We start from the raw sequence: 115,343 nt of genomic DNA on the forward strand, positions 1-115,343 counted from the left end.
CTTTTCTATTGTCCAGCTCCAGCGCTTAGGGGATCTTAGGTCTGAGCCCCTGTTCAAGGCACTTCCGCTTTTCCTATTGTTCAGAATTTTGTCTTTTGGTAGGGTGAAGGGCTTTTTCAAGCTCTTCAGCAGCAATCATCCGTTTGCCGCCGCCTGCTGTGTCCGCATAGTTTTTCCCGCTTTGACTGTTACCTTTCTCACGCTTCTGGCTCATGTTCAGTCCCCCTTCATGGTAGTCTCAATTATTAAGATGGTTGATGAGGTGACTGATTATTCATAGGAGATGAATCTAAACAGTTTGGGAGTGAAGGCGGTAATAGCCGGTTTCAATTTTTTTTGATAAATAAGGAATGACAATTTCAATGGAAGCGATTAATTTATCAAGGTCAACACCTGTTGCAATTCCCATTCTTTCGAGCATGTAAACAACGTCCTCGGTAGCAGCATTTCCTGCAGCACCCGGAGCAAACGGGCAGCCGCCCAGACCGCCAGCAGAGGTGTCAAACCGGTCAATTCCTGCTTGGAGGGCAGCTAAAATATTGGCAAGGGCGAGCTTGCGCGTATCATGAAAATGGGCGGTAATAAGAATTTCAGGGAACTCAGCTTTTAATTGGGAAAAAAGAGAAAAAGATTCATTGGGTGCTGCCATACCGATCGTATCGGCTACACTTAATTCATCAACACCAGCAAGAACAAATTCACGGCAAAGCTCTAGGGTGTTTTCGTCGCCGACTTTTCCTTCGTAAGGGCAATAGAAGGCCGTAGAAATACAGGATCGGACAAAATAATTCTTGTCTTTTAATTCACGGATAATCGGCCTTAATTCCGCCATACTGTCCCGTGTTGTTTTATTGATATTCTTTAAATTAAAGCTATTGCTTACGCCAACAAACACGGCAACTGCCTGGCATTCGGTCGAATAAACCCGATCCACTCCTCTCCGATTAGGGGCGAGAACGATGTTTCGCGTCTTCTCATCAAGACAATTCGCTGTGATTTCAGCAGCATCTCCCATTTGCGGCACCCATTTCGGTGATACGAACGAAGTCAGCTCCATTTCCTTAAGTCCGGCACTCCTCAGACTAGCAATAAATTGTTTTTTGATGTCAGTTGGGACTAATAACTTCTCATTTTGAAGCCCATCGCGCGGGCCTACTTCGATGATCGTCACTTTTTTAGGTAAATTAAACATCATTTTCCCCCTCCGATCTTCATACTTTCATTGTAGTGGTGTTATTTTCTGAAAAGCAAGAGTTAATGGAATTTTGACAAAATTAGAGGAATTTTTTTCAAAAAGTAGAATTAATAAAAGGTCAAGGGGAAGAAAAAATGTTTGGCTAATATGAAACCTAAATCAAAGGGAGAGAGAATAGGATGAAGAAAATTTGTACTTCCTTCCAGGAGGCGGTTGCTGATATCCAGGATGGGGCAACATTAATGGTCGGTGGATTTGGTTTATGCGGTATCCCAGAAAATTTGATTTTAGCCTTAGCGGAAAAAGGAGTTAAGGATTTAACCGTCATTTCCAATAACTGTGGGATTGATGAATGGGGCTTAGGACTGCTATTAAATAATAAACAAATAAAAAAAATGATAGGCTCCTATGTTGGGGAAAATAAAGAGTTTGAGAGACAGGTTCTAACAGGGGAACTGGAAGTAGAATTAACTCCTCAAGGAACATTGGCAGAAAAAATACGAGCCGGCGGTGCCGGGATTCCAGCCTTTTATACGCCTGCAGGGGTAGGGACACCAATTGCTGAGGGGAAAGATACAAAGTTGTTTAATGGCCGTGAATATCTGTTAGAAGAGGCGCTGACAGCAGATTTTAGCCTTGTTAGGGCATGGAAAGGCGATAAGATGGGAAACCTCGTTTATCACAAAACAGCCCGAAACTTTAATCCCATGATTGCAGCAGCTGGAAAAGTAACGATCGCAGAAGTGGAAGCGCTTTACGAAATAGGTGAATTAGATCCTAATTTTATTCATACACCTAGTATTTATGTTCAAACAATTATTGAAGGGAAACAGGAAAAACGGATTGAAAGATTAACTGTACAAAAATAGAGTGGGGGAAGGGAGCAAATAGCTATGGCAAATGATAAAGCCAATGTCAGAGAAAGAATTGCAATTAGAGCAGAAAAGGAAATAGAGAATGGCTTTTATGTCAATCTTGGTATCGGTATGCCAACCCTCGTTGCAAACTATATTACAGACAATAAGCAAGTAGTTTTACAATCGGAAAACGGTCTTCTCGGTATAGGCCCATATCCTCGTGAAGAAGATGTGGACCCTGATTTAATCAATGCTGGGAAAGAGACGGTCACCGCGATTAGCGGGGCAGCTTATTTTGATAGTGCTGAATCGTTTGCAATGATACGGGGGGGACATGTTAATTTGGCGATTCTCGGCGGGATGGAAGTATCGGAACAAGGGGATTTAGCCAACTGGATGATTCCAGGAAAAATGATTAAAGGGATGGGCGGTGCAATGGACCTTGTCCATGGGGCCCAGAAAATCATCGTCATTATGGAGCACGTCAATAAAAAAGGTGAATCAAAGATATTAAAACAATGCACATTGCCGCTAACCGGAAAAGGGGTTGTGAATCGAATTATCACGGAGCGTGCGGTGATGGATGTTACGGATTCTGGATTAAGACTTGTGGAAGTTGCAAGCGGGTATACAGTTGAGGAGGTTGTTAATTCAACCGAGGCCGCCTTGTTGGTAGATGAAAATGTTAAATTAGAGGCTTATTAATAGTCAAAGCAGGCTGCGAAAAGATCAGCCTGTTTTTTTATACTAAGTGTGTTTTTTGAAATGGTATAATAGAATAGGATTTTAATTATGGAGGCGTTTAGAATGAAAAAACAAAAAAGACAAACCAATCAATCTAAACCAAAAAAGGAAGATACTGCAGTAACACTCAAAGATTTGATTAATCCGGACTTAATGAAGCAGCTTAAAGAGCAGCAAGATCAGCTAAAGGCTGAAGAAGATAGAATAAAAGCAGAGGAAGAACAAAAGAAACGGGAAGAACGAAGATTAAAAGAAAAGAACAAATCATTTGAGGAACTACTAAACGAGAGTGGTATGAACTGGAAGGAATTTAAATAGACAGGAGAGCGAAAGCTCCCCCTGTTTATCTGTGTTCCCTATATACACTAGGCTTTGTAACCTCTTTAATGAACAACACTTCCTCTTTGGTCAGAGGGTTACTTCTTATCGCAGCAGCATTACTCCTAATCTGTTCTGGGCTGCTCGCTCCAACAACAACCGAAGCCACAGCAGGGGTTGCTAAATTATATTGTAGAGCGACCTCTGTAAATGACCGAGCAGAAGCGACTTTTTCTTTTAAACCAGGCAAAATTTCTGATAAGTCTTCGTAACTGTAATCCAGATAGCCTTTTTCAGTTGCCTTGCTTAGCAGCTTATCGCTTAGCAGCCCTTTAGCAAGCGGTCCGCGTGTCACAACGCTTATCCCATGTTCATGTAAAAGTGGTAAAGCTTCTTCTTCTGGTCGTCGGTCTAATATGCTGTATTGCATCATAACGGACACGATACTAGATTTTTTTATATATTCGCGGATGACATTGGGTCGAATAGATGAGATGCCATAGCAGCGAATAAATCCTTCTGCTTTTAATTCTTCAAAAGCTTCAATCGTTTCTTCAATGGGGTCTTCAATCGTTCCACCATGTAGTTGGTATAAATCGATATAGTCAGTTCCTAGACGCTTTAAACTGTTTTTTACTTCTTCCTTAATATAAGCTTTAGATGGATCCCAGGTCCAACCGGTTTTATCCGGGTTCGGACGATTTCCGACCTTAGTTGCAAGAATGACCTGCTCACGGACAGGTTTTAAAGCCTGGCCGACAATTCTTTCATTTTTACCAAAATCATAGAGGTCAGCGGTATCAAAATAATTAATCCCTTCTTCAAGTGCCGCCTCGACAATCTTTCTGGCTGCTTTTTCCTCTGTGCCGATGGACATACAGCCGAGCCCCAATTCCGTAACATACAAATCTGAATGACCTAGTTTCCTTTTTTTCAAAAGTATCCCCCCTGTCCTTTCTCTACAATTTTATTAAAGAAAAGGGCAGACTACAAATCGAAGCTACTTTTTTTGTGAAATATCCCGAACCCATTCACTGACTAATACATAATCCTTGTTATATTCCTTTAACTTCTGCAGGATTTCCCAGGCCTTGCCAACAAGAGTGATTCCTTGCTCATGGATATAGACTTTCATTACCTACTCCTCCAATTAAAGTATGGTAAAATGTATGCGTATGTCTTTACGGAATAGAACAGGAGTTGACGGTAATGGACAACCTAACAGAAAAAACAATTAAGAGTGAAGAAATATTTTCAGGGAAGATCATCAGTCTGCATTTGCAAGATGTGGAGCTGCCAAATGGAAAGCATTCGAAGCGTGAAATCATCAAACACCCGGGGGCTGTAGCGGTTATAGCTGTTACCGACGAAAATAAAGTGGTTATGGTGGAACAATATCGGAAAGCATTAGAAAGAACGATTGTGGAAATCCCCGCTGGTAAACTCGAAAAAGGAGAAGAGCCTGAAATCTGTGCGCGGAGAGAATTAGAGGAAGAAACTGGCTATGAATGCAGCAGTTTGGAATTATTAACATCTTTCTATACATCTCCGGGTTTTGCAGATGAAATTGTCCATGTGTATGTAGCAAAAGGGCTAACAAAAAAAGAGGATGCGGCAGGTCTTGACGAAGATGAGTTTGTTAATCTTGAGGAATTAACTCTTGAAGAAGCATTAAAATATGTAACAGAACAAAAGATTTTTGATGCAAAAACAATATTCGCTGTTCAGTACTTACAATTACAAGAGGCGTTGAAACATAAATGAATCGCTATTATGTAGATTTACACATTCATATTGGCCGGACTTGGACAGGTAAGCCGGTTAAAATCACGGGTGCTAAATCACTGACATTTACCAATATTATTGAACATGCCCGGCATGAAAAGGGACTAAATATGGTGGGAATCATTGACAGTCATTCACCCGAAGTAATTTTGGAAATGGAAAGCCTTATACAAAGCGGGGAAATAAGCGAGCATCAAGACGGTGGTTTAATTTTTGGGGATTTAACAGTTATTCCCGGCTCTGAATTGGAAATATATGATGAACAATCAAATGGTCCCATTCATCTGCTTATGTTTTTTCCAAATCTTACGGTTATGCGGGAGTTTTCTTCTTGGCTTTCCGGCCATTTGAAAAATATTCAACTCAGTTCTCAACGGATTTATGTGACAGGTCTGGTGTTACAAAAAAAGGTCAAAGACTTAGGGGGCATTTTCATTCCAGCCCATGTGTTTACCCCCTTCAAAAGTTTATATGGCAAAGGGGTTAATAAATCGCTCACAGAGGTTCTAAATCCGGATTTAATTGATGGGATTGAACTAGGGCTCAGCTCAGACACACACATGGCAGACCGATTAGCAGAGCTTCACAAATATACATTTGTAACCAACTCCGATGCCCACTCCCTAGCAAAAATCGCACGAGAATATCAAGTGATTGCCATGAAAGAGCCAACATTTTTAGAATTGCAAAAAGCGTTAAAAGGGGAAGACGGCCGCCATATCATTGCCAATTATGGTCTTGACCCATTATTAGGTAAATATCATAAAACTGTTTGTGCGGAATGTCTAAACCCGTTAAACCATGATGATCAACTATGTGATCAATGTGGAAAAAATAAAGTTATTAAAGGTGTAGCAGATCGAATTCTAGAGTTAAAGACAGCGGATACCAGCCCCCCAGGGCGCCCGCCATATGTTCATCAAGTGCCGCTTGAGTTTATTCCTGGCTTAGGGCCACGGTTGTTAGAGAAGCTGGTTAATCATTTTGGCAGTGAAATGGCCATTTTACATGAAGTTCCATACGAGACATTAACAGAAGTAGTACCTGCTAAAATTGCTGAGTTCATTATGAAAGCAAGAGAAGGTAATGTAACTCTTGCAGCCGGAGGCGGCGGCAAATATGGGAAAATTGCAGACTAAAATACAATTCATACCCGGCAGCCAGTTTGCCGGGATTTTTCATGGTTGATGACTTTTCTTTTTTCTAATCCTACTAAAATTTTTTTCGTCATAGAAAAACTAGACTAGCATAGACTTTACTAATCGACCTTTCGCAGTAGGAGGAAATTAAAAATGAAAAAACGATTGTACCAGTCAGATGCCGCCAGTTATTTTCGTGAACATTCCTCAATCTTCTTATTTATTGTTATCTTATTTTTAATGGGGGTAATCTTTGGGGCTATTGTCGTAAATAGCATGAGCATTACCCAGAAGGAAGATTTATTCTATTATTTATCGCAATTTTTTGGTCAAGTTTCCGATGGAACAGTAACAGATGACAACGATTTATTTTTGCAAAGCTTTTACCACAACAGTAAATTTATTGGCCTTATGTGGATTCTAGGAATCTCTATTATAGGCCTTCCTATAATATTAATACTTTTATTCCTTAAAGGAATGGTTGTAGGTTTTACGGTGGGATTTTTAGTTAGTCAGATGGGATGGAAAGGCTTTCTGCTAGCCTTTGCCTCCATTCTTCCTCAGAATCTGATTATCATTCCTGTGTTTATATTGATGTCAGCATTCTCAGTCATTTTTTCAATGAGAATGATTAAACGGCAATTTATGAAGAAATATGCTCAGCCAATTATGCCATTTTTTAAACGTTATATTGTTGCCTTAATCGCAGCCGTATTATTCATTTCAGCTGCTTCAGGAGTAGAAGCGTATTTGTCTCCTTGGTTAATGAAAAGCATCATAAGTTCAATATCATTAAAATAATTATTAGTTAATATTAATTATTGTATCTTATTTATAATAATTTTATTTTGAATCTCCTTGACCATCTGTTATAATGGAAACTAACAGTGGCGAGGGAGGGCCTTCAGGATGGAAACTAGAATTGAGAGAATTAAGAAACAGTTGCATTCAGCGAGTTATAAATTAACTCCCCAGCGTGAAGCAACCGTTCGAGTTTTGTTAGAGAATGAAGAGGATCATTTAAGTGCGGAAGATGTGTACCTCCTAGTAAAAGAAAAATCGCCTGAGATTGGTTTAGCAACTGTTTATCGAACATTGGAATTGCTAACGGAATTAAAAATTGTCGATAAAATAAATTTTGGTGATGGAGTCTCACGATATGATCTTCGTCAGGAAGGTGCAGCCCATTTTCACCATCATCTTGTATGTATTGAATGCGGAGCTGTTGATGAAATTCAAGAGGATTTGCTAGAAGATGTAGAAGCCGTTGTTGAGCGCAGATGGAACTTTAAAATAAAAGACCACCGCTTAACCTTTCATGGTATCTGTCACCGCTGCTTGGATAAGAATAAGGATGAGGAAACAGAATAATATGAAACTGAAAGTCCCTTTCAATGAAAAGGACTTTTTTCTTTTTTGTCAGATCGAAGCAGGTATATATTTTGTCCATTTTGGCATACCTTTTAATAGAAATTAGTATTGGGGGATGAAAGAATGGTCTCTTTTCTTAAAGTGGCGCTCCAGACATTAAAGGTATTTATCATTTTCACCGGGTGCACGATTCTCTTTTATTATGGTATCATGTGGGTATCTGAAGAATATCAAAATTATCATCGCTATGATGAACCGGAAGGATCTGCGCTAAAGGTATCAAATGCAGTGAAAGAAGACAGTTCATCTGTAATAGACCGGCTGATGTTGTTTTACTTAAATGGGGAGTAATCGTGATGGAAAACCAGTTAAAAGCTTTTTTGGATTATTTAATAGTAGAAAAAGGTTTAGCAAAGAATACGATTATTTCGTATGACCGGGATTTGAAAAGCTACCTTCATTATTTAAAAAGTGTGGAAGTCATTCAATCTTTAAATGAAATTCAGCGTATTCATATTCTTCATTTTTTGAATTTTTTAAAGGACCAAGGGAAGTCCTCCAAAACGGTGGCAAGACATATTGCCTCTATTCGGGCGTTTCATCAGTTTTTATTAAGAGAAAAGGCGGTAGACCAAGACCCCTCTGTTTTAATAGAAACGCCGAAACTTGATCGGGCACTTCCTAAGGTTTTGGGTTTAGTTGAAGTAGAGAAACTACTTAATACTCCTAATCTAAATGATCACTTTGGTATAAGAGACAAGGCCATGTTAGAGCTCCTATATGCAACAGGAATCCGTGTAAGTGAATTAATAGCTTTAGAAATAGACGATGTTCATTTAACACTCGGGTTTATCCGGTGTATTGGAACAGGTAACAGGGAGCGGATTATTCCGATAGGAAAAACTGCATTAGCAGCAATTAAGCACTATTTTGAAAACGGCAGACCTCATTTTGTTACAGAGAAGCACAAGGATGATGCACTGTTCTTAAATCATCAGGGGCATCGGTTAACGAGACAGGGTTTTTGGAAAATATTAAAAAAACTGGCACAAGAAGCAGGAATTGATAAAGAGCTTACCCCTCATATCCTTCGCCATTCTTTTGCTACACATTTGCTTGAAAATGGTGCCGATTTAAGAGCTGTTCAAGAGATGTTAGGACATACCAATATTTCGTCTACAGAAATATATACCACTGTTTCGAAATCAAGAATCAAGGATGTCTACAGTAAATTTCATCCACGAGCTTAATAGAATGATAGCCTAAAATACATTCACAAAAGTGTAAAAAGTCGTCCTGAATTTTGACGGCTTTTTTCTTGTGTTTTCAGAAACTTAGAGTAAAATAAAGATGTCAGACTTCTGACGAGTGATTTAATTCAATCACTTTCATAAACCTATTTTTATGAGGACAACCTATAGCTGTCTGATTCTTATTTGCAAACGTTTTCTATGTCGAGGAGGTAGTAGTGTATGACTGCAAATACATACAAACGTATATTTATCATTGTAATGGATTCTGTTGGGATTGGGGAAGCACCTGATGCTGAGAAGTTTGGAGACAAAGGGGCCGACACATTTGGTCATATTGCTGAAAGAATGAACGGTCTGAATATGCCGAATATGGAAAAATTAGGATTAAGCAATATTCGTGAAATTAAAGGAATCACTAAAGCAGAAAAACCATTAGCCTTTTTTACAAAAATGAAGGAGGCTTCAAATGGAAAAGATACCATGACTGGACATTGGGAAATTATGGGTCTTAATATTCAAACACCTTTTCGTGTGTTCCCAGAAGGATTTCCAGACGAGCTTGTAACAGAACTAGAAAAACGAACAGGAAGAAAGATTATTGGAAATAAACCTGCAAGCGGAACCGAAATATTAGATGAGCTTGGCGAAGAACATATAAAAACAGGGGCATTGATTGTCTATACTTCTGCAGATTCTGTTCTGCAAATTGCTGCTCATGAAGAAATTGTCCCACTTGAAGAGTTGTATAACATCTGTAAAATTGCTCGTGAATTGACACTTGATGAAAAATACATGGTTGGTCGTGTGATTGCCCGCCCATTTCTAGGTGAACCAGGCAGCTTTAAGCGTACGCCAAATCGTCATGATTATGCCTTGAAACCTTTTGATAGAACAGTAATGAGTGAGTTAAAGGACGCAGGATTTGATGTAATTGCGATTGGAAAGATTTCTGATATTTATGACGGCGAAGGGGTAACAAAATCTCTTAGAACGGTATCCAATATGGATGGTATGGATAAGCTTGTGGAAACCTTTGATATGGATTTCAATGGTATTAGCTTTTTAAATTTGGTTGATTTTGATGCATTATACGGCCATCGCCGTGACCCAGAAGGATATGGAAAGGCACTTGAGGAATACGATGCCCGCCTGCCCGAAGTGTTTGCAAAGATGAAAGATGATGATTTGTTAATGATCACAGCCGACCACGGAAATGACCCTATTGCCCCAGGAACAGACCATACACGTGAATATGTCCCATTACTTGTCTATTCTAAGAGTATGAACGGCGGCAAAGAACTTCCATTAAGGGAAACATTCGCAGACCTTGGTGCGACAGTTGCTGACAACTTCAATGTAAAGATGCCTAACTATGGCAAAAGCTTCTTACAGGAATTGAAATAAGGAGAGTGATAAAAATGAATATGGAAAGCATTCAAAATGCAGCTCAATTTTTAAAAGAAAAATATCAAACAACACCAAAAGTAGGTCTTATTCTAGGTTCAGGTCTTGGTGTACTAGCGGAGGAAATAGAAAATCCCGTTAAAACACCTTACAACCAAATCCCTGATTTCCCAATTTCAACCGTGGAAGGCCATGCTGGACAACTAGTTTTCGGTCAGTTAAATGGGGTTGAGGTTGTAGCGATGCAAGGCAGATTCCATTTCTATGAAGGTTACAGTATGGATAAAGTAACATTCCCCGTTCGTGTTATGAAAGAAATAGGTGTTGAAATGTTAATTGTCACCAACGCTGCCGGAGGGGTGAATGAAAGCTTTTCCCCTGGCGATTTAATGATCATAACAGACCATATTAATAATATGGGGACGAATCCATTGGTAGGACCAAATGATTCTAATTTAGGTGTACGTTTCCCTGATCTTTCAGAAGCTTATTCCAAGGAATTACGGAGAATTGCAAGAGAGATTGCCGATCGGTTAAACCTAAATATCAAAGAAGGGGTATACTTTGGAAACCCTGGTCCGGTTTATGAAACACCGGCAGAAATCCGAATGGTTCGTATTTTAGGTGGGGATGCGGTAGGGATGTCCACTGTTCCTGAGGTCATTGTGGCTCGTCACAGTGGGATGAAAGTTCTTGGTATTTCCTGTATTTCTAACATGGCAGCAGGTATCCTTGATCAGCCATTAACCCATAATGAAGTCATTGAAACAACAGAAAAAGTGAAAGCCGACTTCCTTTTATATATTAAAGAAATTGTTAAAGGGATTGGTCAGTAACCAGAACGCTCCCTCTAAAAAAGTGCTTCTAAACGAATATAAAAAAATGTGGTGATATTAATGAGAATGGTTGACTTAATAGAGAAAAAAAGAGATGGGCAAGAATTATCAACAGAAGAAATTAAATTTATTATAAACGGCTACACGGATGGATCAATCCCCGATTATCAGGTTAGTGCTTTAACAATGGCTATCTATTTCAAGGGTATGACAGAAAAGGAGAGAGCCGATTTAACCATGGCAATGGTTCAATCGGGTGATCAAATCGATTTATCACAAATTGAAGGAATTAAGGTCGATAAGCACTCCACAGGGGGAGTTGGTGACACAACCACTCTTGTTCTTGGTCCGCTTGTAGCCGCAGTCGGAGTGCCAATTGCAAAAATGTCCGGACGTGGTTTAGGCCACACCGGTGGAACCATTGACAAGTTAGAAGCAGTTAAAGGATTCCATGTTGAAATTAAAAATGAAGAATTTATCGATTTAGTTAATAAAAATAAAATTGCGGTTATTGGTCAGAGTGGAAACTTAACCCCTGCTGACAAAAAACTATATGCACTGCGGGATGTTACCGCTACTGTCGATAGTATTCCGCTCATTGCAAGCTCGATTATGAGTAAAAAAATTGCCGCTGGGGCCGATGCCATTGTCCTAGATGTTAAAACAGGTGCCGGTGCCTTTATGAAGACATTGGAAGATTCTAAAGAATTAGCAAAAGCAATGGTACGAATCGGAAATAATGTTGGCAGAAAGACAATGGCGGTTATTTCGGATATGAGCCAGCCGCTTGGATATGCCATTGGGAATGCCCTTGAAGTAAAAGAAGCGATTGATACCTTAAAGGGAGAGGGCCCAGAGGATCTAACAGAGCTCTGTTTAACCCTTGGCAGCCACATGGTTTACTTAGCAGAAAAGGCAAGCTCTTTAGAAGAGGCTCGTCAAAAGCTTGAGAATGCAATTAGAGACGGTTCTGCATTAGAGAAATTAAAAGTCTTTTTGAGTTCTCAAGGTGGAGATGAATCGATCGTTGATAACCCTTCTAAAATGCCACAAGCAAAATATACGTTTGAACTAGAAGCGAAAGAAGATGGCTATGTAGCTGAAATAGTGGCCGATGAAGTGGGAACGGCAGCTATGATCCTCGGTGCGGGGCGAGCCACAAAAGAATCTACGATTGATTTAGCTGTTGGCCTTGTTTTGCGAAAGAAAATCGGTGATCAAGTGAAAAAAGGGGAATCCCTCGTAACTATTTACAGCAACTTTGAGAATGTCGACGAAGTAAAAGAGAAGCTTTATGAAAATATCAAGATTTCAACCGCTAAAATCGAGGCTCCGATCCTTATCCACGGCGAAATAACAGAATAAAACGAAAGGGTGACAGGCACTTTGTGGTAATTTCACATGGTGCCTGTCACCCTTTTCCATTTTAATAGCTTAATTAATTTGGAATTATAGGAAATAATTGTATAAAGTAAGTTGATTTGGAAAAAATGGAGATTATAAAGAATGGAGGGTTATGCGAATGAAACGATTTGTCTCTTTCATAGTGACATCTTTTTTACTAACTAGTTTATGGATTCCATCTGCATTTGCTGCTGAAGAGAAAAAGAATACTGATATTGTCAGCAATGTTAAATCCGCTATTTTAATTGAACGAGATACAGGCACAGTCTTATACGAAAAAAATAGTAACGAAGAGCTGCCGCCTGCGAGTATGACAAAAATTATGACGATGCTCCTCATTATGGAGGCAATTGACGAAGGCAAACTATCCTGGAATGAAAAAGTACGAACAAGTGAGTATGCAGCCTCTATGGGCGGCTCACAAATTTTCCTTGAACCAGGCGAAGAAATGACGACTAAGGAAATGTTAAGAGGAATTGCCATTGGATCAGGAAACGATGCCTCCGTGGCCATGGCAGAAAGAATAGCAGGTTCCGAAGATGCGTTTGTCGATATGATGAACGCTAAAGCCAAAGAGCTGGGATTAAAGCATACATTCTTTAAAAATACTACCGGGCTTCCGGTCAGCGGTCATTATAGCACAGCAGCTGATATGGCTATTATGGCAAAAGAACTGCTTAAATATGAAGGTATCACTAAATTTACAGGCATGTACGAAGCATACCTTCGTGAAAATACCGATAAAAAATTCTGGCTGGTTAATACCAATAAATTAGTACGCTTTTATCCTGGAGTAGACGGATTAAAAACCGGTTTTACTGCCGAGGCAAAATATTGCCTGACAGCAACAGCCCAAAAAGATGGAATGCGTGTTATTGCAGTTGTTTTTGGTGCACCGACTTCTAAGGAAAGAAATGCACAAGTAACGAAATTGCTTAACTATGCCTTTGCCCAATATCAAACACATCCAATGTTTAAAAGAAATCAGACCATTGGTTTGGCCAAAGTAAGCAAGGGTAAGGAAAAGAAAATAGAAGCAGTTACTAGTGAACCGATTTCCATCCTAACGAAAAAGGGTGAAAAAATACAGGATGTTAAGCAAAAAGTCATCCTTCAAAAAAATCTGAAGGCTCCTATTACAAAGGGCGATCAGGTTGGAAAAATTGAATTGATTAAAAATGGAAAAGTAATTCTTGAAAGTCCATTAGTCGCCAGCAAGAGCGTGAAAGAAGCAGGCTGGTGGACACTTTATAAACGTGCATTTGGAATGTTTACAAAGTCTGGAAAGTAAATGATTGTTAAACTATATGAAATTACTGTTTAACAACACTTGTCGAAACTTCAAACTACAATACTAATTTTAGCGAAATAGGACTAGTTTTGTATGTATAGAAGGATATTTTCACTGAAAAAGCGAATTGACTCACTATACCAGATTAAGGAGGACGGGAATAGTGAGTCTTAACATTGAAATGGAAACAAAACACGATGTTTTATGTATTCGCTTAAGTGGGGAGTTAGATCATCACACAGCGGATGACCTTCGTGAACAAGCCACAGCTGTTATAGAAAAAAATAATATTCGCCATATTGTTTTAAATTTAGAACAACTCTCTTTTATGGATAGTTCTGGATTAGGAGTTATTTTAGGAAGATACAAACAAATAAAGCAAGTGCACGGTGAAATGGTGGTATGTGCGATTTCCCCTGCAATACAAAGATTATTCGATATGTCTGGTTTATTCAAAATCATCAAAATGGAACCGACTGAGGAATTTGCATTGCAAAGATTGGGGGTGGCCTGAGTGAAGAATGAAATGAATCTTCAATTCAGTGCTTTAAGTCAAAATGAGTCGTTTGCCCGTGTTACCGTCGCTGCTTTTATTGCCCAGCTTGATCCAACCATGGATGAGCTAACCGAGATTAAAACGGTCGTTTCTGAGGCCGTAACAAATGCGATTATTCATGGTTATGAAAATGATCCTAGCGGGATCGTTTATATTCAGGTAACGATTGAGGAAAGTCTGATTGATATGACAATTAAAGATGTTGGTTTAGGTATAGCAGATGTGGAGGAAGCTCGTCAGCCATTGTTTACAACAAAGCCGGATTTGGAACGTTCCGGTATGGGATTCACCATCATGGAAAATTTCATGGATGAGGTAGAGGTTCATTCACAGCCAGGCAGCGGAACCGAGGTTAGATTAAGGAAGCATTTAAAACTTAACAAAATGCTTTGCAATTAAGGAGACTTGCCGATGGATGTGGAGGTCAAGAACGATAAAAGTCAAACATACTTAAAAGATCATGAAGTAAAAGAGCTCATTAAAAAGAGCCAAGCTGGAGATCAAGAATCTAGAGATTTAATCGTTGAAAAAAATATGCGTCTTGTTTGGTCTGTTGTCCAGCGGTTTCTTAATAGGGGTTATGACCCGGATGACTTATTCCAAATTGGTTGTATTGGATTATTAAAATCGGTTGATAAGTTTGACCTATCCTATGATGTCAAATTTTCCACTTATGCAGTACCAATGATTATTGGTGAAATCCAACGTTTTATCCGTGATGACGGGACTGTCAAAGTCAGTCGTTCACTGAAAGAAATGGGGAACAGAATCCGAAAAGCGAAGGATGAATTATCCAAAACGCTTGGAAGGATTCCGACTGTAAATGAGATTTCAGCTCATTTGGAACTTTCACCGGAGGATGTAATCCTTGCCCAAGAAGCAAGCAGGACACCGTCATCCATTCATGAGACAGTATATGAAAACGACGGTGATCCAATCACTTTACTAGACCAAATAGATGACGGTAATGAAGGAAAATGGTTTGATAAGATTGCATTAAAAGAAGCGATTCGCGAGCTTGATGAACGGGAAAGACTGATTGTTTATTTGCGGTATTATAAAGACCAAACCCAATCTGAAGTGGCCGTTAGGCTGGGGATTTCCCAGGTACAGGTTTCACGGCTTGAGAAGAAGATATTACAGCAAATGAAGGACCGCATGGATCTCTGATCCATGCGGTTTTTCATTTGCTTACATGAAAGGACCGAAGATTATCCATACTATTGATGTGGAAATCATTGTGTGGGAAGTGAATGTTTTGGAAAAAACAATCTACATCCGCATGCGGCATCGAGTTCATGTCCGGCCAGAGGAGAAGATCTACTTAAAGGATGTTGCCCAGATTATTGCCCCAGAAGCGGTCCTGTTGAAATTACAATCAATAATGATATATCAAGTAACGGAGAAGGATCGGAATATAATCGTTATAGATGTAATGGAGGTAATCAAGAAGATAACGAGTACATTTAAGGAAGCTGAAGTTCAATCCATTGGTCCAGCACAGACTATAGTGGAAGTAGTTTTTAAGAAAAAAAAGGTTTCATTGCCTATTTTTATCCTTATATGGTTTTTATTGTTTTTTGGTTCTGCTATGACAATTATGAATTTCCATGATGATGTAAGTATGCAAAGCGTTCAGGAAAAAATATATACCATCATTACGGAAAAAAAGGCAGTAAAACCATTGCTTTTCCAAATCCCTTATTCTATTGGTCTTGGCCTTGGAATGATTCTCTTTTTTAATCATGTGTTCAAACACCGTTTAAATGAAGAACCCAGTCCACTTGAAGTCGAAATCTTTAATTACCAGCTTGATTTAGATAATTACGTAGTTATCCATGAAAATAAGGAAAGTATGAAGCATATTGATGACGATTAAAATCCTAGCAGTTATCTTTATAGGTCTTGCAAGTGGATTAATGGTAGGCGCTGGTTTTGTTGCATTTTTAACTGTACTTGGGATTATCCCTAGACTGACACAACTTTCCAAATCAATGAAAATGATTCCTTTATACGAATGGGCTGTAGTGTTGGGAGTGCTAGTCGGGGTGTTTGCAAGCTTAAGGGACCCTGCATTGCATGTCTCTGCCTATTTTTTAATCCCCTTAGGACTTACAGGTGGGGTATTTGTAGGAATGCTGGCGGCAGGGTTAACTGAAGTAGTAAATGTGTTTCCGATCCTCGCTAAAAGGATCCGGCTAGATGGACAAATAATCATTCTAATCATGGCAATCGTGTTAGGGAAAATTTTTGGATCGATTTTTCAGTGGCTTTATTTTATCAATCATTAAAAAACTGAACATCAGCTGTGAATCAACTCTTATTTGAAAGAAAAACAATAAAGAGTATAAATTTCATGGTAAATAACTCATTAATTAGGAAGGGACATCAGATTATGAGTATTCGGAGGCGCGTCATTTTAATTACTGACGGTGATGAATATGCAAAAAGGGCTGTTGAACATGTAGCCAAAGAGATTGGCGGGCGTTGTATAACCAGCTCCTATGGAAATCCTTCCAAATTAACGGGACCGGAAATCGTCAAGTTAATTAAAAAAACACCGCACGACCCGGTATTAGTGATGTTTGATGACAGTGGAATTGTAGGGGAAGGTGCTGGCGAATCGGCATTGAAATATGTTGCCACACATGAAGATATTGAAGTTCTAGGAGCCATTGCGGTTGCAGCAAGATCCAGGCATGAGGAATGGACAAGGGTTGATGTAAGTATTGATCGGGATGGAATTTTAACCCCGTATGGTGTCGATAAATATGGAATACAAGAACTGGAACTCGGCAGGATCAATGGAGATACAGTATATTGTCTTGATGAATTAAGTATTCCTATTATCGTAGGAGTAGGCGATATTGGAAAAATGGCTAGGCAAGATTCATACAAGTTGGGTGCCCCAATAACCAAAAAAGCTGTAGAACTTATACTTGAAAGGAGTGGCTTTCGTGTCAAGGAGCAATGAGCAAAAATGGCCAATCCCTGAATCAGTAAATGAGATAGAAAATTATATGAAACAAAGAGTCGGGCTGGGCATCAGCTTTGATTTAGGCGTTAGAAAGCTGAACGTCCTTAAGAAAGATGTACAAATATATTACTGTAACGGTCTTTGTGATACCCGTTTTATCATCGAATTAATAGAAGAATTAGTCCAGCTAAACAACCATGAAAAACAATCAACGGACATTTACAAGCTTATTTATAATCGGCTTCTCAATCAATCGGTTCAGCCCATTCATAAATTAGATGAGCTCGTGGATTTAGTCCTTTCCGGTCAGATTGTCGTCGTTATTGAAGGTGAAAATACGGCATTGGCCGTTGATGTAAGAAGTTATCCTGGGAGGTCGCCTCAAGAACCGGATACTGAGAAGGTTGTCCGGGGTTCACGTGATGGATTTGTTGAAAATATCATCTTAAATACGGCGCTAACGAGACGAAGAATTAGAGATGAACGCCTGCGTTTTGAAATGATCAAAGTAGGAGAAAGATCAAAAACGGATGTGGCAATAGGCTATTTAGAGGATGTCGCAGATGCTGATTTATTAAATATATTAAGAAAAGAAATAAAGGCGATTAAAGTAGACGGAATTCCTATGGGAGATAAAACGATTGAGGAATTCATTGTCAAACAGGGATGGAATCCCTTTCCGATGGTAAGATATACAGAAAGAGCAGATGTGGCTGCGGCACATATATTAGAAGGTCATGTCATTATTTATTGTGATACATCACCTAGTGTCATTATTACTCCGACAACGTATTTTCATCATGTGCAGCACGCTGAAGAATTTCGGGAATCCCCTGCAATGGGAACATTTGTAAGATGGACAAGGTTTTTAGGAATATTAGCTTCCATCATTTTGCTTCCACTTTGGTTACTATTTGTGGTGGAACCATCCCAATTGCCTGAAAATATTGCCTTTATTGGACCGAATAAACAAACAAATATTCCAGTGGTTGTCCAATTGATACTAGCTGATTTTGGTATTGAATTTTTAAGAATGGCTGCTATACATACTCCAACCCCATTATCAACAGCAATGGGTTTAATTGCCGCCGTTTTGATAGGACAAATTGCAATTGATGTAGGGCTGTTTGTTCCGGAAGTCATCCTTTATGTGGCAGTTGCAGGTATAGGCACTTTTACAACCCCAAGTTATGAATTAGGTGTAGCAAATAAGATTGCCAGAATGATCCTAATGATTTTGGTTGCCCTGTTCCATACACCAGGATTTGTGATAGGGTGTACAGCAATGTTTTTATTTGTTATTCATATGCGTGCGTTTAACACACCATACTTTTGGCCATTCCTTCCCTTTGAACCCAAAGGATTTATGCAAATTCTCATTCGTCGTGCCATTCCAGGCTCCTTGCTAAGACCAAGTATTGTTCGGCCGCGAAATCGTTTCAGGCAGCCGCCTGGTGCAAATGAGAAGTAATGGTTTTTTTTACAATTGCAGTTTTAATTAAGTTATGCTAAAGTTATTTTATTTAAATAAAGGGAAAAAGTAGTCAAAAAAATAGGCAGTATCTTTTGCAGATTCTGTCTATTTATTTTTGAGATTGTCTCATAGACTATAGTAGTGTAACGGAGAGAGGGAGAGGGAATGTATTTTTACGGATCAACAGGTGTAAATAAGAACGGGAATCTAGAAATAGGCGGAGTTGATGCCGTTGAGTTAGCACGGCAATACGGGACTCCTCTGTATGTTTATGATGTAGCCTTAATGAGAGAAAGGGCAAGAGGTTTTAAACAAACCTTTGATGATTTAAATGTGACTGCTCAGGTAGCATATGCTAGCAAAGCTTTTTCAACTGTTGCTATGATTCAGTTGGCGGAAGAAGAGGGATTATCGCTGGATGTTGTATCTGGAGGAGAGTTATATACCGCTATCGTTGCTGGATTTCCTGTTGAAAGAATTCATTTTCACGGAAATAATAAAAGCAGAGAAGAATTGGAAATGGCATTAGAGCACAAGATAGGCTGTATTGTGGTTGATAACTTTTTTGAACTCAATCTGTTAAAAGAGCTGTGCCGGGAAAAAAATGCAACTGTTAATATTCTTCTAAGGGTAACACCAGGTATCGAAGCGCATACACATGATTATATCTTAACCGGACAAGAAGATTCAAAATTTGGCTTTGACCTTCAAAACGGGCAGGCAGAAGAGGCTTTAAAAATGGCGATTGAATGTAACTCTTTTAATTGTCTAGGGCTGCACTGCCATATTGGTTCGCAGATATTTGAAACGACTGGTTTCTTATTGGCGGCTAAAAAAATTGTTGAAAAACTTGAACAGTGGAAAAATGAACTTTCTTTTGTTGCTAAAGTACTAAACTTAGGCGGAGGCTTTGGAATCCGTTACACAAAGGAAGATGAACCGATTCTTCCCTCACAGTATGTCCGAGAAATTATTACCGAGGTAAAACACTTGACGGAGCAGCATTCCTTAATAATGCCGGAAATATGGATTGAGCCAGGTCGCTCGCTTGTTGGTGATGCTGGTATTACCTTATATCAGGTTGGTTCATCTAAGGAAGTACCAGGTGTTAGAAAATATTTGGCGGTTGATGGAGGAATGAGTGATAATATCCGCCCGGCCCTTTATCAAGCAAAATATGAAGCAGTGCTTGCTAATAAACCATTAGCTAAGGCAAATCAAACAGTCTCTATAGCCGGAAAGTGCTGTGAATCCGGTGACATGCTGATATGGGATCTGCCGTTGCCAGAACCTGGGGAAGAAGACATTCTCGCAGTATTTTGTACTGGAGCATATGGGTATTCTATGGCTAACAACTATAACCGGATTCCTCGCCCTGCGGTTGTATTCGTGGAAAATGGAAGGGCCACACTTGTAGTGAAAAGAGAATCCTACGAGGACTTAGTCCGGTTGGATTTGCCGTTAAAATAAGTAGGTAATTTTAACCGTTAATCACTAGAACAAAATTATAAAAAGCTGTCGCAATTGTTTGCGGCAGCTTTTTATTGTGTGCCCGGCATGGGTGCAGGCTCTAGGGTGCAAGTCCCGAACGGTGAAGGCAGTAGTAGCCATAGCTTAAGACAAGGATATGCGGGGTGACTTTCATATCTGAAGGAAGTCGGCGGCAAACTTCCGCTCCGAGGAACACGAATCTCATATAAGGCTAGGTGACATTGGATAAGTCTGCAATACAAGACAAAGCCCATACTGCCGAAGGTGTCACAGAGTAAATGAGGCGGAGACATGGAAGGAAAGTCTGTACTCTTACCCGGGGAGAACCTGTCGGTATGCCGTACTCATGCGGTAAGCCTATTCGTGAGGATAGATTGAACGACAGGCGTCAGCAGAAGCCATAGTACTTATTCGCTTAAGAGGATAAGTAAGGGCTGAACCGGTTATGGAAAATAGGAACTAGGCGTATCTTTCCATTCAATGAAACAGAAAACATGGTACCTGTTTAACGAAAGAAACGGTGAATCCGCAGGGGTCATTAAACAGGGTGGAGAACGGAAAGGACACAAACAGAACACCTATTTACGCAGGAGGTTATATCAATGTTAATGGAACGGATTTTGTCACGGGAGAACCTACTTAATGCAATTAAAAGAGTAGAAAAGAATAAGGGAAAACATGGAGTAGACGAAATGCCCGTCACTGCTCTTCGTGGACATATTATACTCAATTGGAGCGAACTGCGAGAATCCCTCTTCGAGGGAACCTATATCCCATCCCCTGTCCGTCTAGTCGAAATCCCGAAACCAGACGGCAAAGGGAAGAGGAAACTGGGAATCCCAACCGTAACAGACCGTTTCATTCAACAAGCAATTACCCAAGTGCTTACCAGGATGTACGACCCAGGTTTCTCTGAGTGCAGCTTTGGCTTTCGCCCTAACAGGCGAGCACACCATGCAGTTAAATTAGCCAAAAGCTATATAGAAGAGGGGTATCGATGGGTAGTCGACATTGACCTTGAAAAGTTCTTTGACAAGGTTAATCACGATAGATTAATGAGTAAGTTAGCTGAGAGGATCAATGATAGGACTCTTCTCCAATTAATCAGACGATTTCTTACCTCTGGGTTATGGAAGGCGGAATTGTCAGTCCGAACCTTGAAGGGACACCGCAAGGGGGCCCTTTAAGCCCTCTACTTTCGAATATTGTTTTAATGAACTAGATAAAGAATTGGAGCGTAGAGGACATCGTTTTGTTCGTTACGCCGATGACTGTAATATCTACGTGAAATCTAAAAGAGCTGGGGAAAGGGTTATGAATGCAATGACTCATTTTATTGAAGGAAAGCTTAAACTGAAGGTTAACAGGGATAAAAGCGCTGTAGACCGCCCTTGGAAAAGGAAATTTCTTGGGTTCAGTTTTACAAGTAATCTAAAACCGAAGGTGAGAATCTCTCCCCAATCAATCAAACGGTTTAAAGATAAAATAAGGAAGCTTACAGGCAGACGCAGGTCAATTGCCATGGAAGATAGGATTTATGACCTTAATGAATATCTGGTAGGATGGGTTAATTACTACCATTTAGCAGATACTCGCTCAGTAATTGCAAAACTCGAAGGATGGCTTAACCGAAGGTTAAGAATGATTCGATGGAAGGAATGGAAACTTCCTCGAACCAAGGTGAAGAAACTCATTGAACTAGGTGTCCCGGAGGGAAAAGCACATGAATGGGGAAATACCAGAAAGGCTTATTGGAGAATATCAAAAAGTCCAATCCTTCATAAAACATTAGGGAAAGCCTATTGGCTCTCCCTAGGATTGAAAAGTATTTCTGCAAGATATGATTTACAGCGTTCGACATAATTGGAACCGCCGTATACGGAACCGTACGTACGGTGGTGTGAGAGGGATAAATGGAGGTTAGTCGCCTCCCCCTATCTCAATTCAATTCTCATGAAAAAATGGCTTTTAACGCATCAATCAACCAGATGAAAAATTGTTTGAGTTTTTCTAAAAACCCTTGCCCCTCATCGGATTGTAGAAATTTAGAAATTTGATCTTTTGCTTTATTAAGCTGGTCACTAACTTGGTTCCAGTCAATATTTAAATCAATCAGCTTATTAAAAAAGTCAATTAAACTGTTTAGTTCTGCATCTGACAGGGTCACATTTAAATCTTTTGCTGCTTGTTCAATAATACTTCGTAATTCTGCATCATTTTTTGGCTTATTCTTGGCAATTTCCTCTTTAACCTTTGCAATTAATGCAGCGGCATTCTCAGCGCCAATTGAGTCGCCTAATTTTGCGGTTTCCACCATTTCTTCATTCGCTGCTTGTTTTACATCTTCAGGAATCGTTTTATCCGCAGAAATCTCATATGCCTTAATAATTCCGGTTAAGGCAGCCGTTCCAGATACCGAAATAGGTGCTGTGATATAGATATTAGCATCTTTAACCCCAGCTGTAATTAGGGCATTGACATACATCTCATCCGTAACCCAGTTGATATTCTTTGTTTTAACCTTAATCCCTGCTCCCTTTGGGGCAATGGTTATGGCAGATGAAGAAATGGCCTTAGTTCCAATCAAAGATTTCGCGATGTACTTTCCTAAGTACTGATGCTCTTCCTGATTTGTAACGGTAACAATTTGTACATCAGCAGGTGCACCCATCTCTTCTAATAAATTACTTTTTTGCGTTTCTGTTAGATTTTCTCCTAGAGTAACAATCATATCCCCTTCAGCTATGTCAGCAAAGCTGTGAATAGGATAAAGGCTAATAAGTGATAAGAGTAGAAGAACGAATATTTTTTTCATTTCAGGCCTCCTTGAAGTTTTAAGCAAAACTGGAAATATAAAATCCCTTTTACTAATATAACCGAAACCATTAATATAAACGTAATTTTTTATCTGAAAGTTTCATAGTTTCCAAACCTGGCGTACATTCAACAACATTTAAAAGAGAAAATAGATTATTTTTGTTATATAGTGTAGAATGGTGGCAGGATAGAATGCTTTTGGAGGAACTCTCTGTTATGAAAAGTAACTGGTTATTATTTGGGATTCTAATTGGTCTCTCTGTAATTTGGGGATTGATTTACTGGATTTTTATTGTTCCTAGTAAATAATGGATACTTCTATTTGATGAATGCCCATTATTTATGTATTATGTTGTTTAGTGAAACACTATAAATTCAAATTACATATAATGAATAAATGTTTATTATTCAATAATTAGGAAAAAATATAATATTGTTAAACCAGACAGAAAAACGGTTTATTTAATATAATGAGGGATCAAAATGTTAATTCGATACAAGAAGACTTTCGAAAAGATTGCCATGGGTTTATTGTCCTTTATGCCGGATGAAAAAGACTTAAAAAAGCTCCAGGCAACCATGAAAAAATACGAATCCGAAGAAAATTGGCAGCTTTTTCTTTGGAAGGAAGAAGATATAATCGGGCTGTTAGGAATTCTTTTTGATCATCCAGGCAATCAGATTATCGTTCAACATATTTCCGTAAACCCATCACATCGCTTTCAAGGCATCGGGAAAAAAATGGTGAAGGCATTAAAAGAAATGTATGCAGATAAAGTAATTATATCGAATGAGAACACAGCTCCATTTATTGAAAAATGTGATGTATGCTAAGATACCTAAAAAGGCAACGGATTAGTCGTTGCCTTTTCTTAATTTTAGAGATTGATTTCTTTCTTCGATTACACTAGTTCGATCCCGTAAGATGTGTCGATGAACTAAATGATCATTTGTAAGGTCACTGTTCATCCCCCAAACAAACCCATTCTGCTTACAATACCTTCTGCCTAGATCCAACAGGGCTTGATCCCCAATTGGTAAGTTAAAACTAATATATCTTTGTTGATTAGTGATGTTGGATAGCCGACTTGTTAATATATCTTGAAGCAAATGTGGGTCTAATCCAAGCTTTATGACAGATTCGGGCTGTGTCTTAAAAATGGTTATTGCTTTTTCCAATGTCCTTTTGGCACCAGTAAAGTTGTTTCTCCGGTGATGATAGGCCGAAACTGCTAATAAAATAAGGCCCACCCAGATGGAGTTTTTATTTTTCACATCATTTTTTTTCCAATATTCCTCAAGTATCTCGTGGCACTCAAAATAATCTCTGTCACCATGAAAGTGAGCTAAAAATTGGATATACTCTTTTGGGAACAAAAAATCCCCCCTTTTTAGAATTATGTATGTCTTAGTTTATCATATTGGGCTTATCCATTTAACTAGTAAAAAAGACCCGCCAGATAGACGGGTCCCTTTGCTTCCATCTTCGTATTGTCTAACTTTAGCGTCTTTTCCGCGCTTTTGCACTTCTTAGTAAACCCAAGAAGCACCAACAATGATTAACAAAATGAATAAAACAACGATTAAAGCAAAACCTGCTCCAAATCCGCCATCCATATGAAAGACCTCCTTGAAAGTTTTTGTTCTTTTCCTTGTCATCATATGTGGGATAGTTGTCCATTGTTATGGGCAAACACCCTAACTTCGTGATTAACCATCTAAAGGTTGATTTTTCTATTGGATAACAAACTTGAATCCTCTATACTAATAGTTGTCAGTAAGACTTATTAAAAAAAGTTAATTTATTTTTTAGAATTTTGGTGAATTAAAATGCCTTATAAGGTAAAAATCGATGCATTTGAAGGGCCGTTAGATTTACTTCTCCATCTAATTAATCGGCTCGAAATTGATATTTATGATATTCCGGTTGCTGAAATTACGGAGCAATACTTACTATATATTCAAACAATGAGTGAACTCCAGTTAGATGTTGCAAGTGAGTTCTTGGTTATGGCTGCGACATTGCTTGCAATTAAGAGCAAAATGCTTTTACCGAAACATGAAGAGGTAATAGATGAAGTGGACCAAGAGATCTCATATGACGATGACCCGAGAGATGAACTGGTTGAACGCTTAATTGAATACCGAAAATATAAAGAAGCCGCCCATGACCTAAAAACCTTGGAGGAAGAGCGAGGGCTTATGTATACCAAACCCCCGAGTGATCTTTCTGATTTTACTAAAGGGATAAATCCAGAACGGACCGAATTAAATGTATCCTTGTATGATATGCTTGCTGCATTCCAGAAACTATTGCGCAGAAAGAAATTGCAGCGGCCGATGGCCACAAAGATTGCACGACAGGAAATATCGATTGAAAAAAGAATGAACGAAATAATGGATGAGCTACACCAATTGCAGGGGAGGAAAAATTTTAATGACTTGTTTCCGAACCCACGGAAAGACCATATTGTTGTAACATTTTTGGCCATTTTGGAATTAATCAAGAGAAAAGCCATAGATGTGGACCAGAAAGAAAATTTTGGGGATATATTTGTAGAAGCTGTGAAGGAAGGGGCTAATTAAGTGGAAATTATAAATTGGAATAGTATACTAGAGAGTCTATTATTTGCCGCTGGAGATGAGGGACTATCCCTAAAACAACTGGCGGAGGTATTAGAAGTCGATGAGCTGCATGCCAGTGAAATGATTGAGGACTTGCGTCAAGAGTATGACCGTGATCACAAAAGGGGCATTATGATCGTTCAATTGGCAGGAACTTTTCAACTTGCCACGAAAAAGGAAAATGCAGCCTATTTAAAAAAATTAGTAGATTCCCCCCATACATCTACTCTTTCACAAGCAGCTTTAGAAACTTTGGCAATTATTGCTTATAAACAACCGATTACCCGTGCAGAAATTGAAGATATCCGTGGAGTGAAAACAGAGCGACCGCTCCATACCCTAATGGCAAAAGTTTTAATTAAAGAGGCTGGCAGAGCAGAAGGAACAGGTCGTGCTATTTTATATGGAACCACAAAAGAATTTCTAGACTATTTCGGTTTAAAAAACTTAAAAGAACTGCCTCAGTTACCAGAAAAAGTTGAAGAGGAATTTACTCAGGAAGAAGCGGACCTGTTTTTTGAGAAATTTCAGGAAACAATTAACTCTTAACTAAATCTTCAGGAGGAATTTATGCTAAAATAAATATAAATTGATATAAAGCTTGTATGATTTATATTTATTGTGGCAGCCAGTTGATAAGGAGAGGGAGTACATTGCTAATTAGAGAGTGTAAGGGATATGAATTGGAGAAGGAAAAATCAAATACTTCAGAGGACTTTTTTAACAGAAGCGAAGTTACGTTTTTCGAAGAAGGACAGGAAAAAACGCTTCATGTCTTATATGTAAGGTATTTTGATGAGCTCTTTCAAGAGTTTACTCCGTACAAGCAAGACCCTATTATAAATCAAGGAACCAATGAAGTTTATTTTAAGGATATTGTAGCACTTGTTTGTCTCTTGAAAAATCCAGGACTTCGCAGTCGAAAAAGATTATATATTAATTCTAAGCACGAGTTTGCTTCTTATTTTCAAGATATTAATTTTAATAAATTACCTGAAGTATTTCTAGGTATCCAGAAAAACAAAGAGTTTAAACTCCATTCTCCACTTGAATTCATTTTGCAATCACATTAATCAGCACAGCTAATTTAGGAGGGTAATTATGGGAAATACATTGGTGAAAACACAGCTTAATGATGTAAAGGAATTCTTAACAAAATCAATATCAACACTTGAAGACTTTTTAAATGAAACAACCATCTCGCAATTAAATGTAGAAAATGACGAAGACCGAGTTTACGTTAAATTAATTTTGGCAAATATGCGGAAGTTGGTTGTTTATAGTGAAGAGGGGTTAGAGGCCTGCTCTGTTATTTTACAAAGCGAACCTTTTCAAAAAGCTGCAGCTGAAAAAACGCTATATAAGATTTATCATCAATGTATTGAAGAGTTTTTCTCACCAAAGAATGACGCTTGGTTTGAAAATAGTCGTTCGGCCTATACAGGCAGGAACTCGATTAAATATTATCGCAATGTATCTGATAAGATTTCAGCAATTATTAAGAGTTTAGAAAGTGATTTCCAGAGAATAAGGGAAGAACTTGAATACTATGAAACAGATTATCGAACAAAAATGATTCAATCAAAATAACACAATTAATTAATATACACTAGAAGACTGTTCCCCTGTGAACAGTCTTTTTTCGTTCTTATTGAGTGTTGCTCCTCATACCCTTTAGAAGGATTACTTATAAGCTGAAATGAGGGAACCTAATGGGACGTTTTAGCCAATATGTTAACGACTTATTTGTTTGGAATGAACAAATGAAACAATTTCTTCAATCTGAACACGTTGGTCAAGATGCTGAATTATGGGAGAAATTGGACGAATTTACGGAATTAATTGAAAGTACTAATCGGGAATTATCAAACGAGGAGCTGATCAATCTTCAAGGAAAGGCAGAAAATATTCATCAGCAAATGGAATATTATTTTAGGAATAAACAAGAAGTAGGCAAAATTTGGGTGGTGGAAAAAACACTTCAACCAGGTGGACATACATTACCGGAGCTTCCATACGCCTATAACGCCTTAGAACCATATATATCAGAGGAAATCATGAGGCTGCATCATGATAAGCATCATCGTTCATATGTGGACGGATTAAACCGTGCTGAAATAAATCTGAAGAAGGCAAGGGAGATCAATGATTTTTCATTAATTAAGCATTGGTCAAGAGAGCTCTCTTTTCACGGATCAGGACATTATTTGCATACGATTTTTTGGAAAAATATGAGTCAAAATGGAGGCGGAAGCCCCCAAGGAATATTAAAAGGGGAGATAGAAGGTTACTTTGGCAGCTTTGAGGCATTCAAGCGGCAGTTTTCAGAGGCTGCCAAGCAAGTAGAGGGTGTTGGCTGGTCACTATTGGTCTGGAGTCCGAGAGCAAGGCACTTGGAGGTACTGCAAACTGAACGTCATATGCTCCTTACACAATGGGATACAATTCCATTACTTGTCTTGGATGTTTGGGAGCATGCTTATTATTTACAATACAAAAACAATCGGAGTGAATATGTAGATAAGTGGTGGAATCTCGTAAATTGGCATGATGTTGAAATGAGGTTTGAAAAAGCGGCTGATATCAAATGGCCTGCTTTCTAAATTAGAGACTCGCCAATCGGTGAGTTTTCTTTAGGAGATAAGTATAAAAGTTTTTGACTTCGAGAATTGTCTAGCTCCAGCGCCTAGCCCCTCGATGGTCTACAGCTTATCCAGTTGCGGCTCCTTGGGACGCAAGTCTAAGCCATCCCCTGAAGAAGGCAAAAAGCGCCTTCTTGCAGGGTACGTCTTAGCCTAGAGTCCCAGGACAGTCGCCTCCACATTTAGGACAATCCGTCCAAAGAGTTAAAAAGCAACCTTTCGCCCGGCTAGTCTTATGCTTGTCGGGGCTGACCAAGGCGCTTGCGCTTTTCTAATTTAGTGTCATAACATAACTCGTCCCGCATAAACTTGTATAAAAGCGAATGGGAGCTTGAACAAGACCTGTTCAAGCAGCTGTAATAGACAAGCTTCGAATAGACAGATATAAAGGAGACGAGGTTAATCTGATGAGAATGATTTCAAAGCTAGTAATTATAACCCTCATGATCTCACTAATGATCGTAAACATTCCTCAAAAGGTTGATGCTTCCCTTGATGTAAGTGCTGCGAGTGCCGTGTTGATTGAACAAAAATCTGGGCGGATCTTGTTTGAAAAGGATGCACATACAAAGAGAAGAATCGCTAGTATAACAAAAATCATGACAGCCATACTTGCGATTGAATCAGGAAAAATGAACCAGTATGTAAAGGTGAGTGAGAAAGCAACAAGGGCTGAAGGGTCTTCTGTATATTTAAAACCCGGAGAAAAAATTAAACTTCAAGACCTTGTCTACGGCTTAATGCTGAGGTCTGGAAACGATACAGCAGTGGCAATCGCCGAATATATTGGAGGAAGTGTTGATGGCTTTGCCTACTTAATGAATCAGAAGGCAAGGGAAATAGGGATGTATAATACTCATTTTGCAAATCCACATGGACTTGATGATCATGAAGATCATTATTCAACAGCCTATGATATGGCCATTCTCATGCGGTATGCAATGCAGAATAAAACGTTTCAAAAAATATCTGGTACAAAAGTTTATCGGGCCCCGAACCCAACCGAAGACTGGGATCGGATTTGGAAGAACAAAAATCGCCTCCTAACTAAATATAAATATGCAACTGGAGGAAAAACAGGATATACCAAACGAGCAAAACGGACACTTGTGACAACAGCAACAAAAGGCGATATGAACTTAATTGCTGTAACCTTAAACGATTCTGATGACTGGAATGACCATATTTCTATGTACGAAAATGGCTTTAGTGGTTTTGATATGGCGGAAGTGTTAACGAAGGGTAAGTTGGACATTTCCAAAAATAAACTTTATAAAGGACATTTATATGTCAAAAAGTCAATTGTGTATCCTGTTACCAGTGAAGAAATGGACCAATTTTCTATTAAATATAAATTAGAAAAACCTCGAGAAAGCTTAATCTCCTCCCGAAAGGAAGCAATCGTAGGTAAGGCAGAAGTTTACTTGGCTGGGAGAGTAGTGGAAGAAGCTCCTATATATTTTGAAAAGGTGCTGAAAAAAGAGAAAAAGGGGTTGCTTGACTCTATAAAACAAATGTTTCTTTCAGTAATTGGTGTGAACGTCAATGGTTAACTATATTTGGGTAGCTATGACCATTATTGGGATTGTGTTCGCGCTAATAAACGGTAACATGGAAGCGGTCAATAAAGCCGTTTTTGATGGAGCCAAAGAAGCAGTTACTCTTTGTATCGGGTTAATCAGTGTACTTGTATTCTGGCTAGGTATGATGCGAATTGCCGAGGAATCAGGACTACTCCAAAAACTCACAAAACTATTCCGTCCGATTGTAAAAAGAATATTTCCTGAAGTACCTGCCAATCACCCCGCAATGGGCTATATCTTATCCAATATGATTTCGAATATGTTTGGTTTAGGCAATGCGGCTACACCTCTTGGTATTAAAGCAATGGAAGAGCTTAAAAAATTAAATCGAGGAAAAACAGAAGCTTCTAGAAGTATGGTGACCTTTTTGGCCATTAATACAGCCAGCATTACTATAATTCCAACAACAGTAATAGCAATAAGAATAAATTATCATTCTGCATCCCCAACTGAAATTGTTGTTCCAACCATTATTGCTACCATTCTCTCTGCAATAGGTGCTCTATTGATTGACCGCTATTTTTATTATCGCAGAAGTCGAAAAGGATGATGAAGTTATGGGGTTCATATCAACTATTTCGCTAACTTTTATTCCTTTACTGATAGGGAGTATTTTACTATACGGAACGTACAAGCGAGTACCAACCTATGAGAGCTTTGTTGAGGGTGGGAAAGAAGGAATTAAGATTGCGGTATCAATTATTCCCTTCTTGGTGGGTATGCTTGTAGCTATATCCATTTTCCGTGCATCAGGTGCACTAGACGCCTTAATGAATTGGCTGAGGCCATTAATGAAGTCAATGGGGGTTCCTGCTGAAATTGTGCCATTGCTTATAATCAGACCAATTTCAGGCACGGCAGCACTAGGAATGACAAGTGATTTAATTGCTGTTTATGGTCCAGATTCCTTTATTGGACGCCTTGCATCTGTCCTTCAAGGGAGTACCGATACAACCTTTTATGTTTTAACCGTTTACTTTGGTGCAGTGGGCATTAAGAAAATGGGAGATGCCTTAAAGGTGGGTCTTCTTGCAGACGTTGTTGGGATCATTGTTTCTATTTTAATCGTCGGCCTAATATTTGGTACAACTTAATTTTACGATTATGGTATGTTCCAGTTTGGAACATGCTTTTTTTATTTCTAGTATTTAATACCCGTTACTTTGAAAAGTGGAGAAATTGTGTCATAATTCATTAGGATAGAATAGTGATTTTTTTTCGTATATCAAAAGGAATAAATCTCTTTACTACTAACAACGATTAGCAACTAATAGAATATTTGAGGTGAAATGATGGAAAGATTGCAAAAGGTTATCGCTCGAGCAGGAATTGCCTCTAGAAGAAAGTCCGAGGAACTCATTAAAGAAGGCAAAGTAAAAGTCAATGGCAAAGTGGTAACAGAATTAGGCTTGAAGGTATCTCCTTCCGATAGAGTTGAGGTTAATGAAGTACAGATTGAGAAGGAAGAGCCTGTTTATTTTGTTTTGTACAAACCAAGAGGAGTTATTTCAAGTGTAAGCGATGACAAAGGGAGAAAGGTAGTCACCGATTATTTTTCTCATTATAAAGAAAGAATTTTCCCTGTGGGCCGTCTTGATTATGATACTTCAGGATTATTGATCTTAACCAATGATGGGGAATTTGCCAATTTGCTCATGCACCCTAAGAACGAAATTGACAAAGTTTATGTTGCTAAAACCAAAGGAATTCCATTAAGAGAAAATCTAAGAAAATTACAAAGAGGAATCCATCTTGAGGATGGAAAAACAGCACCGGCCAAAGTAAAGCTGCTTTCGGCGGATAATAAGAAGCAGACAGCGATAGTCGAAATTGCCATTCATGAAGGCAGAAATCGTCAGGTTAGAAGAATGTTTGAGGCCATTGGTAATGAAGTCTTGAAACTAAAGCGTGAACGTTATGGATTCTTGACATTGAGCGGCTTAAAAGCAGGAGAAGCAAGGGAGTTAACTCCACATGAGGTGAAACAGTTAAGGGCGCTTGCTATGGATCAATCAAAGAAAAATTCATAAAACCGTCACATTTGTTTTTTGTGTTAACACTATGGTTTTGTTGTAAAATGCTATAATTTTAGACGAATGTGTCGAGTGGTGTACGGGAGGGGAATCTATGAAAAAACGGCGATTAGTCATTAGAACGCTTATTTTAGTTGTATTAGGTGTTGCCGTTGCCTATTCACTTTATGCTAATCTTACAAAAGATAATAAACAAAAAGTCGCGGTTGGGGACACAGCTCCAGATTTTGCGTTAGTTGATATGCAGGGGAATAAACACCGTCTTTCAGAATATCGTGGGCAAGGGGTATTTTTGAACTTTTGGGGAACTTGGTGCCCTCCATGTAAAAAAGAAATGCCGTATATTAATAATCAGTACCTTCAATATAAGGACAAAGGTGTTCAAGTTTTGTCGGTAGATATTCAGGAACCAGAACTTGCTGTAAATCAATTTGCCGAACGCCTTGGGCTGGATTTTCCTATAATGATTGACACAGAAAAGGAAGTAATGAATGTTTACGGGATTGATCTCTTACCGGCAACATTCCTAGTGGACAAGAACGGGAAGGTAGTCAAATATTACACTGGAGAACTAACTGAAAATAAGGTAAAGGATTTTATGGAGCAAATAAAACCTTAAGGGGACCTGAGGGAGTTTTTTACAATGAACGATGTTAAATGTGAATGCGGTCATGTAAATCCGCATGGAACCGTATTGTGTGAAGCCTGTGGAAAAGTGCTGGATGAGCAAGAGAAAAACAATAAAGAGCTTCTTGACATGCGCTATGAGGGAAGTGCACGCCGTTCACAAACATACAATAAGACGATTATTGATAAAATTTGGAACTTTTTTTCATCAGTCAAGGTAGGGATTTGGCTGATTGTGATTACTTTGGTTGCATCCACCCTGGGAACTATCCTTCCGCAAAAAATGTATATCAATCTGCCTCCTGATGTGTATTATGAGCAGGAGTATGGCTGGTTCGGTAAGCTTTATTACCAGTTAGGGTTGCATGATTTGTATGGTTCATGGTGGTATTTATTATTAATCGCTATGATTGGTATTTCTTTAGTTATTTGCAGTCTCGACAGAGTAGTACCACTTTATAAAGCCTTAAAAGCACAAAGGGTTACAAGGCATGAAGGTTTTTTAAGACGTCAGCGGATTTTTGGTGTGACTGAGTATCCAGAAGAAAAGGATTTAGCTGTCATCAAGAATCATTTAAAAGAAAGACGCTATCAGGTTCGCGAAGAAAATGGTGACTTGTTAGCAGAGAAAGGGCGGTTCTCTCGCTGGGGGCCGTATGTAAATCACGTTGGTTTGATCATCTTCTTATTAGGTGCAATGCTGCGCTTTATCCCAGGATTTTACGTAAACGAAGATCTTTGGGTTAAGGAAGGAGAAACGGCTGTTGTACCTGAGACTGGTGAAAAGTACTATCTAAAAAACAATCAATTTATATTGCAGCATTATGATAAAAACAAAGATAAAACGTTTGAAAAGGCGATAGAACAAGCTGGTCAAGTTGTTAAAAATTATCAATCTAATGTTGTCTTATATGAACGGGTTAGCAAAAATCTCCCGGGTGAAAAACCTGAACTTAAAAGGATTAAGGAATATAAAGTTAGAGTCAATCATCCATTAGATTTTAATGGCTATTCTGTTTTTCAGTCATCATATCGCAGTGAGTTAAAAGCGATGACGTTTGTGTTGGCAAATAAAAAGACTGGCCAGTCCTTTGGAATGATTAAAGTCGACCTAGAAGACCCAAAAGCTAAGTATGAACTAGGTAATGGTTATTCCGTAAATATCATTAATTATTTCCCAGACTTCGAATTTGATAAAAATGGTGAGCCTTCTACGAAATCACGGTTACCTAATAATCCTGCCTTCGTGTTCCAAATGACTACACCGGATAAATCAAAACCGGAAACAAGTTTTGTGGCAATTAAGCAGACAATCGAGCCATTTGGGGAAAATACGTATAAAATGGCTTTTCAAGGGATTGAAACCAAAAATGTCTCTGGATTCACGGTTCGGAAGGATTCATCCTTATGGGTGATTATTTTAGGCGGTATTGTCTTTATGATTGGAGTAATTCAAGGGGCTTATTGGAACCATCGTCGGATTTGGGTTCAAAATAAAAATGGACAAATTTGGATAGCGGCCCATACGAATAAAAATTGGTATGGAATAAAGAGGGAAATTGAGACGGTTTTAAAAGATACCAAGCTTGACATCCCAGAAGATCAACAACAAAAGGAAAGTATGGATAAGGAGGGAGTCTAGTTGGCCACAATAAGTAGTAATTTATTATTTATTGCTTTTATTCTTTATTTAATTGCGACATTATTTTATGGTGGATCGATTAAATCGAAGAATGAAAAGAATGAAAAGGCAGAAACAAACACATGGGGAAAAATTGCTGTTCTCCTGACTATTATAGGTTTTATTTCTCAGTTAGGTTATTTTATTACTAGATGGATTGCAGCAGGTCACGCTCCAGTAAGTAATATGTTTGAGTTTACCACCTTTTTTGGAATGGCTCTTGTTGGTGCATTTATCGTTATTTATTTTATATACAGAACAACATTACTTGGACTATTTACAATGCCAGTTGCCATATTGGTTATTGCTTATGCAAGTATGTTTCCAAGAGAGATTACACCATTAATACCAGCCCTGCAAAGTTATTGGCTTCATATCCATGTAACCACTGCGGCCATGGGAGAAGCCATCCTTGCGATTAGTTTTGCTGCAGGACTAATCTATCTTGTAAAGGCAATTGATCAAACAAAACCAAATAAACAAACCTTTTGGCTCGAGGTTGTGATGTTTGCCCTTGTCACAGTTTTAGGTTTTGTAGCAGTTTCATCTATCTTTTCAGCTATGGACTACAATGAAAAATTTAATTGGATAGACAAACATGATAATCAGATGTCTGTAGAGTATACAATGCCCGCCATTACAGGTCCTCATGATGGGGAATTATTAACAAAGAATGGTTTTAAACCATTAGTCGAAATGCCCGCTTTCATTAATGCAAAAAAATCAAATACGGTTATATGGTCTTTAATTGGGGGTCTAATCTTATACGGATTGATTCGCTCTGTGTTAAGACAACGGATTGCGGCTGCCCTTAAACCCCTTGTAAAAAATATTAAGCTGGATTTCGTTGATGAAATTAGTTACCGATCTGTATTAATTGGTTTTCCTGTATTCACTTTGGGTGCACTTATTTTTGCAATGATATGGGCACAAATGGCCTGGTCAAGATTTTGGGGCTGGGATCCAAAAGAAGTTTGGGCATTAATCACTTGGCTTTTTTATGCAGCGTTTTTACACCTTCGCTTATCCAAAGGCTGGCATGGTGAAAAATCTGCTTGGTTAGCCGTAATCGGTTTTGTCATTATTATGTTTAATTTGGTTGCTGTAAATCTTGTTATCGCTGGACTTCATTCCTACGCCGGATAAGCCAAGTGGAACATAGCCATATAGCCTTCACTTATATAAGTGGAGGCTTTTATAAAATCAAGAACTTTTATTAAAAAATTATATTGTCAAATAATTGACACACTTTACGGGAGTAATTACCTTGAAAATGTAGCAAAATGCTATTCCATTTTGTAAAATAAACTCCATGGGGGGATTAATAATGGAAAAAGACGTAAAGATTTTGGTCGTAGATGATGAGGAAAGAATTCGCCGTTTATTAAAAATGTATTTAGAGCGTGAAGAATATATAATCGATGAAGCAGAAGATGGAAATGAAGCCTTATCTAAGGCATTTGCTAATGATTACGATGTTATTTTACTTGATTTAATGATGCCTGGTAAGGATGGAATTGAAGTCTGCCGTGAGTTAAGAGAAAAAAAGGCTACTCCTGTTATTATGTTGACTGCTAAGGGAGAGGAAATCAACCGTGTACAGGGCTTTGAAGTTGGTACCGATGATTATATTGTGAAGCCATTCAGCCCAAGGGAAGTAGTATTACGTGTGAAAGCATTGTTAAGACGCTCATCTCAAACAAGTTATTTGCAAACAGAAACAACGACAAAAGATGTAATTGTTTTTCCACACTTAACTATTGATAATGATGCACACCGGGTAACCGCCGATGGGAAAGAAGTTAGCTTAACACCAAAAGAATACGAATTGTTATATTTCTTAGCCAAAGCACCGGACAAAGTGTTTGATCGCGAGCAATTATTAAAAGAAGTATGGCATTATGAGTTTTTTGGGGATTTACGAACAGTAGATACCCATGTAAAACGTCTCCGTGAGAAGTTAAATAAGGTATCAGAGCAAGCAGCAAGAATGATTGTTACCGTTTGGGGAGTGGGATACAAATTTGAGGTAACTAATGAATGACCTTTTTACGAAGTGTTGTAGGTAAACTCTGGTTTACCATTATTTTTTTAGTTTCATTTGTACTGTTCATCCTAACAGTGATGCTTCTTGAGCTTTTCCAAAACCACAACATTCTTGAAACAAAGAATAATTTAACCAATACAGCTGAAAAGATTGCAAATGTTTTGGAAGCACATCCAAATGATAAATTCCCACTTGGCCTAGAAATTTCTTGGGAGATTATAGATGATGTGACCAAAGTAGTAATTGTTAAAAATGAACACGAAGTCTATTATTCTCCAAATGCTGAAAAGGATAAAAAGTTATCCGTATATGATATCAAAAAAGATCCAGACTTTTTAGCTGTGTTTCATCACAAAAAATCTGTTGAAAAAGTATCTAATCTATCATCAAAAAACAACAATCAGGATGCGAGTTATTCCATCATAGGTGTTCCTTTGCATCTCCCAGGTGAAAAAAATGGAGCTGTCTTTATTTATCAATCACTTGAAGTGATTAAGGAAACATCTGATGAAACAACAAAATACATCTTGCTTGTTGCGGGTGTCGCGATTATTTTAACCACAATTTTTGCCTTTTTCTTGTCAACGAGAATAACAGCCCCGCTCAGAAAAATGAGAGAAGCTGCTTTTGAAGTAGCAAGAGGGAAATTTGATACAAAAGTCCCGATTTTAACACATGATGAAATCGGAGAACTGGCGACAGCATTTAACCAAATGGGCAGACAATTAAAATTTAACATGAATGCGTTGAGCCAAGAAAAAGAACAGCTTTCTAGTATCTTAAGCAGTATGGCAGATGGGGTCATTACCTTTAACCGCGATGGCACCATCTTGATTACGAATCCTCCTGCAGACCGATTTCTGCAATATTGGTATTACGAAAAAGATGGATTCACTGATGCTGAAGCTATCCCATCTCAAGTGATGGAACTTTTTCAAAAATCCTTGGAAACAGAAAAAGAGCAAATTGGTGAGATATCACTTCAAGGTCGTCATTGGGTGATCTTAGTCAGTCCGCTGTATAGCAATCGCTTTATTCGAGGAGCAGTAGCTGTCCTAAGGGATATGACCGAGGAACGACAGTTGGAAAAAATGAGGAAAGATTTTATCGCCAATGTATCACATGAGTTGAGAACCCCTATTTCTATGTTACAGGGTTACAGTGAAGCAATCGTTGATGATATTGCCGAAACGCAGGAAGAGAAAAAAGAGATGGCAAAAGTCATTTACGATGAATCCTTGCGTATGGGGAGACTTGTTAATGAACTATTGGATTTAGCTCGTATGGAGGCTGGACATATCCATCTATCCATAGAAGAGGTTAATCTTTCCGCTTTTATCAATCGGATTATTTATAAGTTTCAAGGTTTAGCCAAAGATAATGATATCCTTTTGTATTCGGAAGCGGAAAATGATAGTTCACCGGGCCTTTTTGACCCTGACCGAATTGAGCAGGTACTGACGAATTTAATTGATAATGCAATGAGACATACACCAAAAGGTGGAAAAGTAAAAGTATCCGTTGTTTCGGAGGACAGAGGGGTTAGAATAGAAGTAAAAGATTCCGGTTCTGGTATACCAGAAGAAGATCTCCCATTTGTTTTTGAACGTTTCTATAAAGCAGATAAAGCTCGAACGAGGGGCAGGGCTGGTACCGGTTTAGGACTTGCCATTGCAAAAAATATCATTGATGCCCATCATGGTACGATTTCTGTTCGGAGTAAAATTAGAATGGGAACGACTTTTTCCTTCTTTCTGCCACGAAAAAAGTAATATTAACAAAAATTTTGCCGATTGTTCTTGATTCACAAGGAACAATTAAAAGCGGAAGCGCCTTGACCAGGGAAAAAAGTAGTTCATTTTTTCTTAGGAGCAACAAGCATAAGGCAAGCCGCGTGAAGGTTGTTACTTTGACCTTCTCGATGGATTGGCTGTAGACCACCGAGCCCCTAGGCGCTGTAGCTAAATAATTATCAAAGTTTAACTACTTGCTCATCCCAAAAAGATGAGCTTTTTCATGTTTTTAATGAGTCTAGTGGCCTGTGATTCCCTGCAAATATCTTCCTTTTCGACTAAAAAAAGTCTATATTTATAAGAGTGAAACTTTTTTATAAATACATCGACTAATATTATGAACGGGGAGGGGAATTGATGGACTCCGTTTTCGATGAGCTTTATCAAAAATATCATCATGACGTGTTCCAATTTCTATTCTATATGGTTAGAAATAAGGAACAGGCCGAGGACCTCGTCCAGGAAGTTTATATTCGAGTATTCAAGGCATATCATCGGTTTGAAGGTAAAAGCAGCGAGAAAACATGGCTCTTTTCAATTGCGCGAAATGTTGCGATTGATTACTTCCGTAAACAAAAGGGTTGGAAGGATCGATTGCTTGAAAAATTTGATTGGTCAACCAATCAGGTGAAGGATGAGTATCCGATTCCAGAAGAAATTACTGTTCAAAATGAAGAGATTAAATGGATTTACAGATGTCTAGAATTTTGCACGGTAGATCAGAGATCTGTCATCATCCTCCGATATTTACAGGATTTATCCATATCTGAAACAGCTAAAGTTCTGGGCTGGACAGAAAGTAAAGTGAAAACAACACAACACCGCTCCTTAAAAGTATTAAAGAAGCATATGGAAATGTTCTATGAAAAGGAGGGAATAATTAGTGAAAAAGTCAGAGTGGAGCGATAGAGAACTAGAAGAACTATTAAGGCAAATGCCCAGTATTCATGATCATCGCGATCCTCGTGACATTTACCAAAATATTTCTCTTAAAAGAAAAAAGCCTAGACCATGGCTGTTACCCGGTCTTGCTGCAACAGCAGCCTTGCTTCTTTTCTTTATTCTAGTCCCAAAGTTTTTGGGTGGGATAAATTTTTCTCATGAAAGTGCAGAAGAAAAATCTTCGTCCAGTGGAAATACAACTGCACAACAAGACAGTAGTGCTTTAAAAAAGGAGAATCCCTCATCTAATGAAACGGAATCTCCTAAACAGGCAGAGTTGCTAAAAACAGAAAACGTTAAGACAGCTATTTATGAAGATGAAGTTGGTAATGGGACTGTGTTAACCTACTGGATTCCAGATGCACAGGCTCAAATACTAATACCTGTTTCAATTATTGTAAATCAGAGCGGGGGCCAATCATGGCTTACTAAATATACGGAGTTAATGGCAAATTTACAGGAGGAGGAATGGGGTTTATCAAACTTCTATCCTCTAAATGCTACGATGAAACTTGATAAAAATGGAAATACAGTAATAGTTGATGTTCCTCCTGATCACCAATATGGTCTAGGCTCCACTACTGAAACGAATTTTATTAATATAATACAGAAGGATATATCAACCAATAGTGATAGTAAAAAAATTAAGTTTACGACAAACGGTCGACCCGGTATAGAGTTAGGAAATTTTGGCAGGATGGAAGAAATCGATGTTACTGCTCAGAATAAACATGCCTACTTTTTGTATTTCCCTGAGGGCAGTAAATTGCCATTCTTAACACCATCTATGGAAACGTATCATGATATATACTCTGCTTTTGAAGCAATGAAAACAGATCAATTAATGGGGTTAAAAAGTTCTTTACTGTCTTTACCTCCAATTAATATTGTATCAATTTCTAATAAAATTATGTATCTTTCATTCGATGGCAGCTATAGTTTACAGGATAATCAACAGTCGATAGTATCTTTCGAGGCTGTACTCTTAACAGCAAAAGAGTTTGGCATTGAAAAAGTTATTATAAAAGATCCTCCTTTAACAAATCTTGGCACATTTGATCTAACTAAAGCAATTAAAGTTCCAATTGCTCCAAATTTACGTAATATACCATAAGAATCGCCGATCAACCCTTGTGGTTGATTTTTTTTATGAATAAAATTTGATAAGTCTCCAAATTATAACAAATATGCTTAGGCTCCCCATAGAACTTACAACTAGGTTCGTTCTAAATAGGACCCATTAAACATATGGTGTGGAGGAGAGGACAATATTAAGGAGGAAAAGAAAGGAATGCGTGACTACATAAAGAGATTTTTAATTGCCATTATTATGGCGCTTTGTGTGAGTTTATTATTTTTAGGTGGAAGACATTCGGAAGCAGCAGGGACACAAGATCTAGGAGTCATCAATGACCACTGGATTTGGCCGGCAGACGGGATTATTTCAGATACATATGGAACAAGGCAGGGAAGGCATAAAGGAATTGATATTGCTGGAAGAATAGACACACCTATCCTTGCCGTTGAGGATGGTGTTGTTGATAAATCGTATTATTCTAATACATATGGAAATGTTGTCTTTATTAAGCATCCAAGTCATTTTGTGACTGTTTATGCGCACTTGAACAGACGAAATGTAGGCAAAGGTCAATTGATCAAACAGGGTGATGTGATTGGAAAGATGGGAAGAACAGGACAAGCTACAGGAACACATCTACATTTTGAAGCACATCAGCTGGAATGGAGATATGATAAAAAATATGCGCTGGACCCTGAACAGCTATTGGGTAAAGCGGATGTCGGCGAATCTGTCCAGGCAGGAATCGCAAGTATTGGTGATTCAGTATTAGCAGCAAGTTCCCATCTGCGCTTACAGCAAATTGAAAATGCTAGCAGCTCCTCAACTTTGGACAAGTACATTGTCAAAGAAGGGGATACCTTGTCCACCATTGCTCAAAAACAGAATACCTCTGTAACCACAGTGAAAAATCTTAATCATTTAACATCCGATCTAATTAAACCAAAGCAGATCCTAATTGTTCCTTAGTAATAGAATCCGCGGCCTCCAGCCCGCGGGTTCTTCTTATTTATATGACGCAAATCATTAAGTAAGTAAGATTTTTTTTCTTAACAAAACAAATATTGTTTAGTATAATAAAGACGTAATTTAATATCGATCTATCTTCGGGGCAGGGTGAAATTCCCGATCGGCGGTATTAGAGCAATGCTCTTAAGCCCGCGAGCCTTTTGTGGCAGGATTTGGTGCGATTCCAAAGCCGACAGTATAGTCTGGATGGGAGAAGATGGAGGTTCTGCAGACATTCAAAAAATGTTGATGTTTTGAATGTTTATTAAGCGTGCCTTTGTAAACTCCCTCAAGTTATTTTTCTTGAGGGAGTTTTTATTTACTTGGGTCGTCTGTTTGCTGAACCTCTCTTCCTAATATGATGGATCAAAAAGGAGAGAGGAAAATGGAAAAAAGAAAGAAGTTAAATGTAAAAGCTTATGTATCAATTGGAATGTTGAGTAGTATAGCCTATTTATTGATGCTATTAAATTTCCCGCTGCCGATATTTCCAAATTTTCTATTTGTTGATTTCAGCGACATCCCAGCGTTAATTGCGGCATTAGTTTTTGGACCGCTTGCCGGTATTTTAGTAGAATTATTCAAAAATGTTCTTAATTATATTGCAACTGGAAGTCAAACAGGCGTACCTGTAGGTCATATCGCAAATTTTGTTGCAGGAATTGTCTTTGTCCTTCCAACATTATTTGTCTATAATCGACTTAAAACTAGAAAAGGTATGACTATTGCGTTAGTGGCCGGAACGGTCATCATGGCTGTAGTTATGAGTATCTTAAATTACATCCTAATCCTTCCTGCATACACGATGCTAATGGGGTTTCCAGATATGAGAAATTTGGTCGTACCTGCGATTTTACCTTTTAATATCTTAAAGGGTATCATGATGTCAGTCATCTTCATGCTATTGTTTATTCGAATGCAAGCATGGATTAATAAATTTTCTGTAGTAAAAGGCGCATAAAAAAACTAAAAAAACAACAAGAGCAACATACTGTCGCTCTTGTTGTTTTTTTATGTAATAGAAAACCCCGTCTGTATAAGACGAGGTCGGATTAAAGCAGCTTTAAGATGAGTTTATTCGAACTTAGTTGGGTTACCTTCAAATGGTTCGTCAGCAACTTTGATTGAATCTGTTGGACAACCTTCGAAAGCATCCATCATGTCATCGATTAATACATCTGGAATTTCAACAATACCTTCATTATCGTCAAGCGTTACAAATGCAATACCTTCATCATCATAATCGTAAATATCTGGTGCTGCTGCGCCACATGCACCACATGCGATGCAAGTTTCCTTGTCAACAATTGTATACTTTGCCATGAAAAAAAACCTCCCAGTAAATAACAAATATTATGCTTCCCAGTTTCCTACTCAGATATGGATGGAAACGAATTACTCATTCCTATTGTAAAGCTGTATGGGCAACTTTTCAATAGAAAAATGATATTAGTGTTAACGGTTTATTGGTGTCAAAACGTTGAAACTTCTTCATTATTAACCAACCAGTAATACAAAATTCATGTTAAAATAAAAAAAGGATAAAATGAGGATTTTTGTCGATAATTGGGTAAAAGTGGTGGGAAAGATGCTGAAATTAGAAACCGTAATTCTATATTGTTTAAAACAACTTAATAGCGAACGGACCATTTATTCCATCTATCACCTCTTAAATGGAAAAAAATCATCGCAAACCATTCAAGATGCTCATTTATTCTCCATAAAGGAATACTTTGGTGTCTACGATACACTTACAAGAGAAAACTTTGAACAAATCATAGAAGAATTATCTAGAAAAAATTTAATTGGTGGCTGCGGTGAACAAAGGTACCGAGTAACGGTTTCTGGATTAGAACATATAGAAACTACATCAATGGATCATTACCTGAATGGCTGGACCTTTCACTCCTATACCACGTTGTTTTGGGAAAGATTATCGTTTTTTATTCAAGTCACTTCAAACCTTGTCTATGAGGAAGCCAAATACATCCCTATTCAAAAAAACAAAGATGTCCATAATTGGCTTAAATCGATGTTAAAGGAAATAAAAATACCAAGGAATGAATTGGGCACGGTTTTATATTCGGAATTGATCAACTGCTTTAAGGGAGCAAAGGATTTAGACCCTTCTGTTTTAGTGTTTCGCTTAACTGGCTTTCAGCAAATAGGATTAACGGCAATTCAAGCGGCTAGGAAGCTTAATATAGACATTCACGATTATCAGCTTGAATTTATAAATACACTGCATTATATAATTCAAAAGATTATAAAGGATGCTAGTTACTTTAATATGCTGACTTTTTTAATTAAAGATTTAGAGAAGGCGGATGTGTTAACTTTTTCTTCGAGGAAGACTTGGAATCTTTTAATACAGGGAAATACGCCTGAAAAAATAGCAGATTTAAGAAATTTAAAATTAAGTACAATTGAAGATCATTTAGTTGAATTTGCATTGCATCTTGAAAATTTCTCTATCGATCCTTATGTTGATAAAGCTATACAATTAAAGATTATTGAACTTTCAAGATCTATTGGAACGAGACAATTAAAACTGATTAAGGATCAATTGAAGACTGCAACTTATCTTCAAATAAGGTTAGTACTGGCGAAGTATGGTGATAGAAAATGGAATTAGAAATTCTTTTAAAAAAGTATTTTGGTTATTCTTCATTTAAAAAAGGACAAAAAGAGGTTATAACCACCATTCTTTCCGGTCAGCATACATTAGCTATGCTCCCGACAGGAACAGGAAAATCATTGTGTTACCAATTACCTGGCTATCTTTTGAGTGGGCAGATTCTAATCATTTCTCCATTACTTTCTTTAATGCAGGATCAGGTTGAGCAAATGAACCGGTTAGGAGAGAAAAGAGTAGTTGCGTTGAACTCTTTTCTTTCCTTAGAAGAGAGAAATAAAGTATTTCGTCATTTACGAGATTATAAGTTTATCTTTATTTCACCGGAAATGTTAAGGGTTCCTTTCGTTATAAATATCCTTCAGCAGCAAACCATTTCTTTATTCGTTGTAGACGAAGCCCATTGTATATCACAGTGGGGATTTGATTTCAGACCAGACTATTTAAAGCTAGGTGATATCCGGAAGAAATTAGGCAGTCCATTAACACTTGCTCTTACAGCTACTGCAACCAAAAAGGTGCGTGAAGATATTGTAACGTCCCTCGGGCTTGATAATGACGAAATAATAAAAATAGAATCAACCATTGATCGCCCTAACATAGCCTTCCATTTTGAAAAATTAACTGATTATCACGATAAACAAAATCGTATTATTGAACTAGTATCACAATTGCAAAAGCCAGGTATTATATATTTTTCTAGTAAGAAGGCAGCTGATCAGATGGCCTCTCTGTTGATGGAAAAAGGAATTTGTCAAGCAATGGCTTATCATGGCGGATTAGATGCGAATTCTAGGGTATTAATTCAACAGCAGTTTATTCACAATCAACTTGATGTTGTTTGTGCCACAAGTGCGTTTGGTATGGGGATCAATAAAGAAAATATTCGTTTTATTATTCACTATCATATGCCGATGCAGATTGAGTCGTATCTACAGGAGATTGGAAGGGCAGGGCGAGATGGGCTGCCTAGTGTTGCCATCCTTATATACGCACCAGGTGATGAGCAGCTTCCGATTCAGCTTGCTGAGGGTGAATTGCCATCTGAGCAGCAAATTGATTGGTTATTTACCAATTTAACCGAACAGCATTTGTTAACCGATGGCGAAATCGAATTAAATCAGGAGCTGGGTATACTTGGTGGGTTTTCAGAAATTCAATGGAGAATCATAAAGGACTACGTAAATAACCCCGACCGCGAAATTAAAAATCTTGAGAGGTTAAAAACTTCACTGAAAGAGTTTGTGAGAGAAAGATTACAATTAAAACTTAATAATATCGACTATATGAAAAAATTGATAAATGCCGACTCATGTAGACGTGAATTTATTTTACATTATTTTGCTGAAGAAATGATCCATAAAAATCCATCCTGCTGTGATATCTGTGGTGTCAATTTAAGAGATTTCCAGGCACCTGGAAATATAACATCCCTACCGGCTCGTAAAGAGAATTGGAAGGATTACCTTGCGAAAATTCTAATAAATTGTGAGTTGAGTGAATGAAAAGAAAGTATAATCAAATAATCACAGATCTAACAGATAAAGAGCTGTTATATCACTTATACTTCACACAAATCATCCTTTTAGGTATTTCACTCATCTTGGGAGCAATATTATATGATCATTTTTCGTATATTCAAAATATAGATTTGACAGATTATCATATTTTAACAATTGGTATTCCAGCAGGTGTAATCATTGTTTTAGCCGATGTTTTGTTAATGAAGCTGCTGCCTGCATCCTTTTATGATGACGGGGGATTAAATGAGAGGATCTTTAAAAATAGACATGTATTTCATACATTCGTCATTGCTCTTTTTGTGGCGTTTAGTGAAGAATTGCTTTTCCGGGGAATTATTCAAACAAAGGTTGGTCTAGTAATAGCTAGTATTATCTTTGCCATCATTCATTATCGTTACCTTTTTAATTGGTACCTCTTTTTTAATATTATCCTTTTAAGTTTTTTGATAGGGTTTATTTACAAATGGACAGGTAATTTAGCAGTAACCATTATGATGCATTTTGTCATAGACTTTCTTCTGGGAGTATATATAAAATTTAGACTGACATCAGATGACATGAACAGGGAGGAACAACTCTGTGAATAAAGAAGAACCATACAGAGACCAAGCGGAACGATTAAAAAAACGGATTCAAAAAATAAATGAAAAGGTGGATGGGGACAGTGATAAGCTGCCGCCGAGAGAACAGGTCCACAGACAAAAGAAAAAGAAAACAAAATGGAAGGTTAAATATCCGATAATCCGGCTATTAGTCTTGTGTTTTATTCTACTTCCCATCATCATTTTTAGTGTGATATCGTATCGGGATGGCGGCGTGAAAGTCAATGGAACACAAAAGACTTCCGGAAATTCAGTGGGATATGAAACCATTAATCTTGAAAAGGCTGATCCTGAAAATGAGGATTCGATAAATGAATCATCGAAATCTGATCAAGAAGCCGACAAGATGACGGCTCCAGAGGAAAAAAGTGTAGAAACTTCCGCGCAGGAAGATGAGTCTGCTGAAAGTTCTGCTGGATCTCCTGTGGCCACTACAAATCAAGGGACAGCAAATCAGCAGGTATCTGATAAAAATAGTCAGCCAATCGAGGCAGTAAAAAGTCAGACGACTCCAACTACACCTCAAAAAACAAGTAAAACGATTTATCATACGGTAAAGCCTAAAGAGACACTATTTAAACTAGCTATAAGGTATTACCATTCTAAAAATGGTGTCACCATCATTAAGGAAGCTAATAGACTGCAAAGTGAAAATATATATGTTGGTCAAGTACTCAAAATACCGTTAAACTAGCCGATCTTTGATCGGTTTTTTTTTGGCTTTTACAACATAAATTTTAGGACAAGAACATAAATATATATATCTGAAATAGGGAGGGTGACATGATGGATACACCAATCCAACACCTTGAATATACCGATCAGGCGACAAAGCAAATGTTAGAAAATGTAAGAAAGAGAAAGAAAAAATTCGATGACGTTAAAAAGTGGCATTATATGTCGATTTATGGAACGCTTTTTTTGGCGTTTATCTTTTCGCTTTATTTCTATATTATTTTTGTTAAACAATATTCTTATAACTTTATAACCATGTTGTCAGCAATATTAAATGATTCAGTTGCAGTTTATTTTTTGGCGTTCATCATAGTTGGGTTTGGGGCAATGAATCTGTTAAAACAGCAAAAGGAAAAAAAGGAAAAGGAATATCAAGAATTGAGATGCGAGATTGTGGATCGAAGTAAAGATTTGTGGAAGAAGGAAGAGGAATGGAAAAACCGCCATGTTGTTTTTGAAATAATGAAAAAGCAATATGATATTAACTTATATCATGAAAAGAAATAAGAAGCAGACCTTCAACTGCTTCTTATTACCAATTAAAAGATCTTCTTTTGGCCCTGCTCTTCTTTTAAGATTTCGACGGCCTCCCGGAATCGCTGTGAATGAATAATTTCTCTTTCCCGTAAAAATCTTAATCCATCATTTAAATCGGGATCATCGCTAATATTAATAATCCATTGATAAGTAGCCCGCGCCTTTTCTTCAGCTGCAATATCCTCATAGAGGTCTGCAATTGGGTCCCCTTTAGCTTGAATATATGTGGCAGTAAATGGAACACCCGCGGCATTATGATAGAATAATGCTTTGTCATGGTCAACATAATGATCCTCGATGCCTGCAGCTTTTATCTGTTCAGGTGTAGCGTCTTTCGTTAATTTATAGACCATTGTAGCAATCATTTCAAGATGAGCAAACTCTTCTGTTCCAATATCAGTTAGAAGGCCGATTACCTTGTCGGGAATTGTGTATCTTTGGTTTAAATACCTGAGTGCAGCTGCTAATTCTCCATCGGCACCGCCGTATTGCTCGATTAAATATTTCGCTAATCTTGGGTTACACGAACTAACTCGTACAGGATATTGTAGCTTTTTTTCGTAAATCCACATTATGGATCCTCCCTTGAACGTTGTTTACTGCTTCCGCTTTAAACTTGCCATGGCCATGGTGTATCATCCCAGTTCCAAGGGTATCCAGAGTAGCTGTTCCCGTATTGCTGTAAAGGTCCAAACTGGCTTTCAAATAACTTTTTTATACGTTTTCTCTCTTTGGCATAATGATTAAATTGATTAATGGCCTCTAGGTCATCATTATGCGTATCTAAATACAAGGTTAATTCAACTAATACAAAGTCCACTGTTTGAAGCTGTTCCATCAGTTGATAATATTCCGCAGGAACTTGTTTCATTGCGGGAGTCCCCCTTTATCTGGTTCAAGCGGGCCGAACCAGGGGTCATAAAAGGCCTTCCATAATGTCCCTGCCCTAAGTGCTTCTTGTGGCGTAAATTGAGGTAAATTTGGCGGCTGAAAGCCCATATATAAATTTGGTGGGGTGGAGTATGCTTTTTCAAGTATTGGCCTACAAGGGTCAAACGGACTAGCATAAGGATGATAGGTTTTGAAATGTGTATTCATAGTCGCCCTCCCTTTATTCGATATCATTTAAACATATGAGATTATTTTAGTTACATGACATAAATCTTTAATATTAAATATGAGTTTTTAATGTAGATTAAGGAAGACTTAAACTCGCAAGAGGTAAAGATAAATAATCCTTCTCATACACTGTATGGGAGGGATCATTATGTTTAAAAGAATTTCGCTGCTTCTAATTATCTTTATATGTGGATATTTACTGATTGAATGGGTACCAATCGATCATCCATTTGTACTTTCAGATTTTTTAATTACCCTTGTCCTCAATCCTTTAAAGTTTATTGCAGCTTCATTGGCATTTTTTTTCGGGATTGTGTGCAGCGGTAAATTTATCCGAGAATTAAGAGATCGAACAGGAATAGGCTGGGTGAGGCATTTCAGATGGATGGTACAGTTATTCACCGAATATATTGGTCTGATTATCGTTTTTATACTTCTTTTCCAAATCGGCTGGGAGCACACACTTGTCTTTTTTAGTTTAAGTCTTCTTTATGGTATGATTTCCGTAGAACTGTAAGAGGGGGAGAACAAGAAATGATATGGGGGACAATTGTGTTATTGTTTGTGGGAGGGATCCTTCTCCTCTTATTTATGGTAAGAGAGGCCTTTTTAAATAAAGTAGTAGAGCATGAGTTAACTTTTCCAGACCTTCCTGCTTCTTTTGGCAAAGTATCCATTTTTTTTATTTCAGATATTCATAGACGGGTTATTTCAGATGTAATCATTCAAAATGTAAAAGGGAAAGCGGACTTTGTTATTATTGGAGGAGATTTAACCGAAAAGGGGGTACCATTGCCACAAGTAAAGGAAAATTTAGTGAAATTAAAACAAATTGGCCCTGTGTATTTTGTTTGGGGAAACAATGATTATGAAGTGGATTTCCGTAAATTGGATGCCACTTTACTTGATATAGGTGTAAAAGTCTTGGATAATACAGCTGTAACTTTTGAGTCAAACCGTGGCGAAAAATTATCTCTCCTGGGGGTTGATGACTGCAGCCAAGAGAGAGACCGGCTTGATTTTGCCCTAATGGATGCGGAAGAAAGCAGTTTTAAAATATTAGCTAGTCATATTCCAACGATTACAGAAAAGATCCGGCCTGAGCACAATATTCGTTTGGTACTGAGCGGACATACTCATGGAGGACAAATACATATTCTAGGGTATAGCCCTTTTGAAAAAGGCAAGATAAAAAAGCTTGAAAATACCATTCTTTTAATTAGTAATGGATATGGAACAACGACTCTGCCTTTAAGGTTAGGGGCCCCTGCCGAAACTCATCTTATTACATTAAAACGAGGAACCGAAAGAAGAGGGTGAGGTAGACAATTCACCAATAATCCCCTGCGGCATACACTGAAAACAAGAGTTACGTCACGGCAGGGGGCAAAGGCATGCGCTTAGAACGCTTAACGGCCAATAAAATAAAAATTTTTTTAACCTCTGATGATTTATTTGAAAGAGGACTTTCAAAAGAGGATATTTGGAAGGATTCAAGTAAATGGAATCAGCTTTTTCATGATATGCTCGAAGAGGCAAGTGAGGAATTTGATGTTGATATCCAGGGCTCTGTAGCTGTAGAAATCTTCTCTCTTCAGGCCCAAGGAATGATTTTAATCATCACCGTTGATGAAGTAAAGGACGATGAAGAGTTATTATATGATGGTTATATCGAAATGCAGGTAAGGGTTGAGGGATGCGATGATCTCTTATATGAGTTTAGTGAATTTGAGGATTTAGTCGGCCTTGCCAAAAGACTTTCAATTGTAGACATTTATGGGGGAAGTCTCTTTTGGATGCATAATCGCTATTACCTTCTAATGGAGCATGTAGAGGCTGATAAAAAGGAAAAAGCGGCCTGTATTTTATCGGAGTTTGGAACTCCGTCCATTTTAAGTCCATACGTACTTGCTGAATATGGAAAACCTGTGATGAAACAGTTTGCTGTTGAAACGATTATCCATTTTTTTAAATAACTTGTTAAAATCAATATCATACTAAAGGGGCGAATGCCCCTTTAAAAAGTCTTTAAAAATCTCCGTGTTCTGAAAGTTTTTTTGATTTATAAAAGCGTTTACAAATTCAGGTTTGGTGTGTGTTTTTCTTCTTGCATAAATCCATTAAACGTGTATACTTGTCTCTGAAAGAAGACAACATTCGTAAAGCATTTTTTCTAGGAGGATTTCAAATGGTAGCCGAAAAAGCAAATGGTCAAACTAATCAAGAGGGAGAGCCGCACGATGTGTTGAAATCAACACAGACAGTTATACATAAAGCCCTTGAAAAGTTAGGTTATCCTGAAGAAGTATATGAGCTCTTAAAAGAGCCATTACGTTTGCTGACAGTGAAAATTCCCATAAGAATGGATGACGGTTCTATTAAAATATTCACAGGGTACCGTGCGCAGCATAATGATGCAGTGGGACCAACAAAGGGTGGTATTCGTTTTCATCCTAACGTAACTGAAACTGAAGTGAAAGCCCTTTCGATTTGGATGAGTTTGAAATGTGGGATAGTCGACCTCCCATATGGCGGTGGGAAAGGCGGTATTGTCTGCGACCCGCGTGATATGTCGTTTAGAGAGCTTGAGAGACTTAGCCGTGGCTATGTGAGAGCTATCAGCCAAATTGTTGGACCAACAAAGGATATTCCTGCTCCTGATGTATTTACTAATTCACAAATTATGGCCTGGATGATGGATGAATATAGCCGTATCGATGAGTTTAATTCCCCTGGATTTATCACAGGGAAGCCACTCGTATTAGGAGGTTCACATGGCCGCGAATCTGCAACTGCAAAAGGTGTAACCATTTGTATTCGTGAAGCGGCAAAAAAGAAGGGCATTCAAATTGAAGGAGCTAGGGTAGTTGTCCAAGGCTTTGGAAATGCAGGAAGTTATTTATCTAAGTTTATGCATGATGCTGGTGCAAAGGTAATTGGTATTTCAGATGCCTACGGTGCCCTGTATGATCCCAATGGTCTAGATATTGATTATCTTTTAGATAGACGGGACAGCTTTGGCACGGTAACAAAATTATTTAATAATACCATTACGAATAAAGAATTACTTGAGCTTGATTGCGATATTCTTGTTCCGGCGGCGATTGAAAATCAAATTACAGCAGAAAATGCTCATAATATTCGTGCGAAAATTGTGGTTGAGGCTGCGAATGGTCCAACCACCTTGGAAGCAACCGAAATTTTAACTGAGCGGGGAATTTTGCTTGTTCCAGATGTACTAGCATCTGCTGGCGGGGTAACAGTTTCTTATTTTGAGTGGGTTCAAAATAATCAAGGCTATTATTGGACGGAAGAAGAAGTAGAAGAAAAACTTGAAAAAGTAATGGTGAAATCATTTAAGAATATTTATGATACTGCGCAAACTCGCAGGGTTGATATGCGGCTTGCTGCCTATATGGTCGGGGTAAGGAAAATGGCTGAAGCCAGCCGATTTAGAGGCTGGATTTAATCTACCCGTACGATTTTGAAAGTTTTGTTTGTTGAAACTAAATGGAAAATCTCCTATCATGTTACGGTAGGAGATTTTTTTTGTAGTAAAATATCCTTTCATAATAAGTATTCCGTTTTTAAGGAGTTGGCCTTAATGCAAATAGAAGATATCATCATTATTGGTGGTGGTCCCTGTGGTTTAGCAGCAGCGATTGCCTTACAAGAAATTGGGAAGAAGCCTTTAATAATCGAAAAGGGTAATGTTGTAAACTCCATCTATCATTATCCCACCCATCAAACCTTTTTTAGTACAAGTGAAAAATTAGAAATTGGCGGTTTTCCCTTTGTGACAGATAGTTACAAGCCCAAACGGAACCAGGCACTTGTGTATTATCGGGAAGTTGCTAAGCGTAAACAGCTGAGGATTAATGCTTTTGAAACAGTTTCAGCAGTATCTAAACCTAAAGAGGGACAACTATTCCAGGTCAAGACTGATAAAGATACATATCAGACTCGTTATGTTGTAATTGCAACTGGTTATTATGACCATCCTAACTATATGAATGTACCGGGTGAAAACTTACCAAAGGTTTTCCATTATTTTAAGGAGGCACATCCCTATTTTGATAAAGATGTTTGTGTCATTGGAGGTAAAAATTCAAGTGTCGATGCCGCACTTGAGCTAGTAAAGGCAGGAGCTCGGGTAACGGTCTTATACCGTGGCAAGGAATATTCACCAAGTATAAAACCATGGATTCTGCCTGAGTTTGAATCATTAGTAAGAAATGAGATCATCACAATGGAATTTCAAGCCGATGTAAAAGAAATTAGAGCTGATCAAGTAACATATGTTAAGGATGGGGAACTAAAGACCATACAAAATGACTTTGTCTTTGCGATGACTGGATACCATCCTGATCATGAATTCCTAGTGAAAATGGGTATTAAAATTGATGAAGAAACAGGAAGACCTTTTTATAATCCAGATTCGATGGAAACCAATATTAGCGGAATCTTTATTGCTGGTGTGATTGCAGCAGGAAATAATGCAAATGAGATTTTTATTGAAAATGGCCGTTTTCATGGCGGACAAATCGCACAATCTATACTAGAAAATGATGCTAAAGGGTGATGAATCATGAAAAAGGTTGTCCTATTAACAACAGGGGGGACGATTGCCAGCAAACCAAATAAATCCTCTGGAAAATTAGCTTCTGGAGCTATAACTGGAGAAGAACTGGCTGCAATGTGTAATCTGCCAACTGAGATAGAAGTAATTGTCGACTCTGTCTTTCAAAAAGCGAGTATACATATTACGTTTGACGATTTAGTCTTTCTAAAGAATAAAATAGAGGATTATTTTAAGGATGAGACCGTTTCAGGTATTGTTGTCACCCATGGGACTGATACGATGGAGGAAACATCTTATTTTCTTGATTTAACCATTAACGATCGCCGGCCTGTTGTTGTCACAGGCTCGCAGCGTTCACCGGAAGAGTTAGGCAGTGATGTATACATTAACTTACGCCATGCCATCTATTCGGCTTGTTCACCTGATTTATACGATGTTGGCACAGTAGTTGTTTTTAATGAAAGAATTTTTGCTGCCAGATACGTCAAAAAGGAACATGCCTCTAACATCCAAGGATTTAATGTATTTGGGTTCGGATACCTTGGAATCATTGATAATGACAATGTCCACGTCTTCCAAAAACCGATAAGAAGAGAGCATTATCAAATAAAATCCCCAATTCCTGATGTAGAAATTATTAAGTGCTATATCGGAGCAGATGGGAAATTTATTAAAGCTGCCCGAGAAGCAGGTGTTGCTGGAATCATTCTTGAAGGAGTAGGACGAGGCCAAGTAGCTCCGAAAATGATGGAAGAAATCGAAAGGTCCATAAATGCAGGGATAAAATTAGTGATTACAACCAGTGCTGAAGAAGGGGCTGTCTATACAACTTATGATTATGAAGGTAGTGCATATGACCTTTATAAAAAGGGAGTTATTCTTGGAAGTGATAATGATTCCAAGAAGGCAAGGATGAAATTGGCTGTTGCGATAGCAAGCGGTTTAGAAAACATCAACTTTTAAATCGTGGTCTAATTCGGTCGCTGGAATGAATCTTTCGTTTTCTTTGCGGGCTATACATGGTACCATTAAGAAAAAGGATTGGAAAAGAGGTCCAGAATGCTTGGAATATTATCGGCCGGAATTGCTCCAGGTTTGGCCTTACTAAGTTACTTTTATTTAAAAGATGAATATGAACCAGAGCCTGTTTCCTTTGTTTTTCGGACATTTTTGTATGGGGTTCTGCTCGTTTTTCCTATTATGTTTATCCAACATGTTTTAGAAACTGAGCACTTATTAAAATCCGATTTATTAGATGCCTTTTTTGGTTCAGGCATTTTGGAAGAATTCTTTAAATGGTTTATCCTTTTTTATCTCATATATCAGCATGTTGAATTCGATGAACCGTTTGATGGTATTGTATATGGAGTATCCGTTTCCCTGGGTTTTGCAACTGTTGAAAATATCTTTTATTTAGTGGCCAATGGAATTGAGCATGCCATGACTCGTGCTTTACTACCGGTTTCAAGTCATGCTTTATTTGGCGTTATTATGGGCTTTTATCTCGGAAAAGCAAAATTTACGAAAGGTAATAAAGCAAAATGGATATTATTATCACTGCTTTTGCCAATTCTTTTGCATGGATCCTATGATTTTATTTTAATTTCACTTAAAAACTGGTTGTATATTATTTTGCCATTTATGGTTTTCCTTTGGTGGTTTGGATTGCGTAAAGTAAAAAAAGCAAAAATTTTAAGTGCCAATCATTTTAAAAAACAATATCCAGAACAAAAGGCACAAGCACCTGTTTAACCAACTTCAAATCATTTCAAAACCCTTCACACATTGTTGAAGGGTTTTTTTCTGCATGAAATGGAATAAAAACACCAATAAAACAAAAAATAGGTTTAATGTAAAAAAGATTCATAATGGGGGTTATTATTCCATGATAAAGAAAAGCATCCTAATCAGATTCTTCATCTTAATCTTTACATGCACGATACCAGTCTCTTTTTTGGAGGGCCAACCGGTACATGCCTTTTCAAATCAAGTAATTCAAAGAGGAGCGGTAGGAGAGGATGTAATTGAGCTTCAATCAAGGCTCAAATATATAGGCTTTTACCACGGAAAAACAGATGGGGTATTTGGTTGGGGGACGTATTGGGCATTACGAAATTTCCAATATGAATTTGGTCTGCCAATTGATGGAATTGCTGGGGCGACAACCAAAGCAAAATTAACAAAAGCCACGAAATATAACAAACAAACCGCACAAAAATCTGCTCCACCTAAGGCTGCTGCAAAAAAGCCGACAGCATTAAACACACCAAAAGGTTACTCACAAAATGATATCCGCTTGATGGCCAATGCCGTTCATGGAGAATCAAGAGGAGAACCATATATTGGTCAGGTAGCAGTAGCTGCTGTAATCTTGAACCGAGTAAATAGTGCATCATTTCCAAATACTGTTTCCGGTGTTATCTTTGAACCTGGTGCATTCACAGCCGTGGCTGATGGGCAAATTTGGCTGACACCAAATGAATCTTCCAAAAAGGCGGTAATAGATGCCATCAATGGATGGGATCCTACGGGGGAAGCATTGTACTACTTTAATCCGGCCACTGCCACAAGTGGATGGATTTGGGGCAGACCGCAAATAAAACGAATTGGCAAGCATATTTTTTGTAAATAGAGGGGTGAGTTCAATTTGATTAGAGGAATATTGATAGGTGTTCTCGCTGTTGGTATTGCGGGAACAGCTTATTGGGGTTACCAAGAACATCAAGAAAAAAATGCGATCCTTATCAATGCGGAAAACAACTATCAACGGGCATTCCACAATCTTTCTTACCGTATGGATTTATTAAACGATAAAATTGGAACTACACTTGCGATGAATTCCAAAGAATCCTTATCGCCCTCCTTAATAGAAGTATGGAGACTCACTTCGCAGGCACATGGGGATGTCGGGCAGCTGCCGTTAACACTATTACCTTTCAATAAAACAGAAGAATTCTTGGCCAATATTGGAAATTTTAGCTATCGTACGGCAGTTAGAGATTTATCGAAGGAACCATTAACAAATAAGGAATATAAAACGCTTCAAGTACTTTACAAGCAGTCTGGTGATATTCAAAACGAGCTGCGAAATGTACAGCATATGGTTTTGAAAAATAATCTTCGTTGGATGGATGTGGAACTCGCACTTGCCTCCGGAAAAGAAAACACCGACAATACGATCATTGATGGTTTTAAGACCGTTGAAAAAACAGTATCAACCTATGAAGAATCAGATATGGGCCCTACCTTTTCCAACCTGCAAAAGAAGGATGAAAACTTTAATAAAATTAAAGGGAAAACCATTACTCGAAAAGACGCTATCCAAATTGCGAAAAAGTATATAAAGTTTGATGGAAATGCCAATGTAAAAGTCACGGACAATGGAAAGGGCTCTGATTTTGGTTTTTACAGTATATCCATCGAAAATAAAAAAGCTGGTCAAGAGGCTAGTATGGATATTACTAAAAAGGCTGGGCATCCGATTTGGTTTATTAATAACCGGGATATAAAAAAACAATCCTTGAGTTTAAATGATGCCAACAATAAGGCTGCTGCATTTTTGAAGGAAAATGGCTTTGAGAATTTGGAAACATTTGAGAGTACGCAGTATGATAATGTTGGTGTATTTGATTTAGTCACTAATATAAATGGAGTGAGAATCTATCCAGAAGCAGTGAAAGTCAAAGTAGCACTTGATAATGGAGATATAATTGGTGTTTCCGCTGAAGAATACTTAAAATCATTTCAAACTCGGACAATTGAAAAACCTGCTCTCACTCTTGAACAAGCTCGGGCTAAAGTAAATCCTAAATTAAAGGTAATGGAACAACGGCAAGCGATGATTGTTAATGATATAAATGAAGATGTGTTATGTTATGAGTTCTTAGGAACATTGGGCGATGATACGTACCGAATCTTTATAAACGCTAAAACAGGTTTAGAAGAGGAAGTAGAAAAGCTGAAAAACGCTGAAGCAACGTACGAAGATGTTTTATAGGGAAAACACGGTTATTTCCCTTTTTATCAGTTCGTATTTGTATGACCAAGGAATAAATTAGGCGAGCTGCTCCAATACTAATAACATATGGTATTGGGGTGATTGGCATGAAAAAGGTAGAGAGATTTTTAATAAAATTGGTGATAGTTCAATTTCTCTTTCTATTCCTATCACAATTACTGTTCCACCAGATGAATATCTTTCCGCAAATAAAGAATTTAACAAAGTATGAAGGAGTTAATGAAAATACCATTACTGAAATTCTGCAAACCTTTCAAGGGAAAGACGAACAACCAAAGGCATTGCATGAACAAATGAAATAGGAAAGTATAAATACTTCCTCTAATCGGAAGGTTTATACTTTCCTATTTTTTTATGGATCATGGCGGGCAATTATAATATTAAAATTAGGTTTCATTCTGGATTTTTCTTTTATTAAAATGATAAAAAAAAGAGGCATATCCTTATCTTGTGGTAAAATAAATAAGGTAGATGAGACGATCATGAGTGCATTTAGGAGGATTTATGGAAAATAAAATATCAATTGCAATTGACGGCCCAGCCGCAGCCGGGAAAAGTACAGTAGCAAAAATTGTGGCAGAAAAACTTTCTTATATATATATTGATACTGGTGCGATGTACAGAGCATTAACATATAAAGCAATCATTAACCAACTCGATCTGGAAGATGAAGCAACATTATTGGATACGCTCTTATCGACAGATATTGAACTGAAACCATCTAATAAAGGGCAATTGGTCTTTCTTGACAACCTTGATGTAACGGATTTGATTCGTTCTGCCGAAGTAACCAATTCTGTGTCCTATGTCGCAAGGCAGCCAAAAGTTCGGCAAGAAATGGTGAAGAGACAGCAGGCATTTGCCACTGCTGGAGGAGTGGTGATGGATGGACGGGACATTGGAACGCATGTTTTACCAAACGCAGAAGTAAAAGTATTTTTGCTAGCAAGTGTGGAAGAGAGAGCTGAAAGGCGGCATACTGAAAACTTGGAGAAAGGCTTCCCTTCTGATTTGGAAAAATTAAAAGAAGAAATTGCTAAGCGAGATAAGATTGACTCAGAAAGAGAAGTAGCTCCTTTGAAGAAGGCAAGTGATGCAATTGAAATCGACACAACCTCTTTGACTATCCCTGATGTTGTCGAAAAAATAATGACACTGGTGAATGAAAGGATTGGTTGAGTGTGACATTTTATGGGTTCGCCAGATCGGTGGTTTATACCATCTTCAAACCGTGGTACCGAATACAAGCAATTGGGGTAGAAAATATACCAAAAGAGGGCGGAGTGCTTCTTTGCTCCAACCATATCTCTGTAATCGACCCAATCGTAGTCGGGATTATGTGTCCCCGTCCTGTGCATTATATGGCTAAAGATGAGCTTTTTCAGGTCCCGGTACTTGGAGGGATCGTTAGAAAATGTAATGCATTCCCGGTAAAAAGGGGATTCAGTGACCGAGAGGCTCTACGGACAGGATTAAAGCTTTTAAAGGACGGAAACGTATTTGGACTCTTTCCGGAAGGAACCAGAAGCAAAACCGGGGAACTTGGAAAAGGACTTTCAGGGGCTGGCTTTTTTGCATTAAGAACGGAAGCTTATGTTGTTCCATGTGCGGTCATTGGTCCGTATAAAAGTCTCAAAAAATTAAAAATGGTTTATGGTAAACCAATCGATATGACTGAAATGAGGCAAACAAAAGCTTCGGCAGAGCAGGTTACTGAATTAATTATGTCAGAAATTGATAAACTTATAAAAGAGCATAAATAGGTTCTGCTTGACAAAAAAGGCTATTTGTAAGAAGTTAGTAAAAAGAGATTTTTTTTGAAAATTCTATAGGTTATGTTTTATTTTATATATGGTGTATGCAGTCTGCTTTTCACCAAATCATATATAGATTTTTTAGAGTAAATGGAATAAGGAGGAATACATATGTCGGAAGAACTAAATCAAGTAGAAGTTAAAAACTTTGAAATCGGGGATAAAGTAACTGGACAAGTTACTAAGGTTGAGGAAAAACAGGTGCTTGTGAATATTCCAGGCAGTAAGCTTGATGGTATTATCCCAATCAGTGAACTTTCAAGTCTTCATATTGAAAAGGCGTCTGATGCCGCTCAAGAAGGTGATGAACTTGAATTAGAAGTGACTAAGGTAGAAGAAGATGCTTTAGTACTATCAAAACGGAAAGTGGATGCTGAAAAGGCTTGGGAAAACTTAGAGCAAAAATTTCAAGCTGGAGAGGTTTTCGAAACAGAGGTTAAGGACGTTGTAAAAGGCGGACTAGTTGTGGACCTTGGCGTTCGCGGATTTGTTCCTGCGTCCCTCGTTGAAGCTCATTTTGTTGAAGATTTCAGCGACTACAAAGGACGTACGCTTTCATTTAAAATCGTTGAACTAGATAAGGAAAAAAATCGTTTAATCCTCTCACATCGTGCAGTTGTAGAACAAGAAAAAGGAAAGTTAAAACAAAACCGTATTAGTTCTTTAGAAGTGGGACAGGTTATTGATGGAACGGTACAAAGAATTACTGATTTTGGTGCATTTGTAGATATAGGTGGAATTGATGGTTTAGTTCATATTTCTCAGTTATCCCATGAACATGTTAATAAGCCTTCTGACGTTGTCCAAGAAGGACAGCAAGTGAAAGTGAAAGTATTAAGTGTTGATCGTGATAATGAGAGAATTTCATTATCCATAAAAGAAACTCTTGCGGGACCTTGGAGTGATATCTCTGAAAAGGCTCCTAAAGGAAGTGTTTTAAACGGAACAGTAAAAAGATTAGTTTCTTATGGAGCTTTCGTGGAAGTATTCCCTGGTGTAGAAGGACTTGTTCATATTTCTCAAATTGCTCATAAACATATTGGAACTCCACATGAAGTTTTAAAAGAGGGTCAAGAAGTACAAGTGAAGGTTCTTGATGTAAACCAGAAAGATCAGCGTTTATCATTAAGCATAAAGGAATTGCTTGAAAAAGAGGCTGAGGAAAACTTTGATTACGAGCTTCCTGAAGAATCTAAAGGGTTCCAGCTTGGAGAAATGATCGGAGATAAACTAAAGAATCTAGGAAAATAATGGTGATGTAAGTGTCAAGATCTGAACGAAAATGGGATCATATTCGCTTTGCCTTGGAAGATAGGCAAAATCGTTCTGCAGTTTTCGATGATATCCAGTTTATTCACCAAAGCTTACCGAATATCCATGTGTCTGATGTTCGATTAAATGACGTAATTGGCGAACTTTCTTTAAGTTCGCCAATTTTTATCAATGCAATGACGGGCGGCGGAGGAGAAAAAACATATCAAATTAACAAGCAGCTAGCAATCGCTGCAAAGCATACCGGCGTAGCAATGGCTGTTGGATCACAAATGTCTGCTATCAAGGATAAACGAGAAAGATATACATATGAAATTGTCCGTAAGGAGAATCCAAATGGGATTGTTATCGCCAATTTGGGTAGTGAAGCGACAATTGAAAATGCTAAATTGGCCATTGATATGATTGGAGCCAATGCCTTACAAATCCATTTAAATGTCATTCAAGAACTAACGATGCCCGAGGGGGATCGGGATTTTACTGATTCTTTAAATAGAATTGAAAAGATTTCCAGAGGTGTAGATGTACCGATTATTGTTAAGGAAGTCGGCTTCGGTATGTCTAGGGAGACGGTTGAATCCTTATTTTCTGCAGGTGCTGCCTTTGTCGATGTGGGAGGTTCCGGGGGGACCAATTTTGCCGAAATAGAAAATAAGCGCAGGGAACAATCGCTGCCGTTTTTTAATAATTGGGGGATCCCTACACCGATTTCAATCCTTGAGGCAGCAAGCGTTTCTAATGGTATTCCGATTATTGGGTCCGGTGGTTTTTCCTCAAGCTTAGATATTGCAAAGGGTTTAGCAATTGGCGCCAGTGCTATTGGTTTAGCTGGTTTCTTCTTGCAAATACTTGTAGAGGAAGGATTGGATGTTTTAGTCGAAGAAATTAAAAACCTTCATATGGAATTAACGATGATTATGACTGCATTAGGTGCAAAGTCTATATCGGACTTAAAGAAAGCACCCATCATTATTTCAGGTAAAACCTATCACTGGTTAACTCAAAGAAGCATCGATACCAAACAATATAGCAACCGTAAGATGAAATAAGCTCTCGCATCAGCGAGAGCTTTTAACATTTATTCGTCATATTTTCCATCATTAAGATCTCTAGCTTCCTCGGGACTTGATAATTTTGTAGCACCTTTATAGTGTAATGCCTGATCACGATCTGATTCCACTCTTCTACTAGCCTTTAGCTTTTTTTCTTGGCGGTCTTTTCCCATTTTTACACCTCCTCTTAATAAGATGATTCACGAATCAAATATTATTCAAGGAAGTATGAAAGTACATAAAGATTACCAATAATGAAAATAATAGGAGGTGTATGTATGGGTGGTTTAATGTTTTATTGGATTAGCTGGTCATTTTGGGTTTATCTCACATTTCTGGCTGATAAGAAAAATCTATATCGGCGAAAACTATCTGCAATTATTTTAATCATGCTCCTATTATCTAATTTTCAGTTTAATCTTGGAGAATTTGACATTCATGTTAGTGGATTGTTTTTATTAATGATTTGCTATTTATTTATTAGCCAGGAAAAACGAGGAGCAATATTTTATTTCTTTATCTGTTCATTGATTGTGTCGATTGGGTATGTGGCCTTTCATTTGTTTGAGATTTTTGACCCGGTATGGATTATTTTTAAAAAGGAATGGATGATGGGAATTTGTTTTGGATACCTTGCCATCCTGCTTCAGAAAACCTTAAAAGGAAGATTACTGATTACAATTTGCGGAACAATGCAAGGAGAGTTTTTGTATGCCTATACCTTAAGTAAGTTTCCCTTTCCTTATGAGATAAGCGGGTTTGAATATCTAGATGCCTGTGCCTTAATATCTGCGTTATTAGTAGGCTGGAGTGCAATCGAAAATGCAAGTACATTTATCCAGACTCACTATCACTTTTTTGAAAAAGGAAAACAAAAATCTTCATAAATTGGGTTGAGTGGAGAATCCTTTCCATTGCGGGAAAGGATTAACATTGTTAAAATAATTGAAGTTAGGCCCTTCTTGTTAACAGAAGGGTTTCTTTACTTACGTGAGAACTTTCAATTTGAATAATGCTAACTAATAACACAATTGTAAAATATATCAGAAAGGATGGCGATTTTAATGGTTAAACCTGTTATTGCCATTGTAGGAAGACCAAACGTTGGAAAATCGACGATTTTTAATAGGATTGTCGGTGAGCGTGTTTCCATCGTCGAAGACGTTCCGGGAGTAACTAGAGATCGGATTTATAGTTCAGGTGAGTGGCTAACACATGATTTTAATGTAATTGACACAGGTGGAATTGATATTGGTGATGAGCCGTTTTTAGAGCAGATTCGTCAGCAGGCAGAAGTGGCTATCGATGAAGCTGATGTGATTATCTTTTTAACAAATGGTCGTGAAGGGGTAACAGCAGCGGACGAAGAAGTGGCAAAAATTCTCTATAAATCCAAAAAGCCAATCGTATTAGGGGTTAATAAAATCGATAACCCTGATATGCGTGAGTTTATTTATGATTTTTATTCATTGGGGTTTGGTGAACCAATTCCAGTCTCAGGGTCACATGGGCTGGGTCTAGGTGATTTATTAGACGAGGCAGCCAAACACTTCCCTAAATCCAAGCCAATAGAATATGATGAAGATGTAGTTAAGTTTTCCTTGATTGGTCGCCCAAATGTTGGAAAGTCTTCCTTAGTGAATGCCATTTTAGGAGAAGATCGTGTCATCGTCAGTAATATTGCCGGTACAACACGTGATGCTGTCGATTCACCGTATACTTATAACGGGCAAAGATATGTCATTATTGATACTGCAGGGATCAGAAAAAAAGGAAAAGTGTATGAGACTACAGAAAAGTATAGTGTACTGCGTGCGTTAAGGGCTATCGAACGTTCTGATGTGGTATTAGTGGTTATTAACGCAGAAGAAGGGATTATTGAGCAAGATAAGAAAATAGCAGGTTATGCTCACGAAGCAGGACGAGCTGTCGTGATTGTAGTTAATAAATGGGATGCAGTTGAAAAAGATGAGAAAACAATGAAGGAATTGGAACAAAAGATAAGAGAACATTTCTTATTTCTTAGCTATGCTCCGATTGTTTTCTTATCGGCAAAAACTAAAAAACGAATTCATACCCTTATGCCTGTGATCGATACTGCCAGTGAAAACCATTCGATGCGGGTTGAAACAAGTGTGTTAAATGATGTGATTATGGACGCGGTTGCGATGAATCCGACACCTAGCGATAAAGGAAAACGTTTAAAGATTTATTATGCAACTCAAGTGGCTGTCAAACCTCCAACCTTTGTTGTGTTTGTGAATGAACCTGAATTAATGCATTTTTCCTATGAGCGCTTTCTTGAAAACAGGATAAGGGATGCTTTTGGATTCGAGGGTACCCCAATCAAGATTTATGCTCGAGAAAGAAAATAATAATAGGCGGGTGAAGGGTTATGCAGGAGGATAACAAAACAGCGGTAACTGTTATAGGTGCAGGAAGCTGGGGAACAGCCCTTGCGATGGTACTTGCTGACAACGGTCATGAAATACGTTTATGGAGTCATAATGAGAATCAGGTAAAGGAAATAAATCAATTTCATACTAATCAAAAATATTTACCTGAAATCAAACTTCCGGAATTAATTGTCAGTTATGCCTCGCTAAATGATGCCTTAATAGGAGTTGAAAACATTGTTTTGGCTGTTCCGACAAAAGCGATCAGAGAAGTGCTGGGCAAGATTCGGGCAGTCCGGAAGGCACCGCTAACCATTACACATGTAAGTAAGGGGATTGAGCCTAATTCCCTGTTACGGATAAGCGAAATCATAAAAGAAGAAATGCCAAAAGAGCTTCTAAAGGATGTCGTTGTTCTCTCAGGACCAAGTCATGCTGAAGAAGTCAGTCTTAGACATCCTACGACGGTTACTGTCTCATCGGAAAATATGGAAGCAGCAGAACGTATTCAAGATTTATTTATCAATCAAAATTTCCGTGTATATACCAATTCAGATGTGATTGGTGTGGAAATTGGCGGTGCATTGAAGAACATTATCGCCTTGGCTGCAGGAATCACAGATGGACTTGGTTACGGTGATAATGCAAAGGCGGCCTTAATGACTAGAGGACTAGCTGAAATAGCCCGTCTCGGTACAAAGATGGGCGCCAATCCATTAACGTTTTCCGGATTAGCAGGAATTGGCGACCTAATTGTAACATGTACAAGTGTTCATTCAAGGAACTGGAAAGCGGGTAATCTGCTTGGTAAGGGAAAAACCTTAGATGAGGTTCTCGATAATATGGGAATGGTTGTCGAGGGTGTAAGGACTACCAAAGCGGCCTATCAGCTTGCACAAACGTATGATGTTCAGATGCCAATCACATCTGTCCTTTATAATGTCTTATTTAATGGAAAAAATCCAAAAGATGCCGTCGATGTTTTAATGTCGCGCGGCAGAACTCATGAAATGGAAGATTTAGTTAATGTCCTTGAAGAAAAATCCCTTGAATAGTAAAAATGTGCATTTTTATTAAGAAAATAGGCGTTCCCCTGATGCGTTTTTTCTCTAGGTTGCATACAATGCAACGAAGCAACCTGGTAGTAGACGTTGGTGAATGGGTTATTTAGTCCAGAAAATGGCTGAAGTAAAGAACTCGCCCCTCTTTACTTCAGTTTTTTTTATTTTAAAAAATTTTTTTATAATAATAGCTATGTTATAATTAATCTTCGAAAAAGGGGGAATAAAATTGTCGCCAGCCATGATAAAAATGTGGATATCCATTGCGGGTATGGCTCTTATGTTTCTTGCCATTATTACGATTTATTTGAGCCGGTATAAGTTAAAAGGAATCTTTCGAATGATAACAGCTATTATTGCTTATTTATTTATGATTGTTGCAGGATTGACCTTACTGATCGTTTTCTTCACTTGAATTTTAAAACCATACATAAATCTAAAGGTGATTTTATGAAAAGAAAAATGATGTTTAGCTTTCTGCTGATTACGGCAGTACTTTTATCTGGCTGCATGTATCCGCAAGAAGAATTAACGCAAAATCAGGTACCGTATAAAGATCAAATCAAAGCAGTACAGACAGCAGTAGATGACTTTCAAAAGGATAATGGAGGGATTCTGCCCATTAAAACGAAGGATGCGAAAACACCGATTTATCAAAAGTACCCAATTGATTTTAATAAGATTGCACCAAAGTATATTGCCGAACCACCCGGAAATGCTTATGAGAGCGGTGGTATATTTCAATATGTGCTTATAGATGTGGAGACCAATCCTACCGTTAAATTGTTGGATTTAAGATTGGCAGAAACCATTCGTGATATAAAACTAAGGATCAAAACAAATGGTTATCCACCATATAAAGAACAAATTGCCAAAAATGTATTTTCACTTGATTATTCTAAACTTGGATTTAAGAAGGCTCCGTACGCTGTTAGCCCATTTACGAATCAAAACCTTTCATTCGTCATAAGTGGTAATGCCGAGGTTTACGTTGATTATCGGCCCGATCTATATCAAGCCCTAAAAAAGACGGGGAAGGAGCCGAAACCTGGCGAAGATATACGCTCTATTTTAGTGGATAATTCCATGTTTGTTCCTGCCTATTCCCTGCCCTATACAATTGATCCTAAGACAAAAGAACCTGTGTTTTTAGAAAAATAAAAATGTTGATCGCTTCTCTTCTCTACTGCTAGAGAATGCTCTGCTTTAATTTTTGTCATAACCCTTTTCCTATGAAATATATTGTAGGAGAAGGGTTTTTTATGCTTAATCATATATTGGCGATATGGATCCATATGTTCTCTCCGTATCCGTTAACCATAGTTAGAAACCCTCCATACAATCAAATGTTCAGAGAAAGACAGATATCAGCACATCTTTGTGAAATTTTAACAAGGGGGTAAAAATTTTAGAAAAGTGTCATAACAAGATAGGACAACATCATAAATATATACTGTCCAAAAATACCTAATATGGATGATATTATCCCACTTTACTCTATGATCGGGAGGGGATCACTTGGAAAAGGTTGACATTTTTAAAGATATTGCCGAGAGAACCGGCGGTGATATTTATCTAGGAGTAGTCGGTGCAGTACGAACAGGTAAATCGACATTTATTAAAAAGTTCATGGAGCTTGTTGTCTTACCGAATATAAACAATGAAGCTGAAAGATCTCGGGCACAAGATGAGCTTCCGCAAAGTGCAGCAGGTAAAACGATCATGACAACTGAGCCGAAATTTGTCCCAAATCAGGCGGCCACTGTGGATGTTGATGAGGGTCTTAATGTTAATATCAGGCTGGTAGATTGTGTTGGATACACAGTACCTGGCGCTAAGGGTTATGAAGATGAAAATGGACCTAGGATGATTAATACGCCATGGTATGAGGAGCCTATTCCATTCCATGAAGCGGCTGAAATTGGCACAAGAAAGGTAATTCAGGAACATTCAACTATTGGGGTTGTAGTAACGACTGATGGAACAATTGGTGAAATTCCTAGAAGTAACTATATTGAGGCAGAAGAACGAGTTATAAATGAGTTGAAAGAAGTTGGCAAACCGTTTATTATGGTGGTCAATAGTGCTCAGCCATATCACCCTGCTACTGAAACATTAAGATCAAGCCTATCAGAGAAATATGATATTCCTGTACTTGCAATGAGCGTAGAAAGCATGCGTGACAGTGATGTTCTCAATGTTCTTCGCGAGGCACTTTACGAGTTTCCGGTACTTGAAGTCAATGTAAACCTGCCAAGCTGGGTCATGGTACTTAGAGAAAATCATTGGCTTCGTGAAAGCTATCAGGATGCAGTGAAAGAAACAGTTAAAGATATCAAGAGATTACGAGATGTTGACCGTGTCGTTCAACAGTTCAGTGACTTTGAATTCATTGATAAAGCCGGATTAGCTGGTATTGAGATGGGTTCTGGTGTTGCTGAAATCGACTTAATCGCTCCTGATGAGTTATATGATGATATTTTAAAAGAAATTGTCGGTGTGGAAATCAGAGGTAAGGATCATCTGCTAGAATTAATGCAGGATTTTGCCCATGCGAAAGCAGAATATGACCACATTGCCGATGCAATAAAAATGGTTAAACAAACAGGCTATGGGATTGCATCACCATCACTTTCTGATATGAGTCTTGAAGAACCAGAAATCATCCGTCAGGGTGCTAGATTCGGTGTAAGACTTAGAGCGGTAGCTCCATCGATTCATATGATTAAAGTCGATGTAGAATCAGAATTTGCTCCGATTATCGGTACGGAAAAACAAAGTGAAGAGTTAGTCCGCTATCTAATGCAGGACTTCGAGGATGATCCATTATCGATTTGGAATTCCGACATTTTTGGCCGGTCTTTGAGTTCTATTGTTCGAGAGGGGATTCAAGGTAAACTATCTTTAATGCCAGAGAATGCCAGATATAAATTAAAGGAAACATTAGAGAGAATTATTAACGAAGGTTCTGGCGGATTAATCGCGATTATCCTCTAACATTTGGGCTCCATTTTGGAGTCCTTTTTTTATTGCCGCTACATATGTGCTAAAAATAAGTCAAATATAGCAGTATATTGATGAACAAAAGAAAAGATTACCATTATTTCATGAAATCTTCTTGATATGCGGAAATGATTATGATAATCTTTTAACAGAATTACGTTATAGTGCTTGAACCCTTTATTTTATTGGGTTTTTATTAAAAAAATAGATTTAGGTCACCAAAGTAGTAAAAATGGATTACTTTGGTAATAAAACCTTGCTATGACGTATAGAAATTAGAAAAATTGTTTAGAAATGTAGATAAGTAATCTTATTTACGAATCTTGATAATTTCTTTGGGAGGAGGTGAATGGCATGAACAAGACAGAACTTATTAATGCAGTTGCTGAAGCTAGCGAGCTTTCAAAAAAGGACGCTACAAAAGCAGTTGATGCTGTTTTTGATGCGATTTTAGATGCTTTGAAAAATGGTGATAAGGTACAACTAATTGGTTTTGGTAACTTTGAAGTACGTGAACGTGCTGCCCGTAAGGGTCGTAACCCACAAACAGGTGATGAAATCGAAATCGCTGCTAGTAAGGTACCGGCTTTCAAACCAGGTAAAGCGCTTAAAGATGCAGTTAAGTAATTACATAAATGATTGCTTTAAGCAGGTAGCTTAGGCAAAAAGGTCATGGAGAAGTCCATGGCCTTTTTTCTACTTAAAGGGTAATCATCGACTGTAAGTATCTATTTTTTTGCTTGGAATGAAATGATTGTGCTAATATGTAGTTGGTGTTTATACTTAAAAGATATACTCTAGGAGGAATTCGGTATGTCGGAAGTCAATCGTGCCCAAATAGAAGAGGCGGTACGTTTAATATTAGAGGCAATTGGTGAAGATCCAAATCGTGAAGGTCTACTTGACACACCTAAAAGAGTGGCAAAAATGTATGAGGAAGTTTTCAGTGGTTTAAATGAAGATCCAAAGCAGCATTTTGAGACCATTTTTAGTGAAGATCACGAAGAACTTGTTTTAGTGAAAGATATTCCGTTCTACTCAATGTGCGAGCATCATTTAGTTCCTTTTTTTGGAAAAGCGCATGTTGCTTATATCCCACAAAATGGCCGTGTCACAGGGCTTAGTAAATTAGCTCGTGCTGTTGAAGCAGTTGCTAAAAGGCCGCAGCTGCAGGAACGGATTACGTCAACAATAGCAGATAGCATGATGGAAAAGCTTGACCCTCGCGGTGTAATGGTTGTAGTAGAAGCTGAGCATATGTGTATGACAATGCGTGGTGTAAAAAAGCCTGGTTCCAAAACCGTTACAACAGCTGTCCGCGGAGTCCTTGCAGATGATGCAGTGGCACGATCTGAAGTCCTATCCTTAATTAAATATTGAAATTAATTATTTCTTGACATATGGAGTGATCAAATTGGAAAAGCGTAATCCACAAAATAGCGATTATGTTGTGATTAAAGCTCAAGATGATGGAGTCAGTGTAATCGGCTTAACAAGGGGCTCTGATACCAGATTCCATCATTCGGAAAAGCTTGATAAAGGAGAGGTCCTCATTGCTCAATTTACGGAGCATACCTCTGCGATTAAAATTCGTGGTAACGCTAAAATTCTCACTCAATTTGGTGAAGTTGAGAGTGAAATTAGAAAATAGCGGCAACTTAGAATGGTTAGTGATTATTTTGTGAATTCCTGCTCACTTCAGACCTTTTATGTTATAATTGGGTCTGCCTTGTTTTATTTTTCTCTTTAGGTGGGCATGAAAATTTCATTCAAATAAACAATATAAAATACATATAGTGATTACATCGGGGAAGCAAGGGTGATGACAGTGCACGACATTCGACAAAAATTTACAACGATAAAAGAGCAGGTCGAAAAGAGGGTGTTTGATTCCTACTTGCTTGAATTTATCGAAACCCCAAAAATAGATGAGGAAAAGCTGTTAGTTCTCGTCTCTTTACTGGAATCATTAGAACTCTCTTTTAATCAGATACAAAACTATACATTGTCAACCATGTTAATCCAAATTGCCCTTGATACCCATGATTATATATCAAGCGAGACCATAGATGAGAAAAAAAGACAACTAACTGTACTTGCTGGAGACTATTTTAGCGGACTATATTATCAAATTCTTGCAGAAGCTGAAGATATTAACATGATAAAAGCTCTTTCAGCAGGGGTGAAAGAAGTAAACGAACATAAAATTCTCGTATACCAAACGGACCTCGATGGCATAGAGAGTCTAATGTCAGGTATTAGAAAAATTGAAAGTTCTTTACTGTCAAAGGTCGCAGATTATTTTAAAGTAGAGTTTTGGGATGAGTTTCTTGGGGATCTTTTATTATTTAAAAGGCTATTAATTGAGAGAAACGAATATTTTCAATCAGGCTGCTCTATTCTTTTTCAATCATTGAAGAAACTCGTTTTCACAGGAGCAAAATTGGAAGATTTAACAGAAGAACAACAACAGCGTTTAATTCAGACATGCGATGAATATATGGAACGTTTAAAACATGCTGTAGAAAAACAACTTCCTAACATAAATGACTTTCTTGCAAAAAGGGTCACAGCGTTGTTGGGTCAGTATCAGCCATATGCAAAAACTTTTGTGGAAGAAGGGTAAAACATGCAGCAATCGAAAGAACAGCGCGTTCATAATGTGTTTGAAAAGATATCTGATAACTATGATAAAATGAACTCAGTTATTAGTTTTCAGCAACACATCAAATGGCGGAAGGATACCATGAGAAGAATGAATGTTCAACCGGGTTCAAAAGCTCTCGATGTATGCTGCGGAACTGCTGATTGGACCATTGCCTTAGCTGAAGCAGTTGGCCCGACAGGAAAAGTTACAGGTTTAGACTTTAGCCAAAACATGTTGAATGTTGGGATAGAAAAAGTTAAGGATTTAGGACTGGAACAGGTGACATTAATTCATGGAAATGCAATGGAACTTCCTTTTCCAGATAATAGCTTTGATTATGTTACAATTGGCTTTGGCTTAAGAAATGTACCTGATTACCTGCAGGTATTAAAGGAAATGCATCGGGTTCTTAAACCAGGCGGGATCGCAGTTTGCCTGGAAACATCACAGCCCACCTTAATTGGCTATAAACAGCTTTATTATTTTTATTTTCGTTTTATCATGCCTTTGTTTGGAAAACTTTTGGCGAAAAGCTACCGGGAGTATTCATGGCTCCATGAATCTGCCCGTGATTTTCCAGGGATGAGAGAGCTTGCCAAGTTGTTTGAAAAGGCAGGGTTCAATGAAGTGAAATATAAACCATACAGTGGTGGTGCTGCCGCTGTTCATATAGGTAAAAAAATCTAATTCATCAAAAATGAAGACGGGATGAAAAGCAGGGTGAATACAAATGAAATTAAAAATGATGTATTCATTTTTGAATTCGGATATTAACATAATAGAAAAAGAACTTGAAGAGACCATCCAGCCGGAGTCTCTTCTTTTGAAACAAGCTTCTATGCATACACTACAAGCTGGAGGGAAACGAATTCGTCCTGTTTTTGTTTTGCTTGCAGGTAAATTTGGTGATTACGATATCCATGTACTGAAAAATGTAGCTGTCGCATTGGAATTAATTCATATGGCCTCACTGGTTCATGATGATGTGATAGATGATGCTGATCTTCGCCGGGGACAACCAACTGTCAAATCAAAATGGGATAACAAAATAGCGATGTATACAGGTGACTTTGTTTTTGCCCTTGCTCTCGAATTAATGACAAATATTAAAAGACCTGAGGCCCATAAAATTTTGGCGAACACCATTGTGGAAGTAACTGTAGGTGAAATTCAACAAATTAAAGATAAATATCGTTTTAAGCAAACCCTTAGAGATTACCTTAGGAGAATAAAAAGGAAGACTGCCCTATTAATTGCAGTAAGCTGTCAATTAGGGGCTGTTGCTGCCGGGGTAGAAGGAAAATATCATAAGAAACTATTCCGATTTGGTTATTACGTTGGAATGTCCTATCAGATTATTGATGATATTTTGGATTTCACCTCGACTGAAAAGGAACTAGGAAAGCCAGCTGGAAGCGATCTTCTACAAGGAAATATTACAGCCCCTGCCCTGTTTGCTATGGATGATCCTCATACACTTTGTGAAATTGAAAAGGTACATGAAAAAATGGGACCTGAGGAAATAGGACGGATCATCTCCCTAATTAAACGATCAGGTGCGATTGAAAAATCCTTCGCTTTAAGTGATCACTATTTAGATAAGGCATTAACTGTACTAGAAGAGTTACCAGAAAATAAAGCCAAAAGGACATTGCGAGATATTGCTAAATATATAGGCAGACGAAAGTTTTAATTTCTTTGCCGACGTCAGCTTGCTAAATATTCAAAAAAATGATAACATTTTCATGGATTGTTCAAAACTAACAATCAATATACATAATATTTTTTTTAGGAGTGGAAACCATGGAAAAAACATTTTTGATGGTAAAGCCTGACGGAGTTCAGCGTAACCTTATTGGGGAAATTGTAGTTCGCTTTGAAAAGAAAGGCTTCCAATTAGTCGGGGCAAAATTAATGAGTATTCCAAATGAGCTTGCTGAAGAACATTATGGGGAACATAAGGAGCGTCCATTTTTCGGGGAATTAGTTGATTTCATCACTTCAGGACCTGTTTTTGCGATGGTTTGGCAGGGTGAAAATGTGATTGCAACAGCTCGTCAAATGATGGGTTCTACTAATCCTAAGGACGCGGCCCCAGGAACGATCCGCGGTGATTTTGGCCTTACTGTGGGTAAAAATGTTATTCACGGCTCTGATTCTCCGGCTAGTGCGGAACGTGAAATTGGATTATTCTTTAAAGAAATTGAAGTAGTTGATTATTCTAAGTTAGTGAACGAGTGGATTTACTAATCTAACTTGAAAGGCACTTGTATAATAATATACGAGTGCCTTTTTTTGTATCCGATTACAAAAATTTTACCCTTATTTTCTGAATAGTTATACTATGTTTATTTTGCTCAATATGTTATATTGATAAATAATTCTTTAATGAGTTGAAGGGGGAAAGAGCGATGGGAATGAGATATTTAACAGCAGGAGAATCCCATGGGCCGCAGTTAACGACAATTTTAGAGGGCTTACCAGCAGGCATGCCGCTGGAAGCTTCAGATATAAATAATGAGTTAGCCAGACGGCAAAAAGGCTATGGCCGGGGAAGACGCATGCAAATCGAAAAGGATACTGCAGAAATAGTTTCAGGTGTTCGTCATGGACAAACCCTTGGTTCACCGATTGCATTAGTGGTAAAGAACAATGACTGGAAGCATTGGACCAAGATTATGGGAATTGAGGCGTTAGTGGAAGGGCAAGAGGATGAAATCAAGCGTAAGGTGACAAGGGCACGACCTGGTCACGCGGATTTAAATGGGGCCATTAAATACGGCCACCACGATATGAGAAATGTATTAGAGCGTTCTTCAGCACGGGAAACAACGGTTAGAGTTGCAGCCGGTGCTGTCGCGAAAAAGCTATTATCACTGCTTGGTGTAGAGATTGTAGGACATGTTGTCGAAATCGGCGGGGTGAAAGCATCCGTAGACCCTAACCTTGCGATAGAAACATTAAAAGAAGTCACTGAATTATCTCCAGTTCGCGTTGCAGATTCCAAGGTGGAGCAAGCAATGATGACAGCTATTGACGAAGCAAAGCAAAATGGAGATTCCATCGGCGGGGTTGTCGAGGTGATTGCAACAGGTATGCCTGCAGGTATTGGAAGTTATGTTCATTATGATCGAAAATTGGATGGGAAATTAGCAGCAGCTATTATGAGTATTAACGCCTTTAAAGGTGTTGAAATAGGAATTGGCTTTGAAGCGGCAAGCTTGCCTGGAAGTCAAGTGCATGATGAAATTGGATGGGATAAAGAAGTTGGTTTTTACCGTAAGACCAACCGGCTTGGCGGTTTTGAAGGCGGCATGACGACCGGGATGCCACTCGTCGTTCGAGGAGTAATGAAGCCAATTCCAACACTATATAAACCGTTGATGAGTGTCGATATTGAATCAAAGGAGGCATTTGCGGCCAGTGTTGAACGGTCTGACAGTTGTGCAGTACCGGCGGCGGCTGTTGTTGCTGAGCATGTAGTAGCATGGGAACTTGCTAACGCACTTATTGAACAGTTTAATAGTGATCGGTTTGATACCCTTGTCGATGAAATTAATAGACATCGGGAATATGCGAGGGAGTTCTAATGGAAACTATTCAAATTCAAACAGAATCCAAGGAATATCCTGTATTTGTGGGAGAAAGGTGTAGAAATGAACTTCCTGTGTTCTTGACAAATCATTTCCCTGATCTTACAAGAATATTAATTATTACGGATGAAACAGTTGCAAAGCTTCATCTTGATACATTACTTCAAGTGCTGAAACCTTGGGAACCGATCATTTTTACTGCACCATCAGGTGAAAAAGCAAAGACCTTTGAGGTATATTATGATGCCCTGACAACCGCTCTAGCCAGTCGTTTAGACCGCAAATCGGTTGTTCTCTCCTTTGGAGGAGGGGCGGTTGGAGATTTAACCGGATTTGTTGCCGCTTCGTTTATGCGCGGTATTCCTTTTATTCAAGTTCCTACCACCATTCTTGCACATGATAGTGCCGTTGGCGGAAAAGTTGCAATCAATCATCCTCTTGGGAAAAATATGATTGGAGCTTTTTATCAGCCAGAAGCAGTATTTTATGATCTTGAATTATTAAATACGCTTCCCATTAATGAAATTCGATCTGGATTTGCGGAGGTTATTAAACATGCCCTTATAGCGGATCCTCATTTTTATGATTGGTTAAGGTTAAATATTCATAATTTAAATGCCATAACAAAAGAACAATTATCCGGTTCTCTTGTACAAGGGATAAAGATTAAAAACAAGTTCGTATCGCAGGATGAAAAAGAAACAGGAATCCGTGCTTTTTTAAATTTAGGTCATACCCTTGGACATGCGATCGAAGCAGAAATGGGTTATGGAAATTTCACCCATGGTGAAGCAGTAATGATTGGGACGATTTTTGCCTTAAAATTAAGTAATAACTTATTAGGTTTATCGTTCAATATAAGTGAATTCATTGCCTGGGTTACAGAATTAGGCTATGAAACAACCGTACCTAAACAATTATCCTTTGAAAGCTTGATAGCGAAAATGAGACAGGATAAAAAATCTGTGGGGGATGCGATTCGTTTTGTTTTACTTGAACAAGTGGGGCATCCTTTACTCCAGGAAGTGTCAGAAGAGGTATTATGGCAAGAGTTGACAAGATTTTAATATAAGGGAGAATGTTTTATGATCAGAGGTGTGAGGGGTGCCACGACGGTTACTGCTAATTCTGAAGAAGCTATTATTGCAGCGACAGAGGAACTTTTTGCTAAATTAATTGAGGTAAATCAAATTCAACCTGATTCCGTCGCCTCCGTATTAGTTTCAACAACAGAAGATGTTGATGCTGCGTTTCCGGCTAAGGCATTGCGGAAATTCCCAGGATGGACCTATGTACCAGTAATGTGTATGCGAGAAATGCCTGTTCCTAACTCCTTGAAGATGTGTGTTAGAGTAATGATGCACGTCAATACAAGTGTTACACAGGAAAAAATTGTCCATGTTTATCTGAATGATGCACAAGTGTTAAGACCTGATTTAAACAACAGCGTTGCATTATAAAATTAACAAACTTTTAAAGCGAACGGGGTGGAGAAAATGAGATGGAAAGAACAGTTATTAACACTAACTCCATATCAACCAGGTAAGTCTATTGATGCAGTAAAGAAACAATTTAATCTCGAAAAGATCGTAAAACTAGCCTCCAATGAAAATCCATTTGGGTGTTCAGATTCTGTTCATTCAGCCCTAAATTCGAATTCAACCAGTTTGGCTATATATCCTGATGGCTATGCGACAAATTTAAGAGAAACACTTGCATCCTTTTTGGAGGTTGAAGAGAACGAGCTCATTTTAGGTAATGGCTCAGATAATTTAATTCAAATTATCTCAAGGGCTCTATTACATCCAAATGCCAGTACAGTAATGGCTCATCCGACCTTTTCGCAGTATAAGCACAATGCGGTAATTGAAGGAGCGATTATTAAGGAAATCCCTCTTGTAAACGGGGAGCATGACTTAAACGCTATGTTAGAGGCCATTGATGAACAGACTAATGTCATTTGGGTGTGCAGCCCTAATAATCCGACAGGTACATATATTTCGGAGAATAAATTAGTCCCATTTCTAGAAAAAGTTCCGCCACACATTCTTGTGGTTCTTGACGAGGCTTATTATGAGTACGTAGTGGCCGAGGATTATTATAATTCTATTAGTTTGACCCGTAAGTTCGATAACCTAATTGTATTAAGAACGTTTTCAAAAATTTATGGTTTAGCAGCCTTAAGGATTGGCTACGGGGTAGCTAATGAAGCAATTATCAAGGCCTTAGAACCTGCTAGGGAGCCATTTAACGTTAATTCATTAGGCCAGCTAGCTGCAAGTGCGGCAATTAAAGATCAGCAATTTGTCGAAGACTGTAAAGTTAAGAACAGGCAGGGAATTGCACAATTTTATAAATTTTGCGAGCAGCATAGTCTAGAATATTATCCTACCCAGACCAACTTTATCTTAATAGATTTCAAAGTAGACGGAGATAAGATTTTTCATTATCTACAAGAGAGAGGATTTATTGTCCGTTCCGGAAAAGCACTCGGCTTCCCGACCTCAGTAAGAATAACGGTGGGCTCCGAAGCACAAAACGATGGTGTTTTAAAGGTACTAAGCGAATTTCTTGGGGCAAACTAGAAGCAGTTTTCTCTAAATAGGGGGATGGACATTGAAGGGCCGGGTTTTTGTCATTGGCTTAGGATTAATAGGTGGATCCTTGGCATTATGTATTAAGAAGGAACATTTCGATTCGGAAATTGTTGGATTCGATATTAACTATGAACAGGCAAGGCTAGCAAAGATGCTTGGTGTCATAGATGAAATAGCAGTCAGTATTCAGGATGGAGCAATTGGAGCTGATTTAATTATAATAGCTGCTCCAGTTAATGAAACTAAGGAAATCATTCACCTCCTTTCTGAACTTCCACTTAATAAAGAAGTGATAGTAACTGACACAGGAAGTACAAAGGGGAAAATTGTTGAGAGCAGTCTATGTTTAACAAGACGTGGGTTTACTTTCATTGGCGGCCACCCTATGGCTGGCTCACATAAAAGCGGTGTCTCAGCTGCAAAGGAAATTTTATTTGAAAATGCTTTTTATTTATTAACACCAGAAGACCATATTGAAAACTCTAAGGTGGATACTCTAAAAGAGTGGTTAATCGGGACACATGCTAAATTCTTAACGATTACTCCGGAAACACATGATTATCTTACAGGAATCGTCAGCCATTTCCCGCATATTATTGCTGCATCAATTGTTCGGCAAACCGAAAAACTCTCTGAATCAGAGGGTCTAATCCCCCGTCTTGCTGCGGGAGGTTTTCGTGATATTACAAGGATTGCTTCAAGCAGTCCTAAAATGTGGAAAGATATCTTGCTTCACAACCGTGAAATATTAATTGAATTACTTAACCAATGGCTTTCAGAAATGAATGAGGTCAAAACACTGTTAGAACAAGAAAACAGTACTGCTATATACAATTATTTTAATCAAGCCAAGCAGTTCCGCGATGGTCTTCCCCAGAAAGAAAAAGGGGCTATTCCTTCATTTTATGACTTGTATGTGGATATTCCAGATTATCCTGGGGTGATCTCAGAGATAACTGGTTATCTAGCAAAGGAACACATTAGCATCACAAATATTCGTATTTTAGAAACGCGCGAAGATATTAATGGAGTTTTAGTTATTAGTTTTCAAACAGAAGAGGATCGTCAAAGAGCTGAGCGATGTATAGGAAGTTATTCCAATTACGCAACTTCATTGGGTACTTAACAGGTAAAGAAAATCTGCTGATTAGTGCGCTGACAAATCTTGAAATAAAAAAAGGTGATTTAGATGGAAACATTAAAACTTAATACCAACGTCAATCGTTTAGTTGGTGAAGTAACAATCCCAGGTGATAAATCTATATCTCATCGCTCTGTCATGTTTGGTTCTATCGCCCATGGCGAAACAAGGGTAACTAATTTTTTGCCGGGGGATGATTGTTTAAGTACAATCTCATGCTTTCGTAAATTAGGCGTAACGATTGAGGAATCAGAGGATGAGCTTCGAATTATTGGAAAGGGTTTTGAAGGATTAACAGAGCCTTCCGAGGTTTTGGATGTAGGAAACTCTGGAACAACAATTCGATTATTGATGGGCATTTTAGCAGGCAGACCCTTTTTCTCATCCCTTGTAGGAGATGAGTCGATTGGTAAGAGACCAATGACAAGGGTAACGGTCCCATTGACCCAAATGGGTGCTAAACTGGATGGACGAAAAAATGGTGATTTTACACCAATTTCTATCCGTGGCGGTCAATTACAGTCGATTGAGTATCAGCTTCCAGTTGCAAGCGCGCAGGTTAAATCTGCATTAATTCTTGCTGGACTCCAGGCAGATGGAGTGAGCACGATTATTGAGCCTGCTGAAACTCGTGATCATACAGAAAGAATGATTCGACAATTCGGCGGTGAAATTACAAAAGATAATCAGACCATTAGGGTAAAAGGCGGACAAAAACTGACAGCATCAACTATTCATGTTCCTGGTGATATATCGTCTGCGGCGTTTTTCCTCGTTGCAGGTGCCATAATTCCTGGCAGTGAGATTGTCTTAAAAAATGTTGGGCTAAATCCAACTAGAACCGGGATTATCGAAGTTATGCAAAAAATGGGCGCGGAATTAGAGATTGTCCAAGCGGAGACCAATGATTTTGAACCTGCTGGGGATCTCATCATCAAAACTTCTAACCTGAAAGGGACAGTAGTGGAAGGTAATTTAATTCCAAGACTCATTGATGAAATTCCAATCATTGCCCTCCTTGCAACACAAGCGGAAGGGACAACTATCATTAAAGATGCTGAAGAATTAAAGGTAAAAGAAACAAATCGTATTGATACAGTAGTTCAAGAGTTAAGGAAATTAGGGGCTGATATTGAAGCGACCGATGATGGAATGATTATCCATGGGAAATCAAAGTTAACCGGTGGAAAGGTTTCAAGTCACGGAGACCATAGGATTGGCATGATGCTTGCTATTGCTGCTCTTTTATCTGAGAATGCTGTAGAACTTGAAAGATTCGAAGCGATTTCGGTTTCTTACCCGAACTTTTTTACACATTTAAATATCTTAACCCGCTAAGGCTGCCTTTTAGGCAGCTTTTGCTTTTTTTAATGACTTCTTAAAGGTATAGAATTACAATTCTTCGCATAGCTTGTCTTAAGAAAAGTAAATAGGTGGTGGACGATGTATATTATTGAAAATGCCAATATACTTAAAGACAAGCAGCTAGCTACATGTTCGCTTTTCATTACTAATGAACAAATAAAGATGGTCCAAAAATGTACATCCCATGATCGGTTAATGAGAATGAATCTAGATCCTTATATTATGACTCCTACTTATGTCCTTTTAAGTTCAGCTATTCCTTACAAGGGCTCCTTTAAAGGTTTAAAGTCCTATTTGACTGAACATTTTTTATTAAAAGGATGTACCACCATTTTTACTTATGTTGAATTATCATACGAAAAGGAACTGTCAGATAAAATAAACGAAATGAAGACGGCCTTAATCAGTAGTCCGATTGATTTTACTATCGGGGTGAAAATTCCACCAAAACTAATAACCCCTTCATTTATGAGAAGTTGTAAAAAATATAAAATCCCGGCAATTTTTGTAGATTTGAGTGAACTCGATGAATTAGAAAGAATTCCGTGGGGATGGATTAGGGAAGCGATGTTTCCCTTTAATAGTCCTTTAATTCCAATAATTTCTTTACCCCAAAAGAAGGAAGCGAGGATGGTTTTGTCGAAATGGAAGGATATAATGATAAAAGAAAAAATTCCATCCCTATACGAGGTGATGGAAGAAAATGATCCCCTGCCCATTTCAATTCAAAATAAGCTTGGCCTTTACCCCCAAAAAGGCAGCCTTATGACAGGTACAGAATTAAGCTATAATTTATATCTAAAGGATAGAGAAATCAGGAAGGTTGATGAAGGAAGTTTATTTCATTATCATAGTAATAGACTTGTTGTAACAGTTCACAAAGGAAAGGTGATCCGCTCGGGCGATAAAGTTTTATTTAGTCCTGGAAGTGGAGAATATGTTAAGGTGCGAACCCCATCTTATTTTTCTTTGTAAATCTGGGGAAGTAGAGGTATTTGCGAATGGAACGTGTAAATAAAATTATTCAAATGTTAGAAAACGGCCAACATAAAGAGGCATTAGATGAATATAATGATGTATTACAAAGCGGTAATCCGGAAGAAAAATTTCTTCTCGGCGAAGAACTTTACCACTATGGATTTTTAGAAGAGTCAAAGGCATTAATTGAAAGTTTGCTAAAAACCTATCCTGAAGAAGGCGAGCTCCTTGTCCTGCTGGGTGAAATATTAGTTGAGGCAGGTGAAGAGGAAGAAGCAATCCTTGTATTAGAGAGAATTTCAGAACAAGATGCCCATTTTGCACAGTCACTCTTATTACTAGCTGATCTTTACCAAGTTCAGGGTCTTTATGAAGTATGCGAAAGAAAGTTATTAAAAGCAAAAGAGCTGCTGCCTGACGAGGTTATTATCGATTTTGCCTTAGGGGAACTCTATAGTGAGCAAGGTGAAGTTATTAAAGCCAAGAACGCATACGAGCGAGTTTTAAGGGAAGAGGATGAAATTGCAGGAGTTAATATTCATGGAAGAATGGCTGATTTATTAAGTGCTTCAGGAGCTTTTGAAGAGGCCCTTACTTATTATGATCAAGCATTGAGAGAAAAGATAGAGATTAATACTCTATTTGGTTATGCTTTTACTGCACTTCAAGCAGGTTACAACCGTACAGCAATTGAAAAGTTCAATGAATTAAAAGAATTTGACCTGGAGTACCATTCCCTTTATCTACATCTTGCTAAGGCGTATGAACGGGAAGATGAACTCGAAAATAGTCTACAATCTATTAAAGATGGCATTAAACAGGATGAATTTAATAAGGAGTTATTTTTCTACGGCGGTAAAATCTGTTTAAAGCTGGGCAATGAAGAGGAAGCAGAGCAATACTTTCGTGAGGCTCTTGCACTTGACCCAGGATTTATGGAAGCAGCGATTACTTTAAATAAGCTTTTTTTCCGCCAGGAACGTTACGAGGATGTAATTGAATTGATCTCACAGCTAGATATACATGGTGATGAGGAACCGCAGCTGCTTTGGGATGCAGCCGTAGCAAACGATAAACTTGAATTATATTCTTCAGCATTAGACAAATATGAAAGTGCATATACTTTTTTTAAGAATAATGAGACATTTTTACAGGATTACGGATATTTTCTTGTAGAAGAAGGAAAAAACAAACGCGCCGCCGAAATTTTTAAACAGTTGTTAATGGGGGATCCAACGAACGAAGAGTATCTGGATTTGCTTGAACGTCTTACCGATGTGAACACTTAAAAAAAAAGCTGATTATGCAGAGGAGGGAAACTATCATGACAACCCCTGTTTCTGTCAACGAGAAGAAGGATTTTATTCGCTGGTTTTTAAATCATTATCAATTAAAAAGAAGAGAATGTGTTTGGATTTTAAACTATCTAATGAGCCACGACCAATTAATGGAAAAGGTACATTTTGTTGAGCAAGCACAGTATTGTCCTCGCGGTTTGATCATGTCAACACACTGTGTTGATAAAGTTCCGTTTCGCTTTTATAAAGAAAATGTCATGACAACAGATGCAGAAAAATCCTTTCATGATATCCGCTTGAATCGAGACGAGGATATTTTTATTCAGTTGAATTTTCACGCCTCCAATCAGGCACATCAATATGCAGCAGTTTTGGAGGAAAATCCATTTGTTCCAAAGCATCTACAGGTAAACGAAAAAGATGGCGTGATTGCGGAACAATTATTGCAATACAGCATTGAACGTTTTCAACGTGAAAAACTATTGGAGCTAATTGATGAAGCTCTTGATAAACAGGATCAGCAATTATTCCAAGCACTGACCGAGAAATTAAATAAATTGACTCAAACTCAAAAAAAGGGAAGTCTGCGCTAAGCCGGCTTCCTTTTTCCATTGAGTGGAATACTTTCAAAATATTCTACTTTATCTTTTATATTCTTGGGAGATAATGATATGATAGAAGTAGCGAATCAAAAAGGTTGGTGTAATAATGAAATGGATACCTCAAGAGGTCGAAACATACTTAAATGCAAAAGAATATGTTGATACCGCGGTTATTCCAGTTTACTCTTTAGCGTTTGGAGAGGAGATGAAACAGTCGGCTGCTGCATTTGAATTTATATCGCTTTTGACAGGATATCTTGAAAGGCAGTTTACAGGAAGGATTTTATTATTCCCTCCGTTTACCTATCTAAAAAGCGATGATATGGAAAATGTAATGAGCGAGTTATTAAAATGGGAAGATAACATTTTACAAAGTAAATTTAAGCACATATTTTACATAACTTCTGAGCTGGATTGGCGTATGTATGAAAACAAAGTAGGCGGGTCGTTAATTTGGCTGCCATCCCTTCCGCTTGGAAACATGAGTGAACCTCAAAAAATAGAGGTTGTTGAAAGTCAAGTCAAGCAGTTATTATCGATTTTTACACAAAAATGGAGTAATAACGAGTAAAACAACCCATATTATATGTTTTTAAAATAGTATGATATTGACCTTGCTACAAGATTGATATATCATTGTTATGTCCTAGTTTTATATGTGTTTAAATTGTGTCCGTTGGACTGAAATTTATGAACAAGGGGGGGATAAGCTTGAGTAAAGAGCGCGTTTCAAGACGTCAATTTTTAAACTACACTTTAACTGGTGTAGGCGGATTCATGGCAGCTGGTATGTTAATGCCGATGGTTAGATTTGCTGTTGATCCTGTTTTAAAAGGTGAAGCAGCTGGGAACTTCATTGCAACAAAACAAAAGGTTTCTGAATTAACGGATGAACCAGTTCGTGTTGACTTTACCTTTAAACAAAAGGATGCATGGTATGAGTCAGAAGTTACAAACACTGCTTGGGTTTATAAAGATGGTGACAAAATTGTAGCCCTATCGCCAATTTGTAAACACCTGGGCTGTACTGTGGGCTGGAATACGAACAAGGAACATCCAAATCAATTCTTCTGTCCATGCCACTATGGACGCTACGAGAAGGACGGTACGAATATTCCAGGTACACCGCCGTTAGCACCGCTTGATGAATACCCATACAAGGAAAAAGGCGGCTTCCTATACTTAGGAAAAGCTGAACCACGGAAGGAGGCGTAATCATTGTTAAACAAAATTTACGATTGGGTAGATGAACGTTTAGATATTACGCCGCTGTGGCGCGATATCGCGGACCATGAAGTACCCGAGCATGTAAACCCTGCGCATCACTTTTCAGCGTTTGTTTATTGCTTTGGTGGTCTGACATTTTTTGTAACTGTTATTCAAATACTTTCCGGTATGTTCTTAACTATGTATTATGTGCCGGATATTAAAAACGCTTGGGAATCGGTTTATTATCTGCAAAATGAAGTTGCATTTGGACAAATCGTACGTGGAATGCATCACTGGGGAGCCAGTTTAGTACTTGTAATGATGTTTTTACATACGTTACGCGTCTTCTTCCAAGGTGCCTATAAAAAACCTCGTGAATTAAACTGGATTGTCGGAGTACTTATTTTCTTCGTCATGTTGGGATTAGGTTTTACGGGATATTTATTACCTTGGGATATGAAAGCGCTGTTCGCTACAAAAGTAGGTCTGCAAATTGCTGAGGCAACACCGTTCATTGGTTCTTACGTGAAAGTTTTACTTGCAGGACATGAACATATTGTTGGCGCTCAAACATTAACTCGATTCTTTGCGATCCATGTGTTCTTCTTGCCTGCAGTGCTGTTTGGGTTAATGGCAGCACACTTTATCATGATTCGCAGACAAGGTATCTCTGGACCGCTTTAAAATCAGTTTTTTTCTGACATTGTAAGTGTTATTACAGAAAAAAGGAGGGGATTGCTCAATGCATCGCGGTAAAGGTATGAAGTTTGTTGGTGATTCACGTGTTCCAGCACCAGAAATGCGTACACCAAAACTTCCGAAAGATTACTCTGAATATCCTGGTAAAACAGAAGCATTCTGGCCTAACTTTCTCTTGAAAGAATGGATGGTAGGAGCTGTATTCCTTGTCGGTTATTTATGTTTAACAGTAGCCCATCCGGCTCCGCTTGAAAGGATAGCGGATCCAACGGATACTGGATATATTCCATTACCAGACTGGTATTTCTTGTTCTTGTATCAATTATTAAAATACTCATTCGCATCTGGTCCATATACAGTTATTGGTGCAATGATTATGCCTGGATTAGCATTTGGAGGGTTATTATTAGCACCGTTCCTTGATGTGGGTCCTGAACGCCGTCCTAGAAAGCGACCATTGGCAACAGGGTTTATGTTGTTAGCTCTCGCAGCTACCGTGTTCTTAACATGGCAGTCTGTTGCAACACATGACTGGGCAGCTGCAGAACGACAAGGTAAAATTGTCGCAAAGGTTGAAATAGACAAGACAAGCGCAGGATATAAAATTGCTAGTGCAAATACGTGTATTACCTGTCATGGTGATAGCTTCCAAGGCGGGGCTGGTGCGCCAACTCTAATTGGTACAGGCTTATCTGCTGAAGAAGTGGCTAAGATTGCTAAACAAGGTAAAGGCGGAAAGATGCCAGCAGGTGTTTTTAAGGGTTCCGACGCTGAACTTAAAACGTTATCTGAATATATCTCTGGTCTTGGTAAAAAATAATTGAATGAATTAAAAGCTGACGGGGAATCGTCAGCTTTTTTCTTGATGAAGACTCAAATGAAAGGGGGGAGTATGCGTGAGGTGGATTTACCCTCTCCTGTCTAATCGATCTGTGCTGCAGCTATTACTTCTAGTAAATATTGCGGGGACTATTTACGGATATTACTGGTACGGATGGCAATTAAAAGAAACACCACCGGTTTTTCTTGCGTTTGTACCTGATAGTCCAACAGCCAGCTTATTTTTTGTCTTTGCCCTGCTGGCATTTTTGCTTAAAAGAAATTGGCCGTTAATCGAAGCACTAGCGATCGTGACTTTATTTAAATATGGGATATGGGCAGTTGTTATGAATATACTTGTTTTTATTGTGCAAGGAGAACTGGACTGGGTCGGGTACATGCTAATTTTCTCTCACTTTGCGATGGCCGTCCAAGGGATTTTATATGCACCATTCTATCGCATTAAGGGGTGGCACTTAATTGTGACTGCGATTTGGACACTTCACAATGATGTGATTGATTATGTTTTCTTCATGCTGCCAAGTTATCAAATGCTAGATAAATATATACCGCAAATTGGTTATTTTACATTTTGGCTTTCTTGTATCTCGATTGGCCTTGCCTATTATTTAGCCATCAGACCTGGTCGCTTTAAACTAAAAATTAATAGTTGAAGATGGTCTAACCTTGTCCAGCCTTACATACATTTTATTAGTAATGAAAGGGGGGACAAGGTTTGAAAGTCAAATGGTTATACTTTTTAACAATGATCATGATGCTGACTCCCATAACTGTTTATGCCGAACAGCAATCGCCAATGGAGAAGCTCGATGATATCTCTGATGAAGCTCTCCAAATGGTGAAGTTTCAAAGATATGAAGATGCCAAAAAAATGCTTGATTATTTTTCTGACCAGTTTACGAGTATTAAAGGGACAGAAGAACCACTATCAATGGATGAGGTTAGAATTGTTAATACCTCCCATGATGAAGCAATGGAAGCTGCAGTTAGTCCCAACATGAAATATGAAGAACGACTAAATAAACTAACGAAGTTCCGTCTTGTTATCGATGCATTAGCAACGAGTCATCAGCCTTTATGGACAGAAATGGAAGATCAAATAATGACTGCGTTTCACCAGGCAAAAGAAGCAGCCGTAATGGGGGATGCGGCCCATTTTCATACAAATTTTAACACCTTTTTATCCTTATATAATGTCATTTATCCGAGTATGAAAATAGATGTACCTGTGGAAAATATTCAAAGATTAGATGCACGTATTGATTTTATTAATGAATATCGATCACAAGTAGTTAGTGACGCAAAAAGCCAGCAAGAGCTTGAGGCACTTGACACTGACCTAAAAAATCTTTTCGCCAATATGGAAGAAGATGAAGCAGATCCATCATTATGGTGGGTAATTATTTCGACTGGTAGTATTATTATTATGACATTATCCTATGTAGGCTGGAGAAAGTACCAGGGAGATAAAGAACCCAAGAAGAATCGATCCAGAGACTTAAAGGATTGACGTGTCTAATCGGCTAAACATATGCTAATAACATCACGGGCTGATTTGGAGGTCATTATGTATCTTATTTACTTTGCAATTATTGTTTTAATTCCTTTGTGGGCGCAAATGAGAGTAAAAAATACTTTTGCCAAATATTCACGTGTTCCAACATCAACCTATCGAAGAGGGGCTGATATTGCTAGGGAAATCCTCAATGCAAATGGCCTTTTTAATGTAGCGGTTGAGGAGGGGCGAGGTTTTTTAAGTGACCATTATGATCCTAGAAACAAAACCGTCCGTCTCTCACCAGAAAATTATCATGGGAACTCCATTGCAGCAGCTGCAGTTGCTGCCCATGAATGTGGACATGCCATTCAGGATGGTCAAGGGTATGCTTTCCTCAGGTTCCGTCACGCATTAGTACCGGTTGCGAATCTAGGTTCAAATGCATCATGGATTCTGATAATGATTGGTATCTTTGCTCATTTAAGCGGGTTACTTTTGCTTGGGATTGTCTTTATGGCGGCAGCAGTTCTCTTTCAACTGGTTACCCTGCCAGTTGAGTTTAATGCCTCAAACAGGGCCATGAATCAGGTCGTTTCTCTTGGATTAATTGGTAATCGTGAACAGAGAGAAGCTAGGAAGGTATTAAACGCAGCAGCCCTTACTTATGTAGCCGCAGCGGCGGTAGCAGTTTTAGAATTACTAAGACTTGTTTTGATTTTTACAGGAATGAATAGAAATGACGATTAAAAAATGTCCTCACAAAAGTGGGGACATTTTTTTAATCGCCAATCGGCATTTTATTTTCATCAAGGGTAAAACCTTCACCATGGACATCATGGACCACGGAGATAGAGACAAAGGCATGTGGGTCTACTGAGGTAATCAAATTCTTTAGCCGGATAATTTCATTTTTAGCTACTACACAATATAGCACCTCACGCTCATTTTTTGTATATGAGCCATACGCTTTAAGCGCAGTTACGCCGCGGTCCATTTCGGCCATTATTTTCGCCGCTATTTGCTCGTTTTGATCCGATATGATCATAGCGCCCCTCGCTGAGTAGGCTCCTTCTTGAATAATATCAATTACTCTGGCACCGACAAAAACAGCTACTAACGTGTACATTGCTTGTTTATAATTTAAATATGTAAACCAGGATATGGCAATAACGCACGCGTCAAATAGAAACATTGTTTTTCCCATGTTCCAGCCAGCATATTTTTGGACGAGCCTAGCAATAATATCAACGCCGCCAGTTGTACCTCCAAATCGGAAGATAATCCCTAGCCCAATCCCTGTAAAAGCTCCAGCAAACAATGCAGCTAATGTTAGATCGTGTTCTAGAGGCATTTCGATCGTATAGCGTTGAAATATCCATAAAGAAATCGAAACCCCGACCGTTCCTAGGATGGTGTATAAAAAAGCATTCCGGCCCAATAGCTTCCAACCTATAAAAAACAAAGGAATATTAAGGATTAAGTTCGTATAAGATGGATCCCATTTAAACAGGAAATAGAAAAGAAGTGTGATCCCTGTGAATCCACCCTCCGCTAGCTTATTCTGCATATTAAAATTAACAAGACCAAATGACATAATAGCAGAACCTATGAGGATAAAAAGAATATTTTTTATTTTTAGTCCCAAAATCATAATAATTGTCACCTCTTCCTTTATTTCTCTATAATGGCGGTTCTAATTATAACCAATTAGGATATTAAGAGCAATGAGAAGGAGGAAAACCGCTTGGCTAAAGCGAAAACATTTGTAAATCAAGCGTAATTTAGCTAACATTAAAAGGTATATTAATAAGAGCAAATAACCCGTTTATGAAAATGAGGTGGAGAAATGACTAAAGGGAAAAAAATGAAGGACCTTCAAGCGGAAGTACATACATACATAAGCCAGTTTAAAGAAGGATATTTTAGCCCGCTCGCCATGCTTGCAAGACTAACGGAGGAGCTTGGTGAACTGGCAAGAGAAGTAAACCATTTTTATGGAGAAAAACCGAAAAAGTCGACGGAAACTGAGAAAGCAATTGAAGAAGAACTTGGGGATCTCCTTTTTGTAATGATTTGTTTTGCTAATTCCTTAAACATAGATTTGGAAGAGGCTCATGATTATGTAATGAATAAATTTAATACAAGAGATAAAAACAGATGGACTAGAATTGATCAAGAAAGTGTGGAGTGAGGAAATGAATACGATTAAAATTGTAATTGCAGGCCCGCGCGGTCGTATGGGTAGTGAAGCGGTAAAGTTAGTCACTAATACAGAACACTTTGAATTAGTTGCTGCTGTCGATCACAAGAATGATGGAATGATGCTGAGTGATGTTGAAGGATTTCAATCGATTCCAAGTGTTCCAGTTTATTCTGACATTGAGAAATGCCTGCAAAATATCGAAGCGGATGTTTTAATTGACTTAACGACACCAGAAGTGGGCATGTACCACGCAAAAACAGCTCTTGAACATCATGTTCGGCCTGTTGTCGGGACAACTGGATTTACCAAACAGGATTTGGACGAGCTAGAGGGGCTGTGCTTAGAGAAAGAACTTGGCTGTATCATTGCACCAAATTTTGCAGTGGGTGCAGTACTTATGATGAAATTCTCCCAAATGGCCGCTAAATACTTTGCTGATGTTGAGATCATTGAAATGCATCATGACCAAAAGCTTGATGCACCATCAGGTACTGCTGTAAAAACAGCCGAAATGATATCAGCTGTAAGGGAAGGAAAAAAACAGGGGCATCCAAATGAAAAGGAAACCATTACAGGAGCAAGAGGCGGCGACTACGATGGAATGCATATTCACTCTGTTCGTTTACCTGGACTGATTGCCCATCAACAGGTTTTATTTGGTTCTGACGGGCAGACTTTAACAATTCGTCACGATTCCTATAACCGTGGGTCCTTTATGTCAGGTGTTAAGGTTGCAGTTGAAACCGTTATGAAAAATAATACTTTTGTTTATGGACTTGAAAATATATTAGATTAGGGGCAAGGATATGAATATAGCATTAATAGCACATGACCAAAAGAAAAATGATTTAGTTCAATTTGTAACAGCCTATAAAGGTATTTTTGCCAAACATACCTTATTTGCCACTGGAACGACAGGCTCTAGGGTTAATGAGGCTACAGGATTAGATGTAACCCGTTTTAAATCAGGACCATTAGGAGGAGACCAAGAAATTGGTGCGATGATTGCCAAAAATCAAATGGATGCCATTTTCTTTTTCCGGGATCCATTAACCGCTCAGCCTCATGAACCAGATGTAACGGCTTTAGTTAGACTTTGTGATGTCTATTCTATTCCTTTGGCTACTAATATGGGTACTGCTGAACTGCTCATAAGAGGGTTAGAAATGGGATTATTGGAATGGAGAAATGTAGCTAAAGAGAATGGTGATGTTAATGGAGCTAAATAAATTACATATCCTAGCATTTGGTGCGCATGCTGATGATGTTGAAATCGGCATGGCTGGTACCATTGCGAAATTTGCGGAAGAAGGAAAACGAATTGGTATTTGTGATTTAACTGATGCTGATCTCTCTTCCAATGGGAATGTAGTGTTAAGAAAAGAGGAAGCTAGTAGAGCAGCAGATATTTTAGGTGTATCTGTCCGAACTTCGCTAGGTTTTCCAGATAGAGGGTTATTCTTAAAAGAAGAGTATATTCAAAAGGTTGCGGAGATGATTCGAAGATACAAGCCGCAAATTGTGTTTGCACCCTATGGGGAAGATCGGCATCCTGACCATGGAAACTGTGCCCGGATCGTGGAGGAAGCTGTATTTTCTGCCGGGATAAAAAAATACCGTACCTCAGAATGGAACGAACCACATCGCGTGCAAAAGCTGTATTTTTATATGATTAATGGATTTCATAAACCTGACTTTACCGTTGATATTACACCAGTGATTGATAAAAAGCTGGCCTCCTTAAGGGCCTATAGAAGTCAGTTTGAATTAACAGCTGAAAGTGTTCAAACACCGCTTGTGAATGATTATATCGAAACGGTCGAGTCAAGGGAAAGAATGTTTGGAAAACTTGTTGGAGTGTCTTATGCTGAGGGGTTTAAGACAAAGGTTCCGCTTGTTTTGAAACATGATTTACTAGGAGAAGAACCATGCGGAAACTAAAAATTGGAATTACCTGCTATCCGACTGTTGGCGGGTCGGGAGTGGTAGCAACGGAATTAGGAAAAATGCTGGCTGAAAAGGGGCATGAAATTCACTTCATCTCTTCAAGTCTCCCTTTTCGTTTAAATAAGATGTATCATAATATCCATTACCACCAAGTGGAAGTTAATCAATATTCGGTATTTCAATACCCGCCTTATGATATAGCATTAGCCAGTAAAATGGCGGAAGTTGCTAATCGTGAGAATTTAGATATCCTTCATGTTCATTACGCAATTCCTCATGCCGTTTGTGCGATATTGGCAAAACAAATGTCAACTCGGGATATAAAGATTGTCACAACCTTACATGGTACGGATATAACCGTTTTAGGGTACGACCCATCCTTAACAGATGCGATTAAATTCGGGATTGAAAAATCAGATATTGTTACTGCAGTTTCATTTGCTTTAGTGAATCAAACTTATGAGCTAATCAATCCTGATAAGCAGATCGAAACGGTATACAATTTTATTGATGAAAGGATTTATCATAAAACTGCAGTTACATCCTTAAAAGAGCAATTACAAATTAAAGATGATGAAAAGGTAATTATTCATGTCTCTAATTTTCGCCCTGTAAAAAGAGTTAATGACGTCATAAAAACTTTTGCCAAAATTTCTGCCGTCATGCCGGCTAAATTACTGCTGGTAGGTGATGGTCCTGAAATGACAATAGTGTGTAAACTGGTAAGACAACTCTCTCTAGAAGAAAAGGTTATCTTCCTAGGAAAACAAGAGAATCTAGAGGAACTATATTCTATTAGTGATTTAATGCTGCTATTATCTGAAAAAGAGAGCTTTGGTCTTGTTGCCCTAGAGGCTATGGCATGCGGTGTCCCTTGTATCGGTACAAATGTTGGAGGTATTCCGGAAGTTATCGAACAGGGTGTTTCTGGGTATATTTGTGAAGTTGGTGATCTCGAGGATATTTCACGAAAAGCTATTTCACTTCTTAGCGATTTCGACCTTCATCAAAAAATGTCTTTAAAGGCATTGGACACAGTTAAAACAAAATTTAGGGCAGACAGGATCGTTGAACAATATGAGCAGTTATACTGGAAGCTATTGAATTAAGGTGAATGAGATGAACGAGCCCTTTTTATCAGCCATTCCTATTATTAATAAGCTTGAGGCTTCTGGTTTTCAAGCCTATTTTGTAGGCGGCTCTGTAAGAGATTATCTTTTAAACAGGCCAATCAGCGATGTAGATATTGCTACATCGGCCACACCGAATGAAGTGAAAGAAATATTTTCACGAACCGTCGATATTGGGATCGAACATGGAACCGTGCTGGTTCTTTATCAGAACAGATCTTACGAGGTTACCACCTTTAGGACAGAGGGAGAATATCAAGATTATCGTAGACCTAAAGAGGTCTCTTTTATACGAATACTTGATGATGATCTGAAGCGCAGGGATTTTACCATGAATGCGATCGCAATGGATCGAAATGGACAGCTTATTGACCCTTTTAATGGGCAAACTGCTATTCAGAATAAGGTAATCCAGACTGTAGGATCTGCTAAAGAGCGTTTCCAGGAAGATGCCTTAAGGATTATGAGAGCTGTAAGATTTGTCAGTCAGTTGTCTTTTGCAATTGAAGAAGAAACCCTTCAAGCATTAACTAAGCTAGTTCCATTATTAAAAAACATAGCGGTAGAACGAATTAGAGCAGAGTTTGAAAAGATGTTGGTTGGGGAAAATGGTAACAATGCCATTAGGATACTACTTGAAACTCAATTATATGCGTATCTGCCAGGCTTAAAAAACCATAAAAGTCAACTGGAAAAAGTAATCTGCTATCCGTTTAAAGGGTTAAATAAACTAGAAATGTGGTCATTACTGCTATTCACTTTTTTAATAAAAGATAAAGCAGTTGAGGTCTTTTTACGAGAATGGAAGCTTCCTGTTAAAGAAATCAAAGAGATTCAACAAATCTTGATTTATTTAGAAAAAAGGATGGAGCGGGAATGGTCAATCAATGACTTATATTCAGCGGGGAGAAACGCCGTTAGCTCTACAGAAAAGCTTTATGGTGTTCTAAAAGGTCATACCGAGGAGGATTCTCTATCATATTGGCTAAAGATTTATGATGAGCTGCCAATCAAACAACGCAATAATATGGATGTAACGGGCAGAGATATTATCGAATGGTTCCAATCTGAAGGAGGACCATGGTTAAAAGATACACTTTTAAAAATTGAGTGTGCCATATTAGCGGGGGACATCCAAAACGACAAAGAAAAGATTAAGGAGTGGCTGATCAGGTGCAGTCAGAAATAAGGAAGAAACTGCTCGATGCCTTCACGGATGCTGGCGAATCCTTTCTCTCAGGGCAGTATTTAGCAGAATTAATTGGCTGCTCAAGAACGGCAGTTTGGAAGCATATGGAGGACTTAAGAAAAGAAGGCTTCACATTGGAAGCCGTTAGAAATAAGGGATATCGGATTGTTAAAACACCGGAGCGAATAACAGCCGATGAGATTAGACTTGGCCTAATAACTAACTTTATCGGAAAGAATATTCATTATGAAGAAAGTGTAGAGTCTACTCAAAAAATTGCTCACCACCTTTCAAATGAAGGTGTGCCAGAAGGGACCGTTGTGATTGCCGAAGAACAGCGGTCAGGTAAAGGAAGATTGAACCGAAGCTGGCATTCACCAAAGTATAGTGGTATTTGGATGAGTTTAATTCTAAGACCGAATATTCCCTTAACAAAAGCCCCACAGTTGACTCTATTAACTGCAGTGGCCATCGTACAGGCAATTGAAGAAGTCACAAATTTACAGCCTGTAATCAAGTGGCCAAATGATATTTTACTGAATGGTAAAAAAATAACGGGTATTTTAACAGAGCTTCAGGCAGAGGCAGATCGGATTCATTCTGTCATTATTGGTACAGGGATTAATGTCAACCAAAAAAGAGAGGACTTCCCGTCCGAGCTTCATGACACCGCTAGCTCCCTTTCGATTGAATACGGCGCTCCCATTTCTCGTGCTGAATTAATAAAGAGTGTTTTCAAGCATTTTGAAAAATTATATTTGCTTTATTTAGAGCAAGGATTTTTCCCCATCAAACTTTTATGGGAAGGATATGCTGTTAGCATCGGGAAAATCCTCAAGGCAAGAACTCTAACCAATGTCATTGAAGGAAAAGCACTTGGAATAACCGATGATGGTGTTTTAAAATTGGAGGATAAGACAGGGTTTATTCACCATATTTATTCAGCAGACATTGAGATATAAAAATTAGATACTTTTGTCAGCGCAAGAACCAAAGAGTTCTTGCGCTTTTCTGTTGTCCAGCTCCAGCGCCTAGGGGCTCGGGATCATAAGCCAATCCGTCAAGAAGGCTAAAAAGCAGCCATCTAGCCGGCTCGTCTTATGCCTGTCGCCCCTAAACAAGGCGCTTGCGCTTTTCTTATAACATGCTATAATTTCTTTGGGCAGTATCTCCTTAGAACTGCACCCTTTTAGGAATACTACAATTTAAAAAGGTTTCTGCCTAGATCCGTATAACGGACCGGGACAGAGGGATGAAAATGCACATGAGTAATGATGAGATCCTCTGCCTTAAGAAGGATCTTTTTTATTTGCTCTCTATTGGCGTTTTATCACCTCTCCCAATATTAAAGGAGGGAATAATGATGAAGCATACCACTGACTTCTTAAAAATGAAAGAAAACAATGAAAAAATTGTCATGCTTACCGCTTATGATTACCCATCTGGAAAACAAGCGGAACAGGGCGGAGTTGACATGATCCTGGTTGGAGACTCACTTGGAATGGTTGTTCTAGGATATGACTCAACCATCCCTGTAACGATGGAAGATATGATTCACCATACAAAAGCAGTAAAACGAGGAGCAAAAGATACCTTTATCGTGACAGATCTGCCATTCCTAGCCTATCACCTCTCCGTTAGAGATACCCTCATTAATGCAGGCAGGATGATGCAAGATGCTGGGGCCCATGCCGTGAAACTCGAAGGAGCAGATGGCGTGTTAGAAAAGATTTTTGCTTTGACACAAGCTGGTATTCCTGTTTGTGGACATCTAGGTTTAACACCGCAATCTGTTGGCGTATTAGGCGGTTATAAGGTGCAGGGAAAAGATGCACATGCGGCCCAAAAGTTGTTAAATGATGCAAAGAAGGTTGAGGAAGCCGGTGCATTTGCTATTGTCCTTGAATGTGTGCCTAAACAGCTGGCTAAGGAAGTAGCTAAATCGATTTCAATCCCTGTGATTGGTATTGGAGCAGGGATGCATGTAGATGGACAGGTTTTAGTTTATCACGATATTTTAGGTTATGGTGTCGAAAGGGTGCCTAAATTCGTGAAGCAATACCATTCCGTAAATCCGTTTATGATTGAATCGATTCAAGCCTATACGTCTGAAGTGAAAAATAATCAATTCCCTGAAGATAAACATTCTTTTACCATGAAGGAAGAGGAACTGAAAGTTCTTTATGGAGGTAAAAAATGAAGGTCATAACTACCATTAAAGAGATGCAGGATGAAATAGTTAACCGTAAAGGGTTGGGACAATCCATCGGCTTTGTCCCAACTATGGGCTTTCTCCATGAGGGGCATTTAACACTTATTTCTAAGGCAAGAAAAGAAAATGATATCGTTGTGTTGAGTATATTTGTCAATCCATTACAATTTGGTCCGAAAGAGGATTTTTCTACTTATCCCCGTGATTTTGAACGAGACCGTGCCCTAGCTGAAGGAGAAAAGGTAGACTATCTTTTTTATCCGTCAGTAGAAGAAATGTATCCACAAGTGCCATCGGTTAAAGTGGTTGTTCAGGAACGAACTGATGTGTTATGCGGGAAATCACGGCCTGGTCATTTTGACGGTGTTGCTACAGTCATTACCAAGTTATTTCATATCATAATGCCTACACGTGCTTATTTTGGTAAGAAAGATGCCCAGCAAGTTGCAGTGATTGATGGATTAATTTCCGATTTTAATTTTCCAGTTCAGTTAATACCGGTTGAAATCGTTCGTGAAGAGGATGGGTTGGCAAAGAGTTCACGAAATGTTAACTTATTACCGGAAGAAAGACAACAGGCTCCCGTAATATATAGAAGCCTGCAAGAAGCAAAGAATGCAATTGACAATGGTGAAAAAAATCCGGCTGTTGTAACTAATAGAATTAAGGAACTGGTTACAAATGAGTCTATTGGGAAAATTGATTATGTCGAAATACTTTCCTATCCACAATTAAAACCATTGGAAAAAATAGAAGGTTCCTTTATAATTGCTGTTGCTGTGAAATTTTCGAAGGTAAGGTTAATCGACAATATTATTATTCAAATAGATTAGTAGAGTTTCACTAGAGGAGGAATAAACTTGTTTCGTACTATGATGAATGGCAAAATCCATCGTGCTACTGTAACTGAAGCTAATTTAAACTATGTTGGAAGTATTACAATAGATGAAGATATTATTGATGCTGTTGGAATGGCAGCCAATGAGAAGGTACAAATCGTGAACAATAATAATGGTGCTAGGTTAGAAACATATATTATTCCAGGTAAAAGAGGCAGCGGAGTAATTTGTTTAAATGGTGCGGCTGCTCGCCTTGTTCAAGTAGGTGATACGGTGATCATTATTTCTTATGCTTTGGTACCGGATGAAAAAGTTAAAACCCATATACCAAAAGTAGCTATAATGGATGAGAACAATCGGATTAAAGATCTTCTACATGCAGAACCAGCACATACCATTATGTAAGGTCCCCATTTTTTGGGGATTTTTTTATTATTTTAAAAATCCTCTAGACAGTGGTAGAATTTAAATCATTATGGAAAAGTTATGTTGCCGTTTAATGAACGAAGGTTTGGGGTGTAACAAATGTTAAATAAATTTGTTGTGATTGATTTAGAAACTACGGGTAATACACCAAAAAAGGGTGATAAAATTATTCAATTTGCGGCTGTAGTGATAGAAAACGGAAAAATCACAGAACAGTTCTCCTCGCTGATCAATCCACAAAAACCAATTCCAGTCTTTATAGAAGAACTGACTGGAATTAATGATGAAATGGTCAAGGATGCACCATTATTTACCGAAATATCCGAAAAGGTTCAATCTTTGTTAGAAGGGGCCTATTTTGTTGCTCATAACGTATTATTTGACTTATCCTTTCTTCAAGAAGAATTACTCCAAGCAGGATCAGAAGGGTTTTATGGGTCTGTCTTAGACACCGTGGAGATGGCAAGAATTCTCTATCCAACAGCTGACAGCTATAAGCTTTCAGATTTGGCAGAGAAAGAGAAACTTACCCATGACAGGCCGCATCAGGCAGATAGTGATGCCTTGGTGACAGCGGAACTTTTTTTAATCCTATTGAAACGTCTATCTTTATTGCCGACAGTTACTCTTAGACAGTTAACTCAGTTATCTGGGGGATTAAAGAGTGACCTGCAGTTGTTTCTCGAAGACATGATGGATACATTTGAAGCTTCAAACATTTTAGCTTCTATAGAAATTGTAAACGATATTGCGTTCAAGAAGAATCATACTGAAAAGGAAACCGATATCTTAAATAAAGAAGAGTGTAAATATCCTGAAAGTGAGGAAGAAAAGGTTGAAATCATCCGTCACGGCTTTAAGCCTTTTATAAAGCGAGTGGGGCAATTTAAAATGATGGATACCGTCTATCAATCCCTGCAACTTTCAAGGCATACACTGATTGAGGCCGGAACTGGTGTAGGTAAGTCGCTTGGTTATCTTTTGCCGTTAGCGTATTTTGCCAAGCAAAACAAACGGCCCATCATCGTCAGTACCCATACTATTCAACTACAGGAACAACTTTTAAACAAAGAGATTCCCTTTTTGAAAAACATTCTTCCATTTAAGATAGATGCCGTTCTGTTAAAGGGTAGAAATCAGTATTTAAATTTAGAAAAATTTCACCAAACGTTAATGGATGAAAACGATAATTATGATACTACCTTAACGAAAATGCAAATCCTAGTGTGGTTAACGGAGACGGAAACTGGTGATAGGGATGAATTGAATCTATCAAGTGGAGGCCAATTATATTGGAACAAAATAAAGGAAGAACCCTCGATATTATTTGAGGATAAGGGCTGGCAAGAAAGGGATTTTTATCAAAAAGCAATAAGGAATGCAAACTCGGCTGATATCATTATTACAAACCATTCATTATTATTAAGCGATATTAAAGGTGCGGGTTCCATTTTACCTGCATCTGATTATGTAGTGATTGATGAAGGTCATCATTTAGAGAAAGTTGCGAGTAGGTTCTTTGGCTATTCATTGGACTATTTGTCAACCCGATTGCTAATTAGTCAATTTGGAACTTATGAGCAAAAACAACTCTTTTATGAAATGGAACAGCTGATATCACGACTTCCTTCATCAGGAAAAAAGTTTTTTACTTCCTTTGAATTAAATCAGCTCATTTTAGATCTACATTACGAGATGGATGAGTTTTTTAAATTAATGGCCCTATATGCAAAAACCAAGGCAGCTAATAAAAAAGGGATAAATCGGATAAAAGTTCGTTTTACTACAACAGGCTCTTGCAGAGAAAGAAAAGCACTTGTCCACAGTGCCGAGAGAATGTCCTTTTTGATTAAGGATGTACTCAATGCTATTGACAGCCGAATTAATTGGTTAAAAACCCAGAAAGATTCATTATCAATCCCTGAGCTTAATAAAGTGGAGGATGTCTCTGGATTTGCAGCGGAGCTTGATGAATTGCGAAACATATTGATTAGCTGTTTTATCAAGGATTCAAAAGAAGTAAAGTGGATTGAAATGGATACCCGTTCACCGCAAAATGTGACAACATTTTTGGCTCAGCCAGCTACTATTGCGATGCAGTTAAAGGAGAAGTTCTTCGAAACCAAGAAAGCGGTAATCCTAACTTCAGCAACCCTAACGGTGAATCGTTCTTTTGATTATATCATGAGAGAAATTGGCCTTGAGGCAAACTCTACAGTTCAAGTGAGTATTCCCTCACCATTTGTGTATAAAGACCAGGTTCAACTTCTTATCCCTGATGATTTACCAGAAATCAAATCTGTATCACTGGAAGAATACGTAATCGCTATTACAGAACATATCATTACTATAGCTGAGGCAACAAAAGGAAGGCTGCTAATTCTTTTTACTGCTTATGACATGCTAAAAAAAACGTACGAGCTAATTAAGGAAAGTGGTTTTCTTAATGAATATGTATTAATTGCTCAAGGTATTTCAAGTGGAAGTCGTTCAAGACTGACAAGAAATTTTAAGCGCTATGAAAAGGCCATCTTGTTAGGAACCAGCAGCTTTTGGGAAGGCGTCGATATTCCAGGAGAAGACTTATCTTGCCTTGTCATTGTCAGGCTGCCATTTAGCCCTCCTGACGAACCTTTGACAGAGGCAAAGTGTCAGTTGATTGTCCAGCAGGGAAGGAATGCTTTTTCTGATTATTCACTACCAGAAGCCATACTTCGTTTTAAACAAGGCTTTGGCCGGCTAATTAGGACCGAAACAGATCGAGGGGTAATCATTGTATTTGATAGAAGAATCGTTACCACGCAGTACGGAAAGTCCTTTTTGCAATCAATACCTTCCGTTCCAGTCAAAAAGGGAAAAATGGAGGAATTAGCGGGGTTTATCCAAAAATGGTTATGATAAAATTTGGAAAAAGGCACATCCTATAACTATCTGGGAGGAATGTGTATGAGAATATTGCTTATGATTTTGGCTTTATTGATTCCAAGCAGCATGGCGGTAAGAGCAGAAACGACTTTGCCTACAGAGGTTGAAAAAATTGATGTGAAATTAGCAGAGCATCAAGCGGCAGTTACCTTTTTAGGCCTGACTACTGGTGAAGCGACGCTTGTACAGGGTCCAAATGGAGAAAATATTTTAATTAATATCGGAGGGCAAGGAGAATTATCTGAGTTAGAAGGATGGCTTTCTCTTTATAATGTAAAGGAACTCTCTACGTTAATTCTTACGAATAATGGTGAAAAGATTTCGATTGAGAAAATAGGCAAGTTATGGAAAAAATATAATATTAAAGAAATTGTCACCACGCCCGAAGTTTCTTCGTTATTAACTAGAGAAAAGTCAAATCAAATACCCATTACGATTTGGAATGAAGGGACAAAGAAAGAAATCCTGCCTGAAATGTTTGCATATGTTCAATTCCTTGGAAATCAAAAAAATGAAGGCATGGATTTGATGCTGCGCTTTTTTAAGCATAACCTCTTTTTGATGACTTCCTTCAGTCAACGGGCGGAACAAGCATTATTAGCTAAGAACTTGGAAGATATCCATGTTTTTAAAATACCTTACACTCTTACAAAAGACTCCTTATCTGATCAGTTGATTCAAACTCTAAATCCACAAATATCAATTCTGTTCGGAGCAGAGGAAGATCAACTGGATCAGGATTTGCTGCGTGACCTGCAAGGTATATGGTCTGAAGTGTATTTTACAAAAAAACATGGGACAGTCACCATTAAATTTACGGAATCAAATTATGAGATTATTACCATTCCCCTAAAGGAAGGGGAATAGCTCTTTTCGCAAAAAGTGAAAAAAATTTTCTAATTTAATGAAGATTGATAACACATCTTGATTTATCCTGTTATAATAATTAAATAGATTCTTGAACATTAGAACCAACTATATATCGTACATAAAGAAGTGAAAAAGAAAATGAAAAAGTGGATTCTAATCCCCATTATTGTAGTACTTGTCATAGCCGTAGTGCTGGTTAAAGTCTATTTTTCTTCTGTTCAGCCCGTTAAAGCAGCCGAAAAAAGAGCTGTATCACTTGCCAAGGATAAAGTGCAATTGAGTGAAGTGGATGACTTTCATATTTATAATGGTATTGAGACCGTTAATGTGATTGAAGGGAAAAATAAAAAAGGAAGTAAAGTGATTGTTTGGATTCCTGAGAAGAGTAAAAAGGTTTACATTAAAAAGGCAAAGGATGGCATCACAAAAGAAGAAGCCATTCGAAAATTATTGCAGGAGAAACAACCTAAGAAAATTATTTCAGTACGGCTGGGTATGGAAAAAAATATCCCATTATGGGAAATCTACTACCGTTCTGAAAATAATTTAATAAATTATTACTATGTTCACTTTGAAACCGGTGAATGGCTAAAAAAAATTGAAAATCTATAGCTTGTGGAGACTGGAGGAAAGAGATATGGCAATCAAACTTGCAAATCGAGTAATGGCACTTACGCCATCTACTACGTTAGCTATTACAGCAAAAGCAAAGGAATTGAAAGAAAAAGGAGAAGATGTCATTGGATTAGGGGCAGGGGAACCTGACTTTAATACGCCCCAGCACATTTTAGATGCCGCTGCAAAATCGATGAACGAGGGGCACACAAAGTACACTCCTTCGGCGGGCCTTCCTGCCTTAAAAAAGGCCATCATCAATAAGTTTGAGGCAGATCAAGGATTAAGCTATAAACCAAATGAGGTTATCGTTGGCAATGGAGCAAAACACGTCCTTTATACATTGTTCCAGGTTATCTTAAACGATGGTGATGAAGTAATTATTCCAACACCTTATTGGGTCAGCTATCCCGAACAAGTAAAACTGGCAGGTGGTGTACCTGTTTATGTTGAAGGGCTGGAACAAAATAATTTCAAAATTACTCCCCAACAATTAAAAGAAGCAATAACGGATAAAACAAAAGCTGTAATCATTAATTCACCAAGCAATCCAACAGGAGTTTTATATACTGACCAAGAACTTCTAGAGTTAGGAAAGATTTGTTTAGCAGAAGATATTTTAATTGTCTCAGATGAAATATATGAGAAGCTTGTCTACTCTGGTGCCAAACATGTCTCCATTGCGGAGCTTTCTCCAGAATTGAAGGAGCAAACAATTGTTATTAATGGTGTATCCAAATCACATTCTATGACAGGCTGGAGAATAGGTTATGCTGCAGGTAATAAACAAATCGTTGAGGCCATGACGAATCTTGCCAGCCATAGTACCTCCAATCCAACCACAACTGCCCAATACGCTGCGATTGCGGCTTACAATGGTTCACAGGAACCAGTAGAAGAAATGAGACAAGCGTTTGAGAAAAGATTAGAAATTATCTACAATAAATTAGTTGCAATCCCTGGATTTACCTGTGTGAAACCGCAGGGTGCTTTTTACCTTTATCCAAATGTCAAGGGTGCTGCGGAGATGACTGGATTTAGAAACGTTGATGACTTCGTGGAAGCATTGCTTGTAGAAGCTAAGGTAGCTGTTATTCCAGGTTCAGGTTTTGGAACTCCAGATAATATTCGTCTATCTTACGCAACATCACTTGAACAATTAGAAAAGGCTGTGGAACGAATTGATCAATTCGTTACAGCGAAGGTTAGGAGCTAACCTTAGTCGTTTTCCTAACACTTAAAAGTCTGCATGATGCAGGCTTTTTGTTTTTCCTTTCCAAAGATGGATTCCTAATACTCTTACTCGAATTGGTGGTTCATGTTATACTAATCTAGAGGTGTAGAAAGATGAAATCAAATATAGTAGCATGGTTACAGGAAGGGAATATTACGATTCCTACAATGTTATTTTCAGAATATCGAAATCTGAACTTAAATGAGACGGAACTTGTTCTTTTATTAAATATTATTACTTTTATCGAAAAAGGAAACGAATTTCCTACTCCAGAAGAACTTTCGTCCAGAATGACAGTATCAATTGCTGATTGTCATGACATGCTTAGAAGGCTTATCCAACGAGGATTTATTGAGATAATGGATCAATATAGTAATGAAGGCATCAGGTTTGAAAAGTATTCCGTAAAGCCCTTATGGGAAAGACTAGTTGATCAGTTTTTATTAAATAGTCAAGTAACGAGACAACTTGAACAGAAAACAGAAGAAACAGATGTCTATACTTGTTTCGAAAAGGAATTTGGCCGTCCGCTTTCACCATTTGAATGTGAATCGCTCGGGATGTGGATGGACGATGATCACCATGATCCAATCATCATAAAAGCTGCGCTTCGTGAGGCTGTCATGTCAGGAAAATTAAACTTTCGTTATATTGATCGGATCCTTTTTGAGTGGAAGAAAAATGGGATTAAAACAATTGAACAAGCTAAAAATCATGGACGTAAGTTTCGGCAAAAACAAACGGAAAAGACACATACTAAGAACGATGACCATCAGCCATCAGTTCCTTTTTATAACTGGTTAGAGCAATAAATAATTGTAAATAAACGAGGGAAACTTCTCTCGTTTTCTTTCATTTTATAAGTAGGTGATTTCTATGCTAAATAATACTCAAATTCGATATTGCTTAGATGAAATGGGTAAAATGTTCCCAGAAGCACATTGTGAATTGAACCACTCAAATCCTTTTGAACTTGTTATTGCTGTTTCATTATCGGCACAATGTACAGATGCCCTTGTTAATAAAGTAACCAAGGGTTTATTTGAAAAATATAAATCCCCAGAAGATTACCTAGAGGTTTCAATCGAAGAACTTCAAAACGATATCCGTTCCATTGGCCTGTATCGAAATAAAGCAAAAAATATTCAGAGTTTATGCCGAATTTTATTGGACGAATATAACGGTGTTCTTCCTATGGATCGAGATGAGTTGACAAAGTTTCCTGGAGTGGGCAGGAAAACCGCCAATGTGGTCGTTTCAGTAGCCTTTAATATTCCGGCTATTGCGGTAGATACACACGTGGAAAGGGTAAGTAAACGCCTTGGAATATGCCGTTGGAAGGATTCTGTGCTCGAGGTGGAGAAAACGTTAATGAAGAAGGTCCCAAAGGATGAGTGGTCGCTAACACATCATCGATTAATCTTTTTTGGACGTTATCATTGCAAAGCTCAAAATCCACATTGTCCAAGCTGTCCATTACTAGAACTTTGTCGGGAGGGTAAAAAGAGAATGAAGGGGAAGGCTGCAGTAAATGAATAATCGTGGAGAAGCAGTAGCTGCGATACTAGCAGAGTGGGAAGGCATCCAAAAACAACTTGCACCATTATTTCGTGCTCGTGATCAAAAAAATACAAAAAAATGGATGGAAAAGGGAATTAATCTATATCTTCAATTTTTATATCTTACCAATCATGAAACATTCCCTCCTATTAATCGAACCAGATATGATCAGTTTTTATTTAAGCCGGTTAATCTGGAAGAGAGAATAGATTTTATAAATTCAAGACCTGAATTATACCATTCGTATCGACAGCTTTCTGAATTAATGATTGAGCAGGAAAAACAATTTGTAAAGAGTAATATCATAAAAAAATCGTCTAGGCTATAACCCAGACGATTTTTTTATTTGTCCTTATTGATTTTTCGTTTCCCCTTGATTTCCAGTGTTTTGACTGCTTGGAGGGGTTACTGGGGTTGTAACTGGTGGAGTAGTATTTCCTTGTTGACCACCGTTGTTTCCAGTGTTATTGCCGTCCCCATTACCGTTATCAGTACCAGTGTCAGTCCCAGCACCAGTACCCGTACCCGTACCAGTACCAGTACCAGTACCAGTACCAGTACCAGTACCAGTGTCGGTCCCTGTGCCAGTATCAGTACCAGTTCCAGTGCCTTGGTCTGTTTGTTCTTCGGCTTGTGGAATATCAATTGAAGTATGAACTGCATCACTTTTATTATTTCCACTAAGGGCAAAGACGGAGATTGTATATTTTTCTCCCGGATTAGCCTTAAAGGTAAAGCTATTTTCGGCCTGAACAGAATGATTTGCAGTGGTACCATCTATCGTAATATCAAACTGAACATCTTTATTTGCACTATAATTCCATGTTACTTCGACATTTCCGCTTGTATTATCATATTTTGCCGCTAGATTTGACGGAGATGAAAGTTTGTAATATTTTTCAGAAACCTTTTTAGGTGCATGCCCCTTGACTGCGTATTCAATTGAGACCTGACTGCTAGGCGTATACTGACTAGCTAATACAGCCGGCATACTGCCTTTCTCAACCCTGACCTTTTGAACACTATTTGGCATTGTAAAATCAGGGGTATCAATGTCCTTAGATACATAAGCCATTAAATTCTTAAAAAGCAGCTGAGCAATTCGTTGATTGCTTCCTTCCGCTGTAATTGGGGTTTTCCGGCTCTCATATCCTGTCCAAATGGATGCAGTATAATTTGTTGTATAACCGGTAAACCATGCATCCGGGACAGAACTGCTATCTATATTCCATTCTTGCATTTCTTGATCTGTATAATTGGTTGTTCCTGTTTTACCGGCAATTGGAAGTCCAGGTACTTTGGCCCTTGTCCCTGTACCAGGATATACAAGTACACTTTTTAACATATCCGTAACCATAAACGCAGTAGAGTCCTTCATGACAACTTTTGGTTTAGGTGAAGTATCAATCATAGTTCCGTCACGCAGTTTTATTTTTCTAACCGCATGTGGTTTAGTATAGAAGCCATTATTGCCAAATGCAGCATATGCTCCGGCCATTTGAAGGGGTGATACTCCTGTTTCAAATCCGCCAATCGCATATGATTCGTAGATTTCTTTTAAAGGAATCCCAAGATTAACAGCAAAGTCCTTCGCTTTATCTAACCCAACCTGTTGTAATGCTTGAACAGCAGGACTATTACGCGATAATTGGAGGGCTGTTCTTATGGACATTGGTCCCTTATATTTTTGATCCCAGTTACCAAATTTCTTACCAGAAGAATACGTAATGGGCTTATCGTTAATCATTTCATAGGTTCCCCAGTTTAAATATTCAATTGCAGGGCCGTAATCAAGAACCGGCTTGATCGTAGAACCAGGCTGTCGTCTAGTATCGGTGGCATAATTAAAGCCGCGTTGTACCTGTTGGTTTCTTCCTCCTCCAATTGCTCGAATTTCTGAGGTCTTTGTATCAAGGAGGACGATTCCGGCTTGAAATTTATCATCCGGGTAAGGGATTATGTTAGAATCCTTGTCATTTAGGATTTCATTAACGTGTAATTGAGCATCTCTGTCTAGTGATGTATAGATCGTTAGTCCATCCGTATAGATATCAAAATCAGTTGTATCGTGGACTTCATTAATGACGGCATCCACAAATGAGTCATAAGTTTTATTATCTTTAACCTGACGTTTTTCAATTGGTAGCACATCTTTTGCTACAGAAACTTTTTCAGCTTCTTCCATTTGCTGCTTTGAAATATATCCATGTTGATACATTAATGATAAAACGATATTACGTCTTTTTTCTGCATTTTCAGGAAAATCAAACGGATTATAGTTGTTAGGACTCTGTGGCATTCCGGCAATTTGCGCGGCTTCTGCCAATGTAAGGTCCTTTAAATCTTTCCCATAATAGATTTTTGCTGCTGTTGCAAGCCCGTGACTATTTTCTGAAACATATACTTTATTCACATACATTTCAAATATCTGATGTTTTGTGTATTGCTGTTCTAGCTCATAAGCAAGCCATGCTTCTTGAACTTTTCGCTTTAAAGTCTTTTCTTGAGTTAGAAAGGTATTTTTCACAACTTGTTGTGTGATTGTACTGCCGCCTTCAGCACCAAAACCATGTTGGAAATTGGCTAAAATGGCGCCACCGAGACGAATCGGATCGATCCCATGGTGCTTATAGAAACGATAATCCTCCGTCGCTAAAACAGCGTCTTCGACAACTGCAGGTATGTCTTTATAGTTTACGTATTCCCTATTTACAGCGCCTACTTCAGTTATCAATTTATCATTTTTATCAAAAATCTTTGAAGGGATAGGATCTTTTAATAATTTCGGATCAAGTTTGGGAGCATCTTTCACTAAATAGGCGAAAGTCCCAACTCCAGTAAGTATTCCAATAATTCCGAGGACAACAAGACTTAGAAAAATTTTCTTAAAAAGTCCACGGGGTTTTTTCTGCTTTTTTTCCTTACCTTTGGATTGGAGTTGCTTTCTGCGCTCCTCTCTTGATTGGTATTGTTCAGACATATGATTTCCTTCCTTTCTACCCTCTATAAAAATGAAGTTTTCTATAGTTGCTCTATTATTTTAATATAGTCAATTCTTGGTTGAAATCCAAGCGGTATGTGGTACCCCTTTTGTTCAATTTCTTCTTTCGTAATGGATTTTCTTCCTCCATTCATCATTCGATTCCAAAAATTTAATAAGTGCTGAGCTTCGAGCAGATATACCTGTTCAAATTTTGTAAAACGGAGAATAACAAAACAAATAGCGCCTTGATCCATTACTTCTTCCATATGTTCTATTTGGTGTTGATGGAAATTCTTTAATGGAAAGGAGGTGGGATTTTGTGTTTCTTTTGCTTCAAAATCAATATATCTACCTTTATATACCCCATTATAATCAGTTGTCGATGCTAGTTTAAAGTATGCCTCTTTTATTACGGCAGCACTTCTATTTGGATAATCCACCTGAACAATTTGAACCGGAGTAGGCTTTTTATGTATCACTGCAATTTTTCTTTCCCGGTAATATTGATTGGTTTCATTTAAATCTTCCTCAAGTGTCATTCCCCGATTACTATAAGATCCATTTTTTCTTTTTTTCAAGGAAGTGTCGATCGGAAGTTCCTTTGGCCTGTACTTTTTTCCATTGGGATAGTTAAGATTCATCATTTTGCACCTCTCAAGCTAATCCTTATCATACCAAATATTAGCGTTTTTTGGGGGTGTATAAAATAATTTTGCTTACACACTCTAATAATAATTGTATAGTGATGGCTTTACATAGGCATGATTCCATTTTCGCAAAAGATTTACACGTAAATTAAAACTCTATCAAAAAATAAGGGAAGATGAATATGAATCATCTTACAATACAGGAACAATCAATCATCCGTCAAATTGTAAGTGAAACAAAAAAGAGAAATGTTGATAATATTTCGAGAACGGATGCCTATTTTTTATATTTTAAACAGCATCCTGATATTACTTGGTCTTTTCTTGCAAGTATGGTTTCCCGAAACGGCGGCTGGAATATGTGTGACCTCGAAGGTGACATTTTCTCGGAAATATTAGAGCCGAAAATGAGAAAACAGCTTTTTTTGACTTATGAGCGTGCTAATTGGCTTATCTTTCATGACGTCTATCCCCAGCTTTTGCTTTACAAATATTCGACGAAATTCAATCGGCCAATGTTTCACTTGCTTCGCTATTTCAATGTCTCAGTATTTATACAAAAAGAGTGGGATCGCTACTGGAAGGAAACCGATAAGAAAAGATTAACAACAGCTTTAATTATAAATGAACAAAATGTGATTCAATCCCCTGTCATAGAACACCCTATATATAGAAATAAAGTCTTTCACTCCTTACTCTTTTCTTTTCAAGATTGGCTTCACTTCAGTTGTGTTCTTTTTCCTACTTGTGGAGGAGAGGTTTATGGGGCTAGTGTAAATGGTTTTAGATCTCTATCCAAGCGAATCAATTTAGGGAAGAGACTGGCGAGTATCCTTTTTCATCCCCGGCTGTTTCCTTATTTTTTTGAGTTTGCTGAAAAGACCCCGCATACTGGTTCAAGACACGATTATGAACAATATTTTAAGATAAAGACTGGTCGGAAAACGCCACTGCTAAGAACAACTTTTCCAGTAATTGCGCATCATCAAGATAAATATCAGGATTGGAGTAAACAGCGAATCATTTCCCCAGCATGGTTGTATTCTCCAGCCCGCCATCATCATCCCATTCATCTTACAGACTGGTATTTTAATAAATCAAATCAGCTTCATCTACTTCTTTCCCTTCAAAAGTCGCTGAAGTTAAAAAAGTGGAAATGAAAAAGCAAGGATTCCTCCTTGCTTTTTTGTAGTAAATTACAGATTTATCACTAAATCGAGTTAGAGACGTCCGGCTCCAGCGCCTAGGGGCTCGGGGTCATAAGCTTATCCAGTTGCGGCTCCTTGGGACGCAAGTCTAAGCCACCCCCTGAAGAAGGCAAAAAGCGCCTTCTTGCAGGGTGCGTCTTATTCCTTCGTCCCAAAACAGTCGCCTCCACATTTAGGTCAATCCGTCAAGAAGGCTAAAGAACAGCCTTCTCGCCGGCTTGTCTTATGCCTGTCGCCCCTGATCAAGGCGCTTCCGCTTTTGGTTTTACTCAGCAGGACGATTTGGTCCTTCAAGCTTTTTATCCCCATAGCCTGTTTTTTGTTCTGTGACAGCTTTTGATTGTTTGCTTGTTGGGTTATTCTTTTTCGCCATTAAAAACACCTCCATTTACTAGCATGTGCGCTTCAGCGATTTTTCATGCGAACTTATGAATATGTCGAAAAAGAATATCCTTTATGCTGTATTAACACTTTCTTTGCCGAATTGCTTCTAGTTTTGTCAAGCTGGAAGGAGGCTGGAAAGGGAAGGAGAATAATACATAATAGATATTCGTGAGGAGGGATTTGTAAATGACAATACCAATGTCCGAAAAAGAAAAAATGCTTACAATGCTAACTGAAATATATGATCAATTAGAAGAATTGGAGTCTGTTTTAGAAGCCTCTTTTTCCGACCACCGCCTTCATATGAATAGTGAAGAACAAGAAAAATTATCGGTAACACTTAATCGCCTTTCAGATATCGGGGTAAAATCAGCACAAGTGAACCTGTCTCACGAAGAATTCCTTGACTCCAATCTTGGTGCCGTTCCTAAATCCTTAAAGCTTGAATTAGGTTTTTAAGTAGCGCTAAAATAATAATATGGTTAAAAGTAGCATTACTACACTTGCTACTTTTTTATTTTGTACATTAAAAAGGGGACAAAGGGAGACATGTCAGAAGAAATTCTGGATTTAACGGAAAAACTTTTACATTATAATGAATTATTCTTAAAGAACTATCGTGAAGGGAGAGAGACAGGAGTAACACACGATTTTCATAGTGTGATAAAACCATTTGCAGATGAGGTAAAAGAAATGAATGATAAATGGAATAAGGCTATGAAGATATGGCTCTCCACAGCAAATACGCAGTATCTCCATTTGAAGCAAATTGATACAACATCTGCCCATATTGATCAGCTTTCTGTGCAGTCTTTTTTCCCAGAGACAAGTAAATCAAGATTTTTAAATACACATCGGGCAATTGAATTTATTCTCTCGGAAGTAGAAAAAGAGGTTAAAAAATAGAAATAGAAAGAGATGCAATTTTTTGCATCTCTTTTATGATCAAAGGATTTAAATTATTATCTGCCAGCTGCTCATTTACAGCAGATAAACGGCGCAGATTTCAGCTGCAGCTGATTATTCTATGAATGTTCGATGAGGGAGTCTTCATGTATAGCTTCAGGTATAACCGCACCTTGATTTTCAAGCTCGCGGACAAGAACGCGATATTCTTTAATATTAATTTCATTATGAATATACGCTCTCTTTGCAAAATCCAATAAGGCATTAACGTCATCTGTGTTGTAATCCCGACTTTGAATAAATTTGCTTTTTAATTCGTGAATGTCCATATATAGCTCCTCCTTCACCCTTTTAATTATCGTATCATGAAAACATAGGATTCCTAGTTTTTAAAATATTTAAACTTTAGACAAAATTCCTGTGATTATGACATTGACAAACAGACTAGAAGAATCACCATTCATCTCTAACCTTCATAATGTGTAATAGAGAATTATAAAGAGGAGATGTTTGCCCATGTTTGGTAAACCAAGACCAAATCATTTTGCTCATTATGGATACTCGGGGCAAATGCTGCACCAAGTACCGATGACACAACAACAATTGAACCCCCAAGCATATATGAGCCGAAACCAGCCGAGTGCGTATCAAAATCAACCCCAGAACTATAATATGATGCCCTATTACCCGCCCAACCCTTATTACCCGCAGCAAATGCAGACATTTGGTCAAACCTATCAACCGGGCTTTGTACCGCAAAATATAAATTATCAAGCTCAATATACGCAAAAGGATAACCAGTTTCTATTTCAAAACCCGCTTCAGCCGAAGGATGACATGGTTCAACAGTCATATATGCCTATGAATGGATATCCGGTAATGAATCCTTATCCCAAAAACAGTTTCATGCCAAAACAACCAGGTGGAATGAAATCGCTAATGAATTCCTTCAAATCACAAGATGGATCAGTGGACATTAATAAAATGGTGAATACAGCAGGGCAAATGATGAATGCAGTAAACCAAGTATCCTCGCTTGTTAAAGGATTTGGAGGAATATTTAAAAGTTAACCCATTTTAGAGAAAAAAAAGACGGCTATTGGCAGCCGTCTTTCTCATATATAAGGAAGCTAAAAAAATCGGTTATTCTTCTATATCTATTATTTTTCCTTTTTCCTGTGGAATGCGGATTTGCAATAAGCCGTTACGGTACGAAGCCTTAACCAAATTCTCATTGATAGCATGTGGCAGGGCGATCGTTCTAGAAGCTTGCTGCCGAACGTATTTTCGACGATAAACGTGGGTAAGGTCGTTTTCTTCCGTTTCTAATTCCTTATTTTCGACGGAGATGGTTAAATAGTTTCCTGAAATATTTAATTGAATTTGCTCCTTTTGCACACCAGGGAGCTCTGCTGAAATAATATATTCCGATCCTGTTTCAACTGTATCAACTTGAAAACCTGTACCAACCGGAAAAGGAGATTTGAAAAAATCATCAATAGATTGTAAAAATCCCCGCATTGGTTTATCAGTGAAAAAGTCATTCATTGATTTAAATAAATCCTTGAAAGGTTCTGGCAGCTGGGGTTTATGGTTATTTTTATCACTCGGAAGCATGGATGACATGATAATTCCCTCTCTTTTCATTAGTCTACTCCATATCATATGCGGAGAAAAATAGGTAGGTGTCGACATAAGTTCGTCACAAGTTATTGAACAATTTGTTACAAACTCTACTGATGTGATTTAAATCACACTAATGATATGAAAAAATTTGTAGTCTAGTTAAGAAAACTGATGAAAGCGGGGAAGTTACATGTTCTGTTATCAATGTGAACAAACACCATCTGGCGGATGTAAGGTTATCGGTGTTTGTGGTAAAGATGAAACCATCGCCAGCTTACAAGATACAATTATTTTTGGATTAAAAGGAATTGCGGCCTACAGAACACATGCCAACCAACTGGGGTATACGGACCCATTTGTGGATGCGACAACACATGAAGCGCTTTACATGACATTAACTAATTCAAACTTTAATGTACAAGAACATATTGATATGGCTATGAAGGTAGGCAAATCTGCTGTCCGCGTAATGGAAATGCTCGATGAGGCTCATACGAAACGTTTAGGAATTCCAGAACCAATTCGTGTAAGTCAAAATAAAATTGAGGGCAAGTGTATTGTAGTTACGGGGCATAACCTATTCGCTTTAGAAGAATTATTAAAACAAACAGAAGGAAAAGGAATTAATATTTATACACACTCTGAAATGCTGCCTGCTCATGGCTATCCTGCCCTGAAAAAATATGCGCATTTAAAAGGTAATATAGGTAAAGCTTGGTACGACCAACGCCGCCTATTTGAAAAGTTCCCAGGAGCTATTCTAGCTACAACTAACTGTGTAATGCCAATTAAGGGTACTTATGCTGACCGGATGTTCTCCTATGAAGTTGCTGGTCTTGAGAATGTTGAAAAAATTGTGAATGATGATTTTACCCCATTAATTAACAGAGCGTTGGAACTTCCTGAAGCAGCGATAGAATCTGAAGAAACATTACTCACTGGATTCCACCATGAGACTGTTTTAGGATTAGCACCAGAGGTCATTGAAGCAGTGAAAGCAGGTAAGATTAAACGCTTCTTTGTTATTGCAGGATGTGACGCACCTGGAAAAGGCGGGGAATACTACCGAGAGCTTGCTACATCACTTCCTCCAGAGACAGTTATATTAACGACTTCCTGCGGTAAATTCCGCTTTAACGATGTTGATTATGGTGTTGTACCAGGAACAAACATCCCTAGGTATATCGATTTAGGTCAATGTAATAATTCCGGCTCGACTGTGAAAATCGCTTTAGCATTAGCAGATGCGTTCGGATGTGAAGTCAATGAATTACCAGTAAGTATCGTGTTATCTTGGTTTGAGCAAAAAGCAGTAGCAATTTTATTAGGACTATTCAGTTTAGGAATTAAAGACATTAGAATTGGGCCAAAACCGCCTGAATTTATCTCAGAAGGAGTTCTTCAGGTTCTTCAGGATACATTTAATCTTAAATTAATTGGTACAGCGAAAGAAGATTTGGAAGACATGCTTCAGCTTCATACAAATTAACAGAAACACCGCAGCTTACAAAGGCTGCGGTGTTATTATTATAGTAAATTCAATTCCTGCATTAGAATAGTGATATCGAGAAACATGTTCCCTTCAGGATCCACTTCAATTAATTCGTCTTTTTTCATTTTAGTTAATGTCCGGCTAATGGTTTCTCTTGTTGTACCAATCATATTGGCAAGATCTTTGTTAGTAAACTCTGATTTTAGAAGAATCGTCCCATCTGGCTGTTCAATTCCATGTTTCTGAGCCAGACGAATAAGAAGTTTAACGATTTGTTCATATGTATTGTTTAGAATTTGTTCCTCCAAGCGATTTTGTAAATCGACAATTTTCTCTCCAAGCACCTTAAACACTTTAATACAAAGCTCAGGATTTTCAATCAATACTTTTTCAAATTTTGAAATAGGAACTGTAATCAGTGTGGAGGGTTCTAGCACTTCAGCATAGGCAGGATAATCCCCTTTTCTAAAGAACCCGACATGAGGGAACATTTCTCCTTTTTTTGCAATCGCAACGATTTGTTCTTTACCACTTACATCACTTTTATAAATTTTTATTCTTCCATCGAAGATAAAATAGACGTTTTCAAGCGGATCACCTTGGAGAAAGACATGACTATGTTTCTTCCACTCTCTGGCGATCGAAATATTCGCTATTTTAGTTAATTCAAATTCATTTAATTCGCGGAAGAGGGTAAAATCACCTAATATCCGTTTAATATCTTCAATTTTCATATAGACCCCTTTCAAGTCCAGTGCATTTTATTCAATTGTAACAAATTTTGCTCCTATCGTTTACTCTATCATAATGGAAAAAGGTTTCAATCTTGTTAATATATTAAATTTTGTTTTATATCTTTAATAACGAACGTTTATTCGGTAAAATAGGAGTAATGAGGTGAGAGCATGAAGCTGAAAAAAAACCTGCAGGAAATCCTTGCAGATCTAAAAATAAATCATGAGTTTAAAGAAAATATTGTTACATGGCATACGATTGAGCAGCAGCCTGCCCAAACTGTAGAATTGCCAGAGAACCTGCATCCCGTTTTAAAGAAATCTCTAAATTCCAGAGGAATTGACCATCTTTATACACATCAAAAATCAGCTTATGAGGAAATTAACTCGGGTCATAGTATTGTGGCAGTTACTCCTACTGCCTCTGGGAAGACATTTTGCTACAATTTGCCGGTATTACAAACCGTCTTGGAAAATCCAAGTACAAGAGCACTTTATATCTTTCCAACTAAAGCACTTGCACAAGACCAAAAAAGTGAGATTAATGAAATAATTGAAGCCTCCGGTGCTGATATTAACAGTTATACGTATGACGGGGATACACCAGCAAATATTCGGCAAAAGGTAAGAAAGGCAGGGCATGTGGTAATTACCAACCCAGATATGTTGCATTCGGCTATTCTGCCGCATCATACAAAATGGGTTTCATTGTTTGAGAATCTTAAATTTGTTGTCATCGATGAGCTCCATACATATCGGGGTGTTTTTGGCAGTCATGTTGCCAATGTAATCAGAAGGTTGAAGAGAATTTGCCATTATTACGGAAGTAGTCCTGTATTTATTTGTACCTCTGCTACAATCGCCAATCCTCTAGAGCTTGCCGAGAGATTAACGGAGGAGAAAATGACCCTGATAAATAATAATGGTGCTCCAAGTGGAACCAAGCATTTTCTCTTCTATAACCCTCCAATTGTCAATAAGCCATTAAATATTCGTAGAAGTGCAACACTAGAAGTTCGTAAAATAGCCGGTGAGCTCTTGAAAAATAAGATCCAAACCATCGTATTTGCTAGAAGCAGAGTGAGAGTAGAAATTATCCTAACTTACTTGCAGGAATTAGTTAAAAATGAGTTGGGAGCAAAATCGATTATGGGGTATCGCGGCGGATACTTACCAACAGAACGAAGGAAAATTGAAAAGGGCTTGCGTTCAGGGGACATTTATGGGGTTGTCAGCACGAATGCGCTTGAACTGGGAGTCGATATTGGACAGCTGCAGGTTTGTATTATGACTGGCTATCCAGGGACAATATCGAGTGCATGGCAGCAAGCAGGAAGAGCTGGCAGGAGACATGGCGAGGCATTAGTGATAATGGTTGCTAGTTCCAGCCCGCTTGATCAATATATTATCCAAAACCCTGATTACTTTTTTAATAAAAGCCCTGAAACGGCTAGAATCAATCCTGATAATCTTATTATTTTAATCGATCATATGAAATGTGCCGCCTATGAACTACCATTTAAGTCTGGTGATAGATTTGGAAATGTAGAAACAGATGAGTTACTCGAATACTTGTCAGAGGAACGTGTACTTTACCGAAATGGGGATAAATTTTTTTGGATGAATGATTCTTTTCCGGCTCATAATATTAGTTTACGTTCGGCCTCACAAGAAAACGTTATAATCGTCGATCAATCTGATATAGCTCATGTTAAGGTCATTGGTGAGATGGATCGCTTTTCTGCAATGACGCTGCTTCATGATGAAGCTATATACTTGCATCAGGGGACACAATTTCAGGTTGAAAAACTTGATTGGGATGAGAAAAAGGCATTTGTTCGGGAGGTTGACGTAGACTATTTTACAGATGCCAACCTTGCAGTTCAATTAAAGGTTTTAGAAGTAGATAAACTTCAAACCCTCCCTGAGGCAGAAATAGGCTATGGCGATGTCAGTGTCAGGGCGATGGCTACTATTTTTAAAAAAATAAAATTTGAGACACATGAAAACATTGGATCCGGTCCGATTCACCTCCCTGAGGAGGAGCTTCATACGAATGCAGCCTGGATGTCATTAAATAAACCATTAGCTGAAATGGGGCAAGAACGTCTCGAGCAAGGTCTGATTGGCGCTGCGCATGCTCTAAATCATATTGCTCCCTTATTTGTCATGGCTGATCCTTCGGATATCCACGTTATTCCCCAAGTTAAGGCAGATCATAATGAAAAACCGACGATTTTCTTTTATGATCGTTATCCGGGCGGGATTGGTTTGAGTGAAAAAATATATACAGGAATGTCAGAGGTTTTTCATGAGTCATTAAAAATGATTCATCAATGTCAATGTCAGTCAGGATGTCCATCGTGTATTGGCGCTGATACTGCTGGTCAAACGGTCAAAAAAGATACAGTTAACATTCTTGAGAC

Annotated in this window: 129 protein-coding genes, 1 pseudogene and 1 riboswitch (1 of these 131 running past the window's edge); of the genes and pseudogenes, 112 read left to right on the plus strand and 18 right to left on the minus strand. The window is 38.2% G+C overall.

Going from position 1 to position 115,343, the window contains the following annotated elements; all coding sequences use genetic code 11:
* Positions 1-73 precede the first annotated feature (73 nt).
* Positions 74-214 carry a hypothetical protein gene (locus AAHB15_RS15355; RefSeq protein ID WP_176541399.1) on the minus strand — a complete coding sequence of 47 codons (141 nt, stop codon included), beginning with the start codon at positions 212-214 and terminating at the stop codon, positions 74-76.
* Between the two features lie 75 nt (positions 215-289).
* A complete protein-coding gene (locus AAHB15_RS15360) occupies positions 290-1,195 on the minus strand; it encodes a hydroxymethylglutaryl-CoA lyase (RefSeq protein ID WP_335572402.1) in 906 nt (301 codons plus the stop codon).
* A 179-nt stretch (positions 1,196-1,374) separates the two neighbouring features.
* On the opposite strand from AAHB15_RS15360, the gene AAHB15_RS15365 reads away from it, so the two are divergent.
* From AAHB15_RS15365 to AAHB15_RS15375, 3 genes are all read left to right on the plus strand, one after another.
* Complete coding sequence (locus AAHB15_RS15365; protein WP_098532460.1) at positions 1,375-2,064, plus strand: CoA transferase subunit A; 690 nt, start codon at positions 1,375-1,377, stop codon at positions 2,062-2,064.
* A gap of 24 nt (positions 2,065-2,088) precedes the next feature.
* The gene (locus tag AAHB15_RS15370) at positions 2,089-2,757 is read left to right on the plus strand and encodes a CoA transferase subunit B (RefSeq protein ID WP_342042756.1); all 669 of its coding nucleotides are present in this window, start codon (positions 2,089-2,091) and stop codon (positions 2,755-2,757) included.
* 102 nt (positions 2,758-2,859) lie between these two features.
* The gene (locus AAHB15_RS15375; RefSeq protein WP_098533100.1) at positions 2,860-3,114 is read left to right on the plus strand and encodes a YqkE family protein; all 255 of its coding nucleotides are present in this window, start codon (positions 2,860-2,862) and stop codon (positions 3,112-3,114) included.
* Positions 3,115-3,139: 25 nt separating this feature from the next.
* Here AAHB15_RS15375 and AAHB15_RS15380 read toward each other — a convergent pair whose 3' ends face one another.
* On the minus strand, positions 3,140-4,051 hold the full coding sequence (locus tag AAHB15_RS15380; protein WP_335572404.1) for an aldo/keto reductase: 912 nt from the start codon (positions 4,049-4,051) through the stop codon (positions 3,140-3,142).
* A gap of 63 nt (positions 4,052-4,114) precedes the next feature.
* Complete coding sequence (mciZ, locus tag AAHB15_RS15385) at positions 4,115-4,249, minus strand: Z-ring formation inhibitor MciZ (protein WP_098533096.1); 135 nt, start codon at positions 4,247-4,249, stop codon at positions 4,115-4,117.
* A 74-nt stretch (positions 4,250-4,323) separates the two neighbouring features.
* On the opposite strand from mciZ, the gene AAHB15_RS15390 reads away from it, so the two are divergent.
* From AAHB15_RS15390 to ltrA, 19 genes and pseudogenes are all read left to right on the plus strand, one after another.
* Positions 4,324-4,878 (plus strand): NUDIX hydrolase, encoded by a 555-nt coding sequence (locus AAHB15_RS15390; RefSeq protein ID WP_144563053.1) that lies wholly within the window; start codon positions 4,324-4,326, stop codon positions 4,876-4,878.
* Entirely contained in the window at positions 4,875-6,038 is a 1,164-nt protein-coding gene (locus AAHB15_RS15395) for an endonuclease Q family protein (RefSeq protein ID WP_342042757.1), read from the plus strand. The genes AAHB15_RS15390 and AAHB15_RS15395 overlap by 4 nt, the downstream gene beginning before the upstream one ends.
* Before the next feature lie 153 nt (positions 6,039-6,191).
* Complete coding sequence (gene spoIIM / locus AAHB15_RS15400; protein ID WP_335572406.1) at positions 6,192-6,839, plus strand: stage II sporulation protein M; 648 nt, start codon at positions 6,192-6,194, stop codon at positions 6,837-6,839.
* Positions 6,840-6,947: 108 nt separating this feature from the next.
* A complete protein-coding gene (gene fur / locus AAHB15_RS15405) occupies positions 6,948-7,409 on the plus strand; it encodes a ferric iron uptake transcriptional regulator (RefSeq protein WP_098533088.1) in 462 nt (153 codons plus the stop codon).
* A 123-nt stretch (positions 7,410-7,532) separates the two neighbouring features.
* Positions 7,533-7,760, plus strand: a complete 228-nt coding sequence (locus AAHB15_RS15410) for a YqzK family protein (RefSeq protein WP_098533086.1) — start codon at positions 7,533-7,535, stop codon at positions 7,758-7,760.
* A gap of 5 nt (positions 7,761-7,765) precedes the next feature.
* On the plus strand, positions 7,766-8,659 hold the full coding sequence (xerD, locus tag AAHB15_RS15415; protein ID WP_335572407.1) for a site-specific tyrosine recombinase XerD: 894 nt from the start codon (positions 7,766-7,768) through the stop codon (positions 8,657-8,659).
* Positions 8,660-8,881: 222 nt separating this feature from the next.
* Positions 8,882-10,066: a phosphopentomutase gene (gene deoB, locus AAHB15_RS15420; protein ID WP_342042758.1), complete on the plus strand. Its 1,185-nt coding sequence runs from the start codon at positions 8,882-8,884 to the stop codon at positions 10,064-10,066.
* 14 nt (positions 10,067-10,080) lie between these two features.
* Positions 10,081-10,902: a purine-nucleoside phosphorylase gene (locus tag AAHB15_RS15425; protein WP_342042759.1), complete on the plus strand. Its 822-nt coding sequence runs from the start codon at positions 10,081-10,083 to the stop codon at positions 10,900-10,902.
* A 60-nt stretch (positions 10,903-10,962) separates the two neighbouring features.
* On the plus strand, positions 10,963-12,267 hold the full coding sequence (locus AAHB15_RS15430; RefSeq protein WP_335572410.1) for a pyrimidine-nucleoside phosphorylase: 1,305 nt from the start codon (positions 10,963-10,965) through the stop codon (positions 12,265-12,267).
* Positions 12,268-12,424: 157 nt separating this feature from the next.
* Positions 12,425-13,597, plus strand: a complete 1,173-nt coding sequence (locus AAHB15_RS15435; RefSeq protein ID WP_342042760.1) for a D-alanyl-D-alanine carboxypeptidase family protein — start codon at positions 12,425-12,427, stop codon at positions 13,595-13,597.
* A 163-nt stretch (positions 13,598-13,760) separates the two neighbouring features.
* The gene (gene spoIIAA / locus AAHB15_RS15440) at positions 13,761-14,111 is read left to right on the plus strand and encodes an anti-sigma F factor antagonist (RefSeq protein ID WP_098533076.1); all 351 of its coding nucleotides are present in this window, start codon (positions 13,761-13,763) and stop codon (positions 14,109-14,111) included.
* Positions 14,112-14,552, plus strand: coding sequence for an anti-sigma F factor (gene spoIIAB, locus AAHB15_RS15445; RefSeq protein ID WP_144563045.1), 441 nt, complete (start codon positions 14,112-14,114; stop codon positions 14,550-14,552).
* 12 nt (positions 14,553-14,564) lie between these two features.
* Positions 14,565-15,323: an RNA polymerase sporulation sigma factor SigF gene (gene sigF, locus AAHB15_RS15450; protein WP_098533072.1), complete on the plus strand. Its 759-nt coding sequence runs from the start codon at positions 14,565-14,567 to the stop codon at positions 15,321-15,323.
* Between the two features lie 88 nt (positions 15,324-15,411).
* Positions 15,412-16,032, plus strand: coding sequence for a stage V sporulation protein AA (locus AAHB15_RS15455; RefSeq protein ID WP_335572428.1), 621 nt, complete (start codon positions 15,412-15,414; stop codon positions 16,030-16,032).
* Positions 16,022-16,444, plus strand: a complete 423-nt coding sequence (locus AAHB15_RS15460) for a stage V sporulation protein AB (RefSeq protein WP_335572412.1) — start codon at positions 16,022-16,024, stop codon at positions 16,442-16,444. Before AAHB15_RS15455 ends, AAHB15_RS15460 begins: the two co-directional genes overlap by 11 nt.
* A gap of 104 nt (positions 16,445-16,548) precedes the next feature.
* Positions 16,549-17,127: a stage V sporulation protein AE gene (locus tag AAHB15_RS15465; protein ID WP_098533068.1), complete on the plus strand. Its 579-nt coding sequence runs from the start codon at positions 16,549-16,551 to the stop codon at positions 17,125-17,127.
* The gene (locus AAHB15_RS15470; protein ID WP_335572413.1) at positions 17,111-18,601 is read left to right on the plus strand and encodes a spore germination protein; all 1,491 of its coding nucleotides are present in this window, start codon (positions 17,111-17,113) and stop codon (positions 18,599-18,601) included. The genes AAHB15_RS15465 and AAHB15_RS15470 overlap by 17 nt, the downstream gene beginning before the upstream one ends.
* 168 nt (positions 18,602-18,769) lie before the next feature.
* Positions 18,770-20,074: a diaminopimelate decarboxylase gene (gene lysA, locus AAHB15_RS15475; RefSeq protein WP_342042761.1), complete on the plus strand. Its 1,305-nt coding sequence runs from the start codon at positions 18,770-18,772 to the stop codon at positions 20,072-20,074.
* 623 nt (positions 20,075-20,697) lie between these two features.
* Positions 20,698-21,958 (plus strand): annotated as a pseudogene (gene ltrA / locus AAHB15_RS15480) (group II intron reverse transcriptase/maturase).
* Between the two features lie 88 nt (positions 21,959-22,046).
* On the opposite strand, the gene AAHB15_RS15485 reads toward ltrA, so the two are convergent.
* A complete protein-coding gene (locus tag AAHB15_RS15485; protein WP_335572415.1) occupies positions 22,047-22,910 on the minus strand; it encodes a DUF1002 domain-containing protein in 864 nt (287 codons plus the stop codon).
* Positions 22,911-23,395: 485 nt separating this feature from the next.
* Between AAHB15_RS15485 and AAHB15_RS15490 the strand changes: the two genes are divergently transcribed.
* Entirely contained in the window at positions 23,396-23,746 is a 351-nt protein-coding gene (locus AAHB15_RS15490; RefSeq protein WP_335572416.1) for a GNAT family N-acetyltransferase, read from the plus strand.
* Positions 23,747-23,767: 21 nt separating this feature from the next.
* On the opposite strand, the gene AAHB15_RS15495 is transcribed toward AAHB15_RS15490, so the two are convergent.
* Together AAHB15_RS15495 and AAHB15_RS15500 are read right to left on the minus strand one after the other, a co-directional pair.
* The gene (locus AAHB15_RS15495) at positions 23,768-24,289 is read right to left on the minus strand and encodes a DUF309 domain-containing protein (protein ID WP_144563039.1); all 522 of its coding nucleotides are present in this window, start codon (positions 24,287-24,289) and stop codon (positions 23,768-23,770) included.
* A 153-nt stretch (positions 24,290-24,442) separates the two neighbouring features.
* Positions 24,443-24,529 carry a YjcZ family sporulation protein gene (locus tag AAHB15_RS15500; RefSeq protein ID WP_101650965.1) on the minus strand — a complete coding sequence of 29 codons (87 nt, stop codon included), beginning with the start codon at positions 24,527-24,529 and terminating at the stop codon, positions 24,443-24,445.
* Between the two features lie 213 nt (positions 24,530-24,742).
* On the opposite strand from AAHB15_RS15500, the gene AAHB15_RS15505 reads away from it, so the two are divergent.
* From AAHB15_RS15505 to AAHB15_RS15590, 18 genes are all read left to right on the plus strand, one after another.
* Positions 24,743-25,498: a segregation/condensation protein A gene (locus AAHB15_RS15505; protein ID WP_335572417.1), complete on the plus strand. Its 756-nt coding sequence runs from the start codon at positions 24,743-24,745 to the stop codon at positions 25,496-25,498.
* Entirely contained in the window at positions 25,499-26,086 is a 588-nt protein-coding gene (gene scpB, locus AAHB15_RS15510) for an SMC-Scp complex subunit ScpB (RefSeq protein WP_335572418.1), read from the plus strand.
* Positions 26,087-26,190: 104 nt separating this feature from the next.
* A complete protein-coding gene (locus AAHB15_RS15515; protein WP_335572419.1) occupies positions 26,191-26,610 on the plus strand; it encodes a hypothetical protein in 420 nt (139 codons plus the stop codon).
* 28 nt (positions 26,611-26,638) lie between these two features.
* Positions 26,639-27,127 carry a YpuI family protein gene (locus AAHB15_RS15520; RefSeq protein WP_098533050.1) on the plus strand — a complete coding sequence of 163 codons (489 nt, stop codon included), beginning with the start codon at positions 26,639-26,641 and terminating at the stop codon, positions 27,125-27,127.
* A gap of 122 nt (positions 27,128-27,249) precedes the next feature.
* Entirely contained in the window at positions 27,250-28,140 is an 891-nt protein-coding gene (locus tag AAHB15_RS15525) for a superoxide dismutase (protein WP_144563034.1), read from the plus strand.
* Between the two features lie 446 nt (positions 28,141-28,586).
* A complete protein-coding gene (locus AAHB15_RS15530) occupies positions 28,587-29,732 on the plus strand; it encodes a D-alanyl-D-alanine carboxypeptidase family protein (RefSeq protein ID WP_335572420.1) in 1,146 nt (381 codons plus the stop codon).
* The gene (locus AAHB15_RS15535; protein ID WP_251562031.1) at positions 29,725-30,312 is read left to right on the plus strand and encodes a nucleoside recognition domain-containing protein; all 588 of its coding nucleotides are present in this window, start codon (positions 29,725-29,727) and stop codon (positions 30,310-30,312) included. The genes AAHB15_RS15530 and AAHB15_RS15535 overlap by 8 nt, the downstream gene beginning before the upstream one ends.
* Before the next feature lie 7 nt (positions 30,313-30,319).
* Positions 30,320-30,856 (plus strand): spore maturation protein, encoded by a 537-nt coding sequence (locus AAHB15_RS15540; protein WP_335572429.1) that lies wholly within the window; start codon positions 30,320-30,322, stop codon positions 30,854-30,856.
* Positions 30,857-31,054: 198 nt separating this feature from the next.
* A complete protein-coding gene (gene rluB, locus AAHB15_RS15545; protein WP_335572421.1) occupies positions 31,055-31,792 on the plus strand; it encodes a 23S rRNA pseudouridine(2605) synthase RluB in 738 nt (245 codons plus the stop codon).
* 97 nt (positions 31,793-31,889) lie between these two features.
* Positions 31,890-32,414, plus strand: a complete 525-nt coding sequence (resA, locus tag AAHB15_RS15550; RefSeq protein WP_144563030.1) for a thiol-disulfide oxidoreductase ResA — start codon at positions 31,890-31,892, stop codon at positions 32,412-32,414.
* A gap of 24 nt (positions 32,415-32,438) precedes the next feature.
* Positions 32,439-34,064 (plus strand): cytochrome c biogenesis protein ResB, encoded by a 1,626-nt coding sequence (gene resB / locus AAHB15_RS15555; protein ID WP_335572422.1) that lies wholly within the window; start codon positions 32,439-32,441, stop codon positions 34,062-34,064.
* Entirely contained in the window at positions 34,065-35,249 is a 1,185-nt protein-coding gene (ccsB, locus tag AAHB15_RS15560; RefSeq protein ID WP_342042762.1) for a c-type cytochrome biogenesis protein CcsB, read from the plus strand.
* A gap of 181 nt (positions 35,250-35,430) precedes the next feature.
* Positions 35,431-36,147, plus strand: coding sequence for a response regulator transcription factor (locus AAHB15_RS15565; RefSeq protein WP_098533034.1), 717 nt, complete (start codon positions 35,431-35,433; stop codon positions 36,145-36,147).
* On the plus strand, positions 36,144-37,922 hold the full coding sequence (locus tag AAHB15_RS15570; protein WP_342042763.1) for an ATP-binding protein: 1,779 nt from the start codon (positions 36,144-36,146) through the stop codon (positions 37,920-37,922). The genes AAHB15_RS15565 and AAHB15_RS15570 overlap by 4 nt, the downstream gene beginning before the upstream one ends.
* Positions 37,923-38,300: 378 nt before the next feature.
* Complete coding sequence (gene sigX, locus AAHB15_RS15575; protein ID WP_144563027.1) at positions 38,301-38,852, plus strand: RNA polymerase sigma factor SigX; 552 nt, start codon at positions 38,301-38,303, stop codon at positions 38,850-38,852.
* Entirely contained in the window at positions 38,827-39,999 is a 1,173-nt protein-coding gene (locus tag AAHB15_RS15580) for a hypothetical protein (protein WP_342042764.1), read from the plus strand. Before sigX ends, AAHB15_RS15580 begins: the two co-directional genes overlap by 26 nt.
* Positions 40,000-40,176: 177 nt before the next feature.
* Complete coding sequence (locus AAHB15_RS15585; RefSeq protein WP_342042765.1) at positions 40,177-40,932, plus strand: peptidoglycan DD-metalloendopeptidase family protein; 756 nt, start codon at positions 40,177-40,179, stop codon at positions 40,930-40,932.
* Between the two features lie 129 nt (positions 40,933-41,061).
* A riboswitch (FMN riboswitch) is annotated at positions 41,062-41,194 on the plus strand.
* A 162-nt stretch (positions 41,195-41,356) separates the two neighbouring features.
* Positions 41,357-41,932, plus strand: a complete 576-nt coding sequence (locus AAHB15_RS15590; RefSeq protein ID WP_342042766.1) for an ECF transporter S component — start codon at positions 41,357-41,359, stop codon at positions 41,930-41,932.
* 113 nt (positions 41,933-42,045) lie between these two features.
* Here AAHB15_RS15590 and AAHB15_RS15595 read toward each other — a convergent pair whose 3' ends face one another.
* On the minus strand, positions 42,046-42,294 hold the full coding sequence (locus tag AAHB15_RS15595) for a ferredoxin (RefSeq protein ID WP_144563023.1): 249 nt from the start codon (positions 42,292-42,294) through the stop codon (positions 42,046-42,048).
* Between the two features lie 265 nt (positions 42,295-42,559).
* On the opposite strand from AAHB15_RS15595, the gene AAHB15_RS15600 reads away from it, so the two are divergent.
* The 5 genes from AAHB15_RS15600 to AAHB15_RS15620 all read left to right on the plus strand — a co-directional run bounded on the left by AAHB15_RS15600 (position 42,560) and on the right by AAHB15_RS15620 (position 46,973).
* Complete coding sequence (locus AAHB15_RS15600) at positions 42,560-43,606, plus strand: helix-turn-helix domain-containing protein (RefSeq protein WP_342042767.1); 1,047 nt, start codon at positions 42,560-42,562, stop codon at positions 43,604-43,606.
* Positions 43,597-45,111 carry a RecQ family ATP-dependent DNA helicase gene (locus tag AAHB15_RS15605; protein WP_342042768.1) on the plus strand — a complete coding sequence of 505 codons (1,515 nt, stop codon included), beginning with the start codon at positions 43,597-43,599 and terminating at the stop codon, positions 45,109-45,111. Before AAHB15_RS15600 ends, AAHB15_RS15605 begins: the two co-directional genes overlap by 10 nt.
* Entirely contained in the window at positions 45,108-45,716 is a 609-nt protein-coding gene (locus AAHB15_RS15610) for a CPBP family intramembrane glutamic endopeptidase (RefSeq protein ID WP_335575879.1), read from the plus strand. Before AAHB15_RS15605 ends, AAHB15_RS15610 begins: the two co-directional genes overlap by 4 nt.
* Entirely contained in the window at positions 45,709-46,425 is a 717-nt protein-coding gene (locus AAHB15_RS15615) for a LysM peptidoglycan-binding domain-containing protein (protein WP_335575878.1), read from the plus strand. Before AAHB15_RS15610 ends, AAHB15_RS15615 begins: the two co-directional genes overlap by 8 nt.
* An 89-nt stretch (positions 46,426-46,514) precedes the next feature.
* Positions 46,515-46,973, plus strand: coding sequence for a DUF2663 family protein (locus tag AAHB15_RS15620; protein WP_342042769.1), 459 nt, complete (start codon positions 46,515-46,517; stop codon positions 46,971-46,973).
* 32 nt (positions 46,974-47,005) lie between these two features.
* Here the strand turns inward: AAHB15_RS15620 and AAHB15_RS15625 are convergent, their stop codons facing one another.
* The 3 genes from AAHB15_RS15625 to AAHB15_RS15635 are packed head-to-tail and all read right to left on the minus strand — an operon-like array spanning position 47,006 to position 48,101.
* A complete protein-coding gene (locus AAHB15_RS15625) occupies positions 47,006-47,575 on the minus strand; it encodes a manganese catalase family protein (protein ID WP_335575876.1) in 570 nt (189 codons plus the stop codon).
* A 38-nt stretch (positions 47,576-47,613) separates the two neighbouring features.
* The gene (locus tag AAHB15_RS15630; RefSeq protein ID WP_144563016.1) at positions 47,614-47,874 is read right to left on the minus strand and encodes a spore coat protein CotJB; all 261 of its coding nucleotides are present in this window, start codon (positions 47,872-47,874) and stop codon (positions 47,614-47,616) included.
* Positions 47,871-48,101 (minus strand): spore coat associated protein CotJA, encoded by a 231-nt coding sequence (locus AAHB15_RS15635; protein ID WP_342042770.1) that lies wholly within the window; start codon positions 48,099-48,101, stop codon positions 47,871-47,873. Before AAHB15_RS15635 ends, AAHB15_RS15630 begins: the two co-directional genes overlap by 4 nt.
* Before the next feature lie 169 nt (positions 48,102-48,270).
* On the opposite strand from AAHB15_RS15635, the gene AAHB15_RS15640 reads away from it, so the two are divergent.
* The 14 genes from AAHB15_RS15640 (at position 48,271) to fni (ending at position 60,857) form a co-directional block, all read left to right on the plus strand.
* Positions 48,271-48,639 (plus strand): hypothetical protein, encoded by a 369-nt coding sequence (locus AAHB15_RS15640; RefSeq protein WP_342042771.1) that lies wholly within the window; start codon positions 48,271-48,273, stop codon positions 48,637-48,639.
* A gap of 17 nt (positions 48,640-48,656) precedes the next feature.
* A complete protein-coding gene (locus tag AAHB15_RS15645) occupies positions 48,657-49,442 on the plus strand; it encodes a metallophosphoesterase (RefSeq protein ID WP_342042772.1) in 786 nt (261 codons plus the stop codon).
* A 74-nt stretch (positions 49,443-49,516) separates the two neighbouring features.
* Entirely contained in the window at positions 49,517-50,098 is a 582-nt protein-coding gene (locus tag AAHB15_RS15650) for a genetic competence negative regulator (protein ID WP_144563013.1), read from the plus strand.
* A gap of 212 nt (positions 50,099-50,310) precedes the next feature.
* Complete coding sequence (locus tag AAHB15_RS15655) at positions 50,311-51,591, plus strand: Glu/Leu/Phe/Val family dehydrogenase (RefSeq protein WP_098533003.1); 1,281 nt, start codon at positions 50,311-50,313, stop codon at positions 51,589-51,591.
* Positions 51,592-51,726: 135 nt separating this feature from the next.
* On the plus strand, positions 51,727-52,704 hold the full coding sequence (locus tag AAHB15_RS15660; protein WP_335572797.1) for a YpdA family putative bacillithiol disulfide reductase: 978 nt from the start codon (positions 51,727-51,729) through the stop codon (positions 52,702-52,704).
* Positions 52,705-52,710: 6 nt separating this feature from the next.
* Positions 52,711-53,667, plus strand: coding sequence for an asparaginase (locus AAHB15_RS15665; protein ID WP_342042773.1), 957 nt, complete (start codon positions 52,711-52,713; stop codon positions 53,665-53,667).
* Between the two features lie 96 nt (positions 53,668-53,763).
* Positions 53,764-54,456, plus strand: a complete 693-nt coding sequence (gene prsW, locus AAHB15_RS15670) for a glutamic-type intramembrane protease PrsW (RefSeq protein ID WP_335572799.1) — start codon at positions 53,764-53,766, stop codon at positions 54,454-54,456.
* A gap of 136 nt (positions 54,457-54,592) precedes the next feature.
* On the plus strand, positions 54,593-55,336 hold the full coding sequence (gene sleB, locus AAHB15_RS15675) for a spore cortex-lytic enzyme (RefSeq protein WP_446715871.1): 744 nt from the start codon (positions 54,593-54,595) through the stop codon (positions 55,334-55,336).
* A gap of 15 nt (positions 55,337-55,351) precedes the next feature.
* On the plus strand, positions 55,352-56,701 hold the full coding sequence (gene ypeB / locus AAHB15_RS15680; protein ID WP_335572800.1) for a germination protein YpeB: 1,350 nt from the start codon (positions 55,352-55,354) through the stop codon (positions 56,699-56,701).
* A gap of 107 nt (positions 56,702-56,808) precedes the next feature.
* Positions 56,809-57,024, plus strand: a complete 216-nt coding sequence (locus tag AAHB15_RS15685) for a DUF5359 family protein (protein ID WP_342042775.1) — start codon at positions 56,809-56,811, stop codon at positions 57,022-57,024.
* 202 nt (positions 57,025-57,226) lie between these two features.
* Positions 57,227-57,901, plus strand: a complete 675-nt coding sequence (gene cmk / locus AAHB15_RS15690) for a (d)CMP kinase (protein WP_342042776.1) — start codon at positions 57,227-57,229, stop codon at positions 57,899-57,901.
* Positions 57,902-57,903: 2 nt separating this feature from the next.
* Complete coding sequence (locus AAHB15_RS15695; protein WP_144563006.1) at positions 57,904-58,485, plus strand: lysophospholipid acyltransferase family protein; 582 nt, start codon at positions 57,904-57,906, stop codon at positions 58,483-58,485.
* A gap of 162 nt (positions 58,486-58,647) precedes the next feature.
* Positions 58,648-59,787 (plus strand): 30S ribosomal protein S1, encoded by a 1,140-nt coding sequence (gene rpsA, locus AAHB15_RS15700; protein WP_335572803.1) that lies wholly within the window; start codon positions 58,648-58,650, stop codon positions 59,785-59,787.
* 11 nt (positions 59,788-59,798) lie between these two features.
* The gene (fni, locus tag AAHB15_RS15705; protein ID WP_335572804.1) at positions 59,799-60,857 is read left to right on the plus strand and encodes a type 2 isopentenyl-diphosphate Delta-isomerase; all 1,059 of its coding nucleotides are present in this window, start codon (positions 59,799-59,801) and stop codon (positions 60,855-60,857) included.
* Between the two features lie 29 nt (positions 60,858-60,886).
* Here fni and AAHB15_RS15710 read toward each other — a convergent pair whose 3' ends face one another.
* Positions 60,887-61,033: a YpzI family protein gene (locus tag AAHB15_RS15710; RefSeq protein WP_144563004.1), complete on the minus strand. Its 147-nt coding sequence runs from the start codon at positions 61,031-61,033 to the stop codon at positions 60,887-60,889.
* A 105-nt stretch (positions 61,034-61,138) separates the two neighbouring features.
* Here AAHB15_RS15710 and AAHB15_RS15715 point away from each other — a divergent pair, with 105 nt between their 5' ends.
* From AAHB15_RS15715 to AAHB15_RS15855, 29 genes are all read left to right on the plus strand, one after another.
* Positions 61,139-61,747, plus strand: coding sequence for a YphA family membrane protein (locus tag AAHB15_RS15715; RefSeq protein WP_335572805.1), 609 nt, complete (start codon positions 61,139-61,141; stop codon positions 61,745-61,747).
* Between the two features lie 177 nt (positions 61,748-61,924).
* Positions 61,925-63,235: a ribosome biogenesis GTPase Der gene (gene der, locus AAHB15_RS15720; protein WP_335572806.1), complete on the plus strand. Its 1,311-nt coding sequence runs from the start codon at positions 61,925-61,927 to the stop codon at positions 63,233-63,235.
* 20 nt (positions 63,236-63,255) lie between these two features.
* On the plus strand, positions 63,256-64,311 hold the full coding sequence (locus AAHB15_RS15725) for an NAD(P)H-dependent glycerol-3-phosphate dehydrogenase (protein ID WP_342042777.1): 1,056 nt from the start codon (positions 63,256-63,258) through the stop codon (positions 64,309-64,311).
* Between the two features lie 235 nt (positions 64,312-64,546).
* The gene (locus tag AAHB15_RS15730) at positions 64,547-64,732 is read left to right on the plus strand and encodes a DUF2768 domain-containing protein (RefSeq protein ID WP_098532975.1); all 186 of its coding nucleotides are present in this window, start codon (positions 64,547-64,549) and stop codon (positions 64,730-64,732) included.
* A gap of 35 nt (positions 64,733-64,767) precedes the next feature.
* Complete coding sequence (locus tag AAHB15_RS15735) at positions 64,768-65,478, plus strand: hypothetical protein (RefSeq protein ID WP_335572808.1); 711 nt, start codon at positions 64,768-64,770, stop codon at positions 65,476-65,478.
* 357 nt (positions 65,479-65,835) lie between these two features.
* Positions 65,836-67,314, plus strand: a complete 1,479-nt coding sequence (gene spoIVA, locus AAHB15_RS15740; protein ID WP_335572809.1) for a stage IV sporulation protein A — start codon at positions 65,836-65,838, stop codon at positions 67,312-67,314.
* 360 nt (positions 67,315-67,674) lie between these two features.
* Complete coding sequence (locus AAHB15_RS15745) at positions 67,675-67,947, plus strand: HU family DNA-binding protein (RefSeq protein ID WP_007084878.1); 273 nt, start codon at positions 67,675-67,677, stop codon at positions 67,945-67,947.
* Between the two features lie 186 nt (positions 67,948-68,133).
* The gene (gene folE, locus AAHB15_RS15750) at positions 68,134-68,700 is read left to right on the plus strand and encodes a GTP cyclohydrolase I FolE (protein ID WP_098533697.1); all 567 of its coding nucleotides are present in this window, start codon (positions 68,134-68,136) and stop codon (positions 68,698-68,700) included.
* A gap of 34 nt (positions 68,701-68,734) precedes the next feature.
* The gene (gene mtrB / locus AAHB15_RS15755) at positions 68,735-68,971 is read left to right on the plus strand and encodes a trp RNA-binding attenuation protein MtrB (RefSeq protein ID WP_098533695.1); all 237 of its coding nucleotides are present in this window, start codon (positions 68,735-68,737) and stop codon (positions 68,969-68,971) included.
* A 171-nt stretch (positions 68,972-69,142) separates the two neighbouring features.
* Positions 69,143-69,946, plus strand: coding sequence for a heptaprenyl diphosphate synthase component 1 (locus AAHB15_RS15760; protein WP_335572810.1), 804 nt, complete (start codon positions 69,143-69,145; stop codon positions 69,944-69,946).
* A 3-nt stretch (positions 69,947-69,949) separates the two neighbouring features.
* Complete coding sequence (locus AAHB15_RS15765; protein ID WP_342042778.1) at positions 69,950-70,654, plus strand: demethylmenaquinone methyltransferase; 705 nt, start codon at positions 69,950-69,952, stop codon at positions 70,652-70,654.
* 43 nt (positions 70,655-70,697) lie between these two features.
* Positions 70,698-71,660, plus strand: coding sequence for a heptaprenyl diphosphate synthase component II (hepT, locus tag AAHB15_RS15770; protein WP_335572812.1), 963 nt, complete (start codon positions 70,698-70,700; stop codon positions 71,658-71,660).
* Positions 71,661-71,770: 110 nt separating this feature from the next.
* Positions 71,771-72,217, plus strand: coding sequence for a nucleoside-diphosphate kinase (ndk, locus tag AAHB15_RS15775; protein ID WP_335572813.1), 447 nt, complete (start codon positions 71,771-71,773; stop codon positions 72,215-72,217).
* A 167-nt stretch (positions 72,218-72,384) separates the two neighbouring features.
* On the plus strand, positions 72,385-73,557 hold the full coding sequence (gene aroC / locus AAHB15_RS15780) for a chorismate synthase (protein ID WP_335572873.1): 1,173 nt from the start codon (positions 72,385-72,387) through the stop codon (positions 73,555-73,557).
* Positions 73,557-74,627 carry a 3-dehydroquinate synthase gene (aroB, locus tag AAHB15_RS15785; protein ID WP_335572814.1) on the plus strand — a complete coding sequence of 357 codons (1,071 nt, stop codon included), beginning with the start codon at positions 73,557-73,559 and terminating at the stop codon, positions 74,625-74,627. The genes aroC and aroB overlap by 1 nt, the downstream gene beginning before the upstream one ends.
* 18 nt (positions 74,628-74,645) lie before the next feature.
* Complete coding sequence (gene aroH, locus AAHB15_RS15790; RefSeq protein ID WP_098533685.1) at positions 74,646-75,020, plus strand: chorismate mutase; 375 nt, start codon at positions 74,646-74,648, stop codon at positions 75,018-75,020.
* A gap of 36 nt (positions 75,021-75,056) precedes the next feature.
* A complete protein-coding gene (gene hisC / locus AAHB15_RS15795; RefSeq protein ID WP_342042779.1) occupies positions 75,057-76,145 on the plus strand; it encodes a histidinol-phosphate transaminase in 1,089 nt (362 codons plus the stop codon).
* 31 nt (positions 76,146-76,176) lie between these two features.
* The gene (locus AAHB15_RS15800; RefSeq protein WP_335572816.1) at positions 76,177-77,283 is read left to right on the plus strand and encodes a prephenate dehydrogenase; all 1,107 of its coding nucleotides are present in this window, start codon (positions 76,177-76,179) and stop codon (positions 77,281-77,283) included.
* A 63-nt stretch (positions 77,284-77,346) separates the two neighbouring features.
* Positions 77,347-78,636, plus strand: a complete 1,290-nt coding sequence (aroA, locus tag AAHB15_RS15805) for a 3-phosphoshikimate 1-carboxyvinyltransferase (RefSeq protein ID WP_144562991.1) — start codon at positions 77,347-77,349, stop codon at positions 78,634-78,636.
* 105 nt (positions 78,637-78,741) lie between these two features.
* On the plus strand, positions 78,742-79,638 hold the full coding sequence (locus AAHB15_RS15810) for a hypothetical protein (protein ID WP_335572817.1): 897 nt from the start codon (positions 78,742-78,744) through the stop codon (positions 79,636-79,638).
* Between the two features lie 26 nt (positions 79,639-79,664).
* Positions 79,665-80,930, plus strand: coding sequence for a tetratricopeptide repeat protein (locus tag AAHB15_RS15815; RefSeq protein ID WP_335572818.1), 1,266 nt, complete (start codon positions 79,665-79,667; stop codon positions 80,928-80,930).
* 35 nt (positions 80,931-80,965) lie between these two features.
* Positions 80,966-81,532, plus strand: coding sequence for a ReoY family proteolytic degradation factor (locus AAHB15_RS15820; RefSeq protein WP_335572819.1), 567 nt, complete (start codon positions 80,966-80,968; stop codon positions 81,530-81,532).
* A 115-nt stretch (positions 81,533-81,647) separates the two neighbouring features.
* Positions 81,648-82,112, plus strand: coding sequence for a YpiF family protein (locus AAHB15_RS15825; RefSeq protein ID WP_335572820.1), 465 nt, complete (start codon positions 81,648-81,650; stop codon positions 82,110-82,112).
* A 119-nt stretch (positions 82,113-82,231) separates the two neighbouring features.
* Complete coding sequence (locus tag AAHB15_RS15830; RefSeq protein ID WP_335572821.1) at positions 82,232-82,756, plus strand: QcrA and Rieske domain-containing protein; 525 nt, start codon at positions 82,232-82,234, stop codon at positions 82,754-82,756.
* A 3-nt stretch (positions 82,757-82,759) separates the two neighbouring features.
* Positions 82,760-83,434, plus strand: coding sequence for a menaquinol-cytochrome c reductase cytochrome b subunit (qcrB, locus tag AAHB15_RS15835; protein ID WP_098530418.1), 675 nt, complete (start codon positions 82,760-82,762; stop codon positions 83,432-83,434).
* Between the two features lie 58 nt (positions 83,435-83,492).
* Positions 83,493-84,269: a menaquinol-cytochrome c reductase cytochrome b/c subunit gene (locus AAHB15_RS15840; RefSeq protein ID WP_335572822.1), complete on the plus strand. Its 777-nt coding sequence runs from the start codon at positions 83,493-83,495 to the stop codon at positions 84,267-84,269.
* Between the two features lie 76 nt (positions 84,270-84,345).
* Complete coding sequence (locus tag AAHB15_RS15845) at positions 84,346-84,942, plus strand: DUF1405 domain-containing protein (protein ID WP_335572823.1); 597 nt, start codon at positions 84,346-84,348, stop codon at positions 84,940-84,942.
* A gap of 62 nt (positions 84,943-85,004) precedes the next feature.
* A complete protein-coding gene (ypjB, locus tag AAHB15_RS15850; protein WP_335572824.1) occupies positions 85,005-85,799 on the plus strand; it encodes a sporulation protein YpjB in 795 nt (264 codons plus the stop codon).
* Positions 85,800-85,856: 57 nt separating this feature from the next.
* Entirely contained in the window at positions 85,857-86,534 is a 678-nt protein-coding gene (locus tag AAHB15_RS15855) for a zinc metallopeptidase (RefSeq protein ID WP_144562984.1), read from the plus strand.
* A 31-nt stretch (positions 86,535-86,565) separates the two neighbouring features.
* On the opposite strand, the gene AAHB15_RS15860 is transcribed toward AAHB15_RS15855, so the two are convergent.
* Complete coding sequence (locus AAHB15_RS15860) at positions 86,566-87,438, minus strand: YitT family protein (RefSeq protein WP_335572825.1); 873 nt, start codon at positions 87,436-87,438, stop codon at positions 86,566-86,568.
* Positions 87,439-87,633: 195 nt separating this feature from the next.
* On the opposite strand from AAHB15_RS15860, the gene AAHB15_RS15865 reads away from it, so the two are divergent.
* From AAHB15_RS15865 to AAHB15_RS15945, 17 genes are all read left to right on the plus strand, one after another.
* Positions 87,634-87,978 (plus strand): nucleotide pyrophosphohydrolase, encoded by a 345-nt coding sequence (locus AAHB15_RS15865; RefSeq protein WP_335572826.1) that lies wholly within the window; start codon positions 87,634-87,636, stop codon positions 87,976-87,978.
* A gap of 4 nt (positions 87,979-87,982) precedes the next feature.
* A complete protein-coding gene (gene dapB / locus AAHB15_RS15870) occupies positions 87,983-88,786 on the plus strand; it encodes a 4-hydroxy-tetrahydrodipicolinate reductase (RefSeq protein ID WP_098530425.1) in 804 nt (267 codons plus the stop codon).
* A gap of 10 nt (positions 88,787-88,796) precedes the next feature.
* Positions 88,797-89,219 (plus strand): methylglyoxal synthase, encoded by a 423-nt coding sequence (gene mgsA, locus AAHB15_RS15875; protein WP_335572827.1) that lies wholly within the window; start codon positions 88,797-88,799, stop codon positions 89,217-89,219.
* On the plus strand, positions 89,206-89,931 hold the full coding sequence (gene bshB1, locus AAHB15_RS15880; RefSeq protein ID WP_335572874.1) for a bacillithiol biosynthesis deacetylase BshB1: 726 nt from the start codon (positions 89,206-89,208) through the stop codon (positions 89,929-89,931). The genes mgsA and bshB1 overlap by 14 nt, the downstream gene beginning before the upstream one ends.
* Positions 89,919-91,046, plus strand: a complete 1,128-nt coding sequence (bshA, locus tag AAHB15_RS15885) for an N-acetyl-alpha-D-glucosaminyl L-malate synthase BshA (RefSeq protein ID WP_335572828.1) — start codon at positions 89,919-89,921, stop codon at positions 91,044-91,046. The genes bshB1 and bshA overlap by 13 nt, the downstream gene beginning before the upstream one ends.
* A 10-nt stretch (positions 91,047-91,056) precedes the next feature.
* Positions 91,057-92,256 carry a CCA tRNA nucleotidyltransferase gene (locus AAHB15_RS15890; RefSeq protein WP_342042780.1) on the plus strand — a complete coding sequence of 400 codons (1,200 nt, stop codon included), beginning with the start codon at positions 91,057-91,059 and terminating at the stop codon, positions 92,254-92,256.
* Positions 92,241-93,218 carry a biotin--[acetyl-CoA-carboxylase] ligase gene (locus AAHB15_RS15895; RefSeq protein WP_335572830.1) on the plus strand — a complete coding sequence of 326 codons (978 nt, stop codon included), beginning with the start codon at positions 92,241-92,243 and terminating at the stop codon, positions 93,216-93,218. Before AAHB15_RS15890 ends, AAHB15_RS15895 begins: the two co-directional genes overlap by 16 nt.
* 401 nt (positions 93,219-93,619) lie before the next feature.
* The gene (gene panB, locus AAHB15_RS15900; protein WP_335572831.1) at positions 93,620-94,456 is read left to right on the plus strand and encodes a 3-methyl-2-oxobutanoate hydroxymethyltransferase; all 837 of its coding nucleotides are present in this window, start codon (positions 93,620-93,622) and stop codon (positions 94,454-94,456) included.
* Positions 94,453-95,301: a pantoate--beta-alanine ligase gene (gene panC, locus AAHB15_RS15905; RefSeq protein ID WP_335572832.1), complete on the plus strand. Its 849-nt coding sequence runs from the start codon at positions 94,453-94,455 to the stop codon at positions 95,299-95,301. Before panB ends, panC begins: the two co-directional genes overlap by 4 nt.
* A gap of 27 nt (positions 95,302-95,328) precedes the next feature.
* Positions 95,329-95,712, plus strand: coding sequence for an aspartate 1-decarboxylase (panD, locus tag AAHB15_RS15910; RefSeq protein WP_335572833.1), 384 nt, complete (start codon positions 95,329-95,331; stop codon positions 95,710-95,712).
* Positions 95,713-95,832: 120 nt separating this feature from the next.
* Positions 95,833-98,631, plus strand: a complete 2,799-nt coding sequence (gene dinG, locus AAHB15_RS15915; RefSeq protein WP_342042781.1) for an ATP-dependent DNA helicase DinG — start codon at positions 95,833-95,835, stop codon at positions 98,629-98,631.
* 48 nt (positions 98,632-98,679) lie between these two features.
* Entirely contained in the window at positions 98,680-99,525 is an 846-nt protein-coding gene (locus AAHB15_RS15920; protein ID WP_342042782.1) for an ATP-dependent DNA helicase, read from the plus strand.
* 141 nt (positions 99,526-99,666) lie between these two features.
* On the plus strand, positions 99,667-100,140 hold the full coding sequence (locus AAHB15_RS15925) for a cell wall elongation regulator TseB-like domain-containing protein (protein WP_335572836.1): 474 nt from the start codon (positions 99,667-99,669) through the stop codon (positions 100,138-100,140).
* Between the two features lie 31 nt (positions 100,141-100,171).
* Complete coding sequence (locus AAHB15_RS15930) at positions 100,172-101,359, plus strand: pyridoxal phosphate-dependent aminotransferase (RefSeq protein ID WP_335572875.1); 1,188 nt, start codon at positions 100,172-100,174, stop codon at positions 101,357-101,359.
* Between the two features lie 131 nt (positions 101,360-101,490).
* On the plus strand, positions 101,491-102,189 hold the full coding sequence (locus AAHB15_RS15935) for a DnaD domain-containing protein (RefSeq protein WP_342042783.1): 699 nt from the start codon (positions 101,491-101,493) through the stop codon (positions 102,187-102,189).
* A gap of 64 nt (positions 102,190-102,253) precedes the next feature.
* Positions 102,254-102,916: an endonuclease III gene (nth, locus tag AAHB15_RS15940; RefSeq protein WP_342042784.1), complete on the plus strand. Its 663-nt coding sequence runs from the start codon at positions 102,254-102,256 to the stop codon at positions 102,914-102,916.
* Entirely contained in the window at positions 102,909-103,265 is a 357-nt protein-coding gene (locus tag AAHB15_RS15945) for a YpoC family protein (protein WP_342042785.1), read from the plus strand. Before nth ends, AAHB15_RS15945 begins: the two co-directional genes overlap by 8 nt.
* Before the next feature lie 24 nt (positions 103,266-103,289).
* Here AAHB15_RS15945 and AAHB15_RS15950 read toward each other — a convergent pair whose 3' ends face one another.
* Complete coding sequence (locus AAHB15_RS15950) at positions 103,290-105,917, minus strand: transglycosylase domain-containing protein (protein WP_342042786.1); 2,628 nt, start codon at positions 105,915-105,917, stop codon at positions 103,290-103,292.
* 41 nt (positions 105,918-105,958) lie between these two features.
* Positions 105,959-106,561, minus strand: coding sequence for a Holliday junction resolvase RecU (gene recU / locus AAHB15_RS15955; protein WP_335574895.1), 603 nt, complete (start codon positions 106,559-106,561; stop codon positions 105,959-105,961).
* A 188-nt stretch (positions 106,562-106,749) separates the two neighbouring features.
* Between recU and AAHB15_RS15960 the strand changes: the two genes are divergently transcribed.
* From AAHB15_RS15960 to AAHB15_RS15970, 3 genes are all read left to right on the plus strand, one after another.
* The gene (locus AAHB15_RS15960) at positions 106,750-107,727 is read left to right on the plus strand and encodes a DUF2515 domain-containing protein (protein WP_335574894.1); all 978 of its coding nucleotides are present in this window, start codon (positions 106,750-106,752) and stop codon (positions 107,725-107,727) included.
* 618 nt (positions 107,728-108,345) lie between these two features.
* Entirely contained in the window at positions 108,346-108,618 is a 273-nt protein-coding gene (locus AAHB15_RS15965) for a hypothetical protein (RefSeq protein WP_144562965.1), read from the plus strand.
* A gap of 90 nt (positions 108,619-108,708) precedes the next feature.
* Complete coding sequence (locus AAHB15_RS15970) at positions 108,709-109,065, plus strand: YppE family protein (RefSeq protein WP_144562964.1); 357 nt, start codon at positions 108,709-108,711, stop codon at positions 109,063-109,065.
* A 119-nt stretch (positions 109,066-109,184) separates the two neighbouring features.
* Here AAHB15_RS15970 and yppF read toward each other — a convergent pair whose 3' ends face one another.
* A complete protein-coding gene (gene yppF, locus AAHB15_RS15975) occupies positions 109,185-109,394 on the minus strand; it encodes a YppF family protein (RefSeq protein ID WP_144562963.1) in 210 nt (69 codons plus the stop codon).
* Positions 109,395-109,581: 187 nt separating this feature from the next.
* Here yppF and AAHB15_RS15980 point away from each other — a divergent pair, with 187 nt between their 5' ends.
* Positions 109,582-110,136 carry a YppG family protein gene (locus AAHB15_RS15980; protein ID WP_342042787.1) on the plus strand — a complete coding sequence of 185 codons (555 nt, stop codon included), beginning with the start codon at positions 109,582-109,584 and terminating at the stop codon, positions 110,134-110,136.
* Between the two features lie 72 nt (positions 110,137-110,208).
* On the opposite strand, the gene AAHB15_RS15985 is transcribed toward AAHB15_RS15980, so the two are convergent.
* Positions 110,209-110,712 carry an Hsp20/alpha crystallin family protein gene (locus AAHB15_RS15985; protein WP_335575179.1) on the minus strand — a complete coding sequence of 168 codons (504 nt, stop codon included), beginning with the start codon at positions 110,710-110,712 and terminating at the stop codon, positions 110,209-110,211.
* Between the two features lie 169 nt (positions 110,713-110,881).
* On the opposite strand from AAHB15_RS15985, the gene hcp reads away from it, so the two are divergent.
* Complete coding sequence (gene hcp / locus AAHB15_RS15990) at positions 110,882-112,180, plus strand: hydroxylamine reductase (protein WP_342042788.1); 1,299 nt, start codon at positions 110,882-110,884, stop codon at positions 112,178-112,180.
* Between the two features lie 38 nt (positions 112,181-112,218).
* Here the strand turns inward: hcp and AAHB15_RS15995 are convergent, their stop codons facing one another.
* Entirely contained in the window at positions 112,219-112,917 is a 699-nt protein-coding gene (locus tag AAHB15_RS15995) for a Crp/Fnr family transcriptional regulator (RefSeq protein ID WP_342042789.1), read from the minus strand.
* 171 nt (positions 112,918-113,088) lie between these two features.
* Here AAHB15_RS15995 and AAHB15_RS16000 point away from each other — a divergent pair, with 171 nt between their 5' ends.
* Positions 113,089-115,343 carry the 5' portion of a DEAD/DEAH box helicase gene (locus tag AAHB15_RS16000; RefSeq protein ID WP_342042790.1) on the plus strand. Its footprint extends 49 nt past the window's final position, so only the first 2,255 of its 2,304 coding nucleotides appear in the window; its start codon is at positions 113,089-113,091; its stop codon lies off the right edge, out of view.

It is taken from the genome of Bacillus sp. OTU2372, assembly GCF_038440275.1.
Lineage (GTDB): Bacteria > Bacillota > Bacilli > Bacillales > Cytobacillaceae > Neobacillus > Neobacillus bataviensis_B.

What these genes read in the sequence shown, in the direction of transcription:
- AAHB15_RS15355 (WP_176541399.1), bottom strand. Translation starts at nt 214, where the DNA reads ATGAGCCAGAAGCGTGAGAAAGGTAACAGTCAAAGCGGGAAAAACTAT.
- AAHB15_RS15360 (WP_335572402.1), bottom strand. Translation starts at nt 1,195, where the DNA reads ATGATGTTTAATTTACCTAAAAAAGTGACGATCATCGAAGTAGGCCCG.
- AAHB15_RS15365 (WP_098532460.1), top strand. Translation starts at nt 1,375, where the DNA reads ATGAAGAAAATTTGTACTTCCTTCCAGGAGGCGGTTGCTGATATCCAG.
- AAHB15_RS15370 (WP_342042756.1), top strand. Translation starts at nt 2,089, where the DNA reads ATGGCAAATGATAAAGCCAATGTCAGAGAAAGAATTGCAATTAGAGCA.
- AAHB15_RS15375 (WP_098533100.1), top strand. Translation starts at nt 2,860, where the DNA reads ATGAAAAAACAAAAAAGACAAACCAATCAATCTAAACCAAAAAAGGAA.
- mciZ (WP_098533096.1), bottom strand. Translation starts at nt 4,249, where the DNA reads ATGAAAGTCTATATCCATGAGCAAGGAATCACTCTTGTTGGCAAGGCC.
- AAHB15_RS15390 (WP_144563053.1), top strand. Translation starts at nt 4,324, where the DNA reads ATGGACAACCTAACAGAAAAAACAATTAAGAGTGAAGAAATATTTTCA.
- AAHB15_RS15395 (WP_342042757.1), top strand. Translation starts at nt 4,875, where the DNA reads ATGAATCGCTATTATGTAGATTTACACATTCATATTGGCCGGACTTGG.
- spoIIM (WP_335572406.1), top strand. Translation starts at nt 6,192, where the DNA reads ATGAAAAAACGATTGTACCAGTCAGATGCCGCCAGTTATTTTCGTGAA.
- fur (WP_098533088.1), top strand. Translation starts at nt 6,948, where the DNA reads ATGGAAACTAGAATTGAGAGAATTAAGAAACAGTTGCATTCAGCGAGT.
- AAHB15_RS15410 (WP_098533086.1), top strand. Translation starts at nt 7,533, where the DNA reads ATGGTCTCTTTTCTTAAAGTGGCGCTCCAGACATTAAAGGTATTTATC.
- xerD (WP_335572407.1), top strand. Translation starts at nt 7,766, where the DNA reads ATGGAAAACCAGTTAAAAGCTTTTTTGGATTATTTAATAGTAGAAAAA.
- deoB (WP_342042758.1), top strand. Translation starts at nt 8,882, where the DNA reads ATGACTGCAAATACATACAAACGTATATTTATCATTGTAATGGATTCT.
- AAHB15_RS15425 (WP_342042759.1), top strand. Translation starts at nt 10,081, where the DNA reads ATGAATATGGAAAGCATTCAAAATGCAGCTCAATTTTTAAAAGAAAAA.
- AAHB15_RS15430 (WP_335572410.1), top strand. Translation starts at nt 10,963, where the DNA reads ATGAGAATGGTTGACTTAATAGAGAAAAAAAGAGATGGGCAAGAATTA.
- AAHB15_RS15435 (WP_342042760.1), top strand. Translation starts at nt 12,425, where the DNA reads ATGAAACGATTTGTCTCTTTCATAGTGACATCTTTTTTACTAACTAGT.
- sigF (WP_098533072.1), top strand. Translation starts at nt 14,565, where the DNA reads ATGGATGTGGAGGTCAAGAACGATAAAAGTCAAACATACTTAAAAGAT.
- AAHB15_RS15460 (WP_335572412.1), top strand. Translation starts at nt 16,022, where the DNA reads ATGACGATTAAAATCCTAGCAGTTATCTTTATAGGTCTTGCAAGTGGA.
- AAHB15_RS15465 (WP_098533068.1), top strand. Translation starts at nt 16,549, where the DNA reads ATGAGTATTCGGAGGCGCGTCATTTTAATTACTGACGGTGATGAATAT.
- lysA (WP_342042761.1), top strand. Translation starts at nt 18,770, where the DNA reads ATGTATTTTTACGGATCAACAGGTGTAAATAAGAACGGGAATCTAGAA.
- AAHB15_RS15485 (WP_335572415.1), bottom strand. Translation starts at nt 22,910, where the DNA reads ATGAAAAAAATATTCGTTCTTCTACTCTTATCACTTATTAGCCTTTAT.
- AAHB15_RS15490 (WP_335572416.1), top strand. Translation starts at nt 23,396, where the DNA reads ATGTTAATTCGATACAAGAAGACTTTCGAAAAGATTGCCATGGGTTTA.
- AAHB15_RS15500 (WP_101650965.1), bottom strand. Translation starts at nt 24,529, where the DNA reads ATGGATGGCGGATTTGGAGCAGGTTTTGCTTTAATCGTTGTTTTATTC.
- AAHB15_RS15505 (WP_335572417.1), top strand. Translation starts at nt 24,743, where the DNA reads ATGCCTTATAAGGTAAAAATCGATGCATTTGAAGGGCCGTTAGATTTA.
- AAHB15_RS15520 (WP_098533050.1), top strand. Translation starts at nt 26,639, where the DNA reads ATGGGAAATACATTGGTGAAAACACAGCTTAATGATGTAAAGGAATTC.
- AAHB15_RS15525 (WP_144563034.1), top strand. Translation starts at nt 27,250, where the DNA reads ATGGGACGTTTTAGCCAATATGTTAACGACTTATTTGTTTGGAATGAA.
- AAHB15_RS15530 (WP_335572420.1), top strand. Translation starts at nt 28,587, where the DNA reads ATGAGAATGATTTCAAAGCTAGTAATTATAACCCTCATGATCTCACTA.
- AAHB15_RS15535 (WP_251562031.1), top strand. Translation starts at nt 29,725, where the DNA reads ATGGTTAACTATATTTGGGTAGCTATGACCATTATTGGGATTGTGTTC.
- AAHB15_RS15540 (WP_335572429.1), top strand. Translation starts at nt 30,320, where the DNA reads ATGGGGTTCATATCAACTATTTCGCTAACTTTTATTCCTTTACTGATA.
- rluB (WP_335572421.1), top strand. Translation starts at nt 31,055, where the DNA reads ATGGAAAGATTGCAAAAGGTTATCGCTCGAGCAGGAATTGCCTCTAGA.
- resA (WP_144563030.1), top strand. Translation starts at nt 31,890, where the DNA reads ATGAAAAAACGGCGATTAGTCATTAGAACGCTTATTTTAGTTGTATTA.
- resB (WP_335572422.1), top strand. Translation starts at nt 32,439, where the DNA reads ATGAACGATGTTAAATGTGAATGCGGTCATGTAAATCCGCATGGAACC.
- AAHB15_RS15565 (WP_098533034.1), top strand. Translation starts at nt 35,431, where the DNA reads ATGGAAAAAGACGTAAAGATTTTGGTCGTAGATGATGAGGAAAGAATT.
- AAHB15_RS15570 (WP_342042763.1), top strand. Translation starts at nt 36,144, where the DNA reads ATGACCTTTTTACGAAGTGTTGTAGGTAAACTCTGGTTTACCATTATT.
- sigX (WP_144563027.1), top strand. Translation starts at nt 38,301, where the DNA reads ATGGACTCCGTTTTCGATGAGCTTTATCAAAAATATCATCATGACGTG.
- AAHB15_RS15585 (WP_342042765.1), top strand. Translation starts at nt 40,177, where the DNA reads ATGCGTGACTACATAAAGAGATTTTTAATTGCCATTATTATGGCGCTT.
- AAHB15_RS15590 (WP_342042766.1), top strand. Translation starts at nt 41,357, where the DNA reads ATGGAAAAAAGAAAGAAGTTAAATGTAAAAGCTTATGTATCAATTGGA.
- AAHB15_RS15595 (WP_144563023.1), bottom strand. Translation starts at nt 42,294, where the DNA reads ATGGCAAAGTATACAATTGTTGACAAGGAAACTTGCATCGCATGTGGT.
- AAHB15_RS15600 (WP_342042767.1), top strand. Translation starts at nt 42,560, where the DNA reads ATGCTGAAATTAGAAACCGTAATTCTATATTGTTTAAAACAACTTAAT.
- AAHB15_RS15605 (WP_342042768.1), top strand. Translation starts at nt 43,597, where the DNA reads ATGGAATTAGAAATTCTTTTAAAAAAGTATTTTGGTTATTCTTCATTT.
- AAHB15_RS15610 (WP_335575879.1), top strand. Translation starts at nt 45,108, where the DNA reads ATGAAAAGAAAGTATAATCAAATAATCACAGATCTAACAGATAAAGAG.
- AAHB15_RS15620 (WP_342042769.1), top strand. Translation starts at nt 46,515, where the DNA reads ATGATGGATACACCAATCCAACACCTTGAATATACCGATCAGGCGACA.
- AAHB15_RS15625 (WP_335575876.1), bottom strand. Translation starts at nt 47,575, where the DNA reads ATGTGGATTTACGAAAAAAAGCTACAATATCCTGTACGAGTTAGTTCG.
- AAHB15_RS15630 (WP_144563016.1), bottom strand. Translation starts at nt 47,874, where the DNA reads ATGAAACAAGTTCCTGCGGAATATTATCAACTGATGGAACAGCTTCAA.
- AAHB15_RS15635 (WP_342042770.1), bottom strand. Translation starts at nt 48,101, where the DNA reads ATGAATACACATTTCAAAACCTATCATCCTTATGCTAGTCCGTTTGAC.
- AAHB15_RS15640 (WP_342042771.1), top strand. Translation starts at nt 48,271, where the DNA reads ATGTTTAAAAGAATTTCGCTGCTTCTAATTATCTTTATATGTGGATAT.
- AAHB15_RS15645 (WP_342042772.1), top strand. Translation starts at nt 48,657, where the DNA reads ATGATATGGGGGACAATTGTGTTATTGTTTGTGGGAGGGATCCTTCTC.
- AAHB15_RS15650 (WP_144563013.1), top strand. Translation starts at nt 49,517, where the DNA reads ATGCGCTTAGAACGCTTAACGGCCAATAAAATAAAAATTTTTTTAACC.
- AAHB15_RS15655 (WP_098533003.1), top strand. Translation starts at nt 50,311, where the DNA reads ATGGTAGCCGAAAAAGCAAATGGTCAAACTAATCAAGAGGGAGAGCCG.
- AAHB15_RS15660 (WP_335572797.1), top strand. Translation starts at nt 51,727, where the DNA reads ATGCAAATAGAAGATATCATCATTATTGGTGGTGGTCCCTGTGGTTTA.
- AAHB15_RS15665 (WP_342042773.1), top strand. Translation starts at nt 52,711, where the DNA reads ATGAAAAAGGTTGTCCTATTAACAACAGGGGGGACGATTGCCAGCAAA.
- prsW (WP_335572799.1), top strand. Translation starts at nt 53,764, where the DNA reads ATGCTTGGAATATTATCGGCCGGAATTGCTCCAGGTTTGGCCTTACTA.
- AAHB15_RS15685 (WP_342042775.1), top strand. Translation starts at nt 56,809, where the DNA reads ATGAAAAAGGTAGAGAGATTTTTAATAAAATTGGTGATAGTTCAATTT.
- cmk (WP_342042776.1), top strand. Translation starts at nt 57,227, where the DNA reads ATGGAAAATAAAATATCAATTGCAATTGACGGCCCAGCCGCAGCCGGG.
- rpsA (WP_335572803.1), top strand. Translation starts at nt 58,648, where the DNA reads ATGTCGGAAGAACTAAATCAAGTAGAAGTTAAAAACTTTGAAATCGGG.
- AAHB15_RS15710 (WP_144563004.1), bottom strand. Translation starts at nt 61,033, where the DNA reads ATGGGAAAAGACCGCCAAGAAAAAAAGCTAAAGGCTAGTAGAAGAGTG.
- AAHB15_RS15715 (WP_335572805.1), top strand. Translation starts at nt 61,139, where the DNA reads ATGGGTGGTTTAATGTTTTATTGGATTAGCTGGTCATTTTGGGTTTAT.
- der (WP_335572806.1), top strand. Translation starts at nt 61,925, where the DNA reads ATGGTTAAACCTGTTATTGCCATTGTAGGAAGACCAAACGTTGGAAAA.
- AAHB15_RS15725 (WP_342042777.1), top strand. Translation starts at nt 63,256, where the DNA reads ATGCAGGAGGATAACAAAACAGCGGTAACTGTTATAGGTGCAGGAAGC.
- AAHB15_RS15735 (WP_335572808.1), top strand. Translation starts at nt 64,768, where the DNA reads ATGAAAAGAAAAATGATGTTTAGCTTTCTGCTGATTACGGCAGTACTT.
- AAHB15_RS15745 (WP_007084878.1), top strand. Translation starts at nt 67,675, where the DNA reads ATGAACAAGACAGAACTTATTAATGCAGTTGCTGAAGCTAGCGAGCTT.
- folE (WP_098533697.1), top strand. Translation starts at nt 68,134, where the DNA reads ATGTCGGAAGTCAATCGTGCCCAAATAGAAGAGGCGGTACGTTTAATA.
- AAHB15_RS15760 (WP_335572810.1), top strand. Translation starts at nt 69,143, where the DNA reads ATGACAGTGCACGACATTCGACAAAAATTTACAACGATAAAAGAGCAG.
- AAHB15_RS15765 (WP_342042778.1), top strand. Translation starts at nt 69,950, where the DNA reads ATGCAGCAATCGAAAGAACAGCGCGTTCATAATGTGTTTGAAAAGATA.
- hepT (WP_335572812.1), top strand. Translation starts at nt 70,698, where the DNA reads ATGAAATTAAAAATGATGTATTCATTTTTGAATTCGGATATTAACATA.
- ndk (WP_335572813.1), top strand. Translation starts at nt 71,771, where the DNA reads ATGGAAAAAACATTTTTGATGGTAAAGCCTGACGGAGTTCAGCGTAAC.
- aroC (WP_335572873.1), top strand. Translation starts at nt 72,385, where the DNA reads ATGAGATATTTAACAGCAGGAGAATCCCATGGGCCGCAGTTAACGACA.
- aroB (WP_335572814.1), top strand. Translation starts at nt 73,557, where the DNA reads ATGGAAACTATTCAAATTCAAACAGAATCCAAGGAATATCCTGTATTT.
- aroH (WP_098533685.1), top strand. Translation starts at nt 74,646, where the DNA reads ATGATCAGAGGTGTGAGGGGTGCCACGACGGTTACTGCTAATTCTGAA.
- hisC (WP_342042779.1), top strand. Translation starts at nt 75,057, where the DNA reads ATGAGATGGAAAGAACAGTTATTAACACTAACTCCATATCAACCAGGT.
- aroA (WP_144562991.1), top strand. Translation starts at nt 77,347, where the DNA reads ATGGAAACATTAAAACTTAATACCAACGTCAATCGTTTAGTTGGTGAA.
- AAHB15_RS15810 (WP_335572817.1), top strand. Translation starts at nt 78,742, where the DNA reads ATGTATATTATTGAAAATGCCAATATACTTAAAGACAAGCAGCTAGCT.
- AAHB15_RS15815 (WP_335572818.1), top strand. Translation starts at nt 79,665, where the DNA reads ATGGAACGTGTAAATAAAATTATTCAAATGTTAGAAAACGGCCAACAT.
- AAHB15_RS15820 (WP_335572819.1), top strand. Translation starts at nt 80,966, where the DNA reads ATGACAACCCCTGTTTCTGTCAACGAGAAGAAGGATTTTATTCGCTGG.
- AAHB15_RS15825 (WP_335572820.1), top strand. Translation starts at nt 81,648, where the DNA reads ATGAAATGGATACCTCAAGAGGTCGAAACATACTTAAATGCAAAAGAA.
- AAHB15_RS15830 (WP_335572821.1), top strand. Translation starts at nt 82,232, where the DNA reads ATGAACAAGGGGGGGATAAGCTTGAGTAAAGAGCGCGTTTCAAGACGT.
- AAHB15_RS15840 (WP_335572822.1), top strand. Translation starts at nt 83,493, where the DNA reads ATGCATCGCGGTAAAGGTATGAAGTTTGTTGGTGATTCACGTGTTCCA.
- AAHB15_RS15855 (WP_144562984.1), top strand. Translation starts at nt 85,857, where the DNA reads ATGTATCTTATTTACTTTGCAATTATTGTTTTAATTCCTTTGTGGGCG.
- AAHB15_RS15860 (WP_335572825.1), bottom strand. Translation starts at nt 87,438, where the DNA reads ATGATTTTGGGACTAAAAATAAAAAATATTCTTTTTATCCTCATAGGT.
- AAHB15_RS15865 (WP_335572826.1), top strand. Translation starts at nt 87,634, where the DNA reads ATGACTAAAGGGAAAAAAATGAAGGACCTTCAAGCGGAAGTACATACA.
- dapB (WP_098530425.1), top strand. Translation starts at nt 87,983, where the DNA reads ATGAATACGATTAAAATTGTAATTGCAGGCCCGCGCGGTCGTATGGGT.
- mgsA (WP_335572827.1), top strand. Translation starts at nt 88,797, where the DNA reads ATGAATATAGCATTAATAGCACATGACCAAAAGAAAAATGATTTAGTT.
- bshB1 (WP_335572874.1), top strand. Translation starts at nt 89,206, where the DNA reads ATGGAGCTAAATAAATTACATATCCTAGCATTTGGTGCGCATGCTGAT.
- bshA (WP_335572828.1), top strand. Translation starts at nt 89,919, where the DNA reads ATGCGGAAACTAAAAATTGGAATTACCTGCTATCCGACTGTTGGCGGG.
- AAHB15_RS15890 (WP_342042780.1), top strand. Translation starts at nt 91,057, where the DNA reads ATGAACGAGCCCTTTTTATCAGCCATTCCTATTATTAATAAGCTTGAG.
- panB (WP_335572831.1), top strand. Translation starts at nt 93,620, where the DNA reads ATGAAGCATACCACTGACTTCTTAAAAATGAAAGAAAACAATGAAAAA.
- panC (WP_335572832.1), top strand. Translation starts at nt 94,453, where the DNA reads ATGAAGGTCATAACTACCATTAAAGAGATGCAGGATGAAATAGTTAAC.
- dinG (WP_342042781.1), top strand. Translation starts at nt 95,833, where the DNA reads ATGTTAAATAAATTTGTTGTGATTGATTTAGAAACTACGGGTAATACA.
- AAHB15_RS15920 (WP_342042782.1), top strand. Translation starts at nt 98,680, where the DNA reads ATGAGAATATTGCTTATGATTTTGGCTTTATTGATTCCAAGCAGCATG.
- AAHB15_RS15925 (WP_335572836.1), top strand. Translation starts at nt 99,667, where the DNA reads ATGAAAAAGTGGATTCTAATCCCCATTATTGTAGTACTTGTCATAGCC.
- AAHB15_RS15935 (WP_342042783.1), top strand. Translation starts at nt 101,491, where the DNA reads ATGAAATCAAATATAGTAGCATGGTTACAGGAAGGGAATATTACGATT.
- nth (WP_342042784.1), top strand. Translation starts at nt 102,254, where the DNA reads ATGCTAAATAATACTCAAATTCGATATTGCTTAGATGAAATGGGTAAA.
- AAHB15_RS15945 (WP_342042785.1), top strand. Translation starts at nt 102,909, where the DNA reads ATGAATAATCGTGGAGAAGCAGTAGCTGCGATACTAGCAGAGTGGGAA.
- AAHB15_RS15950 (WP_342042786.1), bottom strand. Translation starts at nt 105,917, where the DNA reads ATGTCTGAACAATACCAATCAAGAGAGGAGCGCAGAAAGCAACTCCAA.
- recU (WP_335574895.1), bottom strand. Translation starts at nt 106,561, where the DNA reads ATGAATCTTAACTATCCCAATGGAAAAAAGTACAGGCCAAAGGAACTT.
- AAHB15_RS15960 (WP_335574894.1), top strand. Translation starts at nt 106,750, where the DNA reads ATGAATCATCTTACAATACAGGAACAATCAATCATCCGTCAAATTGTA.
- AAHB15_RS15965 (WP_144562965.1), top strand. Translation starts at nt 108,346, where the DNA reads ATGACAATACCAATGTCCGAAAAAGAAAAAATGCTTACAATGCTAACT.
- AAHB15_RS15970 (WP_144562964.1), top strand. Translation starts at nt 108,709, where the DNA reads ATGTCAGAAGAAATTCTGGATTTAACGGAAAAACTTTTACATTATAAT.
- yppF (WP_144562963.1), bottom strand. Translation starts at nt 109,394, where the DNA reads ATGGACATTCACGAATTAAAAAGCAAATTTATTCAAAGTCGGGATTAC.
- AAHB15_RS15980 (WP_342042787.1), top strand. Translation starts at nt 109,582, where the DNA reads ATGTTTGGTAAACCAAGACCAAATCATTTTGCTCATTATGGATACTCG.
- AAHB15_RS15985 (WP_335575179.1), bottom strand. Translation starts at nt 110,712, where the DNA reads ATGAAAAGAGAGGGAATTATCATGTCATCCATGCTTCCGAGTGATAAA.
- hcp (WP_342042788.1), top strand. Translation starts at nt 110,882, where the DNA reads ATGTTCTGTTATCAATGTGAACAAACACCATCTGGCGGATGTAAGGTT.
- AAHB15_RS15995 (WP_342042789.1), bottom strand. Translation starts at nt 112,917, where the DNA reads ATGAAAATTGAAGATATTAAACGGATATTAGGTGATTTTACCCTCTTC.